At 32.3% G+C, this 86547-nt stretch carries 81 protein-coding genes; 43 read left to right on the top strand and 38 right to left on the bottom strand.

All coding sequences use genetic code 11. The features are described 5' to 3' along the window. Window positions 1–108 precede the first annotated feature (108 nt). From FOF46_RS13105 to FOF46_RS13075, 8 genes are all read right to left on the bottom strand, one after another. Window positions 109–558, bottom strand: a complete 450-nt coding sequence (locus FOF46_RS13105; RefSeq protein WP_143916745.1) for a hypothetical protein — start codon at window positions 556–558, stop codon at window positions 109–111. A gap of 455 nt (window positions 559–1013) precedes the next feature. Further along, window positions 1014–1313: a hypothetical protein gene (locus tag FOF46_RS13100; protein WP_143916744.1), complete on the bottom strand. Its 300-nt coding sequence runs from the start codon at window positions 1311–1313 to the stop codon at window positions 1014–1016. A gap of 45 nt (window positions 1314–1358) precedes the next feature. Beyond that, window positions 1359–1874 carry a hypothetical protein gene (locus FOF46_RS13095; RefSeq protein WP_143916743.1) on the bottom strand — a complete coding sequence of 172 codons (516 nt, stop codon included), beginning with the start codon at window positions 1872–1874 and terminating at the stop codon, window positions 1359–1361. A gap of 12 nt (window positions 1875–1886) precedes the next feature. After that, window positions 1887–4520, bottom strand: a complete 2634-nt coding sequence (locus FOF46_RS13090) for a Tox-REase-5 domain-containing protein (RefSeq protein ID WP_143916742.1) — start codon at window positions 4518–4520, stop codon at window positions 1887–1889. Between the two features lie 19 nt (window positions 4521–4539). After that, the gene (locus FOF46_RS13085; RefSeq protein WP_143916741.1) at window positions 4540–5922 is read right to left on the bottom strand and encodes a T9SS type A sorting domain-containing protein; all 1383 of its coding nucleotides are present in this window, start codon (window positions 5920–5922) and stop codon (window positions 4540–4542) included. 435 nt (window positions 5923–6357) lie between these two features. Beyond that, a complete protein-coding gene (locus FOF46_RS31550) occupies window positions 6358–6519 on the bottom strand; it encodes a hypothetical protein (RefSeq protein WP_167571829.1) in 162 nt (53 codons plus the stop codon). Next, window positions 6509–7114: a hypothetical protein gene (locus tag FOF46_RS13080; RefSeq protein WP_143916740.1), complete on the bottom strand. Its 606-nt coding sequence runs from the start codon at window positions 7112–7114 to the stop codon at window positions 6509–6511. Before FOF46_RS13080 ends, FOF46_RS31550 begins: the two co-directional genes overlap by 11 nt. A 17-nt stretch (window positions 7115–7131) precedes the next feature. Beyond that, window positions 7132–7320 carry a hypothetical protein gene (locus FOF46_RS13075; protein ID WP_143916739.1) on the bottom strand — a complete coding sequence of 63 codons (189 nt, stop codon included), beginning with the start codon at window positions 7318–7320 and terminating at the stop codon, window positions 7132–7134. 155 nt (window positions 7321–7475) lie between these two features. Between FOF46_RS13075 and FOF46_RS13070 the strand changes: the two genes are divergently transcribed. After that, window positions 7476–7874, top strand: a complete 399-nt coding sequence (locus FOF46_RS13070) for a helix-turn-helix transcriptional regulator (protein WP_143916738.1) — start codon at window positions 7476–7478, stop codon at window positions 7872–7874. A 3-nt stretch (window positions 7875–7877) separates the two neighbouring features. Here FOF46_RS13070 and FOF46_RS13065 read toward each other — a convergent pair whose 3' ends face one another. From FOF46_RS13065 to FOF46_RS13045, 6 genes are all read right to left on the bottom strand, one after another. Further along, window positions 7878–8114 carry a hypothetical protein gene (locus FOF46_RS13065; RefSeq protein ID WP_143916737.1) on the bottom strand — a complete coding sequence of 79 codons (237 nt, stop codon included), beginning with the start codon at window positions 8112–8114 and terminating at the stop codon, window positions 7878–7880. Further along, entirely contained in the window at window positions 8114–8917 is an 804-nt protein-coding gene (locus tag FOF46_RS13060) for a hypothetical protein (protein WP_143916736.1), read from the bottom strand. The genes FOF46_RS13065 and FOF46_RS13060 overlap by 1 nt, the downstream gene beginning before the upstream one ends. Further along, window positions 8889–9062 carry a hypothetical protein gene (locus FOF46_RS31545; RefSeq protein WP_167571828.1) on the bottom strand — a complete coding sequence of 58 codons (174 nt, stop codon included), beginning with the start codon at window positions 9060–9062 and terminating at the stop codon, window positions 8889–8891. The genes FOF46_RS13060 and FOF46_RS31545 overlap by 29 nt, the downstream gene beginning before the upstream one ends. 369 nt (window positions 9063–9431) lie before the next feature. Next, window positions 9432–10646 carry a site-specific integrase gene (locus FOF46_RS13055; protein ID WP_143916735.1) on the bottom strand — a complete coding sequence of 405 codons (1215 nt, stop codon included), beginning with the start codon at window positions 10644–10646 and terminating at the stop codon, window positions 9432–9434. A gap of 390 nt (window positions 10647–11036) precedes the next feature. Next, the gene (locus FOF46_RS13050) at window positions 11037–11912 is read right to left on the bottom strand and encodes an NmrA family NAD(P)-binding protein (RefSeq protein ID WP_167571826.1); all 876 of its coding nucleotides are present in this window, start codon (window positions 11910–11912) and stop codon (window positions 11037–11039) included. 4 nt (window positions 11913–11916) lie between these two features. Next, window positions 11917–12471: a nuclear transport factor 2 family protein gene (locus FOF46_RS13045; protein ID WP_143916733.1), complete on the bottom strand. Its 555-nt coding sequence runs from the start codon at window positions 12469–12471 to the stop codon at window positions 11917–11919. Between the two features lie 119 nt (window positions 12472–12590). On the opposite strand from FOF46_RS13045, the gene FOF46_RS13040 reads away from it, so the two are divergent. Continuing rightward, window positions 12591–12995, top strand: coding sequence for a winged helix-turn-helix transcriptional regulator (locus tag FOF46_RS13040; protein WP_143916732.1), 405 nt, complete (start codon window positions 12591–12593; stop codon window positions 12993–12995). Between the two features lie 96 nt (window positions 12996–13091). Here FOF46_RS13040 and FOF46_RS13035 read toward each other — a convergent pair whose 3' ends face one another. The 11 genes from FOF46_RS13035 to FOF46_RS12985 form a co-directional block, all read right to left on the bottom strand. Next, on the bottom strand, window positions 13092–14012 hold the full coding sequence (locus FOF46_RS13035) for an AraC family transcriptional regulator (protein ID WP_143916731.1): 921 nt from the start codon (window positions 14010–14012) through the stop codon (window positions 13092–13094). A gap of 15 nt (window positions 14013–14027) precedes the next feature. Further along, window positions 14028–14921: an NmrA family NAD(P)-binding protein gene (locus FOF46_RS13030; protein WP_109435822.1), complete on the bottom strand. Its 894-nt coding sequence runs from the start codon at window positions 14919–14921 to the stop codon at window positions 14028–14030. Window positions 14922–15162: 241 nt separating this feature from the next. Further along, window positions 15163–16074: a helix-turn-helix domain-containing protein gene (locus FOF46_RS13025; protein WP_143916730.1), complete on the bottom strand. Its 912-nt coding sequence runs from the start codon at window positions 16072–16074 to the stop codon at window positions 15163–15165. Window positions 16075–16170: 96 nt separating this feature from the next. Next, the gene (locus FOF46_RS13020; protein WP_143916729.1) at window positions 16171–17004 is read right to left on the bottom strand and encodes an SDR family NAD(P)-dependent oxidoreductase; all 834 of its coding nucleotides are present in this window, start codon (window positions 17002–17004) and stop codon (window positions 16171–16173) included. 211 nt (window positions 17005–17215) lie between these two features. Then, window positions 17216–17638 (bottom strand): hypothetical protein, encoded by a 423-nt coding sequence (locus FOF46_RS13015; protein ID WP_143916728.1) that lies wholly within the window; start codon window positions 17636–17638, stop codon window positions 17216–17218. A gap of 8 nt (window positions 17639–17646) precedes the next feature. Next, a complete protein-coding gene (locus FOF46_RS13010) occupies window positions 17647–18399 on the bottom strand; it encodes an SDR family oxidoreductase (protein ID WP_143916727.1) in 753 nt (250 codons plus the stop codon). Window positions 18400–18409: 10 nt separating this feature from the next. Beyond that, on the bottom strand, window positions 18410–18874 hold the full coding sequence (locus FOF46_RS13005) for a DUF1097 domain-containing protein (protein ID WP_109435818.1): 465 nt from the start codon (window positions 18872–18874) through the stop codon (window positions 18410–18412). 29 nt (window positions 18875–18903) lie between these two features. Further along, a complete protein-coding gene (locus tag FOF46_RS13000) occupies window positions 18904–19644 on the bottom strand; it encodes an SDR family oxidoreductase (RefSeq protein ID WP_143916726.1) in 741 nt (246 codons plus the stop codon). Between the two features lie 126 nt (window positions 19645–19770). Then, on the bottom strand, window positions 19771–20694 hold the full coding sequence (locus tag FOF46_RS12995; RefSeq protein WP_143916725.1) for a helix-turn-helix domain-containing protein: 924 nt from the start codon (window positions 20692–20694) through the stop codon (window positions 19771–19773). A gap of 430 nt (window positions 20695–21124) precedes the next feature. Continuing rightward, entirely contained in the window at window positions 21125–21811 is a 687-nt protein-coding gene (locus FOF46_RS12990; protein ID WP_143916724.1) for an RraA family protein, read from the bottom strand. 7 nt (window positions 21812–21818) lie between these two features. After that, entirely contained in the window at window positions 21819–23027 is a 1209-nt protein-coding gene (locus FOF46_RS12985) for a DUF4861 family protein (protein ID WP_109435814.1), read from the bottom strand. Window positions 23028–23158: 131 nt separating this feature from the next. On the opposite strand from FOF46_RS12985, the gene FOF46_RS12980 reads away from it, so the two are divergent. The 15 genes from FOF46_RS12980 to FOF46_RS12915 all read left to right on the top strand — a co-directional run bounded on the left by FOF46_RS12980 (window position 23159) and on the right by FOF46_RS12915 (window position 36935). Continuing rightward, entirely contained in the window at window positions 23159–24031 is an 873-nt protein-coding gene (locus FOF46_RS12980; protein WP_143916723.1) for an AraC family transcriptional regulator, read from the top strand. Window positions 24032–24380: 349 nt separating this feature from the next. Next, window positions 24381–25505 carry a glycoside hydrolase family 88 protein gene (locus tag FOF46_RS12975; protein ID WP_143916722.1) on the top strand — a complete coding sequence of 375 codons (1125 nt, stop codon included), beginning with the start codon at window positions 24381–24383 and terminating at the stop codon, window positions 25503–25505. 4 nt (window positions 25506–25509) lie between these two features. After that, window positions 25510–26355 (top strand): 5-dehydro-4-deoxy-D-glucuronate isomerase, encoded by an 846-nt coding sequence (gene kduI / locus FOF46_RS12970; protein WP_109435811.1) that lies wholly within the window; start codon window positions 25510–25512, stop codon window positions 26353–26355. Between the two features lies 1 nt (window position 26356). After that, on the top strand, window positions 26357–27154 hold the full coding sequence (locus FOF46_RS12965; RefSeq protein WP_109435810.1) for a gluconate 5-dehydrogenase: 798 nt from the start codon (window positions 26357–26359) through the stop codon (window positions 27152–27154). A 124-nt stretch (window positions 27155–27278) separates the two neighbouring features. Further along, window positions 27279–28526, top strand: a complete 1248-nt coding sequence (locus FOF46_RS12960; protein WP_143916721.1) for an Nramp family divalent metal transporter — start codon at window positions 27279–27281, stop codon at window positions 28524–28526. A 12-nt stretch (window positions 28527–28538) separates the two neighbouring features. Further along, window positions 28539–30467: a hypothetical protein gene (locus FOF46_RS12955; RefSeq protein WP_143916720.1), complete on the top strand. Its 1929-nt coding sequence runs from the start codon at window positions 28539–28541 to the stop codon at window positions 30465–30467. Window positions 30468–30570: 103 nt separating this feature from the next. After that, window positions 30571–30885 (top strand): DUF1203 domain-containing protein, encoded by a 315-nt coding sequence (locus tag FOF46_RS12950; RefSeq protein WP_208746776.1) that lies wholly within the window; start codon window positions 30571–30573, stop codon window positions 30883–30885. A 23-nt stretch (window positions 30886–30908) separates the two neighbouring features. Further along, a complete protein-coding gene (locus FOF46_RS33065; protein WP_208746775.1) occupies window positions 30909–31049 on the top strand; it encodes a DUF1203 domain-containing protein in 141 nt (46 codons plus the stop codon). 153 nt (window positions 31050–31202) lie between these two features. Then, window positions 31203–31778, top strand: coding sequence for a TetR/AcrR family transcriptional regulator (locus FOF46_RS12945; protein WP_109435806.1), 576 nt, complete (start codon window positions 31203–31205; stop codon window positions 31776–31778). 60 nt (window positions 31779–31838) lie between these two features. After that, window positions 31839–32723, top strand: a complete 885-nt coding sequence (locus FOF46_RS12940; RefSeq protein WP_109435805.1) for an SDR family oxidoreductase — start codon at window positions 31839–31841, stop codon at window positions 32721–32723. 9 nt (window positions 32724–32732) lie between these two features. Continuing rightward, window positions 32733–33599, top strand: coding sequence for a helix-turn-helix domain-containing protein (locus FOF46_RS12935; protein WP_109435804.1), 867 nt, complete (start codon window positions 32733–32735; stop codon window positions 33597–33599). 63 nt (window positions 33600–33662) lie between these two features. Beyond that, on the top strand, window positions 33663–34091 hold the full coding sequence (locus FOF46_RS12930) for an SRPBCC family protein (RefSeq protein ID WP_160114119.1): 429 nt from the start codon (window positions 33663–33665) through the stop codon (window positions 34089–34091). Between the two features lies 1 nt (window position 34092). Continuing rightward, a complete protein-coding gene (locus FOF46_RS12925) occupies window positions 34093–34872 on the top strand; it encodes a DUF1330 domain-containing protein (protein WP_143916719.1) in 780 nt (259 codons plus the stop codon). A gap of 252 nt (window positions 34873–35124) precedes the next feature. After that, the gene (locus FOF46_RS12920) at window positions 35125–36333 is read left to right on the top strand and encodes a GAF domain-containing sensor histidine kinase (protein WP_109435801.1); all 1209 of its coding nucleotides are present in this window, start codon (window positions 35125–35127) and stop codon (window positions 36331–36333) included. Between the two features lie 65 nt (window positions 36334–36398). Beyond that, on the top strand, window positions 36399–36935 hold the full coding sequence (locus FOF46_RS12915; RefSeq protein WP_143916718.1) for a pyridoxamine 5'-phosphate oxidase family protein: 537 nt from the start codon (window positions 36399–36401) through the stop codon (window positions 36933–36935). Window positions 36936–36963: 28 nt separating this feature from the next. On the opposite strand, the gene FOF46_RS12910 is transcribed toward FOF46_RS12915, so the two are convergent. Further along, the gene (locus FOF46_RS12910) at window positions 36964–37527 is read right to left on the bottom strand and encodes a hypothetical protein (RefSeq protein WP_109435799.1); all 564 of its coding nucleotides are present in this window, start codon (window positions 37525–37527) and stop codon (window positions 36964–36966) included. Window positions 37528–37570: 43 nt separating this feature from the next. Then, on the bottom strand, window positions 37571–37942 hold the full coding sequence (locus tag FOF46_RS12905) for a hypothetical protein (protein WP_109435798.1): 372 nt from the start codon (window positions 37940–37942) through the stop codon (window positions 37571–37573). Between the two features lie 340 nt (window positions 37943–38282). On the opposite strand from FOF46_RS12905, the gene FOF46_RS12900 reads away from it, so the two are divergent. From FOF46_RS12900 to FOF46_RS12880, 5 genes are all read left to right on the top strand, one after another. Beyond that, window positions 38283–39506 (top strand): porin family protein, encoded by a 1224-nt coding sequence (locus tag FOF46_RS12900; protein WP_160114118.1) that lies wholly within the window; start codon window positions 38283–38285, stop codon window positions 39504–39506. Between the two features lie 197 nt (window positions 39507–39703). Beyond that, on the top strand, window positions 39704–40285 hold the full coding sequence (locus tag FOF46_RS12895; protein ID WP_143916717.1) for a HupE/UreJ family protein: 582 nt from the start codon (window positions 39704–39706) through the stop codon (window positions 40283–40285). 90 nt (window positions 40286–40375) lie between these two features. Further along, entirely contained in the window at window positions 40376–40807 is a 432-nt protein-coding gene (locus tag FOF46_RS12890) for a deoxycytidylate deaminase (RefSeq protein WP_109435795.1), read from the top strand. After that, window positions 40807–42390, top strand: a complete 1584-nt coding sequence (locus FOF46_RS12885; RefSeq protein ID WP_109435794.1) for a S41 family peptidase — start codon at window positions 40807–40809, stop codon at window positions 42388–42390. The genes FOF46_RS12890 and FOF46_RS12885 overlap by 1 nt, the downstream gene beginning before the upstream one ends. Window positions 42391–42404: 14 nt before the next feature. Beyond that, window positions 42405–42710 carry a hypothetical protein gene (locus FOF46_RS12880; RefSeq protein ID WP_109435793.1) on the top strand — a complete coding sequence of 102 codons (306 nt, stop codon included), beginning with the start codon at window positions 42405–42407 and terminating at the stop codon, window positions 42708–42710. A 36-nt stretch (window positions 42711–42746) separates the two neighbouring features. Here the strand turns inward: FOF46_RS12880 and FOF46_RS12875 are convergent, their stop codons facing one another. Further along, complete coding sequence (locus FOF46_RS12875) at window positions 42747–42947, bottom strand: hypothetical protein (protein WP_109435792.1); 201 nt, start codon at window positions 42945–42947, stop codon at window positions 42747–42749. A gap of 12 nt (window positions 42948–42959) precedes the next feature. Continuing rightward, on the bottom strand, window positions 42960–43532 hold the full coding sequence (locus tag FOF46_RS12870) for a MarC family protein (protein WP_109435791.1): 573 nt from the start codon (window positions 43530–43532) through the stop codon (window positions 42960–42962). A 114-nt stretch (window positions 43533–43646) separates the two neighbouring features. Between FOF46_RS12870 and FOF46_RS12865 the strand changes: the two genes are divergently transcribed. The 3 genes from FOF46_RS12865 to FOF46_RS12855 all read left to right on the top strand — a co-directional run bounded on the left by FOF46_RS12865 (window position 43647) and on the right by FOF46_RS12855 (window position 47964). Continuing rightward, a complete protein-coding gene (locus tag FOF46_RS12865) occupies window positions 43647–44216 on the top strand; it encodes a DUF3109 family protein (RefSeq protein ID WP_109435790.1) in 570 nt (189 codons plus the stop codon). Window positions 44217–44441: 225 nt separating this feature from the next. Next, window positions 44442–45110 (top strand): hypothetical protein, encoded by a 669-nt coding sequence (locus tag FOF46_RS12860; RefSeq protein WP_143916716.1) that lies wholly within the window; start codon window positions 44442–44444, stop codon window positions 45108–45110. A gap of 13 nt (window positions 45111–45123) precedes the next feature. Further along, a complete protein-coding gene (locus tag FOF46_RS12855; RefSeq protein ID WP_167571825.1) occupies window positions 45124–47964 on the top strand; it encodes a CHAT domain-containing protein in 2841 nt (946 codons plus the stop codon). Here FOF46_RS12855 and FOF46_RS12850 read toward each other — a convergent pair. Continuing rightward, on the bottom strand, window positions 47950–48693 hold the full coding sequence (locus FOF46_RS12850; RefSeq protein WP_143916714.1) for a tetratricopeptide repeat protein: 744 nt from the start codon (window positions 48691–48693) through the stop codon (window positions 47950–47952). The genes FOF46_RS12855 and FOF46_RS12850 overlap by 15 nt on opposite strands. Next, window positions 48690–49241, bottom strand: a complete 552-nt coding sequence (locus FOF46_RS12845) for an RNA polymerase sigma factor (RefSeq protein WP_143916713.1) — start codon at window positions 49239–49241, stop codon at window positions 48690–48692. Before FOF46_RS12845 ends, FOF46_RS12850 begins: the two co-directional genes overlap by 4 nt. A gap of 265 nt (window positions 49242–49506) precedes the next feature. Between FOF46_RS12845 and FOF46_RS12840 the strand changes: the two genes are divergently transcribed. The 8 genes from FOF46_RS12840 to FOF46_RS12805 all read left to right on the top strand — a co-directional run bounded on the left by FOF46_RS12840 (window position 49507) and on the right by FOF46_RS12805 (window position 63037). After that, on the top strand, window positions 49507–50613 hold the full coding sequence (locus FOF46_RS12840) for a Mur ligase family protein (protein WP_143916712.1): 1107 nt from the start codon (window positions 49507–49509) through the stop codon (window positions 50611–50613). Then, a complete protein-coding gene (locus FOF46_RS12835) occupies window positions 50610–51641 on the top strand; it encodes a hypothetical protein (RefSeq protein WP_143916711.1) in 1032 nt (343 codons plus the stop codon). The genes FOF46_RS12840 and FOF46_RS12835 overlap by 4 nt, the downstream gene beginning before the upstream one ends. Window positions 51642–51659: 18 nt before the next feature. Beyond that, entirely contained in the window at window positions 51660–52724 is a 1065-nt protein-coding gene (locus FOF46_RS12830; protein WP_143916710.1) for a tail fiber domain-containing protein, read from the top strand. Between the two features lie 7 nt (window positions 52725–52731). Beyond that, window positions 52732–54888 carry a patatin-like phospholipase domain-containing protein gene (locus FOF46_RS12825; protein ID WP_143916709.1) on the top strand — a complete coding sequence of 719 codons (2157 nt, stop codon included), beginning with the start codon at window positions 52732–52734 and terminating at the stop codon, window positions 54886–54888. Between the two features lie 311 nt (window positions 54889–55199). Continuing rightward, window positions 55200–57200, top strand: coding sequence for a thiol-activated cytolysin family protein (locus tag FOF46_RS12820; protein WP_143916708.1), 2001 nt, complete (start codon window positions 55200–55202; stop codon window positions 57198–57200). Window positions 57201–57859: 659 nt separating this feature from the next. Then, window positions 57860–58837 (top strand): ribonucleotide-diphosphate reductase subunit beta, encoded by a 978-nt coding sequence (locus tag FOF46_RS12815; RefSeq protein WP_143916707.1) that lies wholly within the window; start codon window positions 57860–57862, stop codon window positions 58835–58837. 303 nt (window positions 58838–59140) lie between these two features. Then, window positions 59141–61612, top strand: coding sequence for a ribonucleoside-diphosphate reductase subunit alpha (locus tag FOF46_RS12810; protein ID WP_109435780.1), 2472 nt, complete (start codon window positions 59141–59143; stop codon window positions 61610–61612). A gap of 81 nt (window positions 61613–61693) precedes the next feature. Beyond that, on the top strand, window positions 61694–63037 hold the full coding sequence (locus FOF46_RS12805) for a deoxyguanosinetriphosphate triphosphohydrolase (RefSeq protein ID WP_143916746.1): 1344 nt from the start codon (window positions 61694–61696) through the stop codon (window positions 63035–63037). Between the two features lie 47 nt (window positions 63038–63084). Here the strand turns inward: FOF46_RS12805 and FOF46_RS12800 are convergent, their stop codons facing one another. The 3 genes from FOF46_RS12800 to FOF46_RS12790 all read right to left on the bottom strand — a co-directional run bounded on the left by FOF46_RS12800 (window position 63085) and on the right by FOF46_RS12790 (window position 66397). Further along, window positions 63085–63510: a lipocalin-like domain-containing protein gene (locus FOF46_RS12800; RefSeq protein WP_143916706.1), complete on the bottom strand. Its 426-nt coding sequence runs from the start codon at window positions 63508–63510 to the stop codon at window positions 63085–63087. 115 nt (window positions 63511–63625) lie between these two features. Beyond that, window positions 63626–65398, bottom strand: a complete 1773-nt coding sequence (locus FOF46_RS12795) for a 1-deoxy-D-xylulose-5-phosphate synthase (RefSeq protein WP_143916705.1) — start codon at window positions 65396–65398, stop codon at window positions 63626–63628. 39 nt (window positions 65399–65437) lie between these two features. Next, window positions 65438–66397, bottom strand: a complete 960-nt coding sequence (locus FOF46_RS12790; protein ID WP_143916704.1) for an energy transducer TonB — start codon at window positions 66395–66397, stop codon at window positions 65438–65440. An 80-nt stretch (window positions 66398–66477) separates the two neighbouring features. Between FOF46_RS12790 and FOF46_RS12785 the strand changes: the two genes are divergently transcribed. The 4 genes from FOF46_RS12785 (at window position 66478) to FOF46_RS12770 (ending at window position 71374) form a co-directional block, all read left to right on the top strand. Then, window positions 66478–66927, top strand: coding sequence for a nucleoside deaminase (locus FOF46_RS12785; protein WP_143916703.1), 450 nt, complete (start codon window positions 66478–66480; stop codon window positions 66925–66927). A 17-nt stretch (window positions 66928–66944) separates the two neighbouring features. Beyond that, entirely contained in the window at window positions 66945–68864 is a 1920-nt protein-coding gene (locus FOF46_RS12780) for a DUF294 nucleotidyltransferase-like domain-containing protein (RefSeq protein WP_109435774.1), read from the top strand. 12 nt (window positions 68865–68876) lie between these two features. Continuing rightward, complete coding sequence (locus FOF46_RS12775; protein WP_109435773.1) at window positions 68877–69539, top strand: 3'-5' exonuclease; 663 nt, start codon at window positions 68877–68879, stop codon at window positions 69537–69539. 161 nt (window positions 69540–69700) lie between these two features. Beyond that, on the top strand, window positions 69701–71374 hold the full coding sequence (locus tag FOF46_RS12770; protein ID WP_143916702.1) for a tetratricopeptide repeat-containing sensor histidine kinase: 1674 nt from the start codon (window positions 69701–69703) through the stop codon (window positions 71372–71374). Window positions 71375–71494: 120 nt separating this feature from the next. On the opposite strand, the gene FOF46_RS12765 is transcribed toward FOF46_RS12770, so the two are convergent. The 4 genes from FOF46_RS12765 to aspS form a co-directional block, all read right to left on the bottom strand. Then, the gene (locus FOF46_RS12765) at window positions 71495–71689 is read right to left on the bottom strand and encodes a cold-shock protein (RefSeq protein ID WP_109435771.1); all 195 of its coding nucleotides are present in this window, start codon (window positions 71687–71689) and stop codon (window positions 71495–71497) included. Window positions 71690–71782: 93 nt separating this feature from the next. Next, entirely contained in the window at window positions 71783–72031 is a 249-nt protein-coding gene (locus FOF46_RS12760; RefSeq protein ID WP_143916701.1) for a hypothetical protein, read from the bottom strand. A 99-nt stretch (window positions 72032–72130) separates the two neighbouring features. Beyond that, window positions 72131–73918 carry a chloride channel protein gene (locus tag FOF46_RS12755; protein ID WP_109435769.1) on the bottom strand — a complete coding sequence of 596 codons (1788 nt, stop codon included), beginning with the start codon at window positions 73916–73918 and terminating at the stop codon, window positions 72131–72133. 160 nt (window positions 73919–74078) lie between these two features. Further along, entirely contained in the window at window positions 74079–75827 is a 1749-nt protein-coding gene (aspS, locus tag FOF46_RS12750) for an aspartate--tRNA ligase (protein WP_143916700.1), read from the bottom strand. A gap of 317 nt (window positions 75828–76144) precedes the next feature. On the opposite strand from aspS, the gene FOF46_RS12745 reads away from it, so the two are divergent. The 6 genes from FOF46_RS12745 to FOF46_RS12720 all read left to right on the top strand — a co-directional run bounded on the left by FOF46_RS12745 (window position 76145) and on the right by FOF46_RS12720 (window position 86248). Beyond that, complete coding sequence (locus FOF46_RS12745) at window positions 76145–79132, top strand: SusC/RagA family TonB-linked outer membrane protein (RefSeq protein ID WP_109435767.1); 2988 nt, start codon at window positions 76145–76147, stop codon at window positions 79130–79132. 15 nt (window positions 79133–79147) lie between these two features. Beyond that, the gene (locus FOF46_RS12740) at window positions 79148–80515 is read left to right on the top strand and encodes a RagB/SusD family nutrient uptake outer membrane protein (RefSeq protein ID WP_143916699.1); all 1368 of its coding nucleotides are present in this window, start codon (window positions 79148–79150) and stop codon (window positions 80513–80515) included. A 264-nt stretch (window positions 80516–80779) separates the two neighbouring features. Further along, complete coding sequence (locus tag FOF46_RS12735) at window positions 80780–82006, top strand: hypothetical protein (protein ID WP_109435765.1); 1227 nt, start codon at window positions 80780–80782, stop codon at window positions 82004–82006. 273 nt (window positions 82007–82279) lie between these two features. After that, window positions 82280–83008: a LytR/AlgR family response regulator transcription factor gene (locus FOF46_RS12730; protein ID WP_143916698.1), complete on the top strand. Its 729-nt coding sequence runs from the start codon at window positions 82280–82282 to the stop codon at window positions 83006–83008. A gap of 1 nt (window position 83009) precedes the next feature. Beyond that, window positions 83010–84947 (top strand): tetratricopeptide repeat-containing sensor histidine kinase, encoded by a 1938-nt coding sequence (locus FOF46_RS12725; protein WP_143916697.1) that lies wholly within the window; start codon window positions 83010–83012, stop codon window positions 84945–84947. A gap of 125 nt (window positions 84948–85072) precedes the next feature. Then, window positions 85073–86248: a hypothetical protein gene (locus FOF46_RS12720; protein WP_143916696.1), complete on the top strand. Its 1176-nt coding sequence runs from the start codon at window positions 85073–85075 to the stop codon at window positions 86246–86248. Window positions 86249–86547: the final 299 nt, after the last annotated feature.

Genomic DNA, 86547 nt, shown 5'->3' with positions numbered 1-86547 from the left:
ATACAAGTTATTTAATACACACACTTTTGGGGGTGGGTCAATTTAAACAAGAATAGGTGGGTCAGTTTAAATAGGATTTACTGGGTCAATATAATAGGAATAGGTGGGTCAGTTTGGCAAGAATTTCCACATAAGTACCGAATAGTAATAAAAACACAATTCAATTTCGGATAATTTAGCAAAACACCGCGCGATAATAATTTCAAAATGAAAAATGTTACCCTCTTCTTTAACGTGTAATTCTGAAATTTCACTAGACTTTAGTTCTAAAGTCTTGAGAACAAAGGCAAATACATCTTGAGAAACCTCTTTAGGCGAGATAATGGCAAATCCATTTTTAGTAGTTAGGTATTCCTGATCGTAAAAAGGGGTCTCTACAAATCGAATCAGTGAAAACAGGTCTTTATCTTTCTGGTTGATTTGTACCGAATACTTGGTAAAAAGGTAAGGGTGTTGTTGTTTTAAAAAGGTCAGGTATTTTCTTTTAGGAATAAAACCTGTATTTAATTCGTTAAGGTCTTGATTAAATAGCTGGTAGTAAATTGAAAGATACTTCATAGCAATAAAAGAATTAGGTTAATCTTTTCGTAGAAGATGCTATCTCCCGACTAAAACTTACAGTATAGGATTACTTCATAAAACCAACCTTTAATTCACACTCGATTTGAGGTAAAAACGAGTTAACTTATGTAATATCAGTGTTATATAGATGTTGTGGTTTCAAAATGGTTGCGTGAAATATACAAATGGTTCTAAGAGATAAATCGTTGTTTGTGTTTTTCTACTTTTAAAACTACTAGGAATATTTTTGTTTACCAATTCAAATTAGTGACTGATGCTTGTAGAGTAGTGGCTGGGTAGCAAAGAGAAGTAAATGAACTGATTTCTGAAAATAGATGATTCGGTAATGCTGTATAAATTTATACAGCATTACCGAATCACAAGCAACAGGATCAATCTTTGATAATAAACGGAACAAAAAACGATAGATCTATCCATTTTCTTTAAAATCATTATCGTATAATTAATTTATACATATCAAATAATAATACTCCAATTACTGCAATAATAAAAAGAGGAAGTATAGAACTAAACAACATTGAAATCCATCCTTTTATTTTATGTCCATTTCTAATCGATTTTACACTTAGAATAATACTAAAGCCACTAAGTGTTATACCAATGATTAGAAAAACACCTCCTATCAATATAAATAAATCGTTTTGAGCTTTAAAAGAACTTATCACAGCAAAAAGAAATAAAGTTCCGAATGATAAAATTCCAAATAGCAATGCCTTGTCTTGTGTTTCCATTTTCTTTAATTTTAAGCCAAGTCTTTTACTAGACTTGGCTTATTGTTATATTCGTCCATATACAATCCCGACTTTACTTCCTAACAAATTTTCTATTTCAGATACAAATTTTTCAGTAAATTCAGGCCAATTCCAAAAAGTAAATCCTAGTTCACTAAAACCCCATTGAGGATTAAAAAGGTATTCGGTTATTGATGTTTGGTTTGAACAGTTCGGACATCTAAAATCATCTTTTCCTGAATCATAATACCATTCCTCAACAGCATCCATCCAATTACTTTCTATTATATCAAAATCACATTTTGAACAAGTTATTTCAACTAGACCATTTCCTCCATTTTCAAAAACTTTCCTATTAGTAACAATTTCTAATTTATTATTTTCTAAACTTTTAAACTTATCATCATTGTTTACTAAAATAGAAGCAACATTTTCACTTGGAGTACAATCTTTAGAAATAATTTTGTCAGTGATTAATTTAGACTTGAATTTTTCAGCTAACATAGCCGCTTTACCTTTTTCGATTTTAGTTGGAACTATTGAAATATACGTATCACTCATAATGTTATATATTTAATTCGGTGTATGTAATAAAATTATTTTTATATCGTCTATACCGTTAAACAGAAGCTCTGTTGCTTTTCGAACCTCTTCATACTGAAAATGCCATTCTATTGGATTTCCTTGTGCTGCTCTTGTTTGTCTTTTAGCTTGATCTATTAAGGATTGAGCACCTTGAAAAAAGGGTTTAAACTGTCCTGTATTTGGGTCTACAAAGTTACGTAATCCTGATTTAGCATCTCCTAAAACACCATTTTTTAAAGCATCAAATTTGATATCGTCTAATATAAAACTTTCATTCCATTTTCTTCCACTAATAAACTCTTGATATCTCTTAGCGGCTTCACTCATGGATTCATTTACCACTTTCCACGACCCTTTAGCTATTGTTGCTAAATATTGTTTTAAAACTTGTTTCGTTATAACTCCGCCACCTCTAGCAGCTAAAAACGCCCCACCACCTCTACTTGGTGCTAAAAGAGCAACAATATCGAATAGTCCCATACTAGTATCTAGCATATCCTGAGCAATACTAGTATCATATCTTATTTCAAAAGATAAATCATTTCTTCTAATACTAAATATCTCCCCTAAATCTCTATTTGTTATTCCTGTAGGATCTAACCCTTGATCAATAAAAACAGCACGAACAAATGCTCCTTCAATGTTGTCTGAAAATTGATATTCTGTTAGCCTTAATACAGCAGAGCCAATTGCGTCAGCTGCATCTCTGAAAATTTTAGGACCAAATTCCCATAAAGTATCAATATTAGGAGTAATGTCGCATGGAGGGTTTGGACAATTTACGGTTGCTCCATACCCAATTATGAGGAGATTTTGATTAAGGTATGGTGAAAAATCAAGATTTCTATTGTTATTATAGGCAAATAAAGCATCATGAAAAAACTGAATTCCCAAAGGAGTAGTGTTAACTCCATTTATATAATTGAATAATTCAAGACCTATTTCCAAAGCTTCAGTTGGTAAAGAATTTCCTTCAAGAGATTTATTAATAAATGTATCTAATTCTATTGCCGTGTCTCTATTCTCAATTTGTCCTAACCAATTTCTTTGTGTGCTATTTAAGTTTAACCTATCTGAAACATTTGAAATTGCTTTAAAAAATTGGATGTCAAAACTTTCTCCTCTTGATGCAGCTACCGCTGCTTGCATATTAATCGGATCAGAATAAATATTATCCATTCTTACTCCTTGACTCCAAAGAATTCTACCAATAGTAGGCTTAAATATAATTTCAACATTATAATAGAAGTTTGGACCAGGTTTTCCTCCATACGGAGTTTTGTTAAAATCGAAAACCCTTCCTAAATCATAGTCTGATATAGTACTGGGAACACTTAGACCATTAGCATTAAACATTTGTCGTATTGAATTGCCTTCTCTGGGAAAGGTTCTTTCTTCATTTGTGTATAATTCGGCCATTACATTACCTACTCCATCAAAAGGATGGTTTACACTTTCTAGTAATCCGTCTGCTCTCCATGACAATGCTAATTCTCTATTTGAACTTGATTGCAGGGTTGGGGGAACCATATTAGATGTAAGTTCTGAGCTAAACGCACTTATATTATTATTACTCAAATAAGGATTCATAACCCTTTGCATCATAGTCACAGATTGAGCATTATATCTATTATGATTAAAATACCTACCGAGTTCTTGTCGTAAATCGGTTTTTCCTATAGTATAATTATAAGCTGTGTTACTAATAGAAGCAATAGCATGAAGGCCTACAGCTTGATCACCTGTCTCTGTAGGATCGGGTAAAGCATCTGATGTGCCTAAAGTTCTTGCTTGATCAATTGCAATTTGTCGGGGATTATGTTCTTCTGGATTGTAAATAAATGGAGGAGAAGTATATAACAAACCATAGTCACCGATATTAGCATTGGCACTAATCAGGTATTTTGTCATAACTTTTACCTTATCCTCTACGTTGTAAGAATTAAATCTAGCTATTGCTAATTCAACCATTCTATCAAGAAGCAAATCTCTTTGTTCTACCTTAAGTAATCCGTTTTTAATTTTTGATGCATCATTTGCTGCAGGTTTTAAACTATTGTTTAATTCACTTGCAATTTCATTTATACGTCCAGTAACGGAAAAATAATCCTTTATAGGTTTTCCACCGCTTTTTAAATCCCCAAAGGTATAGGCAGCCAAAGCATCTGATACTTGACCTCTGTATTGTAAGGTGTTTATTTCTATTCTTTTCTGTTCTACTTTACCTTTATTATCAATAGATGCATTTGCAAATTCTCTTTTTACACCATCTAAAATATTTTTTGAGATTTCTCTATAAGAAGTTTCTTTAAAATATTCTTTTTGAGCTTCTGGAAAAGAAGGGAATGATTTTCTTAAACGTCTTTCTATTTCATTTTTTTGGATCACTTGTTGGTCGGCTAACCATTTGTCTCTTTCCCGTGCCGCTTGTTGTGCTAAAATACTTTGAAAACGTGTCCAATCTCCTTCGATACCTTCTGCGCAGCTACAGGCTGCAATTGAACCTGATTTACCCTGTACTTGTTTATTTGAAGGGTCTGATGTTACTTCAAACTGAGCAAAAACCTTTGTAGATAATAGGCATACCACACCTATGATCAATATTTTATATATAGATTTCATGTTTTATATTTAGGTTGGTTTATTTTATTATTAAAGAAGCTTGATGTTGATGTTCATTTGTATGCAAAATGACAAAATAAATTCCTGTTCTAAGCCCTAATCCTCTTGAGTCTAGATACACTGTTTGACTCCCTTCTGGTTTCATTACTTTTGGAGAGGAATATCTAAGGAGTCCTGCAAAATCGAATATTTCAAAATAGGTTTCATAAGCTTTGTCAAGAGTATAATATAAAAAAGTATTTCTTTTCGATGGATTAGGAGAAATATGAAAATTTACGTCTGGAGGGAGTGGTGGTAAAGGTTTTAAAATCACAAATAGAGGAGGTGAAGATTCTTTAAAATCTACAATATCTGCATTGATTTTTCCAACTACATATGTTATATCTCCAATAGGTATTAAATCAAATTTAATATCTTTAACAATATAGGTAACGTTATCATTATCGGAGTCTTTATATAATCTTTTTATGGGAAAACTTACCCCTTCTAACGTCATGGTATTTTCTGCCCCATAGGTTGCATTGCCTTGTAGAATAGTTCCTGCTATTTCTATATCATACGCTAAACCACTACTAGCGGCACTAAAGCTAAATTTTACATCTTCAACTCGTTTAACCTTTTCTTCTTTCCAATCCAGTTCCACAATTTTGGCTTCGAATCTCTTATTGATATCATCAAATGTTATGGTTTCGATAGCATCATCAAAAGAGTTGATAAGATTTAATTCTTGGGTTGAAATGGTTGGTTCTGGATTACCTTGTTCTGCTCGAAGAAAAGCCGCTAATATCTCACTGTTTTTAATACCATTAGCGTCTAATGTTTCTAATGCTTTAGTTGGATCGGCTGTTGTTCCATACCCAAAATAATCCATTATGGCAGACCAATGATTTGCCATAGGGTATGTGGATGATTGAAAACTATTTCGAGCCGCTTGATAATCTTGTTGTTCTCCTGCAAGACCTTTCATTTGATAATATCCTAACGCATACTGAGCAAAAGAATCACCTTCATTAGCTGCTAAGTCATACCATCTTTTTGACTCTTTTAAATTCACCTGAGTGCCAATACCTTGTTTATAAAGAGTAGCAAGTTGTTTGTATGCTATAGTTTCTCCACTCTCTGCGGAGCGTTTAATTGTGGCAAATGATATTCGTTCTTGTTGTTCTGTGGGATTATTTGAGAGAATAAGAATAGCTTCGATTAAAAGTGCATCCTGATTATTATCTGATATACAGGGCAAAATATTCTGTCTTAATTGTTCTTTTATTTCTGGACTAAGGGAATCTACGATCTCCATATAGTCTTTGGCGACTTCAACTTTATCGGCACAATCTTGCGCATAATTGATTTGCACAAAGGTTAGGGCAAGACATAGCAAGCCCCATACAACTGATTTTTTCATTTGTTTAAATTTAAATAGTTAGTATTGATTTAAATATTGGGGTAACATCAGACCTAAAGTCATTATAAGGTCTGTTAAAGAAGAAGCTCCTTTTGGGTCAGGGAAATCAAAACGACTTGATTACAGCGCTATAATCTCTTAGTTTTGAGTTTCTATGTTGTAAACTATTATGTAGTCTTTCTAATTGTGTAATAAAGTAATATTTTCATAAGTTGGATTTTGAGAAATTGATATAACTGTTAATGTCAGAAATGTTTGATTTGTTACTTTGTTTTTTTAATTATTTTGAAATTACTTCTTAAAATTTCCTTATTTGAAGAAATAGTAGAGCATACCAGGTTTCTTCTTTTTAGGATTGGTGCGATTTATTATTGATTAAAAAAGCATAAGCAGGTTTATGTGATTTGGAACTTGAGTTAAGGTTATAGGGAAAACTTAACTAGTATTATGTTCTATATATATTTTGGCATAGATCATTATTGCTTTAGGGTTATCGTTCAGAAGTTGATACATGAATTCTCCAATGTCGATATTTAATCCTCGAAGTGTATCAAAAAGTACTTCTGGAGGTATACTATTTATTTGATCAGGGAGCATAAAAGAACAATAGTAAAAGGAAACAGAAGTAAATTAAAGGGGTTATTGTACATAAACTCAAATTTAATAAAGAGGGGTAGCCTACTTTGCTCTGGTCTTGGGGTGAAAATATAGATTTCATAAAACTGTCTTTTTTAGCATGATTTGTGTTATGCTTCGTATTGAAACTATTTTCTTTGGCTAAAGCAATAGTATGTAATAGAAATTTTGCAATTGCGTCAGCGCTTCGTAAGCTACTATCTACAAAAGCGTTAGCTTTGATTTGAATTACCTTCTGTTCTTTAAGAGGTAAACTTGTATAACTAGATTGAGAGTTAAGTTTGCGCATAACCTTATCCAAACACTTTTTCTTTTTAATAGAGTTCGATAGAAATTCATTGGATTGAAATAGTAATCCTCTTCTTTGCTCCAGTATCGCTGCTGCTGCTTTATCCAATGGGGTTTGTTGTAGGTAATACGTTATCATCCATTGGTATATTTTTTTTTCGTAAGTACTCCCATAAGACAATTGAAGCATAAATTCGGATACCTCTAATTGTAGCTCTCTAAGTAAACTTACAATGTACTCCTGTTGAGAAAGGGATTCTTTTTTCATTGTTCTCGTTTTACCAGTTAACAAAGACACTTGATTCGAAGCTCAATCGCCTGAACTTCCTTGTCGTTTAATTTACCACCGTGAGTGATGAACTTTTGAATTCGGCCTTTTTGAATTTCACACACTTTTTCTAATCCAGTAATATTTAAAATATGCTTATTCTCAATCAGCCAAAGCTCTATTTTTTTCCTGCCTTTTGGTCTCAATTGTACTAAGTTTAGTGCGCATTGTGGAAATTTCCACAACCAGTTTGCATTAAATAACTATTTTCTTTAATATCTTTGTATGTATACCCAAATATAATAAAATTATTGCTTATTAGTAAGCTAAAATTGTATTTATTTATATAATTCTCCTATATATGAAGGAAAAGATTAAAGAAATCATGGATTACTATGGCTTAAATCAGAAAGAGCTTGCTCTGAAAGTCAAGGTTTCTTCACAAACAATAAGTGATGTGCTTAATGATAAGCGCAATGCAGGAGATAAAATCATCCAGGGGATTATTGAAGCTTTTGACGAAATCAATCCTTTGTGGTTGATTAAAGATATTGGGGATATGTTCCTAGACGCTGAAAAAATGAAAGCTATCAATGACAAGCGCACTTATGAAAATCTACACTTCGCCAATCTGGAAGAGTTAGCTCTGTTTTGTGCACAACATGAAGATGCTTTAATGCGCCACAAAGTATTTTCAAATATTATCGATAAGAATGCGGCATTTAGAGTGTTGAAACTTGTTAAGGGGTATGATAAATAACTATTAAAAGCTAGGTTTTACTTCCAAATTTTTGAATACATATAATTGAAACTCGGAGGAAGAGTTGAATTTTTGTTTGGCATGTTCATAAAGCATAGTTTTCAAATTGGTGATTTCTTTTTCCTGTTGTGCAAGGCATTCCTCCATTTCTTTTTCAAGTTCCTTGGCTAGGCTTCTACTAACAAAAGCTAATCCTTCCCGATCTCTTTTTAGTATATCTTTCCCCTTTGAACTTTTCATTACTTCTGTGATAAGTTTTTAATTTCTCCTATATAATCACTCAAGTACTTTGTGCGATCTTCTTTGGACAGTTTGTTAATATACTTCTGGCGTATATCTCCCATAATGAGGTGCATTAAATGGTGGATTTTTAATTTTAAATCTATTCGAGATAGGTTATAAATGTATCTGCCAATTATATAAGAGATGCAGCTTGCACCGATGTCCATACCGAAAAGCATCAGGATATAAATTGATTCGGGAATATCAGGTTTGGGGTAAAAGACCCAGATCACATAAAAAAGGCCTGTAAGAAGAGCAGTGAGTCCAAAAGCCAGAATTACTTTTCTCCAGAAAAAGTCTTCCTCTTTAAAAAACAATAAGAGTAAAAATAACCCCATGAAAGAAGATACTACAGGCATGCCCAAATGACCTAGAAATATTTTTGAACTACGAAATCCAAACACCTTATCGGCTTTAGCTATAGTCTTGTAGTTTTTTTTTAAAACCTCTGATTCTGTTTCAAGAGTGAGAACCAGAGGAATTTGATCAGTTAATTCAGAATGTAAATAAGCCTTGGAAATAAGTCCTTGATGAAATTCTTTCAAACATATTTTTAGATTATCATCTGCAATTATACGGGCATCATCTACTTCGATATAAGATTGCTCAGCTGATATTAAAGCTGGACTTTTTTTAGGAAAAAAAACAGCGATAAACGCAATGGTGAAAACACCAGTTATCAATAGCGTAATCATACTTATTTTCCCATTCCGAAGAAGGTTATTTTTTTTGTTAATCTCGTGTTCCGATGGTTTCTGCATCTTCTTTATCTATAGCAACCAGTTCGAAAGTTGAAGTATCTGATTTTTCTAATTCTAAAGTTTCATTTTCTATGGAATTGGCTTCACAACCAATGAAAGTAGATGAAACAAAAATTAATACTAATGAATAAAAAATAGTTTTCATGACTTTAAGTTTTTTGATGTTATATCGTAAAGATATTATTTCAAGAAAGTCTACTATTTTATTTTTCTAATAATTTACCTCAAATTCAAGTTTGGCTTATTAAATAATATTTTAACGTTAAAATTACTACATATAATGCAATTGTAATTACGGTTTTACCACAATATTTTAAGCTTTTGTTTATCACTAAAACTATAGCTTACAAAAAACCTTAAAACCTCTTGAAGCAGGGAAATTTGTTATTGGTTTACCAAATTAGGTTTTTTGATTTTTGTGGTAATTTACACAATACCCAAAAAATTAATGGAAAAAAAGCTTGTCGTTGAAGGATAGGAAAACGTCAAATTATGAGGTGAAATAAGGTTCCTCTTAAAAATTTAAAACACTATCTAATGCCTGATCAGTATCTTTATGCATGAAGTTAGCTTGATAACCTATCGTGGTGCTTAAATTTGAATGTCTGTACAGTTTTTGTAACATATAAGGAGAGATCTTATCTCCAGCAATATTTCCAAAAGAATGTCTGGCGATATGCATAGTTACTTTTTTGTCGATTTCTGCTTTTTTAGCAATTTCTTCTAAATAGTTATTGAATTTCTTTATTGCGGTTTTTGTTTTTCTATACTGATCTTTTGAGTCATTCTTTTTAGCTTTTTTGAGTTCAGGAAAAATATAATCGTCAGGATCTTTTTTGTTATTGGTATAAAACCCTAAAATTTCAATTACTTTATTTGGGAGTTTTAAAGAATCTACTTTTTTGTTTTTCTCCATTTGATAGTATAATCTATCGCCTTTAATGTCGTTCCATTTCACTCTTAAAACGTCCGAAACTCTCATGCCAGCAAGATAAAAAGAGAAGAGAAATATATTTCTTGAATGCCAAATAGTAGAGCCTTTTTTTAGGTCAAGTTCTTCAATAGCTATCATCTCTTTTTCATCTAAGCCAATTTTTATAGTCTGAGGGAATTTAATATGTATTTTGTTTTTTCCGAACGGATAATATTTTTGTTCTACAATCCCATCATTTATAGCTCTGTTAAAAATAGTTCTAATTACTACTAAGCTATTCATAATTGATCTTTCAGATACTTTTTGTTTTGTAGCCAAGTATACTTTAAATTTATTTAAAAGAGCTATCGTAATTTCTTCAAATGAAATATTTCTATTACCAAGAAATTCTTTGAATTGTTTTATTCTGCCTTCATCAGTAATGGCTCTACTATATTTTTCTAGTTTATATAAACTTTCAAAATACTCCTGAGTATATTCGAAGAGTAGGCTAGTTGTCGAATTCCCTTTTAATGCATTAGTAATTCGAGATGAAGTGTAGGTTTCATTTTCTGCTTCAAAGCGAAGAATCAAGTCGTCTGCTGCGGTAATTTTTTTGAGGATAAGATTGTTTAATCTAGGTGCACTATGATAGGAGTTTTTAACTTTTAATTTTTTAGGATCCCAATATCTTTCATCGATCCACTCTAAATAAAAATAACTCGGTTTGCGATCTTTTATAACTCTTAAGGCTATCGGATGTTTACCATCTGCTTTTTTTTTGCTTTTGTAAAGAATTACTTTAACGGATGACATAAGATTATTATTTTAACTCTAATATAAACAAATTAGGGTAAACATGGGTTAAACAAATTGAGATTTTTGTATCATTTAAATTAATGCTAACAAACATAAGTATCAATATTTGCTTAGTGTTTATGGGAATTAAAGGGTTTTAAAATGTGTTAATGTTATATAATCGCTGGATTCAAAATCCAGTGACTTCGGTCGTGTGGGTTCGATTCCCACCTCGAGTACAAAAAAGGCTTAGATGAAAATCTAAGCCTTTTTTATGTCCTGATACAATAATCATATATTTTGATATCTTTAAAAAAGATAGATTTTACCATAGTTCTTTGCTACAAATTTTTTATAGTATGAATAACTTTGTTTAAGATGTTTTTAGAAGCATCTACTCTATATTTATTATTTTGAAATAAACTTATTTCGGATTACATATTCAAGAGTTGTTGGTGTATTCCCTTCGAATGTTCTAGGAGTCGCATAGGCACCGTTGGGATCTCCCAGAGCCATATAGAGGTCGACCAATTCTTTTTGAACAGTATCATTAGCACCAAATTGTGCAAATTGATTTTTTACATCATTATAAGTCACCTGCTTATATACAATCTCTTGTTGTAACTCTGCTGAGAAAATATCTGCCGCTTCTTTAAGAGTAATATTGCTCGGCCCCATAATATTCCTGCTCCATTGACCTGCCCAACGGGTATCCATAAGATATTCTGCAGCTATATCTCCAATATCGTCTGCACTTACAAAAGGAATGTCATGATCTGTGGCATATGGAAATGAAAAATAACCATTTTTAAGGATGTCATTCTTTTGCAACAAGAAGTTTTCCATAAAATATCCAGGTCTTAAGAAAACTACATTCGATGCTACTTCTTTAAAAGCTCTTTCCAAGTTTCCTACATAAGTTACAGTACCTAGGTTATCGGCAGCTCCAGCACCAAGAGAAGAAAGGGCTACTACACGAGGAATATTATGTTCTTTAATGGCAGCTACTCCAGAAGAAATGATATCATCATACCACTCTTTTAGACTTGATACTCCAAGTGCTGGTGGCACAAGCCAGAAAAATGCATCTGCTCCTTTTGTATGAGCAACTACCTGTTCTATATAACTCATATCCACTTCATGTGAAGATGAGTTTGGGATGTTCAAATTTTGTAAAGAGTCTAGCTTATTTCCTAATAATACCACTGAATGATTTGCTGACGCTACTTTTTTTGCGATACGGCTACCTACGTTACCTGCGGCTGCTCCTATTACTATTTTCATAATTTTATTGTTTTGATTTATCATTAAACATTTTATTAACTTCTTTATGATCCCCCATAGCTGATACCGCCATAGGATTCCAGTACTCTTTATAATGAATGATCTTTCCTTTTTTGAGAATTATACGGGCGACATAGTCTTGTTTGTATAATTGTTTCGTCGATGGAATAATTACCTCTCCATGAAATTCTGCCCATACGATATGGTTTTCTGTTATATAACTTTTCACTTGTGAGAATGCTATATCCGGCATGTTCGAGAGAGCACCTTTTAAATAATCACCATACTGTGTTTTATTCAAAGAGGAAGGTGTACCTAATGAATAAGCATATGGATATTCAATAATGGCTCCTTCATCAAAAAGCTCGAGTACATTCTCTGCACCTAGATTGAAGGCTTCTAATAAATCCTGAACTATTTTCCCTTGATTTTTTTCATTTATTGTTATTTCCTCACTATTTGTTTCGGTCTGCTTTTTTTGGGCTTGACCCGAATACATATTTGTTAGAAATACAGCAATTAGGATTGTTAGTATTTGGTTTAATGTTTTTGTTTTCATCTTATTTTTGTTTAAATTTCTAATTATTATACAAATTTATGAGCTATACTTGTATCACGCAAGAGGGTACTAAATAGTACATAACTTACTTTTAGGTAGTAAATAAATAAACAATAGTAATGGAAGCTGAAAAAAAAATTAAAAAAATTTCATACTTGGAATCTTTGAACGCTAGAACCGTTTTTGATGAAAACTGTATTATACAGGTATCTTTCGCGTTGATAGCCGATAAATGGACGCTCTTAATCTTAACTACTTTGATGCAGGGTACAAAACGAAATAGCGATCTACAAAAACAGGTCATTGGTATTTCTCCTAAGATGTTATCGCAGACACTAAAAACACTATTGAAATATGGAATGATTTCTCGAAAGGTATACCCAGAGGTACCACCTCGTGTAGAATATACATTAACAGAATTTGGAAAGAGTCTTGTTGAACCATTGTCCAGTTTCTACGATTGGTCAGTAGATTGGGAGGATAGACTTCGTGCTATTTACAAAAAAACCAAAGGAAAAAAATGAGTTGTTTAACTATAACAGTTTGTATGGTAGTAATGGTTTAGATTGTCTTATTAAAAACAATATTGGCAACAAGACCTTTTGTTGGTAATTTTGTTTTCAGTTAAATGATTGTCGGAATTCCAAAGGAGAGAACTGTGTTTTGGATTTGAAAAGTTTGCTGAATGATTGTGAGTGTTCAAAGCCTAATTCATAAGCAATTTCGCTAATTGTAAGGTTTGTTGTAGATAATTTTTCTTTGGCTTTTTCAATCAGTTTTTCGTGAATATGTTGCTGAGTGTTTTGACCTGTTAGGACTCTAAGTAGGCTGCCTAAGTAACTTTGTGAAACATTCAATTCTTCTGAAACATCTTGAACAGATGGTAAGCCTTTTATTACCAAATCATCACTGTTAAAGTAATCTGTCAATAGTTTCTCCAAACGTTCTAAAATTTGATGATTGACCTTTTCCCTTGTTATGAATTGACGATTGTAAAACCTTTCAGAATAGCTGAGCAAATTTTCAATGTGAGTGCTAATGATTTGTTTGCCGAATTTATCAATATTTGCTTGATACTCTTGCTGAATGTTTTGAATAATGCCATTTAGTATAGACTCTTCCTTGGAGGACAGAAACAGCGCTTCGTTTACGGTATAATCAAAAAAAACGAATTGCTTGATTGTTTTTATCAATGTTGTACCCCAAATAAAATCAGGATGAATTAGTAATATCCATCCTGAGTTCACCGGCGTATGGTTTTTGTCAACCTCCACGCGAAATACCTGATTTGGTGCCATAAAAAACAGTGAGCCTTCATCAAAATCGCATTGCTGATATCCATATCTAAACTTAGTGTGAGAAGATTTTTTTAAAGAAATAACATAAAAATCAAGTAGCCAACTCATTGAATTGCTTTCATCCGAATGCCTTATCGAAGCGTAATCTATCACACTGATCAAAGGATGCTCGGGAGCTGGTAAACCTCTGAATTTATGAAACTCACTAATTGTTTTAATTCTATATGGTTTTTTATTTGCCATATCTAAATGTACCAATTATTGGTTATATACCTTTGCAAACTCTTTGGCAAACTCTTTTAGTTTTACTTTTCTAAATTTTGGCTTACTACTGTAATAATCTTCCAATAGTTTGCCATTACGAATACTTTTGTTCATTTCTGTTAATCCTTCTGCTATTTTAGGGTTAAGCCCAATTGATAAAGCTCCATTTAACATATCCCTATCAGAAATCAAAATCCATTTTAAGTCTGGTTTTCCAATTGCCTCACCCAACGTTTTTGCTATTTCATTACAAGTTAACTCTTCACTTACTATATAACGCACTTTTCTTTCTGAGAATGAACCTTCTAATTCCTCAGCAATAACTTCGGCAATATCAGAAGGTGATACCCAAGGACACTTATCATCTTCACCATAGTTAGAAGCTATAATTCCTTGAGATTTTATTGTAGGAATAAATCCAAATAAATTATAGTAGAAAGATGTAGGTCTTAGCGTCGTAATTTTAACTTCTTCTGGTAAGGACTTAAAGATATTTTCTACATTGGTATGTGCAATAAGCTGACCATTATTTTTATTCATATTACCGCCTATACTACTCAGATGTACAACCTTTTTTACGTTTGATTTTAAAATAGCTTCAGCATAGTTATTACCAACTTGTTTGTAAAATTCTATTTGATTGAAATCTTGATCAAAGTAGTCTCCTGGCGGAATCATACAATACACAGCATCTGCTTCTGCAAATGATTCTGTTAAAAAATCTACATCTTCCATAGTGCCAATAGCTGGAATCGCTCCAATCTCTTCAATTACTTTTGCTCTTTCAGGGTTACTACTTATTAACGTAACCGTATGTCCTTTTGCAATTAGTTCTTTTGCAAGAGGTTTGCTGATGTTACCCAATGAGCCTGTTAAAACTATATTCATTTTTTTCTTTTTTTTTTGTTTATACAAAGCTGCGATGGTATTAAGCAAGAGATGTAGCCAAAACGATTATTGTTGTAGTCAGAGTGGAAGGTCTTTGAAAAAGGACAAGCTATTTGTGCTGTGGACACGTTAACCTTGCTACCAAAGGTTTAGCTATGGTTTGAACGGTAGGGCGAAAAAGTTGCACGAACCATTCTGTTGAACACAACCCGAATTTTTAAATTTTTCTAATTATTTTTCTTCAGTTAAACGATTGCCTAAATTCCAGTGGAGTGAGTTTAGTTTTTGTTTTAAAAAACTTACTGAATGATTGCGGATGTTCAAAACCCAAAGCATAAGCAATTTCACTCACAGATAGACTTGTTGTGGACAATTCTTCTTTGGCTTTTTCTATCAATTTATGATGAATATGCTGCTGAGCATTTTGTCCCGTCAGTGAACGTAACATGTCACTTAAATAGCTTGGGGATACATTGACTTGACCAGCTAAATAATGAACAGACGGTAAACCTTCATTTAATGGTTTTGAATCTTTGAAATAATCGTCTAAAAGCTCCTCTAGCTGCAATAATAAATCTTTGTAAACAGCTTTATGTATAATGAACTGTCTGTTGTAAAATCGATTGCTGTAGTTCAGCAATAATTCTATTTGAGAAATAACTACATCGTGACTAAAATCATCTATTCTGCTCTTCAATTCATCGTCGATGATTTTAAAGATTGACATGACGGTTTCTTTTTCATGAGCAGAGAGATGTAATGCCTCATTTGTAGCGTATGAAAAAAAGCCATATTGCTTGATTTTTTTAGCTAGAGAGTAGTTCAGTAAAAAATCCGGGTGGATAAAAAAGATATAACCCGAAGCCGAACTTTTGGGACTTTCGAATACTTGATTTGGAGCGGTAAAAATCAAACCACCTTCACCAAAGTCATAATAGCTTTGTCCGTATCTTGCTTGTCCACAAAGTGTCGTTTTGTAAGCGATCTTGTAAAAGTTTAATATAAAGAAATCAAATGATTCCTCGGTAGAGATTGAAATATCTTCAATATTTATAAAACTTATCAAAGGATGCGCTGGCTTTGGTAGACCAAAAGCATGATGAAAATCGGATAATGAATTAAATTTTCGAGGTATGTTCTCTTCTTTTTTCATTTTTAGGAGCTAAACGACAACCGATAAGATACTAAATATCGGCTATCGTTAAAGTTACAATATTACTGTATTTTGTTTCAATGGTCATTATCTTGATCAACCTTGTACGGCATCGGACACTTCTTTCCAAGCTTCCCATGTTGCCAGGCGGTCATTGTAAGCTTTACGAACTGAAGGCAATGATTGGTTACCCAGAAAAATTCGTAGTGGTGGCTGTTTAGCATCTACTACTTTAAAAATAGCTTCGGGAGTGGCGTTGGGGTTTCCTCTTTCCAAATTTCGCAGACCTTGCACAAATTGCTCTTTAAAACCTGAGTAGATGTCAAGTCCACTGGCCATCTTCAATGACTCTTGACTACCGAACTCTGTCGCATAGGCACCAGGTTCTATGAGTGTTACTTTAATACCAAAGGACTCGACCTCTGCTGCCAGGCTTTCATGAATTGCCTCATATGCCCATTTTGTGGAACAATAATATCCGATTACCGGCATTGACTCAAGCCCAAGACTACTTGATACTCCTAATATGTGACCACTACCTTGTTTACGTAGTAGTGGTAGAGCGGCCTGGATAACAGATAAGGTGCCAAATAAATTCGTTTCATAGAGTGCCCGTACATCATCTAAACCAGCTTCCTCGATAGTACCGACAAGTGAATAGCCAGCATTATTCATAATGACATCTAGTCTGCCGAAATGATTGTAGGCTTGGTCGAGTACAGCCTTTACCTGATCCGTCTTTGTCACATCAAGCGCTAGGGTAAGCACATTTTCGCCGTAGGTTTCCTGTAGATCAGATATACTCTCCAATCTGCGGGCAGTTGCTACGACTTTATCCCCTCGCTCAAGTGCGGCTTCCGTCCAAATACGTCCAAACCCCCGAGAAGAGCCGGTAATGAACCAAACTTTGTTGTCTTTTTGATATTCCATAATTTTAAATTTTAATATTAGAACAATACAAAGGTCAATAATTACATTTGCCTTGTTGTAGCCTAATTGATGGAGAATGTAGCCAAAGTGAGGAAGTTGGGTTTAAACCAAATTTAGTATTTAAGTCTTTAAACAAATACTATTGAAACTTCATAGACAAGTATGTGCTAGAATAGGATTTAGATAATTAATAATAAATTCATATTGCTATTTAGTAATCAGCTTGTCCAATTTCTAATCGATAAATTTTCTCCTTGTCGTTAATGTAAAATTTAAAATATGTTTTAAAATCACCCCACTTCTTGGTATGAATTTTTCTGTAAATAGACAAACCTTCATTTTCGACTTTGTCGAGACTAGTAAACCATTCTTCTCCTATTGCATTAGTTGAAAAATTATTAAAATCGCGTAGTTTCCCATCATCGTACAGCTGTGCATCATTAGTAAAAAATGAGAACCAAAGCTTTGAATCTCCTTGTTGCCATGCTTCAAATGCCTGTTTGACAATATTGTTTTTAATACTATTTAGATTCATAGATTCTACTTCTTTATGTTCGTGGTTTCCTATTTGTCCACATGTATTGAAAAAGGATATGAACATTAATAAACTAATTAAATAAGTTGTTTTTTTCATTGTGATACTTATTGATTAGCTCCTCCATTAACAAGTAAATGTTGTCCATTTACAAATGATGATAGATCACTGGCAAAAAATTCTGCTAGATTTGCTACATCCTCAACTTCTGCCAATCTTCCCATGGGACAGCTTTCTATTAGTGATTTTCTTAATTCTGGATAAGCATTAGGATCAACAAATATTCCAGAATGATCTACTGCAAACGGAATGATAGAATTTACAGTAACCCCTCGATTCCCTATTTCTTTTGAAAGAACATCCACTAGATAGCGTGGTGTAGTTTTGCTTCCTCCATATACAGCCATTCCTGGTATGGGATATACCGTGGTGCTGGAAGCGATGTAAATAATACGTCCGTTATCTTCGATGTTTTTAGCCGCTTGCTGCATGGTAAAATAAGCACCTTTGGTATTGATATTAAACAATCTATCAAATTGTTCTTCTGTAAATTGCGTTACTGGTGTTTCTACCATTTCTATCCCGGCATTAGCCACCACAATATCGATTTTCCCAAAGGCTTTTTTGGTTTCATTAAATAGTCTTTCAATGTCAGTTACTTTACTGACATCAGCTTGTATAGCTATGGCTTTAACCCCCATAGCTTCAATATTTGATAATGTCTCTTCGGCTGATATGTTGTCTTTTGAAAAATTTATGGCAATATTGGCGCCAAGAGCAGCATATCTTTCTGCTATGGCTTTTCCCAAACCTCTTGCGGACCCTGTTATTAAGGCTGTTTTATTTTGTAATGAATTCATTTTTTGTGGTTTAAAATTTCTTGTTTATGTATTTAAGTCCTGCGTCATTAATCAATGCAAAAACTACCCCTGCAACTGTAGGAACAAGTAAGCGCAATACTGGAATTATTTGTAGTTCTGGGTGTACCCCAAAAAAGATGATCAAACCCAGAAACCAAGCAGGAATGTTATTTAACTCTTTAATTTTTGATATATATGCCAAAGAACCAATAAGGACAAAAACGATTAATGGAAATCCCAATACACCTAGTACAGGCGAAAGTAAACTTGCTAAAGACTGTATAAGAACTCCCATTACTATTCCCAAAATAATCTGTAAGAAACTGGGAGTATATATTTTAATCGATTTTCCAAAGAGGTAATAACTTACCCAGGCAAGAAACATGACCCAAGTAGTCCATCCCATAGAAAATGAGATAAATACTGCCAATGCTCCGCATAGCCCCATAACGAGGGCGGTTAAAAATGTTTTCATAATATGTAATAATTAAATGATTAAAGTAGTTAAGCCATTGCTCCGTTGGCACCTATATTCTGAGCAGAAATCCACTTGGCTTCATCACTTGCCAGGAAGGTTACAATTTTTGCAATATCTCCAGGTTCTCCAATACGATTGAATGCTGATAAAGAGGCTAATCTATTGATTACTGCTTCTGGTTTTCCTTTTGTGAACAACTCGGTGTTTGTAGGTCCGGGAGAAATTGAATTTACATTGATACCTCTATTTCCTACTTCTTTTGCAAACACGCGAGTTAATTGTTCAACTGCTGCTTTGGTAGCTACATAAGGTCCATAAGTGGGTAACATGATTCTGTTGACCGAAGTAGAAAAGTTGATAACACTTCCATTCTCTGCTAATTTCGTAGCAGCTTCACGAAGTGTATTAAATACTCCTGTTACATTTACATCCATTTGTTTTGCAAAATCCTCGTCGGTGGTATCTTTAATAAACGTATTGATCATAATACCTGCGTTATTGACCAAAACATCAATTTTTCCGTAATGGGCAATGGCATTATCGAAAAGATTTTTTACATCTTGCGAGTTACTTACATCAGCTTGTATAGCGATGGCATCTCCGCCATTTGTTTTGATTTGTTGTACAATCGCTGAAGCTGCTTCTTTACTGCCCGAATAATTAACAATTACTTTTGCTCCGGCGTCGGCCAAATGTAGTGCTACCTCTGCACCAATACCACGTGATGCACCCGTTATAAGGGCTACTTTGTTGCTTAAATTTTTCATTTATATATCTTTTTAAGTTTAATAGAACAAAGGTATTTAGGTACCACGCTTTGTTTGTTGCATAGAATACAGCATTAGTTGTAAAATTTAAATAGAAAATGAAAAGAAGAATAAAGAACTAACTCATTAAATAGAATGCTCTTTTCGATATTGGGCAGGGGATGTTTTGGTGTGTTTTTTAAAAAAATTGCTAAAATGGGCAGTTTCAGAGAACCCTAGTCTATAGGTTATTTCTTTGATAGACATGGATGAATTTTGCAATAGTGATTTGGCTTCGGAAATAGATTTGTCTGCAATCCAGGTAGTAACAGTTTTTCCTGTCTTAGTTTTAATAATATTACTTAAATAGTTAGGATGTAGATTTTGTGCTGAAGCATAATCCTGAACCCTGAAAACAGTTTCTGTTTTTCCCATAATTAAATCGCGGTAGTGCTTTTCAAGTAATCGTTTGAAGGATTTAACAATTTGCGAACTTCTGTTTCCTTCATAAATAGGGTTGTAATCCTTCCAAAAATAAGCTTTGATTTTATAAAGCATCACTGCCAATAAATGTCCGACAATTCTGTATTTATCAGTAGATTGGTTGGTGTATTCGTTGTGAATATTTAGATAAACACGCTCTACTTCACTATAAAATTCATCACTTACAATTTTAGGACTGATCGTTTCAGTTAATAAAAATGGAAATTCAGAGAAGATGTCTTTGTTGATATATTGTTTTAGAAATGTTTCATCAAAAGTTATAAGATAAATTTCTTCAATTTTTTCCCAACTGAATGTTCGGTAATTACTCGGATTGGTAAAGTAAATAGAATGCTGTTGTACGCCAAAAGAGTGTTCATCTATGGTATACTTTCCTTGACCGTTTTTTACAAAAAGAAATGAAAAATAATCTGGACGGAATGATGGTGATTGATATGGAAGTTTAAAATTGATGTCTTTCAAATTAAGAATAGCAAAACCTTCAGAAGGTTGAATTAAATCCACAGATAATCCCAAGTGAAGATATAATTCATATAGTGACTTTGCTTGAGGATTTTCGTTTTTCATTTCCTAGATTTTACCTTTGAATGCTATACTATACCGGCATAGTATTTATTAACAAATTTAAAAAATCGTGGTTAATGATTAAATGATGTTGGTGTTCGACTAAAATAGGATAGAAATTCTTATTAAATGATTACTTTACGGTATTATTTTCCTTTTACAATACCTTATTCTTATATGATCCACGTTTGTTGTTGCTTTTTAATACTCTTATTAAAAGGCTTTTATTGGGTTGTATAAGTTCATGTACATGATTATTATACTGAAATAAATCTAGTGACTTCGGTAGTGTAGATTGGATTCCTACCTCAAGTATTTTTAGAAACCTTTTTAATCATTTGATTTGGAAGGTTTTTGTTTTAAGGATTAAAAAATTCTATGAGGCAAACATAAATATGCTATGTTTTAGAGTTTGAGTAGTTGAAAAAATAAACTACATAATTCCAAATTTATTAAAAGCATCAACAGTACTCATTCCATTTTCTAAAGCCTTTTTTACAAGTTGCTCTCCTCTTGCTTTTTCTATAGCTCCTTCAAAAGCTTTTTTTTCAACTACCTTGGGGATAATAAGTACGCCATCTCGATCCCCATATACAATGTCCCCAGGATTAATTCTTATATGGTTTATCTCAATAGGTATATTATAATCTATTACTTTTCCTCGAGGTCCTTGATCTTGAGCATAAGTCCCAATAGAAAAGGTTGGAAAATTTAATTTTTCCACTTCATTTGTATCTCGAGAATAACCATGTAGTACAGCTCCTGCTGCATTTAATTTTATGGCCCTGGTACTCATCAATCCACCCCATAAAGCGTATGAAAATGATGATCCTGTACAGATGTAGACTTCATTCTTTTTTAAACTATCCAAAGCTTCAAACATAAGACCAAAAGGCTTTTTCATAAGTGGATTATTCGTTTCTTTGGAGGTTTCTTCAAATACATCAGCTTCTAATACAGGCATTGCTCTGCCAATTACCACCATATCATTTTTAACTGGTTTGATGGCAGGGTCTAAGAATTGATGTTGATACCCTAATTGATCTAAAATATCACCAACTAAGGCTGTAAAAAGTTCATTCTTGGCGATACTAAAAAGTTCATCATCTGATTTCCACATATAAAATTTATTTTTTCGTGAGTGTAATTGCTATAGGGGTATTTTTTTTAGAAGCTTCTTTTTTAAGATAGTTTTCCCAGTCTCTAGAAGTATTAAAATCACCACTTTTCTTCCATCCAAAGCCAGCCCAGTAGCTGAAGTGATTCTTTTGAATCTTGGTATTGACCCAAAGATTATTAAAACTTTCATCTTTAGATAAAGTATCGTTAATAGCTATATCAGTTATTGATTTTGGATTGATCAATATGGCTGTGCCAATGTACGAATCTTCCATAGGTTCCCAATAAGAAACCCAGCCTTCTGCTTTGTTCATTGTTGTTTTTCCTTTACCTTGATGTAGTGCCAAGCCAATACCAGCTTTGCTGAGCTGTCGTTTAGAAGTATAAGATATTTGGCAATGATATAGATGAGTTCCTAAATCAAGAGAAATTCTTTTTTTTTCACTTACCTCAGAATTTCCAACTTTTATAGTGGCGTACTCTAATTCAAAAATACTTCGAATTGGGCCATTTGCTAATATTTTCCAATTTGTAAAGTTTTTAGTCAATAGATAGGTGTTGTTATGAATGAGAGCGACACCACCACAACCCCTGGTAGTTCCTACATGGTATGCATCATAACCTTCTCCATGATCTTTATGATACGATTTTCCATTTAAATAATCCTTGTACCATTTATTGATAATTGGATAGTCTACTCTTTTTGTCCAACAATCAATTCCGCTAGAAATTAATCCCCCTGGTTTTCCTTCTTCAAATAATTGTTGGCATTTTGGTCCATAGGTTCTAAATGCTACTTTATCGTTTTCCCAGGCAAAATCATCTATTCTTTCTGGAACTATTCTGCAAAAAGTATGTACATCAACTTTATTATTTAGTTGAGTTTCTTTTTGATATACAAGTGTAAACTTTTTAGTTTCATTAGGATTAAAATCAGTTTGAAAAATAATATAATCTTGTATTGAATCTTGATCTATATCAACAAGTTGTGATACAACTAGATTGTTTTTAGTGTCAAAAATTGATAAATTATTATATTCTTCTTTAGAAAATTCTGGTACATCTTTTAATTGAATTTCTATAGTTTCTTTCTCTCTTTTTAAATTAGTATTGTTAACCGTTGTAATAGTATATAACTTGTCAGTTGCTTCACAAGAGATTAGTAGAGATGGAACAAAATAGTATACTATAAAGAGTATTAAAAAATGATGTTTCATAAAAAATTCATTGATTTTAAGGATCAAAGAAAAGAAAATGATATTGACAATAATAGATAGATATTAACCAGTATTTTATGAATATTTGCATTTAATAATTTATTTTTATCTTTTTTGGTAAAATTTATATAATGCCTAAGCCTAAATTTCTTTCCTCAGACCGTACTTCTAATTTTGGGATTTCAGTATCCTATTTTGAATTACCATTTTTTTTGAATCCATTACACTATCATAAAGAATTAGCTTATATTATTGAAGGTTACGGGACAAGATATGTAGGAAGTAGTATTAAATCATATCAAAAAGGGGATATGGTTTTGGTAGGAGAAGAACTTACTCATGTATGGAAAAGTGATCAACAATTTTATGAAAAAGACACGGATTTATTGACTAAGGCTATTGTGCTAAAATTTTATCCTGATTTTGCAGGAAAAGATTTTTTAAGAATACCTGATGTGTATCCTATTAATAGAGTGTTTGAGAAAGCTTCAGGAGGACTTCATATTGAAGGAAAAACAAATGAAATTATTAGTAATATTTTACACAAAATGCTCGATCAATCCTCTTTGGAGCAAATGGCATCTTTGATCCAAATTTTGAGTTTAATTTCTAAATCCGAAGAAGTTGAGGTATTATCGAACTTTGATTTGCATAAATCTTCCAACCCCAAGGAAAAAGACCGAATGAATAAGATTATTCAGCATACTATGCTGAATTTTACAAAGAATATCTCTCTTGATGAAATTTCTAATGTTGCGAATTTATCAAAAAGTGCCTTTTGTCGTTATTTCAAAAATGCAGTCAAAAAGAGTTATAGTGAATTTTTATATGAAGTAAGGGTTGAATTTGCATGTAAAATGCTTTTAGAAAGTAATGTTACCATTATGCAGATATGCTATGAATCAGGGTTTAATAATCCTTCAGCTTTTTCTCAAATTTTTAAAAGAGCCAAAGGAGTAACTCCAAATCAATATCGTAAATCTAATATGATCGTAAACTACTAAATTGGTTTAAGGCATAAAAGTATTAGGATTTGACTAGTAGCAGCTCGTAAAAGTAAATTATAATAAAGCATGTTGACTTTTCGGTATTTACCTTCTGCCCAGAATATATTTTAGAAATCTCTCCCTAAGAAATACATGAATATTATCAAAATAATGAGTGAGCAGATGTAAAATGATAATATTAATATATAACATATCAAAATCTATATACTACTAAGAACACGCTAACCCTAAGTTTGTACTATTCTTTCTTGATGTAATTCTGGAGTAAAATGATTCCTGTAATAAATTAAAGAATCTAATTAAGAATACTATAGCATCATAATTGTCAAATAATAAATAAACCATAATGAAAAAAGGAATGCTAAATTTTACTACTAAAACATTTGCGATATTCTTCGTGATTCTTTTCGTAGCATCTAACCTTATGGCACAATCTATTTATGAGCGACCTCAAATTAAGGAGCTTATAGATAGAGTAAATACGTATCAATTAAATCACCCTTGGAAAGAGTATGATGATAATTGGATACGAGGAACGTATTATGCTGGGGTAATGGCGTGTTATTTTGCAACAGAAGATAAAACCTATTTAGAGCAAACAGATAAATTATGTACATCTTTAAAATGGAAAGTACCCACACTACCTCCAGTGCACCCTGCAAGTGGAGCTAATTTATTAACTGTAGGACAATCTATGATTCAGTCTTATATGGCAAAACCAGAAAAGAGTAAGATCAGAGGAGTTATTGACCATTTAGATAATCCAAATCTTAGAAATCCAAAAGGGAACCCGCATCAATGGTATTATGAAAATGGCACACGATATGTAGATGCTTTATTTACAGGGCCACCGACCTTAGCGATGCTGTATAATGTTACTGGAGATCAAAAATATTCTGACTGGATGGATGCTATGTTTTGGGATGTTTATGGTAAATTATACAATACAGATACTAATCTGTTTTATAGAGATAAACGCTTTTTTCCTTCAAACAAAAATGGCAAAAAAATAGTATGGTCGAGAGGGAATGGTTGGGCTATGGCTGGTATTGCAAGAATTTTAGAGTATTTACCAATGGAGCACGGTAATTATAAGCGCTATGAATCCGTACTTAAAAGTATGGCAGCAGCTTTAAAAGAATGTCAAGCTAAAGAAGGGTTTTGGTATCCAAACTTAGCAAATCCAGATCATGCACCTTTTAAAGAAACAAGTGGAACCAGCTTCTTTATCTATGGACTTGCTTATGGTATAAATAATGGAATTTTAAATAAAGAAGAGTACTTACCTATAGTTAAAAAAGCATGGAAATCTGTGACTGATGAAATTAGTAAAGAAGGAAAAGTACAATGGGGACAATTGGTAGGAGACCAACCCGTAAATCTTTCTAAAGACGATTCTCACGAATATGTTACGGGAACGTTCTTATTAGCAGCTAGTGAAATGTATAAAATGAACCTTAAAGGAAAATAAGAAAATGGATCATATCACTTATGAAGAACGTTACGCGGCACATCCAGCCGATGTAAAAAATTATGACACCGATAGACTTAGAGAACAGTTTTTAATTGAAAAAAACTTTGAAACAGATAAAATAGTATTGACGTATACTATGAACGACCGCTTTATCGCAGGTGGTGCTGTTCCAGTTTCAAAATCACTATCATTAGATCCTATCGATCCACTTAAAGCATCACACTTTTGTGATCGTAGAGAAGTTGGAATGATCAATATAGGAGGAGAAGGAATTGTAGAGGTAGATGGAAAAGAAATCGTTCTACTTCCTATGGAAGGAATTTATATTGGAAAAAATACCAAGTCTATAATCTTAAAAAGTAAATCTGGCAGTAACCCTGCTAAATTTTATATTAATTCTGCCCCTGCTCATCAAGCTTATCCTATAAAAAAGATTGAGCTTAAAGACAGAATTACTTTAGATCTAGGAAATTCGAATGACGCTAATGAGCGTCAAATCTTCCAATACATCGTTGCGGCGAGTGTACAAACTTGTCAGTTACAAATGGGGATTACAAAACTAAAACCCGGTAGTATTTGGAATACGATGCCCCCACATACGCATAATCGCCGTATGGAAGTATACTTATATATAGATCTTCCTAAAAATCATGCGATTAGTCATTTTATGGGCGAAGCTACACAAACCAGACATATTTGGATGACCAACGAGCAAGCAGTTATTTCTCCACCTTGGTCTATACACTGTGCTTCTGGAACTTCGAGCTATAGCTTTGTTTGGGGAATGGCTGGCGAAAACTTAGACTTCACAGATATGGATGCTATAAAAGCAATAGAATTGAAATAATATGGGGATTTTAGATAGTTTCAAATTAGATAACAAAGTTGCTTTAGTTACAGGAGGTTCAGACGGAATAGGAAAAGATTTAGCACTTAGTTTAGCACAAGCTGGTGCTAAAGTCTGCATCAATGGAAGATCCAAAGAAAAACTGGACCAAGCAAAAAAAGATTTTAAAGAAAAAGGATTTGATGTATTTGCTATTGCTTTTGATGTCAGTGATGAAAAAGCAGTAAACGTAAGTATCAAAACTATAAAAAAAGAAATAGGTTCTATTGATATTCTTATCAATAACGCTGGAATTATTAAGCGTACACCAATTTTAGAAATGGAAGAAAAGGATTTCAAGGAAGTTTTAGATATCAATCTTGTTTCTACATTTTTAGTCTCAAAAGCTGTAGTTCCTGATATGATTACCAAAAAAGAAGGAAAAATAGTCAACATTTGTTCCTTAATGAGTACGTATGGTCGCAACTCGGTTTCGGCCTATGCTTCTGCAAAAGGCGGTTTAGCTATGCTTACCAAAAATATGTGCGTAGAATGGGGTAAACACAACATCCAGGTCAATGGTATTGCACCGGGATATATCAAAACTGCAAAGACCGAAGAATATGCTAGTAAAGGACATCCATTTAATAACTTAATAATGACAAGAACCCCTGCTGCACGATGGGGTGTTGTAGAAGACTTATCTGGTACTGCTATTTTATTGTCTTCAAAAGCAGGAGATTTTATTAATGGACAAATCATTTATGTAGATGGCGGTATTACAGCTAATATGGGGTACATGGAAAACGAGAATAATTAACTAACAACAAAAACGAACTATCTCAAAAAATTATTCCATAACAGATTAGCCTTTTATTTTAAATACAAAAAAAGAAAAACCGTTTTAGATTTGAAACGGTATTTTCTTTCCTAAAAAAGTTAATATGTCAAAATTCAAAAAAATACTAGTCAGTGTTTTACCGGGAATATTCTTAATAGGATATAATGTCGGAACAGGAAGTGTAACTTCTATGTCTAAAGCTGGGGCTAATTTTGGTCTAGATCTTCTGTGGACTGTTCTAGTAAGTTGTGTTATGACGTATTATTTAATTACGCTTTTTAGTCGCTATACTATGGTGACTAAAGAAACCGTTATTCAAGGGATTAAAAAACACATCCACCCCGCTTTAGCAATTGTGTTAATTGTTGCCTTATCTACTATAATAGTTAGTGCGCTTACTGGCTTGTTGGGCATTATGGCAGATGTAATGGCAGAATGGTCAGAAGCTGTTTTGCCATGGAATATTTCATCTTTATCGTGGGCAATCTTAATTGGAGTGTTAATTTATGTTCTTATTTGGTTTGGAAATTATGAGTTCTTCGAAAAGGTTTTAGCCATTTTGGTAGCAATTATGGCTTTAGCTTTTGTTACTACCATGTTTATAAATTTTCCATCTATATCCAAGTTGGTAAAAGGGTTTATTCCAAGATTTCCACAAACTGCAGAAGGTAGTGATAATAGTCCATTTATTATTATAGCTGGTATGGTGGGAACTACAGTGTCGGTATTTGCCTTTGTAATTCGGTCACAAATTGTAAAGGACACAGGTTGGGATATGTCAGACAATAAACTGCAGAAACGTGATGCATTTGTAAGTGCCTCTTTAATGTTTATTATTAGTTCTGCTATACTAATTACCGCTGCTTCGACTTTACATGTTAAAGGTTTAAGCTTAAATAATGTTGCAGAAATGATTCCTTTAATGGAACCTATTGCTGGTAAAGCCGCTCTAGGGGTTTTTGTTATAGGTATTCTTGCCGCGGGTTTATCTTCTCACCTCCCCAATACGCTTGTAATTCCGTGGCTCATTATAGATTATAAAGAACAGGAAAGAAATACAAAAACAGTAAGTTCTCGAGTAATCGTATTACTTTTAACATTATCAAGTATTTTAGGGATAGGTCTAGGTTTTAGACCTGTATTTATTTTAATGCTATCGCAAGCTAGTATAGCCATAGTATTACCCATAACTATAGGGTCTGTATTTTACTTAACTTGTAAAAAGTCACTAATGAAATCGAATGTAAACAAAATACATGACATCATTATATTGATATTGATTATGGCATTTACGTTGTATGTTAGTAGCTTAGGTGTTGAAGGTTTACTAAAAGACCTCGCTAATATTTAAACTAAAGTCCCCATGAAAAGAGCATCACAAATCTCTTTATTATCGTTTTTTTTGACTATAGTTTCTTGTAGTAGTTTTTTAAATGGTCAAAACCAAAATAAAACTATTTCTAAAGAGAATATTAAAAAAGCAAACAGATTGATCCCTCAAGTAGTACAAAGTACCACTATTCGTAATGAGGCTCATCCGCTATCAGGAAAAATTAATAGGTTTTTAAAAAACCAAGATAATCTTAATGATTTTAAACTTACAGGGTTGAAGAGGAATGATTATCTAGAAATTATCGAAAAGCAAGTGCGTGCCATGCTAAAATATCAAAATAGCAAAGGTCGCATTATTGACCCTGTCGAAAAAGTTGAAAAATATTATACCACCCCCTGTTTTGCACATAGTGTAGCAGTGTTAGCTTTTTCAGGAAAATTAAAAAAAACAGATCCTCTTTTTGAAAGTGGTGTAAAAGCATTAACTGAATCATTAAACGATATGGTTAACAATCGAGTGAATGGAAATCATGGAGATTTTTACACTTGGCCAGTGATGTTAGCTTACGAAAACTTTAAACCTTTTGTAAATAAAGAGGTTTTAAATTCCTGGAATACAAGTTTAAAATCCATCGACATTTCCAAATTATATGCTTTTTATAATAAAGAAAAGGCAATGAATTGGATTTTGGTGCATGCCTCTGGAGAATTTTTAAGAGCTAAAAATAAGTTTACCTCTCATGAGTATGTAGAGAGGATGTTAGGCTTCCAACTTTCTAATTTCACGAACTCGGGAATGTATAATGAAGGAGGAAATCCTTTATCATACGATCTTTTTGCCCGACATTATTTAGCAGGGGTCTTACAACTAGGATATAAAGGAAAACATGCCGAAGTATTACAAGATAACCTATGGAGAGGTGCATGGACATCAATGTTCCTTCAATCTCCTTTTGGAGAGCTTCCGGCAGGGTATAGAAGTAGTCACCATATTTGGAATGAAGCAGAACAATGTGTTTTGTTTGAAATTTATGCTTCAGCATATTCAGATTTAGGAAAAAAAGAAGAAGCAGGTGCTTTTAAAAGAGCAGCGATGTTATCTCTTAATTCTATTAAACAATGGATAAGAGAAGATGGTTCTGGTTATATTGTAAAAAACAGATTTCCGATAGAAAATAAACATGGATACGAAAGATATTCTGTACACACTTGCTATAATATGTTAGCAACTTCGATGCTAGCTCAGGCATGGCAATTCTCTAATGATGAAATAAATGAATTACCTGCTCCTTCGGATATAGGAGGATTCGTAATTCCAATATTAAAACCGTTTCATAAAATATTTGCAAATGCCAACGGAACCTATCTGGAATATGAGACTAATGGAGATCAAAAATATAACCCAACAGGAATTATTCGATCACATATCAAAGGAGGACATCCCCAGTTAGGTCCTTCAAATGGGATCGCACCTCTCTTTAGTGGGGAAAATACATATATGGCTACAGGACCTTTATGGGAAAACTCTGATGGTACTTGGAGTTCCTTAGCCGAGCTTAAAATGGACCCGTCTAATGTTGAGATTTTAGAAGAAAACACTCACAGTGTGGAGTTTAAAATTACCTATGACATAGCTCCTGAAAAATCACAATCTATTACCGAAATCATTTCAATAAAAGACCATAAAATAATCGTTGAAACCGAGTTCAAAGGTTTTGAAGGAAAAAAACGTATTTCGTGGCCAATGCTTATTAATGATGGGAAAAATAAGGTTAAAAGCCAAATTTCAGATCGTTTTGTAGAGCTAGTACTCCAGGAAAAGAACATACGTTTTTCTGTAATTCAACCTCAAAAAATAAACTTAATATCATCAGATCATCTTATTAAACATGTAAATGGTATGTTTAAAGGTGTTTTTGCAGAGTTTTCAGGAAATAAGGTGATATATACATTAGAATAAAGAACATATGATGGTATTATCTTTTCAATATATAGCAAGATCCGGATTTTATACATATGAAGCCGATACTACATTTACGGTATAATGTATAAATCTATTATTGATGAGAAATTTTAAAATTGTTCCCCTTTCTGAGGAATATGCTTTGCAGATAAAAACAGAAAAAAAAGATGACTATGGTCTAGAGGTTATGGAACAGCTATCGACAGGAGCTGGACCTTGCCGAGTTTCTCTTCAACCATTTGAAATAGGAAAAGATATAAGATTGGTGTTTAGACATAGTCCATTTGATATCAAAAATGCCTTTGATCAACCCGGACCTGTATTTATTCATAAAAAACCTGTTAAAGCTTATGAAGATATTTACAATTTTCCGCCTGGTATAAAAAAGATAGGGATAATTTCCCTTTGTCTTTGATAGGGTATAATCAAGAGCAAAAAATGGTATTTACAAAATTAGTTGGTGATGAAGATGTTGATGAGTTGATCGAAAAAATATTTAAAAATCATCATAATATCTCCTATTTACACGCCAGGAATTCTGAGGCATGTTGTTTTATCTGTAAAATAGAACGCCTTTGATATATTGACCTAAAGCTTGTAAAATTCATAGAACCAAGGAATTGAATGAGTTGTTTTTGATCCTATAATTTTGAATAATGTAAAAAAACAGAACAAAAAATTGTTGGTTTTAAAATAGTTCCTATCTTTGTAGACGACTGGTCTAATATAAAAATGAAAAAAGAAACTGTAGATAATATTTTAGCAATAGGTACCGATTTGGTATTAAAAAAAGGATATAATAACCTGGGTATTCTAGAAGTTTTGGAAACTGCGAAGATTCCAAAAGGTTCTTTTTATTATTATTTTAAAAGTAAGGAAGATTTTGGAATACAACTCATCAAATATTATTCAGAACATTCATTAAAGATTTTAAATAGCTATTTAAAAGACACTAGCAAAAATCCAAGAGAAAGATTATTGTCTTTCTTTAATGATATGAAGAATGTATATTCTGATAAAGGGTTCAAAGAAGGATGTTTATTAGGGAATTGTAGTTTGGAGTTATCTGATGTTTCAGAATCATTTAGTACAGTAATTTCTTCAGAATTGGATAAATGGCAGTTTTGTTTTGAAGATTGTATTATTGAAGGACAGAACACAGGTGTTATTAGCGCTGATAAATCATCTGTGGATATGTCGAACTTTATTCTTTCTGGATGGGAAGGAGCTATTTTGAGAATGAAATCTTCAAAAAATAATGATGCTATTGAAGTTTTTATTCAATATGTCTCAAAATACATTCTTTAGTTTTTTTTAGATATTTAGTAGTAGACTGGTCTAATTTTGATTAAATTAAAAAAAAGAAAAATGAAAAACGTAGTAATTACAGGAAGTAGTAGTGGATTTGGGTATTTATCCGCATTAACTTTAGCCAGAAAAGGGTATAAAGTTTGGGCTACAATGAGAAATGTAGAAAGTAAAAATTCTTTGAAAAAAGAAGAATTACTAAAAATTGCTCAGCAAGAAAATCTGAAGATTTCTGTTGTAGAAATGGATGTAAACCTTGACGATTCGGTATCAGAAGCAATACAGATAATAGTAGATGAAGACGGCAGAATTGATCATTTGATTAATAATGCAGGGTATATGTTTGTAGGTATTACAGAAGCGTATAGTGTAGAACAAGCCAAAGATCAATTTGAGACAAATTTCTTTGGGATTTTACGTACAACAAAGGCAGTAGCGCCATATATGCGTAAACAAAAAGAAGGCCTTATTATAAATGTAACCTCACTAGCTGGTAGATTGGCTTTTCCTTATTTTGGTATTTATTGTGCAAGTAAGCATGCTGTAGAAGCATACTCACAAGCATTACGATATGAGTTAGCCCCATTTGGTGTTGAAGTAAGCGTTGTAGAGCCAGGTCCATTTGGGACGAATCTTTTATTTACAGGTCCAGCAGAAGAAGATCAAGGCGTATTTAATGAGTACGGAGATCATAAAGAAACTCCACATGCAATGTTGAAAAATTTTGAAGGTTTCTTTGAGACAGAAGACGCTCCAGATCCTCAATTAGTAGCAGATGATATTACTGGATTAGTTGAAGCGGCACATGGAAAAAGGGTAGAGAGAATAGTATCAGGAATCGATTATGGTCTTGTAGACTACAATGATAAAGTTGCTCCTATTCAGAATTCGCTGATTAAAGATACATTACAAATGGAGCATCTTTTAAAAATTGCTCAAAACTAAGTAAGTGATATGATCCTTTCTCATAAGACATTGGATTTATATAATAAAAGACTATTCGAAAAGGCGGTGATTAAACCGCCTTTTAATAAGCCTAATCCTATGCCCAATGAGGCCTGTTTTTTATACGTAATAGAAGGAGAATATGATGCTGTTTCAGAAACCAAAAAGTTGCGTATCAAGGTAGGAGAATCTGTACTTATGAAGTGCGGTAACTTTGTTTCCAAAATGTTACCTGATAAAAAAGAGGGTACTTATGAGGCTATTGCAGTTCATTTTTATCCAGATATTCTAAAAAAAGCCTATGGTACTACCTTACCTTCTTTCTTGAAAAAGTATACCGTCACAGAAAGATCAAATATGGTAAGACTGGAAGCATTGGTATTAATTAAGAAATATATCGATAGTATTCTTTTTTACTTTGAAAACCCAAGTATGGTAAATGAAGATATCCTGGTATTAAAACTTAAAGAAATCATACTTCTTTTACTACAAACAGATAACTCTCAAAAAATAAGAGAAATACTATCTAATCTTTTTATCGAAAACTCATTTAGTTTTAATGAAATCATTGAAGCACATATTTTTTCTTCTGGAGTAAATATTTCAGATTTAGCCATGTTAACCAACACAAGCCTGTCATCTTTTAAAAGAAAGTTTAAAAAAATCTATAATGATAGCCCCAATAATTACATTAGAAATAAGCGTTTGAATAGAGCTGCTGATCTTCTGTTAATTTCAGAATTAAGTATTTCTAATATTGCATATGATTGTGGCTTTAATGATATAGCACATTTCTCAAAATCTTTCAAACAAAAATTTAGTATTTCCCCTTCAATTTACAAATTGAACCAAAAACACAAAATGTTGAACGAATAGCAAAAAACATGTCTTGTAATTAAGAACAACTTTGCATCAATATTAACTATTAAAATATATATGATGGAAAAGTTTTCTCAAAAAATCACCCATGCTATGAATGTTACTCCGCAACAAGCATGGGAAGTTATTAGTAAAGTTGAAGGTGTAGATCAATGGTTTGCATCGCTTATTAAAACCTGTCGCATAGCAGATGGAAAACGCTTTTGCGAAACTCATGATGGGTCCAAACTCGATGAAGATATTATCGAGGTTAATGCAGAGACAAAAACTTTTGTTTATGGAATTCCTTCTCAGGAAATGTTACCCGTAGAAAATATAGTAGGAACGATGAAAGTAAAATCAATTTCTGATCAAAAGACTGAAGTAGAATGGTCGGCAACATTCGATGCTGACAAGGAGAACGCACCAGTTGCTCAGGAAGCATTTAGAAATCTTTGGACAATGGGTTTAAAAGACATGGAAACTTTTATTAATTCAAAAAATCAATAACATGAATGTATTAAAACTGAATTTAAGTCTGGCAATAGTGGTATTGATAATGTCTTGTAATAAGAAATCAGAAACATCTACCATAGCATTGCATAAAACGAATAAAAAAAATAAAGTAGAAGAAATGGCAATATCCAAAAAAGAAGAAATCATAAATGTTGCTTTGGTATATCTTAAAGATGGTCAAGAAGAAAAATTTGAAGAGTATAAGAGAAGGGGAGCGGCCATACTAGAACAATATGGGGGTAAGATAGAACGAATTATTAAGCCTAAAATGTTGGTAAAAGGAGATGTTGAATTACCAGACGAAATACATTTTGCATCTTATCCAAGTATTGAAGTCTTTAATAAGTTTAATCAGGACGAGGAGTTCATGAAGGTAAGAAAGGAATTTGCAATGCCATCTATTAAAGATATTTCGATCTTTACTAGTAAGAATACTGATTTTAAATTTAAAAAAGAAACAGGAGACAAAACCAAAACATACGGTATTGCTTTAGTGTATTTTAAAGAAGGAGAGAAGTATAGAAAGCAATTTGGAGAATATCACGATGAAGCATGTAAAATAATTCCTGAATTTGGGACTCATTTTGAACGCTTTATTGCTCCATTTGAGTCAAAAGGAAGAGTCGAAAAACCTGATGAAATACATAGGTTTTATTTTGACTCACCAGAAGGGATGAAACAGATGGGAACAGATCAAAGAATGCAGGCATTATTTCCTAAACGAGATGCTTCACTAAGTAATCTAATTTTCTTTATTGGAGAAGCGATATTATAATTTTATAAAGAACTTTTGGGATTAAAATCACTACCGTTAATAATAATGGTAGTGATTTTATAGGTTTTTTTAACAAAAGATTAATATGCTAAAACCAAAAAACAAGACCTTAGCGATATACTTTGCTGTAATGTTTCTCTAAAAAAGTATACTAAGTTGATATTACCAAAGAACATTTTTTTAATGTATTACTAAATGATTAATTTAGATAGCTGTTCTTTGTAGTATATTTAACTTTAAAGTATCGGTATTATGATTTCCCCAAGCATTCCGAAAAATGAAAAAGAACGTCTGGCAGCCGTAGAAAAGTATCAATTATTAGATACACTGCCAGAAGAAGATTATGATAATATAACCTCGCTGGTATCCTATATTTGTGATGCTCCGATATCGTTAATTACGTTATTAGATAAAGACAGAAATTTTTTAAAATCACATCACGGAGTCCCATTTAGTGAATCCCCTAGAGAAATTTCATTTTGTGGTCACGCAATTAATTCTAATGATACGATTACCATTATCGAGGATTCTAGAAAAGACAAACGTTTTTTTAATAACCCTTTGGTTACAGAACATCAAGCCATTTTTTATGCAGGGGCTCCTTTGGTAGATTCAAATGGTTTTAAATTAGGAATGTTATGTGTGTACGATAATAAACCCAGAAAACTTACTCAAGAACAACAAAAGGCATTAATATCTATGGCCAAACAGGTTATCAATTTGTTTGAACAGAGGTATCAGAATTTTAAACTCCAAAAAATTCAAGATAAATTAAAAAGTAGAAATGAAGATTTAAAGAAATTTGCAAGTGTTGTTTCTCATGATCTTAAATCTCCGTTAGCTAATATTATTTCTTTAACCGAACTTTTGGCCTATGATAATAAAGATACATTAAATAAAGAATCTTTACAGTACTTGGAGTACCTAAAATCATCCTCGTATTCTCTTAGAAATTATATCGATGGTATTCTTAAGTTTTATAAGAGTGATGATCTCATTATTCATAAAAAAGAAACTGTTGCTTTTGATGTCTTAATGCATGAATTAAAAAGAATCACTGATACAGAACGAAATGTTATTTTTAATTTTCAAAGTGACGTAGAAGAACTCACAGTTAATAGGGCTGCACTTATGCAGATATTGATCAATCTTGTTACTAATGCAATTAAGTATAATACAAAGTCTAATATAATTGTAGAGGTTGATTTAAGAGATACAAAGGATTTTTATGAGTTTTCTGTAAAAGACAATGCTGATGGTATTCCACAAGAACATTTAGATAAAATTTTTGAGCTTTTTTCTGTAGTGGGAGTAGCTGATAGAGATGGAAATGTAGGAACGGGTATCGGATTAGCAACGGTCAAAAAAATTATTAGTAATCTGGGAGGGAAAATTACTGTTTCTTCTAAGGAAGGAGAAGGAAGTTTATTTACTTTTACAATAACTAAAGAGATGCTATAAATATTGATAACATAATCAATGTTTAATGTTTATAGAAGTAAGAGTTGTAATACGTAAAAGATAAAATGGCTAAGATATTTGATGAGATCAACCCAGAATTTGAAACTTTTATAAAGAATCAGAAGATTTTTTTTGTTGGGACTGCTGCGACAGAAGGGCGAGTAAATATTTCTCCTAAAGGTATGGATACATTTCGTGTTTTAGGACCAAATAAAGTAGTGTGGCTTAATCTTACTGGTAGTGGAAATGAGACAGCCGCACATGTATTAAAGAATAACAGAATGACAATTTTGTTTTGTTCTTTTGAAGGAAAACCACTTATTCTTAGACTTTATGGACAAGCTAAGATACATCATCAAAGAGATGAATCTTATCATGAATACATTGATTTATTTCCTAAAATTTTAGGTTCTCGACAAATTATTGAAATGAATGTGGATACAGTACAAACATCATGTGGGTATGCCGTTCCTTTTATGGATTTCAAAGAGGAAAGAACGCAACTTAAATCTTGGGCAGAGAAGCAAGGAGAAGATCGGTTAAAAGAATATCATAAAGAAAGGAACAAGGTAAGTATTGATAATTTCAAAACCGGAATCTAGGATATAGATAGAATCGATATCAATTTCATTAAAGAGATACACCAACTAAGACTCCTATTCCTACACCTCCAATAGCATAGAGCACTTTTTCAAAAGCACTTTTTCTTCGTTGTCTTTTAGTACTTTTTTCTACGATTTCAAGACTATTAGTTGCCTTTTCTAAGCTGTTTACGGTATAATCTAACGCCCTTTGGGTATTAATTAAGGTAGCTTGAGTTTTTTGATAAACAATCTGATCTAAACTGTCGCTTTTTGCAAAATTGGATTTTAATTGATTTTCTAATTCTACATTACGTCTTAGTGTTGCTGTATAGTTTTTGAGTATAGCCTCTGTAACGGTATCCTTGTCTTTCATCCCTTGATAAATTCTTTTCATTGTCTCATAAGAAATAGAATTCATTAAATAAATGTCTGATGTTCTAAAAATATAAGGGACATCTTTTTTTGCCAAATACGGTACCCCTTTGCGGTTAGCATAAGATGCAGGGATTTCATAGGCCTTTATAGAATCTAACTCTACTACAAGCAGATCTTGACTATAAGAGATCGAAATGGAGAATATCAAAAAGGTAAGTAAATAGAATTTTTTCATGATGCTAAGAATTATGAGTGATAGACTTTATTCTATATAGAGTTTATAAGCCAAATAAGCTGTCTAACAATTTTGTTTCTACAGTTATTTTGTCCTGAATTTTCTTTAATGAATCTTGGAGTTTCATTTTATGGTCCCAATCTATTGCATTTTTCTCTCCAAAATCTAGTAATAAAGAATCTCGTTTATGGGTTACAAGATCTTTTTGAAGTTTCAATTTGTTTATTTCTTTTAGAGATTTTTGTAAATTGATTTTGGTAGCAGCTAAAGTATCTTTTGAGATTTTTAATTCTTCTCGAGCTCTATCCAATTCTGATTTTATAATTTTCCAATTGGATCCAGAATTAAAAGATATATATCCAATAATGACCAAAAATACGAGAGCAACGATCTGAAGAATAGTATTAATTTTCATTTATGTTTTTTTGTGTTTCTGCTACGGTATCCATTCAAAATACTTTCTTTGAAAGTATAATATGTTGGTTAATTTATCTAGAGGAATAAATGTAAGTATTTTATTTATTTCAGACACAGGGGAAACACCCCAAAAAAAATAAAAATTTTAATACAACCATAAGGTTCTCATAATAATGAACTTAGAGTCTTTTTGTTGGTTGATTATAATTATTTAGGATTATTTTTTCTTCCAGTATCAAAAAATGAAACTACTAGTTTGTATTGTTGCAATTGCTAGGTCAAATAGGACCCAGTTTTGTATAATAATTTTGGAGAAGAAACAGAAACTAAACATTGAAATGAAAAAACTACCACTTTTACTTTTATTAATGATCCTTAGTGTTACAGGATATGCTCAAATTAAATTTGAAAAAGGATATTTTATAGATAATAATGGATCAAAGACAGAATGTCTAATTAAAAATATCGATTGGCATGATAATCCTACCCAAATTCAATATAAAATAACAGAAGATGCCAAAGCCAAAACAGGGTATATAAAAAATATTAAAGAATTTGCTGTCTCAGATTTAAGATATATAAGAGTAACTATAGATATAGATAGGTCAAGTAAAGATTTGAAGAAGTTAAGTGACAATAAAAACCCTGAATTTAAAGAAGAAACACTTTTTTTAAAACATTTGGTTAAAGGAGAGGCTAATTTGTACTTATATGAAGATGGGAATCTAAGAAGATATTTTTATAATGTAGGAGATGATAATATCCAGCAATTAATTTATAAAGTATATAGGGTGTCCAGTATTCAAATTGATAAGAATAATCGATATAAACAACAACTTTGGACAGATGTACGATGTGATAATATAGAAGAAAGTGAAGCTGCAAAAACTGAATACAAAAGAAAAAGCCTAATAAAATATTTCACAAAATATAATACCTGCATAGATCCAAGTTTTGTAAACATTCAAAAAAGAGAGGATCGAGACTTATTTAACCTAAGTATCAAACCAGGGATTGGTTTCGCATCTTTACCATATAGAAATAGGACTTCTAGTAATGTAGGTGATTTTGAAAATAAAACGACTTTTAAACTCGGTGTCGAGGCTGAGTTTGTCTTACCGTTTAATAAAGGTAAATGGGCAATATTTATAGAGCCTACATACCAATCGTATGATTCTAATATAGAAACAGAAACAAATCCTTCCTTTACAGGAACGCCAACAATTCGGAATTATAAGGTAGAATACAAGTCTATTGAACTACCCATAGGTGCACGACATTATTTCTTTTTGAATGATAAGTCTAAGTTGTTTGTGAATGTAGCTTATGTATTAGATTTTGAATTTGATTCAACATATTCGATACAGATTAATGCTGCTGATCCAACATCCTTTGATCTGGAGTCTAGAACTAATGTAATTGGAGGTGTTGGTTTTAAATATAATAATAAATATAGTATAGAAACAAGATTTGCAACTGGTCGTGAAATATACGGGCGATTCAATGCGCAAAGCTATAATTACAAATCATTCTCTGTTATTTTAGGATATACGTTATTTTAAAATTAGGTCTTTTGTAATTCAAGAAAGAAATAGGTGTGCATTAAAAAAAAGCCTCAAGAATAAAGATTCTTGAGGCTTTTCACTTGGTGTTTTATCAATGGTAAATCTCTTAATTTTTTGGTAAGAATTTTTTTCATATTTCTTCATTATTGTATTTAATTGTACATTAGTCCCATACCTAAAAAACCCAAAAAAATATGTCAGAATTTTGGTTTAATATACAACTAGCCTTTAAACACGTACTAGATCTAAATGCATATGATCATGTACTGTTTTTTATCTTGTTAACTTTAGTATATAATGCAAACCACTGGAAACGTGTTTTAATACTAGTCACCATTTTTACATTAGGGCATACTATATCTATGTTCTTAGTAACGTATGGTGCAATATCGGTAAATAGAAATCTAATAGAATTTATGATTCTTGCTACCATTTTGGTTACGGGTATATTTAATGTAATGAGAGCAAATAAAACACCTTCTAACAGTGGAATTAGTATTTTTTATGTTGTTACACTAATATTTGGAATAGTTCATGGTTTAGGTTTTTCGAGCTTCTTTAAAATGAGTAGTGGGTTTGGTTCTAAGTTTTTAAGCATTATTGGATTCTCCTTAGGAGTAGAAGTTGCACAAATCTTGATTGTTTTAATTGTTTTTATTATAAGTTTTATAGCACTAACAGTTTTAAGGTTTTCTAAACGGGATTGGATTCTTGTAGTATCTTCGATAGTTATCGGAATGGTAATCCCAATGCTTATGGCAAATAAAATTTGGTAAATAAATAAGTAACATTTATGGTTGTATTTGCCACATCGTAATAATATATTCGTATTTTGATTGTTATCAGTACATCAGTTATTCTACCCTATGCCAAATAAAAAACAGCTTAAGTACGATAAAGCCTATCTAAGAATAGCAAGAGAATGGGGGAAATTATCCCATTGCGAACGAAAAAAAGTTGGTGCGGTTATTGTAAAGGATAGGATGATTATTTCAGATGGATTTAATGGAACCCCAACAGGTTTTGAAAATCCGTGTGAAGACGAAGAAGGATATACAAAGTGGTATGTGTTGCATGCAGAAGCAAATGCAATTTCTAAGGTAGCGTCATCGACACAATCTTGTAAAGGAGCAACGCTTTATATTACACTATCACCATGTAAGGAATGTAGTAAATTGATTCACCAGGCGGGAATAAAACGTATAGTGTATCAGATTGATTATAAAGATAATTCTGGTTTAAGCTTTCTTGCTAAAGCTGGAGTAGAAATAGAAAAGATTACGGATTTAGACGAATAATGGGATATTCAAAAAAATACTTGCCTTTGTTTTTAGGTTTGGCGGTTGGAGTAGGTGTGTTTTTAGGCAGCAAACTTGATTTTACCAATCCTTCAGCTAAGCTATTTTCTTATAATGCCAAAAAAGAAAAACTCAATAGACTTATTGATTATATAGATTATGAATATGTAGACGAAATTAATACAGATAGTATCGTAGAGGTCACGGTGAATAGAATATTAGAGAATTTAGATCCTCATTCTGTATATATACCACCAGAAGAATTAGAGGGTATAACAGAAAGTATGCAAGGAGATTTTATCGGAATTGGCGTAAGCTATTATCCATATCGAGATACCATCTCTGTAATTAATACGATTAAGGGAGGGCCAAGCGAAAAATCTGGAATAAAGGCAGGCGATAGGATATTAATGGCTGATAATGACACCTTGTTTGGAGAAGGATTAATACGAGAAGGATTAGCTAATAAACTAAAAGGAGAATTAAATAGCCAAGTACAACTTAGAGTCTATAGAAAAGGTACAGGCGTATTTGATGTGGTTGTAAAAAGAGGAAGAGTACCTCTTCAAAGTGTGGATGCTTCTTATATGCTTGATAATAATCTGGGATATGTAAAAATAAACCGCTTTGCAGAGACTACGTATAAAGAATTTAAAGTTGCAATGGATAAACTTCTGGATGATGGTGCAGAGAGTTTAGTGATTGATCTTCGTGATAATGGAGGAGGATTTATAGCTCCAGCATTAAAAATGGCAGATGAGTTCTTAAAAGATGATGTTCTTATTATGTTTACTAAAAATAAAAAAGGAGCCATCGAAAATAATTTTGCAACCAATAAAGGAAGTTTTGAACAAGGTAAAGTATATGTCTTACTTAATGAAAACTCTGCTTCTGCTAGCGAGATTTTTGCAGGTGCAATTCAGGATAATGATAGAGGTCTGATTGTGGGTAGACGTTCATACGGAAAAGGACTTGTACAAAGAGAAATGGCCTTAGGAGATGGTAGCGCTATACGACTTACAATTTCTAGATATTATACTCCAACAGGACGCTCCATTCAAAAACCATATGCTAACGGAAATAAGGAGTATTTTAATGAATATATGGAGCGTTATAAAAATGGAGAATTACAAAATGCAGATAGTATTCAGGTAGCAGATTCTTTGAAGTTTAAAACTCCGGGAGGAAAAACAGTTTATGGTGGAGGAGGTATTATACCCGATATATTTGTAAGTAAAGATACGACGAGAGTTGGTGAAACATTAGATTATTTGTTGCGCTCTGGCCGTATGGGAGGATATGTCTTTGAAGAATTAGATAAGAATAGATCATATTATAATGAATTATCAGAGGAGGAATTCAAAGAAAAAATAGATGTTGATGATACTTTTGCAGAAGACTTTTTACAATACGCAAGGAGAAGAGGGATAGAAATTCAGCTTAAGAATTATAAAGAACAATTAAAAAAATATTTGAAAGCCACTATGGCACAACAATTATTCGGTACAGACGCATTTGAAAGAATTATAAACAAAGACGATGCGATGATTAATAAAGTATTATCGCTTTCTAAAGAAGAGTAATCATAACCCCTGATATGTCAGAACTAGAAGAGTATTTAGTTGCAATTGCAATTTGTTCACCACTTTTTTTCTTTATTATAGCTGTAGCTTTTAGGCTGTTAGATAATAGCGCTTCGATTTTTTTAAAACATGATATTTTGGTCGATACCTCTTACGTTTCTGGAGATATTATAAAAGAACATATTAATAATTCTGGAGATGCTAAATTGAAAAAATCATTAATGCGCGCATTATGGTTTAGAAAATTGCACAACTTCTTTATGATTTTAATGGTGATCTCAATCCCACCAGTAATTATTGCCTGCTTTTTTGTTTTTTGATACTATTTCTCATTTGGTAGCGTATTAAAAGACTCCTTAGAGATTATTTTTTTTCTTTTGAATAGCTTTAGAAACTAGTAAAATAGATAGCAATACGATTACACAAGCAGAAGCAAAAATACTAATGAGGGCAGTTTTACTATTTCCATCTAATAAATTACCAAAATCTAAATGAGTAGCATTATAAATAATTAAACCCGAAGCAATAATAATGAGTATGTATATAAAATATTTCATGGTTGTGTTTTTTTAAAAAAGTCCTTGAATATTAGTTGCAAATAATTTAACAGCGATTGCAAGTAAAATTACTCCAAATATTTTCCGAACTACGTTTATTCCTTGTTTTCCTAAAACTTTTTCTATCCTACCAGAGGATTTTAGAACAATGTACACAAAGATAATATTGATTACGATGGCTATTATAATATTAATAGTATGATATTCTGCTCGTAAAGATAAAATAGATGTCATAGTACCAGCTCCGGCAATTAGAGGAAAAGCCAAAGGAACAACAGCTGCAGTTTCTGGAGCATCATCTTTATATAATTGTATTCCTAGTATCATTTCTATAGCAAGAAAAAATATAATAAAAGCTCCTGCAACAGCAAAAGAATTTACATCTATACCAATTAAGCCTAAAATTTCTTTACCTACAAACAAAAATAGGATCATCAATATAGCAGCTACTACCGATGCTTTTTCGCTTTGAATATGCCCTACCTTTTTACGTAAGTCAATAATAATAGGGATACTTCCAATAATATCGATAACCGCAAATAAAATCATACTTGCAGTTAATATCTCTTTAAGGTTAAAGTTCATAAGAAAATGATTTCAAAAATTTGTGCAAATGTAAATAGACTTTATTTAATAAAGGTATTACAAAAAGGTGAATAAATTGTAAAAATTCTCTGGCATAAGAATTATCTTAGCCGCATGTTTCAATTAGGAAAAACCATAGTTTCTGAAGATATTATAGAGAAGGATTTTGTATGTAATCTTTCTGCATGTAAAGGAGCCTGTTGTATAGATGGAGAAGCAGGAGCACCTCTGGAAGAATCTGAAATTGATAAGCTTAAAGAGGTATATCCAATAGTCAAATCCTATCTAAGAAAAGAAGGTATCGAGGCTATCGAACGTCAAGGAACTCATGTTAAAACTGCCGACGGAGAGTTAGAAACACCACTGATTGATGGTGCAGATTGTGCATACGTGATTTTTGATGAAAAAGGTACTGCAATGTGCGCTATAGAAGAGGCGTATAACCAAGGAGAAGTAGATTGGAAAAAACCAGTCTCTTGTCATTTATATCCCGTACGTGTTCAAGAATATACAGAGTTTTCTGCTGTGAATTATCATAAATGGGAAATCTGTGATGATGCTTGTACTTTAGGTAAAGAATTTCAGGTGCCTATCTATAAATTTGTAAAAGAAGCCTTAATTAGAAAGTTTGGCGAAGACTGGTATATAGAACTTGAAAATGTAGCCAAAAATTTGAAGAAATAGTTTTTGTATTATAGCATCAGAATGTATTAGAAATAAAAAAGGGGTTTTTTGCCCCTTATTTTTTTGTGTGATAAATTTTACATTCGTGCATCTCATATTAGTGAGTTTATTGGATAAAGAATAGTATCCATGTTAAGAGGATTAAAATTATTATGCCAAGTGTTAACCTTTACAGGTTTTATACACTAAAAAAGAAATGGGATACTAATTAAATACATCACACAAATGAAAAATTACACTTTTTTTACAACACTAATACTAACGGTATTACTGCTTGCTTGTTCGCAAAACGATAATGAATTTCAAACTACAGAATTTAGTATCGTATCAAAACATACACAAAATAATATTTATGTAACCAAAGGAGAGTATATAAAAACATTAGAACGAGATAAAAATAAATGTAAGGATAGTGTTTTGTCTTTTAATGAAGAATTATTAAGCTATAAAGTTAAAGGAGCTGTATCTGATACGATGTATTGCGAATCAAAATTTAATGAAAAAATAGAGTGGTTGCAATATGAAATTGAAAAAGCAAGAGTATATGAGTACATAGAAGAGTTTATTGTCTTTAATTCTATTGACGATGATGATACTCCTTGCCCAGAATTTAATTGCCCTATACAGTATTATATAGGAGATCATTTTATTTTCTTAGAGAATCATAATGGTTTTAAAGGAGAGATACTAGATAAAAATGGAGAACTCCTAGGTATTTTTACTGAGTTAGAACCTTTTATGGATAGTGAGTTTTTTATGTCTAGACTCCATCTTAAAAGAGAAATAGAAACCAAAATAGAAGTTGATTTGAGATTTGCATTTAAATCTGAAAGTGAATTGAATCAAATAAATATATCAGATGTTGTGTTGATTCCTTCATATGAAGAGAATTGAATACGTTAACTCTATGAGAAATAGTTTGAAAATTAGCTTTTTGTTATTTCTATGTTATATCAATTTAGCCATTGGCCAAAGTAGTACTATTAAACAGGTAAAAGAATTTGATTCCCTTTATGTCAAAGGGGTCAAATTCTTATATCAAGATAAAGATAGTCTTGAATATTATTTAGAAAAAAGCTTCGAAATAGCTAATAAAAATCACAATTTACCTCATAAATTAAAGGTGTTGTTTAAACTGATTTCTAATGCAAACTATCATTTTGATTTGTACGGAATATCAAAAAATTTAAAAAGAACAGATTCAATCTTCAAAAACGATCCATTATTTGAGTGTCTCGAGAAGAAGGAAAACTATAAAATTGATTTACTATTTAAAAAAGGAGTTTATAATTATAAATTGAAAAATTATACAAGCTCACAACATCAATTTAAGAGATTAATACATGTAGCAGATTCTTTAGGATCAAATAAATTTTCAAAAAAGATATTTAATGCAAATATATATCTTGCTTCTATTTATAAAAACCTTGGAAAACATGCCATCGCAAGAGAATTCTATCAGAAGAATTTGAATAATGGTAGTGAGAGTGCAAATGCAGGGATGAAAATGTACATTGCAGCACTATATTTAAATGAAAAGAAATATGATAAATCTATTGTATTTGCAAAACAAGCATTAGACTTTTATGTTCAAAAATATGAGATAGAGGGTGAAAAAAGATTTAAAAACACAATTATTTCAATTCAAAAAATACTAACTAAAGATTACATTGCAAAGAGAGAGTTAGATAGTGCATTAATCATTTTGAATCAAAGTAATAAGTTCTATATAGAAAACGATCCATTTCAAAGAACATCCAATCAATTCTATGGAGATATTTATTTGCAGAAAAAAGATTTTTTAAAAGCTAAATTTTTTTATGATGAATATCTCTTTCAGACAAAAAAATATTATCATCATAAAAAACATCAGGACATTGCTAAGGCTTATGTTAATCTTGGAAATCTTTTATTTGCCAAGAAATTACCACATAAAGCTCTCGAACACTATCAAATTGCCTTAACACAACTAGCTCCTGAATTTCAGGACAAAAATTTCAAGAGTTCTCCTAATGTAGACTATGTTTTATCAAAACAAGTTTTGATAAAAGTTTTATTTTCAAAACTAAAGGCATTAAAAGAAGTGTATCTAAAAGAAGGAGAGATAGAATATCTAAGGCAAGCTAATACTACTTCTTATAAAATCATAGAAACTTTGGATCAAATGAAGCCAGAGTTTGAAAACCTTTTAGATAAAGAGTTGTTGATTAATAATATTTATCCTGCTTTTCATTTAATGACAGAAATTGCTTTCGATCTTCATCAAATAACCCAAAAACAGGACTACATAAACGATGCATTTTATTTCTCAGAGAAAAGTAAAAGTATATATCTTATAGAAGCAATACGAAAAACAAATGCAAGAAATTTTGGTGGTGTTCCGGATAAAATAATTCAGAAAGAAAAAATTTATCAAACCCAATTAAATTCGCTTGAAAAAGTAGTATATAAAACGAGAGATAGTGTATCCAAAAAAAATAGTTTGTCTAGGCTTTATCAACTTCGAAAAACATACTATGATTTTATAAAAAAAATTGAAAATGAATACCCAAAATATTACAAGCTAAAATATAATTCTAAAGTAGTTTCCTTAGATGAGGTAAAAGGAGAAATATTAAAAAAAAATCAAGGAATGATGAGTTATTTTTTATCTCAGAATGATGTATATATCATTTCTGTATCAAGAGATAATTCAAGGTTTTTTAGATTTCCTATAGACGGTTCTAAAAAAGACAACATACAAAACTGGAATAAAGAGATTGTGTCATATAATTATAATAGTCAATTCAATAATGAAGAACTATCACTGCCCATCTTTAAAGATTTTGTAGAAAAAGCACTTCCCGAAGAAACAAATTCATTACTAATTATTCCAGATGGAATTTTTCAATATATACCTTTTGGAGCTTTGTCCAAATCAAATAAACAAGGAGATTATCTCATTTTTGATTTTTCAATTAGTTATGCCAATTCTGTAACTTTATACAAAGAACAGCAACAAAAACAGTTTAAAAATACTCGAAAGATGGCAGTGTTTGCTCCTGTTTTTACTGGAGAAGAATCAAAAGGACAATTATTATATAATACAAATGAAGCTCATCAAATATCTAACTACTTTGAAGGTAAGGTGTTTATAGATCAAGAAGCTTCTCTAAGTACATTTAAAACTACATCAAGTCAGTATGATATATTACATTTGGCGACTCATGGCTTTTTTGATGATGTTAATCCTGACTATTCCTATTTGGCATTTTCTAGTAAAAATATCGAGGATGATGAGAACAGTAAGCTTTATGTAAAAGATTTATATGCGTATGATATTAGTACAGAGTTAGTCACGCTTAGTGCTTGTGAAACCGGTTATGGTAAAATTATGAAAGGGGAGGGGATGTTAAGTCTGGCAAGAGGGTTTTATTATGCGGGAGCATCCTCATTGACCACAACACTGTGGAAAGTTGATGATAGGACAACTTCAGTTTTAATGAAATATTATTATGAAGCTCTTGATCAAGGTAATGCTAAAGATGTAGCTATGGCTGTAGCAAAAAGAAAATATTTAGAAAATACTGAAGACGAGTCAATGAAACATCCCTTTTTCTGGGGTGGTTTTAAAGTTAGTGGTGCTATACATCCTATAGCTACAAAGAATAGAAATAGATTATTGGTAATTGGAGTATCATTTTGCGTAATTCTGCTTTTGTTTTTAAGAATTAGAAAATCAAAACTTCAAAACTCAAAGGTTGTTTAGCCCTTTTAAAAGCTCTTTTGCCTTTTTGTAGTTGTATTTTTTATCCTGTATAATCTCTTTTAAATAAGACTTAGATTGTGGGTAGTTTTTTGTTTTTAGATGGGACAAAGCAAGATACCAAACTGATTTTTCCTTTAAGCTGTCATCTGTGGTCAGATGTTTTTCTAGTAATGGAATAGCTTCTTGTATACGATTTAATTTCATCAAAGCATTAGCTTTATAGAATAGATAATATGGTTCTTGATGTTTTTGGTATAATTTATCAAATAATTCACTGGCAACATCATATTGACCACGTTCATAAGCTTCAAAAGCTAGTGTTTTTTGATCTTTTTCTTGTTTACCCCTAATTAAAGGGTGTACCACATTTTGATAAGGTTGGAAGTAAGATGCGTATAGATCTTCACCGGCAATAGTACTGTTTTGTAATGCGAACCAAACTCCACATCCTATTAGAATAGCAATAGAAGCAGCTGCAATCCAAATTTTTGCGGCCCCAAATTTTTTGGATGTTTTTTTGGGATTAGTGTATTCTTCTTCGAGTTTTTCAAATAGTGATTTAATTTCTGATTCTTCCTCTTTTTTTAAGGCGAGTTGCACATCAGTTTGAAAATAAACTTCTTTTTCAAACTCAGGATCTTCTTTTATAAATTGATCAAATAATTTAGCCTCTTCCGTAGAAAGGGTACCCTCAAAATGTTTTATGATTAATGTTTCTTTATCCATCATATGTTGGGGTTAATTAATTGTTTCAGGGATTTTAAACATCTTGATTTTTGACTTTTTACTACATTTTTATTTTCATATTGTTCAGCAATCATAATCTCTTCTATACTATAACCTTGGCTGTAGAATAATACTAAAACCTTTTTGCATTTAGCACTTATTTTTTTCAAAGCTTGTTGTACTAATTGTTGCTGTTTATTTGTTTCTGTTGTTTCATATGATAACAATTGTCCCGTTTCTTCATTTTCAAAAAAACTTTGATCTTCTACCTTTATCATTTTTTTCGAAGCTCTTAATTTCTTATAAATCATGAATTTCCCTATTCCAAATAAATATGTCTTAATACTACTATTCTGTCCAACTATTTTTCCTTGAATGGCATTTTCTCGCAGTACAATAATTGCGTCTTGATACACATCTACTACATCTTCGGTTGCAATATCATAACGCTTTGCAAAATGTAAGAAAGCATCACGATACTCTTGATATATGGTTTTTAACGTTTGGGAGTCTCCCTTTTTTAGTAAAATTAGTATTTGTTCTTCAATCATTAATGTAGAAGGAATGGTAAAGGTTAACAAAAAACTAATATAAGAATTCTTAAAAACAATGTTAACCTTTTAAAAATGGATAAAGAACATAATATAATAAAGGATGAAGCTAAGAGATCATAATTATGATTCTGACATCAAATTGATTTAATCTTTCCAGAAATTATTATGACTAAAAAAGGGTAGATAATTTTTTTCTAAAAAAATAAGATCCTGATGTTAACCTTTGAATCTTCTTTGACACTAAACTAAAAACAAAGGAGAAATGATTATTGGGGTTACAGGAACAAATGGAAAAACATCTACGCTTTATTTCTTAGAGCAGTTATATAAAAATGTCCATAAAAATATTTACACCTATGGTTCCAGAGGATTTTGGAAAAATCAGGAACGCATCGATAGATTAGGACAAAATGATCCTTTAGCATTGTTGTTAGAAGAAGCTAGGTTTAATACTCCGAACTGCGATATCTATTTTGAAGCTCATAGCCCTTTTCTTAAGAATGATTTGTATGATGATATTGAGCTTGATATGGCGGTTCTTACCAAAATTTCTAATTATGAACATACTGAGTATCATGAAAATTATGAGGAGTATAGACAGACCAAATTAAAATTATTCTCAAAACATCTCAAAGAGAATGGTGTCGCAATTACAAATCATAAATATTTAGCATCTGTAAAAGAACATACGAATTGTGTTGTGTTGACTTTTGGACCAGAATCAGAAGCCCATTGTCGGTATGAAATTGAAAATAATAATAAAAATGGGGTGTATTTCTCTCTTTATTATAAGGGTCAGAGGTTTTCAGAGATATGCATCCCCTCAGCAGTGTTTATTCCTAATTTTTGCGCTGCAATTCTTTGTGCCGATAGTTCGGGGATATCTATAAAATCAGCAATTGGAATTTCAAAAAGATTCTCACTTCCCCGCGGAAGACATCATCGTATTAAAAAATATGATAAAGACATCATAATTGATTTTGCGCATAACCCAGGAGGTCTTTTGTGCTTACTTAAAGATATACAACTAAAGTCATATGCTTCTGTTTGGACTGTGTTTGGTTGTGGCGGAGATAGATCAAAAACCAAACGACCATTGATGGGTAAGATTGCAAAACGTTACAGTGATGTTGTTATTATTACAGAAGACCAATCCAGAAGTGAATCTACAACTTCTATTCTAGATCAAATAGCGCAAGAAGATTCTAGTCTTATCAAAATTCGGGAACGAGAGAAAGCAATTAAGTATGCTGTTTATAATGCCCCTAAAGGAGCTGTCATTTTAGTTCTTGGGATGGGAGATGATACCTATGTATTTGAAGGAGTTGAAATAAGGGATTATCAATTAGTTAAAAATATTAGTATATGAATTCGGCGACATCTATAAGGCAATTATTTACCAGTTTTTACAATAAAAAAATAGCATTTAGACAATGGTTAAATCCATTTTATAAGAATAGAGATTTTATTTCATTACAAAATTGGATGATCTCTTGTCAAGCTCCTCACAAACTAACAAAAAGTGCAGAGTTTCCTGCCAAAATTGATCCAGAATGGGGAGATAATAGTCAAGGAGCGGCTCATGATGATCAATATTGGTATTTTACTAATCGACATAATCTTTTTAAAATACCGCTAACCACTAAAATTACTTCCAAAACAAAAAAGAGTAATAATGCGGGCATTCCTTCAAGGCTTTATCAAAATGGTAAAGGATACGATCACATGGGGGATATAGATATATATCAAAACAAGGTTTTTGTTCCCTTAGAAGGAAAACGCCCTCCAAAAATTGCTGTCCACGATTGCCAAACATTAAAATGCCTATATGATTATGATATCAAAAATGATGATCAACATGGTTTTCCCTGGTGTGCAATTGACCCAAAGACTAAACGATTATTCACTAGTAATTTTGACTTTGATTCAAAAGAAGGGTTGTTTGTATATCAATTAGAAACCAAAGGTAAAGAGATTACAGGAGTTCATTTTTTGGATAGATTTCCACTTTTTGACTCCAATTTTCAAAACTTCAAATTAAAACGAATTCAGGGAGGGTGTTTTAGTCCCAATGGCAACCTCTATTTGTTGAGTGATAGTAGGGATGGTGATGCGGGGTTATTAGGTTTTGATATGTATACAGGAAGACAATTTGTATATAAAAAAATCATAAAAAGAACCAATTATATTCCTTTTCCAGGAGGAGCTATTTTTGAAGGTGACGAATTAGAAGGAATCACATATTGTAACCTTACTCCTGATCAAAACCCTATCGCATCGACTCCTGGGATTAACGGAAAACTACACGTTACCATGGTTGATAAAGACCTATTCACAGATAACTTTTATTTCAAGCATTTTGATGCTTCAGATTCAAATAAATCAAATTTTATATAAACCATAAATCAAATAAAAATGAAAAAAGCAGATGTTATTTTAACAGACAAAGAAGTACAAATTGAAGGCGATCTTCGAATTAAAAACGGAGAAGATTTAATTATTGAAAATACAAAAGGTAAAGCAACGGCTAAACTATCATCTAATGGGGCCTTAACCCTTGGAGACTCAACAGCACCTAGCCATAGTCACATTAGCCTTTATGGTAAAAGTGGCAGAACAATAATTAGTGATAGTTATATGCGTGTAAAAAGTGTTCATGCTAGTAAATTAAATGGTGTTGAAGGACAAATTAAAGATTTGGAGATTTTTGGATGGAAAAATGAAGAAATCATTCCTGGGAAGATAGTATTTAAAGGAAAATCAAATACAGACCTTCTTGTTATCGACCCTATAAAACAAGATATTATTTTCAAAGATGGTACTACATTAAAAGGAATCTTAGGACAATCAGGGGCGTCATCATCTGGCAATCAAACATCGAATGCAAATCAATTAGATGTAAAGAATATTCAGTTTAAAAATGGAAATGAACCTGCTCAATATTTATTTGAAAGCGGAACATCTAATCCTGACAAAATGGTACTTTCTCACTCCAAAAACTTCTCGAATTGGGGGTTAAGATATAGTGATAAGAAGGATAGTTTTCATTTTGATAGTAATGGAAAAGGAGTATTAAATGTCTTTTTAGGAAGTAAAAAAGTAGGTATCGGAGTAGAAAATCCAACACATGAGTTAGAAGTAAACGGATCAATAGCAGGGACACAGGCTTATAAAACCTTATCAGATGTTGCGTTTAAAGAAAATGTAGAAAGTATAGTAAATCCGATTGAAGCTATTTCTTCTTTAAATGGAGTAACCTATGATTGGAATGAAAAGGCAAAGCAAACCAAAAATGTAGAGCACAAAAAACAATATGGCTTTATCGCTCAGGAGGTCGAAAAAATAGTACCAGAACTTGCATCAACCGACACGAATGGAGAAAAGTCTTTAAACTACCAGGGTATTTTGCCTATTCTGGTAGAGGCTATAAAAGAACAGCAACAAATGATAAATGAGTTACAATCTAAAATCATAAAATAAAAGAGCTATGGGTTTTTTACAAAATATAGGAGGAGCACTAATAGAAGGTGCAAAAAATGTTTATGATGTTGGTCTTGAGGTTACAGGAAAGATAGGGACATATCTTGATAATTCTATTCGATTTTTTGGAAATCTTATAGGCCCTAAAACCAAGGTTGCAATATATAAGACTAGTTCACGATTTAATTTTCCTGAGTTGGATGAATCAGAGATTATAAATCGACCAAATGTTGGATTAGCATTTAGTGGTGGGGGCACACGCTCAGCATCTTTATCGTTGGGGTACTTACAGGCAATACATAAAATGAAATTACAATCTAAAATAAGGTATACTGGTTCTATATCTGGAGGAAGTTGGGCGATAGTACCTTATACATATTTGCCAAAAGGTTTTAATGACACTCATTTTTTAGGAGCTTATACAGCACCAGAGCAGATGACAGCTAGACGCTTAGATACCATTAATAGTAGATCCGAAATGTTTGCTCATTGTATCGCAAATTCTAGACTTAATCATCGATTATTAAGTCAGTATTCAAAAGTGTTTGATGGAGCTGATGTCGATGAAACATTTAGTAATATTGTTGGAGATGTTTTTCTTAAGAAGTTTAGATTGAATAATAATAGACATACAACATGGAAAGACCGCGATATTACAAAACTTACCCGTAGAAATAACCATTTGAATCAACATGATTTTTATACTGTCGAAAAAAGTAGACCTTATATGTGTGTTAATGGTGCAATGAATCAAGATTATACAAAAATTACTAATGAAGGTATATTACCAGTAGTTAAAGACAACCATTTTACTTGGGAACACGTTGATTTTACTCCAAAATATAGTGGTATACATCGTCGTAAAAGAGGAAGTTTTAATTTTAATATTGGTGGTGGATATCTGGAAAATATAGGTTGGGATACGTATAGAAACCCTATAGATGGAAGACCGAATGATCAATGGGTAGAAACAAATATAGAAAATGATCATAGACGGTTAAGCCTTAAAGACATTATGGGTGTTTCGGGGTCGGCGCCAGGGTATTTATCTCATCTGGTAAATCATTATTCTTCCAATATTTTGAGTGCTTTACAAATATTCCCAAAATTTAAAACCTGGCCTGTATCTCCATTTGATCCAGCCTTAACCGTTGATAGAGCATATGGTGATGGAGGATATACAGATAATTATGGGATTATTCCTCTTTTAAAAAGAAGAGTACGCTCTATCGTTGTTTTTATTAATACAGATGAACCATTAAAAAATGATACTAGATTTCCTTTTGGAATTAAAGCAGATAGTTTTTTATTACAGTTGTTTGGGCATGATGTCTCTCGAATTACCAATGGAGAAAATGATTTGACTTTACCTTCTAATTTCTTAGGCCGACATGGTATTGGTAAGGTTTTTAACCAAAGATCATATAAAGCTACGATTGAAGGGTTACATAAAACCCACCTTTTATCCAATCGAACGCATGGTGGTAATGATATTCCTGACGAAATCAACAATGAAAATATTAATGGATTTGATTTAAGGGGAGTTGCTTATAAAAATAAAGATTTTTATGGACTAATCCCTGGTATAACCTATCATGAACAAGAATACGAAGTCTTGAACAATGCATTTTATGGGATAAGAGGAGGTTTCAAAACAAAGATTTTATGGGTTTATAATGATAGCTCTAAAGTATATGAGAATGCATTGAAATCTGAAGTAAGAAGAAAATTAGCACCTAATTTTCCGTTTATTAAAACATTTCTTCAAAATGCACATACCCCTAATTTTAATAAAAAGCCATGGGATGAAAAAATTGAAACGCTAGAAGAGTTTTTTGAACGTATTTTCAAGGAGTTGTCAAAGACAGTTAATAGTATAGAAGCAATAGATCTTACAAATAGTCAAGTAAACTCTTTATCTAATATAGCTGCATGGCGATTATTGAGGTTGCAGAAAGTACTTAAAAATGTTTTTGACAGTGCTACAAATGTTAGTTTAAAAGAAATGGGATCTGTTGTTAAACCACAAGAAATGTCATTAAGAGTGATGCAGCAAAATATTAAACAACAAGCTCGTCAGAAAAGGATAAGAGCATTAAGTAGTTCAGTGTCTAAAATGAGTTATGCAGGAGAAATTACCAAGAGATTAGCGGTTAAATTTTAATGAGAAAAAGAGAAAGATATTAATAGATCGTTGTGCATTTAGATGTTTTTTATATCAAAATCATTTGGTTATATCGTAGAAATTAAGTTGAAGCCTTCTTCATATTCATGTTTCTGAATGCTAAAAAGGTATTCATAATCTCTTTGTAAGAATTCATAATCAAATAGTAGATTACCCCCTTTTTTAATCTTTATCTATAAACACCTACTATAATTTTTATAGTGGGTGTTTACTTTTTTAAACTGGTTACACTAAACCATGAATCATGTCCATAAAGGACAATAAGAATTAATGAAAATAAAAGTAAAACCATGAAAAATTTAAAAAGCGTACCAAAAAAACTAAAATCATCTTGGACGGGAAATTGGAAAACCACCTACGGAATTTTAAAGCTCACTCAAAACGGAAATAAAGTTACTGGTGATTATGCAAATGTTGGTAAGATAGAAGGAACAATTTCGGAGGGTCAACTAAAAGGAATATTTACTAATAAGTCAAAAAAAGGGAGTTTTTCTTTTTCTTTAGAAGGTAATGAATTTACAGGTGTTTGGGGTTGGGGTAATGATTTGTCAGCAGGTACTTGGTCTGGTGTAAAAGATAATAATGGTAAAACCAATTTTGAGAATACACCGACAAATAACATCATTCCCTCAAAACGAAAAAATATATCGATTACAAAAGGTTCTGGCAATGATAAAGTAGTGTTGTCAATGCACGAAGAAGGAGAAGTTTCTGATCGCCAAAAAGAGACCAGTAGCAAAAAGGTGAATAGAGATTGTGTGACAAAAACATATGAAATGGATGTCAATACTAGTGAAATTGATTTTGTAACGATGAATCAAAATGCAGATTGGTTAAAACCAGGAAATCTATTAGATGCAGAATCTACGCTTAGAGGAAGTTATGCTTCAACTTCACATAAAAGAACTCCTATTAATATTACCATTACTACTTCTAGAAAAAGAATAAAAGTTAGTGATCCTACACCAACTAATTTGTCCACAAAAGTAACAGAGCTAGTCGATGGATTAAATAAAAATAAAGCTAATGGTGCGGCAATTAAATATACGGTAAATAAAATTGATTCAGAAAAAGATCTTTCTATAAAATTAACGGGATACTATAAAGATTTATCGGGTATCGAAGCTAGTTTAGGATTTAATTTTAGTAAAAAACAAAATAGAAATTATATAATGGTAGATTTTACACAGATCTACTATTCTATTTTCACAGATCCTTTAAGCAGTAATGTATTTGTTGATTCTAGTCTAAATAATACCTTGGGAGATTATGTATATATCAGTAATGTGATTTATGGACGAAGAGCTATTCTTATGATGGATACAAATTATTCTGAAGCCGAGATACAAGCAGCACTTAATGTTGATTATGATAATAAAGCTACGCAGGGAGGTGGTAGTGCTAATTTTGATATGAAAAAAATCATGAGAGAATCTACAGCTAAAGTATTAATTTATGGAGGTGATGCTAGAGATGCTGTAAAATCTATTACAAACTCAGATATGCTAAGAGGGTTTAAAAACTATATAGAAGGCTCTTTTAATGCGGCAGGAACAGGATATGGAAAATCTATAGGATACAATCTTCGTTTTGCTAATGATAATTCACTTTGTGCCATTAGAAGTGTGTTTAAGCAAACAATTACAGAGTGCAAACCCGTTTCAGAAAGAGCATATTTAAAATTAACTATAAAAAGTATAAAATGTTTAGCAAGCGATGATCGTGATAATGTAGATGATTATATTATTACAGCCACTGCACAAGCTAAAAACAGAGATAATAATGCGATTGTAATTGATCATTCAGATTTTGTATATCGAAATAGTGATCATAACAAATTGTTTAACAAAAATAATCGTATTACAACATTAGTAACATCTAGAGAAAACAGGCAGATTCATATCAGAGAAAATAGAACTATTAATATCAATAATTCTGTTACTTATAAGATAGAAAGAGATTTATTAAAATCAGACGCTTCTATAGATTTGAAAGTAAATGTAACAGAGCGTAGTGGAAATAAAAGAATTGCGTTAGGTAGAAACGAAGTAAGAAGAATTCATATTGGTGAAGCGTTAAAGTATTTATCTGGAGTAAGTGATAAAGGTGATTATGGGAAGCCTATTGTTGTAAAAGGAGATATCAATGGGGATTATATGAATTTGGCTGGGGGATATACTATTATGAAAGAAACAGGAAGTAGTCAAAACAGAAGCTTAGAAGGATATTTTTGGATGGGTAATATAAAAAGAAAATTAGCAATTTTCTTTGGATTAGATATCGTGCAATAATGTTATGCTATGTGTTTGTTTTAATTAAAAAATAGAAAACATAGATTATAAATAATAGAGCGATTGAATCGTAATATAAATTACGATTCAATCGTTTTTTATATCTTATTTAAGGTATGCAACATCGTTCATTACAATAATACATGTTGAAATAACAATAAATGATCAAATACTGATTAAAGAAAATCTAGACTACTTAATAAATGAAAATTAGTAAGAGTATGTTGCAAAAAAAAATAATCGTTAAATTCATCGCTTTTTGAATGGAATTAGCACTTTTTTTATTTAAAAAACATCTAAAAATCTATTTTTTATTGTTAAAATAATCACTTTTTTCAACTACGGTTTTACCGTAAATTGATGCTTTTTTGACTTTTTGATTTTCTGTTAATAAAACTCGGTCAGCAAGTGAAAAATAAGAGTTTTTTAAGAATAAAACTCAGATTATGTGCGTTTTTGTGAAAAATGTAAGCAATTGATTTTTAATTGATTAAATGATGTTTTGTAAAGAATCATTTTATTCCGAAATCACTTCGTGTTGAAAACTTTGTTGAAAACGTTTGTTAACTTTTAGTAGAACTTTTGAGGTATTTCTTGATCTTTGTTATTCCCTAAGAAAAAGAAAAATCTCAAGAAAAAAACAGCTAAAAAAAATTAGAATGAGTGTAGTAGAACCTATTTTGCAAGAAAACAAAGATCGATTCGTGATTTTCCCGATTCAACATCATGATATTTGGGAATGGTATAAGAAGTCGGAAGCTAGTTTTTGGACAGCAGAAGAGATTGATTTACACCAGGACATTACAGATTGGGCAACCAAGCTTAATGAAGATGAACAATATTTTATTAAACATATTTTAGCATTTTTTGCTGCATCTGACGGAATTGTAAACGAAAACCTTGCAGAGAATTTTGTAAATGAAGTACAATATAGTGAAGCAAAATTTTTCTATGGATTTCAAATCATGATGGAAAATATTCATTCTGAAACGTATTCCCTGCTAATTGATACTTATGTAAAGGATGAGAAAGAAAAGGATATGTTGTTTAATGCAATCGAAAATTTTCCTGCGATTAAGAAAAAGGCAGACTGGGCATTACAATGGATAGAATCAGATTCTTTTGCAGAACGCCTTATTGCTTTTGCAGCTGTAGAAGGAATATTCTTTTCGGGAGCATTTTGTTCTATATTTTGGTTGAAGAAACGTGGACTAATGCCAGGACTTACTTTTTCTAATGAATTGATTTCAAGAGATGAAGGAGTTCATTGTGATTTTGCAGTCCACCTTCATAATAAACACCTGGTAAATAAAGTACCAAAAGAAAGAATTCGAGAAATTATTGTAGATGCACTTAATATAGAAAGAGAATTTATAACAGAATCTCTTACGGTAAGCTTGATCGGAATGAATGCAAAATTGATGACTCAATATTTGGAATTTGTTACAGACAGGCTATTAGTAGAATTAGAATGTGAAAAAGAATACGGAACCGCAAATCCATTCGATTTTATGGATATGATCTCGTTACAAGGAAAAACTAATTTCTTCGAAAAACGAGTTTCAGAATATCAAAAAGCCGGAGTGCTTAATAAAGATAACGAAGACAATAAAATAAGTTTTGATGCAGACTTTTAATTTCTAAAAATCTCTCAAAATAATAATATATTCATTCTGAGCTAGTCAAAAACATTTCTTCTGTTTATTCAGATTAGCTCAGTTTGATACAGCTTTATAAAAGCTTACAAACAAAAAAGGGCGAGTCATATTTATTGTATTTTACTTGTAAATTACTCTTATTTTTAGAATAAAGAGGTTTATTCTTACTATCTGATTTTGAGTAAAATACGATACTATTTTGACTTTCGAAATGTAAAATTAGGAACACAAAATTATCATCAACTTCCTTGTGAAAGGAAAAATTAAAAACCAAAAAAGCGTATGTATGTAGTAAAAAGAGATGGGCGTAAAGAACCAATTATGTTCGACAAGATTACCGCGAGGGTAAGAAAATTATGTTATGGACTTAATCCGTTAGTTGATCCTGTAAAGGTTGCAATGAGGGTGATAGAAGGACTATATGATGGAGTAACGACTAGTGAGTTGGATAATCTTGCTGCAGAAATAGCTGCGACAATGACCATAACGCATCCTGACTATGCAAAACTTGCAGCTCGTATCTCTGTTTCTAATCTACATAAAAATACAAAAAAGACATTTTCTGAAGTGGTTACAGATCTTTATGAATATGTAAACCCCAGAACAGGAAAAAAAGCACCATTAATAGCAGACGATGTATATGATGTAATTATAGCTAATAAAGAAAAATTAGACTCTACTATTATTTACAATCGCGATTTTGGTTATGATTATTTTGGTTTTAAAACATTAGAACGTTCTTACTTACTAAAGATTAATGGTAAGATTGCAGAACGTCCACAACATATGCTTATGAGGGTATCTATTGGGATTCATCCTAATGACCTAGATGCGGCTATTGAGACATATGAATTGATGTCGAAAAAATATTTTACACACGCTACGCCTACACTGTTTAATTCGGGAACACCAAAACCACAGATGTCTTCTTGTTTCCTATTGACAATGAAAGATGATAGTATTGATGGTATTTACGATACATTAAAACAAACAGCTAAGATTTCACAATCTGCAGGAGGAATTGGATTATCTATACATAATGTACGTGCTACAGGATCATACATTGCAGGAACTAATGGTACTTCTAATGGTATTGTACCTATGCTTAGAGTATATAATGATACTGCTCGTTACGTAGATCAAGGTGGAGGAAAGCGTAAAGGTTCTTTTGCTATATATGTAGAGCCTTGGCATGCCGATATTTTTGATTTCCTGGATCTTAAAAAGAACCATGGTAAAGAAGAAATGCGTGCACGTGATTTATTCTATGCAATGTGGGTACCAGATTTATTTATGAAACGAGTACAGGATGATGCAGAATGGACATTAATGTGTCCTAATGAATGTCCTGGTTTATTTGATATTCATAGCGATGAGTTTGAAGAGGCTTACCTTCGTTTTGAAGCAGAAGGAAAAGGGCGAAGAACAATAAAAGCGCGTGAACTCTGGGAGAAGATTTTAGAATCTCAGATCGAAACAGGGACACCATATATGTTGTATAAAGATGCAGCAAACCGTAAGTCTAATCAACAGAATCTGGGTACTATTCGTTCATCTAATTTATGTACAGAGATACTGGAGTACACAAGCCCTGATGAAGTAGCAGTATGTAATTTGGCATCTATTGCATTACCAATGTTTGTGAAGAATGGGGAGTTTGATCACAAAGAACTTTATAAAATTACCAAACGTGTGACCAAAAACCTGAATAGGGTGATTGATCGTAACTATTACCCGGTAAAAGAAGCAGAAAATTCTAATATGCGTCACCGCCCGATTGGGTTAGGAGTGCAAGGATTGGCTGATGCATTTATCCAGTTACGTTTACCGTTTACCAGTGATGAAGCTAAAAAATTAAATCAGGAGATTTTTGAAACACTATATTTTGCTGCAGTAACAGCATCTATGGAAGAAGCAAAAGCTGATGGGCCATATCAAAGTTATGAAGGATCTCCAATTTCTAAAGGAGATTTCCAATACAATCTATGGGGGATAAAAGATGAAGAATTAAGTGGTCGTTGGGACTGGGCAAAATTACGTAAGCAAGTGCTTAAAAACGGAGTACGTAACTCTTTATTAGTAGCTCCAATGCCTACAGCATCTACTTCTCAGATCTTAGGAAATAATGAGGCTTTTGAGCCATATACAAGTAATATCTATACCAGACGTGTGTTATCTGGAGAGTTTATTGTAGTAAATAAACACTTATTAGAAGATCTGGTAAAATTAGGATTATGGAATGATGAGCTTAAGGATGCTATCATGCGTGCAAATGGATCAATACAAAATATAGATATTATTCCGCAGGATCTAAAAGAATTATATAAAACTGTTTGGGAGATGAGTATGAAAGATATTATCGATATGTCTCGTCATAGAGGATATTTTATCGATCAGTCTCAATCACTAAACTTATTCTTAGAAGGGGCTACTATGGCCAAGTTAACTTCAATGCATTTTTATGCATGGAAAAGTGGATTAAAAACAGGAATGTACTACCTAAGAACAAAATCTGCAGTAGATGCAATTAAGTTTACACTTAAAAAAGAAACTAAAGAGGCTCCTAAGCCAGAGCAAGTAGCTGTGGCTGCTGCACAAGTAATGGAAGCACAAGCGGCAACCAAAGCTGAGCCAAAACAAGAAATAGAAGCAGTTCCTGTAGAAGGAACGGCGCTTACTCCAGAAGAACTTCGTGCAATTATTGCACAATCCAAAGAAGGCGAAGGAGACGATTGTTTAATGTGTGGGTCTTAGACCTAGATTTATATAGGGCAAAAGGGAAGTTTTCTTAGGATGCTTCCCTTTTTTGTATATTCGAATTTTCTTAGAAATATGATGAATTGGGAAGAACTTCTGTCGTTAAAAAGACAAGGGGATAAAAATAAAAGATTACGTAAAGAGCAGGATGAAACACGATTAGGTTTTGAGGTAGATTATGATCGCATTATCTTCTCTTCTGCCTTTAGGAGTTTACAAGATAAGACACAGGTTATTCCTTTGTCCAAGACTAGTTTTGTGCATACGAGACTGACCCATAGTTTAGAGGTGTCTGTAGTAGGGCGTTCTTTGGGTAGAGTAGTGGGAAAGAAAGTTTTAGAAAAACATCCGCATCTTTCTGCAATCCATGGATATCAATTTAATGATTTTGGAGCCATTGTTGCGGCGGCGGCTTTAGCTCATGATATTGGAAATCCACCTTTTGGGCATTCTGGAGAAAAAGCTATAGGAGAGTATTTTAAAACAGGAAGTGGTAATCGATATAAAGATCAGCTCACGCCAAAGCAGTACCAGGATCTGATTGATTTTGAAGGTAATGCAAACGGTTTTAAAATCCTTACAGAATCCAGAGAAGGAATTGAAGGAGGTCTTAGATTATCTTATGCCACCTTGGGTGCATTTATGAAGTATCCTAAAGAATCACTACCTAAAAAACCGACAAAACATATTGCGCATAAAAAATTTGGGTATTTTCAGAATGAAAAAGCCTTCTTTGAGGAGGTAGCTGAAGAAGTGGGATTGTTAAAACATAGTATAGGAAAAGAAGTTACTTATAGCCGTCATCCATTAACTTTTCTGGTAGAAGCAGCCGATGATATTTGCTATACAATCATTGATTTTGAAGATGGGATAAATCTGGGATTAATAGAAGAGGAATATGCATTAGAATATTTGATTAAACTAGTAAAGGATACAATTAATACTTCAAAATATAATAAACTGGCAACTACTGCTGATCGTTTGAGTTATTTAAGAGCTTTAGCAATCAATACTTTAATAGGAGAGGCTGCAACTATCTTTATTCAAAATGAAGAAGCAATACTGTCTGGAGATTTTGATGCAGCATTAATAGATAAAAGCAAATATGAAGCTCAAATTAACGACATTATCAAGATTAGTATTGCCAAAATTTATCAAAGCCAGGAAGTCACAGAGAAAGAGATTGCAGGATATGAAATTCTTGCAACACTTTTAGACCGATATTGTGTGGCTACAGATAATTTTAATGAGAGTAAGAGTTCAAACTATGATCAACTTATTCTTAGGGCAGAAGGAGAGAATTTTGATTATACAAATACCGATTTATATACACGACTGATAGGAATCAGTAACTATGTAGCAAGCCTCACAGATGGTAATGCATTATTGAAATTTCAAAAGATTAGAGGGTTAAAAATATAACATCTATCAAATAATAGATGTTATATTTTGTCAAAAGAACCAAGAGATTATAGTTTCTTATAACCAAATTCAGTTTTAAAACCTTCATCATCATATTCTATGGTTAGTATATCATCGATGATAGTAAAAACGGCTTCTTCTACAATTGTTTCCCCTTCATCAGTATATGTAAGGGTAAGTTTATTTCCATCTTCATTCCATGTGCCGGTATCTTGATAATCAATTTGACAGTCGGTATTGACAGGTGCATAACCAATATCGGTATACGACTGAGCGCTAAATTCTATAGTAGACCTTTTTTCACAGTCTGTTATAGTCATCATTTCTCCTTGTTGAGAAAATGAAATTTCTCCCCATTTCCCTATTAATTTTGAAGTCGATTCTGGGTTTTCACTTTGAGGATTATCATCATCGCTATTGCAAGACATTAGAATTGAAGTAAAAAGAAGGATAAATACGCTAAATTTTTTCATGATAGATAGTAATTAAATAATAGTTTGTTCTTATGTAGGTTACCATATAGCTAGAAATGTTACCATCCTATTTTATTTTTTTTTGAAAGTGAAAAGACAAAAGTGATGAAAAGAGTTAAAAGTTATAGGAATTTTTTACCACCTTTTGAATACTTTCTGAAGATATACCAGAAATATCATGTAATTCATCAACAGTGCCATGATGGATAAATTGATCTGGAACACCGAGTGTGGTAATGTTGTTTTTAAATTGATGTTGATTAGCAAAATCGATGATAGAGCTTCCAAATCCGCCTTTTACAACTCCGTCCTCTACTGTGATGATGGTTTTATATTGCTGTAGTATTTGTTTGAGTAGATCAGCATCTAATGGTTTTATAAAACAAAAGTGATAATGACCAATGGGTTGATGTAATGAATCTAAAGCATTGATAACATTATGAGCAATTGTACCTGTAGAAAGTATAGCGATATCTGATCCTGTGGTATATTGAGTTGCTTTTCCGATTGTTAATGATTGCATGTCTACTTTCCAGTTGGTAATATGTCCTCTTCCTCGGGGATAACGTATAGCGATAGGATGATCTAAACCTAACGAAGCGGTATAGAGTAGATGCCTTAATTCAATAACATCTGCAGGAGCAGCAATGATGATATTAGGGATGCAATTAAGATAAGCAATATCAAAAACTCCATGATGTGTGGCTCCATCTGCTCCTACAATACCAGCTCGATCGATACAAAAAATAACAGGTAAATCTTGTAAGGCCACATCATGTATCACTTGGTCATATGCACGTTGTAAAAAAGTAGAATAAATAGTGCAAAAAGGAATCAAGCCTTGTGCTGCCATTCCGGCTGCAAGAGTAACCGCATGTTGTTCTGCTATGCCAACATCAAAGGCTCTGTCTGGCATTTCATCCATCATGTATTTTAAAGAACTTCCTGTTGGCATAGCGGGAGTAATACCCACAATTTTATCATTTTTTCTTGCCAGCTCCAGAATAGTATGCCCAAATACATCCTGAAACTTGGGTGGCAGTCCGGTACTATCTTTTGAAATCAAATCACCAGTAGAAGCATCAAATTTACCTGGTGCATGATATTTTACCTGATTTTCTTCAGCTTGTTTTAATCCTTTTCCTTTGGTGGTTATAATATGTAAAAGCTTTGGGCCTTCTGTGGTTTTTAGTATTTCTAAGGTTTTGAGTAAAGTTGGTAAATCATGGCCATCTATTGGACCAAAATAATTGAAATTTAAAGCCTCGATGATATTATTGGTTCTAGGTTTAACCCCAACTTTGGCTTTGGTAAGATATTCTTTAAGTGCACCTACGCTAGGATCGATTCCAATCGCATTATCATTAAGAATGACTAACATATTTGTATCAGTTACTCCGGCATGATTAAGCCCTTCAAAAGCCATTCCACTTGCAATCGAAGCGTCTCCGATTACTGCAATATGTTGTTTTGTTGTATTTCCTTGAAGTTTAGAAGCAATTGCCATTCCTAATATCGCAGAAATAGAGGTTGAGGAATGCCCTACACCAAAAGTATCATATTCACTTTCACTGCGTTTTGGAAAACCACTAATACCGTTTAGTTGACGATTAGTATGAAATATATCTTTTCGCCCAGTCAGAATTTTATGTGGATATGCTTGATGACCCACATCCCATACCAAAAGATCATCAGGAGTATTAAAAATATAATGCAATGCAATAGTAAGTTCTATAACACCTAAACTCGCCCCCAAATGCCCTTCCTTGGTAGCTACAATGTTGATGACAAAATCTCGCAATTCTTGGGCTAATTTTGGCAATTGATCCGGAGATAGTTTTCTTAGATCAGAGGGGTATGTGATATGTTGTAGTAACTCGTTAGACATTCAAAGATAATTGATGCACAAAACTACAACTTTAAAAGGTTATTCTTCTATCTTAAATACGATCGGTAAATGATATATGGTTCGTACAGGCTCATTTTTGTAGGTTCCTGCAATGAGTTTTGGAATCTTTTGCAATACTCTTTTAGCTTCTTTTTCTAGTTCTGGATGTGGTGCTCTAGTTTCTATATCTTTGATTACTCCATCTTTATTGATCTCATACCTTACATATATTCGTTGTACACCTTGTAATCCCAATTTTCTTCCGATATCGGTGTTGAAATATTTTGTGATCAACTTTTTCATCTGTTTTGAATAATTTTCTTGTGTCCTTTTTTTTATTGGAGTTTTGCTTAATGCTGGAGATGTGTCAAGTAGATGGATAGGAATTGGTTGATTAAGGTTTATGATTTCATTAGAAGCAATTAGATCTCCCATTACAATTTCAATACCACCTTCTACCGTTTCAATAGGTTCAGGAATCACTGGTGGAGGTATGATTTCTTCCGGAATAACCTCTATAAATCCAGGTACTGTCTCTTCTTTCTTCTTTGTAGAAGTAAGAGAAGTGTTTTTTGTGCATTTCTTTGGAATACTATCAATATTAAAAGTATTATTTTTCTTAGTATCTATAACTTCTTTTAATTCGACGCTTTCAATTTTTTGTTGCTTTCCATCGTGATTTGTACAATTAACCAAAGTGGTTCCCATGACAATAAGCAATGCCAACAAAAATGATCGCTTAAAGGTATGTTTGGTCTTAATAATGTGAATCGGAATCGAAATATGTATGGTGTCCAGTTGTGTTTTCTTAAAATGACCACATATCTTTTTACTTTTATTTTCAGCCAGAAAATCTTGTATATGTAAAGAAGACATAGTTGTAAAATCAATTACTGTTTTTGCACAAGAATCACAAAATCTACCTTTTTCTGAAGGTGTCATCGTATTCCAATCTTCATGACAAGGTTTTGGAATCGAAATTTTATAGAATTTTCCCATAAATTAAAAAGTTAGTTTTTAATGGTAATCAAGTTTCCTGCCAATTTGCTTAAGTTTGTGTATAATCTTAAGTTATAGCGATGTTAGATCCATTGGATGATTCTTATTATATGAAGAAAGCTCTTCAGGAGGCAGAATTAGCATATGAAAAAAATGAGGTTCCCATAGGTGCTATTATTGTAGTGGCTGATAGGATTATTGCCAGAGCACATAACCTTACAGAATTATTGAATGATGTTACGGCTCATGCCGAAATGCAAGCTATAACTGCTGCAGCAAATTTTCTGGGAGGCAAATATCTAAAAGAATGTACGTTATATGTTACTTTAGAACCATGCCAGATGTGTGCTGGTGCTTTGTATTGGAGTCAAATAAAGAAAGTAGTATATGGAGCTGTTGATGAAAGACGAGGGTTTACTGCAATGGGGACAAAACTTCACCCTAAAACAGAAATCATAGGAGGAGTTATGGAAAAGGAATGTGGAGAACTTTTATCTCGTTTTTTTATAGAAAAAAGAAACCTGAATTGATGATGTTATTTTGAAATATGAAAAATACTATTGCAGAACGTATCCAGGATTTTTTAAAGCAATTTCCTCCTTTTAATTACTTAAAAAAAGAAGAACTATTATCGATCTCTGCACATATTAGAGTTTTGTATGTAGAGAAAGGACAATATATCTTTCAACAAGATAATCGATGTCATGATGAGTTTTACATTGTAAGAGAAGGAGCAATAGGACTATATCGTAATTTTGAGTCGAATCAGAATTTGGTCGATATATGTGATTCTGGAGATTTGTTTGGTCTTCGGATTATGATTATCAAAAAAAACTATCGTATGTCTGCAATAGCAGATGAAGAATCTATTGTTTATGCTATTCCTGCAAAAGTTTTTGAACCCTTTATAGAAGAGAATAAAGAAGTAAATAAATTTTTACTGAGTAGTTTTGCGGCTCATGCGCGAAATGATTACACCGAAACTGAAAAAGGACATCGAATAGATAATACCATTTCTATTGAAGCTGCCAAAGATCTTTCTGGATTACGTACTGTTTCTTATCGAAAAAAACCCATCACTTGTTCGCCAGAGGATACTATTCGGGATATTGCTAAAAAAATGACAAAAAAAAGGGTAAGTTGTATGATTATTGTCGATGATAACAACTATCCTTTGGGTATAATTACAGATGAAGACCTTAGGGTTAAAGTAGCTACAGGAATATTTCCTATTACTACTTTGGTTTCTCAAATTATGATAACTCCGGTATTTACATATTCAAAAAAAGTTACAGTTGCAGAGGCCCAAATTGCATTGATTAAAAATAATTTAAGTCATCTATGTATTACTAAAGATGGTACACGAAACTCAAAACTTATAGGGATTCTTTCTGATCATGATCTTTTGGTATCTTTTGGTAATAACCCTTCGGTTTTGATAAAAGAGACCAAACGGGTTAAAAAACTTCAGAAACTAAGATATATTCGTAAACAGGTAGAGAAATTACTCAAGTCATATTTAGAACAGGATATCCCAACACCACATATTATTAATATCATATCAGAGATTAATGATGCATTAATTACACGGGTTATTAAGCTTGCATTAAAAGAAATGTCCTCTCCACCTCCGGTAGCTTTTTGTTTTATTGTATTGGGAAGCCAGGGAAGAAGAGAGCAGTTACTGATGACTGATCAGGATAATGCTTTGATTTTTGAAGATGTTCCTGAAGAAGATTATGAGTCAATACAGCGTTATTTTTTAGAATTATCAGGTATAATTACAAAAGGGCTTCATACTATCGGATATGAATACTGCCCTGCAGAAATGATGGCTAGTAACCCAAGATGGTGTATGACAGTCTCAAAATGGGAATCTCAGTTTCGCGAATGGATGACTACTCCTGATGAAGAAGGTACATTATTATCCTCAATATTTTTTGATTTTCAATATGTATATGGGGAGGTTACTCTCGCAGATAAACTATCTGATGTTGTGTTTGATGGTGTTAATAAAAGTAATAGATTCTTAGGCTTGTTAGGAGTCAGTGCTCTACAAAAACCTTCTCCATTAGGGTTTTTTAAACAATTTCTGGTAGAACAAAATGGGGAGCATAAGGATACTTTTGATATTAAAACCAGGGCGATGATGGTATTGATTGATGCCGCCAGGATATTATCACTGTACCATAATCTGAAAGGAGTAAATAATACATTGCTTAGGTATGCCAAGCTTGGTGAAGTTGAACCAGAAAATGCTGCACTTTTTGAAAGTTGTGCAAAGGCATTTAGAGTACTTATTAAATTCAGAACCCGCCAAGGTTTACTTCACCATGATTCAGGAAGGTTTATTAAGTTGAATACACTAAGTAAGAATGATAAACTAAAGCTAAAACGATGTTTTAGGCCAATACGTGATATACAAGAAGTATTAAAAGTGCGTTTTCAACTTAAGAGTTTGATGTAACACCAAATTTATATGGAATTTTGGCCTAAAAAGAAAAATAAAAATCATCCTGATTTCTGGAAAGAGTACCTTTCGCTTTTTGAAAAAAGAGGCGATAAATTAGCTTTTGAAAACATTCGCTTTGTTGCATTTGATACAGAAACTACCGGATTTGATTATATAGACGATAGGGTATTATCTATTGGAGGGGTGGCGGTCAAAAATAATAGTATACTTGTATTTGATCAATTAGAAGTCTATTTAGAGCAAGAGGTATTTAATGAGGATACTGTAGAAATTCACGGAATTCGAAAAAATAATGGATTTGATAAAATTACAGAAAAAAAAGCTCTCGAATTATTTATACAATATATAGGGAACGCCATTCTTATTGCGCATCATGCAGAATTTGACAGAAGAATGATTAATAAAGCTTTGCAAAGACATGGATTAGGCGTATTAAAAAATAAATTTTTAGATACAGGTGTACTCTTTAAGGAAACAAAACATTTAGTGTATCGCAATGATATACTTAATAGCCATTATAGTCTTGATGATCTCTGTATTGATCTCAAAATCTCAAAAAGTGACCGACATACTGCCTCTGGAGATGCTTTTATAACAGCAATGGCTTTCTTGAAGATTGTATCCAGACTAAAAAAGAAGGGAGTTGATATAAAAAAGGCACTTTTATAAATGTTAAGTAAATTTTTTAGACTACTTCATTTCTAAATCTTAAAAAATGTTTAAATCATTACCTTTATCTTTGGATAAAAGAAAACTCGAGTATGATTAAAATGATTTTGAATAGGAAATCATTATACTTCATATAAAAACAAAAAGTAAATACATATTAATTGAAAAAAATATTCTTTTTCTTCTGTTTCATTAATTTTTTAATATCGTATGGTCAAAGTAACCTGGATTCGTTATTTGATGCTGATAGATATGAGGAATTGGTCAATATATTAACTAAGAAAGGAGAGAAAGAAGAACTTCTGGCTTCTGAGTTATTTTATTTAGGAAAATCTTATGGGCGTTTGGGGAATTATTCTAATGGCTTGCTTATTTCTGACAAGATGATTCAAAAATCGTTGAGTACAGATGATAGTCTTAATCTAATGAAGGCGATTAATCTAAAAGCAGAAAACTTAATTGATTTAAATAAAATAAAGGAAGGTATAGAGTTTTGTGAAAAAGTTAGCAATGTGTTTAGACCACAGGATTCTATACAGTTGGAACTACTTTGTTTTAAATGGGGTATGCTTTATTTCCAAAATGATGAATATGATAAAGCATTAGATATTTATAATAGAATTAAGAGTGATAAATTTGTAAAACTAAATTTATATCGTCATAATTATGCCCTTATTTTAATGCGAACAGGTAATTATGAAAATGCTTTAAAAGGGTTTAATGAATCATTAAAAGAGAATAAAAAAGATAAGGATTCAGCGGGAGTAACTCTTGTCTATTCCAATATGGCAAACCTTTTTTTAAATAAAAGAGAATTTGAAACAGCTAAAATATATTTGGATTCCTCAGCTAGATTCGAGACAAAAGATACACCTCTTCGCTTAATTAAAAATAGATTAGATAACTATTATGAGTACTATAAACATACGAATTCTTTTGATGAAGCAAGTGTGTATTTGGATTCTGTGAAAATGGTTGAGGAGTTAATGTTTAATAAAAAGCTGAATGAGAATATAAAAGAAGCAGAAACAGCGGATGTAAGAGAGAAATCACTTCAAAACAAGGTTAAATTAACAGATTCTAAATTAGAAAGAACATATCAGCAAATTTTGTGGGGTATTATAATTGTAGTTATTGTTATTCTCGGGTTACTTTTTTTGACATTTTTATATAAGTATAGAAATATAAAATCAGCACATGAAAATATACTAATAGAACAAAAATTGTTGAGATCTCAGATGACACCGCATTTCATATTTAATTCTCTCGCAGTATTACAAGGTATGATTTTGAATGATGAAAAAGCTAAAGGAGTTGCTTATCTCTCTAAGTTCTCTAAACTACTTAGGGGAAATCTGGAGAACTCGAGGAATAATCTTGTTATGTTAGATAAAGAATTAAATACAATAGAACATTACATTGACATACAGAATTTGGCTGCTGATCATATATTTGATTATTCTATTAAGGTAGATGATAACGTGCAGGCAGATGAATTTTTGGTTCCGACTATGATGATCCAACCTTTTGTTGAAAATGCTATTGAACATGGTTTTCAAAAGCATGATGATGATAAGAAAATTGAAATAAACATCTCTTTTAAAGAGAATAAACTATTGTGTGTCATCAAAGATAATGGAGTAGGGGTTGATCATAATAAAATAAAGAATGATAAGAAAAAATCATTAGCTACAATAATAACAAAAGAACGTTTGGCGATGCTTTCTAAAGAGTTTAAAACCGAATCATATATCGAAATAGAGGATATGAGTATTTATGGAGAAAGAGGGACAAAGGTTTCTTTGGTTCTTCCTCATCAACTATTAAAATATTAGTAGTTGATTGGTTTAAATTTTTTTAGTTTCAAACAAAATACATAGGAGACTAAGTTTTGATGCAATAAAAAAGCACTACATCGGTAGTGCTTTTAAAACTTAGAAGTTTTAATGTTCGTTTTAATGAATTATACGGACATTTGCAGCGGTGAGCCCCTTTCTTCCCTCTTCTTCCTGATACTCTACTTTGTCACCTTCATTTAAGGCTTCTCCATCAATTCCTGAAGCGTGAACAAAAATGTCCTTTCCTGTTTCGTCGTTGGTAATAAATCCGTAACCTTTTGATTCATTAAAAAATTTTACTGTTCCTTCCATTGTAATAAAATAATAAGTAGTTGAATATTAAAGGTAGTTTTAAATTTTTTACGAATTGTTATGAAAATGTGAATATTTTCGAATTTCGTTACTTCAAATCCTCCTTTTTTTCTCGTAATCCCGCATTTTTCTTAGGTTTTCTTCAGTAAGCATGTAATCCTTTACCTTCTTGTTTTTCCACCTGTGATATATAAAAATTGGCATCAAAATAAAAGAAGAAGCTAGTATACCTATTCCTACTAGCTTATCTCCCATGAGATGATCTCCGATATTTTTAAAGTAATATCCAATACAGATCAGTATTACAACGGATATAAAAAGTATGACTATGACATATTTCATGTATTCGTGATATGATTTTAGAGGTTACATAAAACTAACCAATAAATATTTGAATGAGAATCCATCAAACTATACAGGCTTATTTTATTTTTAATTTGATTATCGTGTAAAATTAATCAACTTTCTACGATATGCAGTAAGAAGTTTTGATTTTGAGATAAAACCAAAATATTTACCATCTTTAATAACTGGAAGATTCCACGCCCCGGTATCCTGAAATTTTTGCATTACCTTTTTTACATTATCTTCTTCGTATATTATATTGGCAGGAGTTTGAGACATAAGAGTATCGACATTAATTTTATGATACAAGGTAATGTCAAACATAATATCTCTAATGTTATCTAATGATACTACACCTATGAGATGATCAGATTCATCTGTAACTGGAAATAAATTTCGGTTGGATTTTGCAACAGCCTCACTTAATAACTGTTTTAGTGTATAATTGGGTTTTACCGTTATAAAATTGGTCTCAATACAATCTTCAAGATTCATGAGAGTCAATACCGTTTGATCTTTGTCATGTGTTAGGAGGTGACCTTGTTCTGCCAGTTCTCGGGTGTATATATTATGTTCAATCCCATTTTTAGAAATTATAAATGAAATTGAAGTTGTAATCATAAGAGGAACAAATAACTCATAACTCGAGGTAATCTCTGCGATGAGAAAGATCGATGTGAGGGGAGCATGTAATACCCCTGCAATAAGCCCTGCCATTCCTAATAAAGTAAAATTTGCTTCAGAAACCTGAAAACCTATCCCCAGATTATTAATAACTTTGGAAACTACATTCCCCAAGGCACTGCCCATTACCATTGTTGGAATAAATATTCCTCCCGATCCTCCAGCAGCAAAAGTAGCAGTCATTGCAACAGCTTTAAAAATAGTTATACCTGCCAATAGCGCAATAATAATCCAAATATTACTAGTTAATGAATCAAATGGAGTTTTTCCAATGGCTTTTAAGTGATTACCATTTAATAAATCGTTTATAAAACCAAGACCTTCTCCATAAAGAGGGGGAATAAAATATAACATGATACCAATGGCAAGCCCGCCTATTAATAATCTATGAATCTTTCTCGAAAAACGATTGAAAAAGTGTAATATCCCAAAGTACATTTTGGTGAAATATATCGAGGCAAACGCAGTACCTATTCCTAAAATAATATAGAAAGGAGTATCATAAATATCAAATTTTTCTATTACATCAAATCTAAATAAAACTTCATCTCCTAAAAAGAAATACGAAGTAATTATAGCAGATACAGAGGCAAAAAGTAGAGGTAATAATGAAACTAAAGTAAGATCGAGGCTAAATACTTCTACGGCAAAAACTAGACCCGCTAAAGGAGATTTGAATACAGCAGATATGGCACCGGCTGATGCACATCCTATAAGTAAAACCCTTGTCTTTTGATTAACATGAAATAATGTGCTAAAACTCGAACTCAATGCAGATCCAGAACTAATTGCAGGTCCCAAAAGCCCAACCGAACCTCCAAATCCAACGGTGATAGGAGCCAGAATAAGAGGCAAATATCCATGAATAGGTTTTATAATTCCTTTCTTTTTGGAAAGAGAGTATAGAATTAAAGGTATTGCAGACTTAGGGTTTTTTTTGATAACATATTTTGTAAATAGGTAAATGATCAACAGACCTATTATTGGAATAATAAAATAGAAGGACGTCTGCCACGAGATAATATCACTTTCGAGAACAACTTGAATTAAGTGAGTAATGTTTTTTAGTAATAAGGAAACGAGACCAGCTGTAAAACCAACAAGGATACTTAAAATAAGAACAAAAGTCTTATCAGAGATATGACGATAACGCCATTTAAGAACCTTATAAAGTAATGTCTTCTTCTTTTGGGACGGCATATTTTTTGATCTTATACCAGTTTTAATTTAGAATGTCGCATTTAACACTACATTCTATTAAAATTAGTATTACTCTCGTTTAAAGGTAATAAAAATCCCGCTTGTTGCGGGATTTTATATAAATAGAGTTTTAAAACGTTAGTATATGATTTGTAGTATATCACAAATCAAGTTTTATATTCAATTCTTTAAGTTGGGTGTCATCAATATTTGACGGTGCGTCTATCATGATATCTCGACCACTATTGTTTTTTGGGAACGCTATAAAATCTCTAATAGTTTCTTGACCTCCTAAAATAGCGACTAATCTATCAAGTCCAAAAGCAATACCTCCATGAGGCGGAGCTCCATATTGAAAAGCATCCATCAAAAATCCAAATTGAGCTTTTGCTTCTTCTGGCGTAAAACCTAAATGGTCAAACATCAACGCTTGTGTTTCCTTATCGTGGATACGAATTGATCCTCCTCCAATTTCATTTCCGTTTAAAACAAGATCATATGCATTAGCTCTTACCTCGCCAGGTTTAGTGTCTAATAAATCAATATCTTCTGGTTTTGGAGAGGTAAATGGATGGTGCATTGCGTGATAACGTTCTGTTTCTTCATCCCATTCTAATAATGGAAAATCAACAACCCATAAAGGAGCAAATTCTTCTGGATTTCTTAATCCAAGACGTTCTGCAAGTTCCATACGAAGTGCACTTAATTGCGCTCTTACTTTGTTGGTCTGACCAGAAAGCACACAAATTAAATCTCCTGCTTTTGCTCTTGTTATTTCTGCCCATTTGGCCAAATCATCCTGATCATAAAATTTATCTACAGAAGATTTATATGTACCATCTTCGTTGCATTTTACATAGACCATTCCTAATGCACCTACTTGAGGTCGTTTTACCCAATCAATAAGTTTATCTATTTCTTTTCTGGTGTAAGATGCTCCATCAGGAACAGCAATACCAACGACAAGCTCGGCATCATTAAATACTTTAAATTCTTTATGCTGAGCCGCTTTGTTAAGCTCTCCAAACTTCATTCCGAACCGAATATCTGGTTTGTCGTTCCCATACGTTTGCATAGCCTCATTATAGGTCATTCTATGAAAATCTCCAATACTAATATTTTTGATTTCAGTTATAAGATGGCGAGTAAGTCCTTCGAAGGTATTTAGAATATCTTCTTGCTCTACAAATGCCATTTCACAATCTATTTGTGTAAACTCAGGCTGTCTGTCTGCTCTTAGATCTTCGTCTCTAAAGCACTTTACAATTTGAAAATATTTATCCATGCCTCCAACCATAAGCAATTGCTTAAATGTTTGTGGAGATTGCGGTAAAGCATAGAATTGTCCTTCATTCATTCGAGAAGGTACTACAAAATCACGTGCTCCTTCTGGTGTAGATTTAATCAAATATGGAGTCTCTACTTCAATAAATCCTTCTTTTGATAAGTAATTTCTTACTTGCATAGCCACCTGATGACGAAATACTAAACTATTTTTTACAGGATTACGTCGTATATCCAGGTATCGGTATTTCATTCTTATATCTTCTCCACCATCTGTTTTGTCTTCTATAGTAAACGGGGGAACTATAGCTTCATTAAGCACAGTCAGTTCATTGACAAGAATTTCAATTTCTCCGGTTTGGATATTTTTATTTTTAGACTCACGCTCTATAACGGTTCCTTTAATCTGAATAACAAATTCTCTACCTAAAGTTTTGGCTTTTTCAACAACCGCTCTAGGTGTGCGTTCTTCATCAAAAATCAGTTGAGTAATACCATAGCGATCTCTAAGGTCTACCCATATCATAAACCCTTTATCTCTGGTTTTTTGTACCCACCCAGATAAGGTAACTTCTTTATTGATATCTGAGGCGCGTAATTCACCGCAGGAATGGCTTCTGTACATAGTTATATATTAAGGCTGCAAAAATAAGAAGATTTATGGATTAGTGCACAGTAGAGAGTTGATAGTTTTTGATGATTTAACCAAGGAATAGTTTTAAATGATCTGTAACAGTTAATTGTGTTTGTAAATACATCAATTTGATAGATTGTCATGAGTTAGAAAATTAATTTAAGCTTAATAGTTTATCCGTACTTTTTTTGTGGTTTTAACTCAAAATCAATACGTTATTATGATTTTTTTTGCGAACAATTGTTAGTTGTAACATTATTATTTCAATTTCTTTTAATAGATTTAACAAAACATTTAAACAAATCATTATGAAAAAACGAACTCATTTTAGCAAAATGAAGATTTTGCTATTATTAATTTTTGCTCCAGCAATACTGCTGGCTCAAGAGACCATTACAGGTAAAGTGGTCATCGAAGCTACCGGAGCAGGGGCGCCTTTTGTTAATATTGTGGAGAATGGTACCGATAATGGTACTGCCAGTGATATTGATGGTAATTTTTCTATTACAGTAGGAACTTTGCCTACAAGGCTAAAGGTATTTGCTCTTGGATTTGGAACAAAAGTAGTTGATGTTGAAACTGCTGGGGAAATCACAATACAGATTAGTGAATCTACAGAATCATTAGAAGAAGTAATTGTTACAGGTTTGGCAACCTCGGTTAAGAGAAGTAATGCGGCTAATGCTGTTTCGTCTGTTTCTGCGGAAGATTTGGCAGGGTTGACACCACCACAAACATTAGACGGGGCATTGGCAGGTAAATTCGCAGGTGCATTAATTACAAAAAGTTCTGGTGCTCCCGGGGGAGGTATTGCTGTTAAACTTAGAGGGGTAACCTCTATTAATGGTAACTCTCAACCACTATATATTGTTGATGGAGTATATGTAAATAACAATAGCATTTCTGCAACAGGTTTAAATTCTGTGTCTGGAGCAGCGAGTGGTGGAAACCCATCTAGTCAGGATAACCCATCAAACAGGATTGCAGATATCAACCCTGATGATATAGAAAGTGTAGAGATTCTTAAAGGAGCATCTGCTGCTGCAATTTATGGAGCTAGAGCTGCTGCAGGGGTAATCATAATTACTACGAAAAAAGGAAAACAAGGGAAGACAAAAATTTCTTTTTCTCAGGATTTTGGATTTAATACAATTATTAGATTAAGAGGACAGAGAAACTTTACTGAAGCATCGGCTGAGGGGACAGGCGCTGGCAACGGAGCTTTATTTACTGCAGCTCGTGACAGTGGTACACTTGTGGATTATGAAGAAGAAATCTATGGTGAAGAAGGATTTATTTCTAATACCAGTATAAATGTTTCAGGAGGATCTGAGAATACACAATATTATGCAGGTTTTTCTAATAATGAAGAAGATGGAATTGTTAAAAATACTGGATATAATAGAAAGTCGATACGTTTAAATTTAAATCATAGTTTTCTTGAAGATAGAGCAAAACTTTCTTTATCTAGTAACTATATAGATTCTCAATCTGATCGTGGATATTTTAACAATGATAACACCACTACCACTATAGGACAATCAGCAACTTTTACAAAGCCGTGGACACAGTTGTTTCCTAATGAGTTAGGGATTTACCCTGATAACCCAGATGCGGCTTCAAATCCACTACAAACTAGAGATTTGATTACCAATAGAGAGGATATTAATAGGTTTATAGTGGGAGCTACACTAGATGTTAAGCTTTATGAAGCAGAAAAGTCTAACTTAAAACTTGCATTAGGAGGAGGAGTTGATTATTATGAATTAATAACGACTACTATTTTTCCAAAATTACTACAATTTCAAAAACCAGGGAATGGAGGTGTTAATGGAGTATCTGCATTGGGAACAACAGAAAATAAAGACGCCAACTATTCGGCTTTTTTAGTACATAATTATACCACAAGTAATAGTCTTAATTTTAGAACTCAAGCTGGTGTAACAAAACAAACATTTTATAGAAATACCGTAGGTAATATTGCTACAGATTTAATTGGTTTTGAAACCAACCTGGATCAAGGTGCAAATATTAGTGTAAATCAATTTAGACAAGAACAGGAAGATCAAGGATTTTTTGTTCAGGAAGAATTAAATTATCAAGATAAAATTATTGGTACTCTTGGGGTAAGAGGGGATAAATCAAGTAATAATGGAGATGCTAATGAAATTTTTTATTACCCGAAAGCTTCTGCTGCAGTAAACTTACACAAGTTTGATTTTTGGAAAATTCCTGTTATTAATCAATTCAAAATTAGAGCTGCATATGGTGAGGCAGGAAATTTTGCACCTAATGGAGCTTTATTTACTACCTATACAAACACTTTAATTGATGGTATTGCTGGTATTGTTGTTCCCGTAAGCCCATTAGCACTAGGGAATCCAGATATTTCTCCAGAACGACAAAAGGAATTAGAAGTAGGTTTTGATGCAAGTTTCTTGGATAGCAGGATTAACTTAGAGTTTTCATATTATAATAAAAAAGTGGATGATTTGATCTTAAGATCTAACATAGAACCTTCATCAGGATTTACTTTAGAGTTTTCTAATGCTGGTAATTTAGAAAATAGAGGAGTAGAAGTTAGTGTAAATGCAGATGTATTAGAAGGAGATAAGTTTAATTGGAATACGAATTTGATATTTTTTACTAATGAATCAGAGATCACTAAGTTAGATGTAGATGCATTTAACCTTGGAGGATTTGGAGCAGGTTTAGGAACATTTAGAATTGAAGAAGGGAAAAGTGCTACGCAAATCGTAGGAAATGATGCTAATGGTAATTTAGTGGTACTAGGAGATGCTGCTCCTGATTTTCAGATGACCTGGAGTAATAACTTGAGTTATAAGGACTTTACCTTATCTTTCTTATGGCACTGGAAACAAGGAGGTGATAATATCAATTTAACTAATCTATTAAGTGATTTTGGAGGAACTAGTCCAGATTTTGATGATATTGACCTAGATCCTGCAGGAGTGACAGCAAATGGACCTTTTAGAATTGGAGCTTTTGGTTCGGGAAATGCTACCCCGTTTGTAGAAGATGCTTCATATCTTAGATTAAGAGAAATTGGTTTATATTATAACTTATCGAGTAAGATACGTGAGAAGGTTTTTGGAAAATATGTTTCTAACCTTAAAATAGGATTTTCAGGAAATAACTTAATCAATGTATTTGATTATAATAGTTATGATCCAGAAGTTTCGAATTTTGGGTCTAATGGATTGTCGACTGGAGTAGAAGTTACACCATTTCCTACCTCAAAACGTTATTTATTTCACTTAGCAGTTGATTTTTAATTAAAAAGAAAGAAAATGAAAATAATAAAGATATTTTTAATAACTATTTTATCTTCGGTGGTACTCGTGTCTTGCGAGGTTGAAGATGGAAAAGATTTGAATGGCCCAAGTACAGAGTCGATCTCTAGTGATTTGTCTCGTGGAGAGTTAAGAGATGCAATATTTGGTGTGTTATCTGATATGCGTTCTCGATTAGGAACACAAGTAGATGGTCAAGCCGTTGCAGGTCGTGAATATTGGCGTGTAGCAAGTTCTGATCCCAGATGGACAGCAGATTTATTGACAGGTACCTTAGACGATAATACATTTTATACAACAAACCCGTATGCCGCTCGATATGCAACGGTTAAAGATGTAAATTTATTACTTGAAGGACTAGCAAATACGACTGAAACATTCACGACAGAGGAAGTTGCAGGAATACGAGGTTTTGCCAATACAATAAAAGCTCATGAATTGTTAATGGTGCTCAATCAACAATTTGAAAATGGGATACGAGTCGATGTTGCCGATCCTCAAAACTTAGGTCCTTTCTTAAGTTATGATGACTCTTTGACAGCTATTTTTAATCTGCTAGCCGATGCGGCAACCGATTTATCTAATGCTGGGAGTGACTTACCTTTTTCTCTTCCATCTGGTTTTTCTGATGTAAGCATCTTAGAATTTAATAATGCTCTAGCAGCTAGGGTAGAAGCCTATCGCGGAAATTATGCTTCGGTACTGACGCTTCTTGGAAATTCTTTTATGAATATGAGTGGGGATCTTTCAACAGGTGCTTATTTTACATTTTCACTAGATGGAGCAGATATTGCTAATCCATTATTTTTTGCATTAAATAGCTCCTTATCTAATGTGAGGTTAGCACACCCAACATTTATCACCGATGCAGAAGCTGGAGATACACGTTTAAATAAAGTAGTCTTTAGAGAGTTGCCCAATGCTGATACAGGAGTACTGGAACCTAATCCAATTACTGTTGCTGGGCCAGATGGGGTTGCTAATTCAGCCGATGATTTAAATGCAACTCATGATGTGTTTGTTTTTACTAGTAATACTTCTTCTGTACCCATTATCAGAAATGAAGAATTGATTTTATTAGCTGCAGAAGCGAATCATATCACTAATCCGACTGCAGCAGTAGCCGCAATTGATGTGGTTAGAACTGCTGCAGGATTATCAGGATATACTGGTGGTACAACACCAGAAGAATTGGTAACTGAAATCTTAAAACAACGAAGATATTCTTTGTATGCAGAAGGTGGACATAGATGGATTGATTTAAGACGATTTGGTAGATTAAACAGTGATTTAGCAGGTTCTATTGATCGACCAGGTGACGCAATTTTTGATAGATTTCCTACTCCGGCAAATGAAAATAGATAGTATATAATTGTTTGTTTAGTAGAATATATAAAACGCCGCAAGATTTTGCGGCGTTTTTTTTAGATATTATGTTTTCCTTCGTTAATAAATTAAATTTCTATAAAGTATACTGTTTTATTTTTTTAATCACTCTGATATTTAACTGCTAAAATTAACCACCTCTTCTTTTTGATCATTCACCAAGAAAACTATACGATTTACCATATTGATTTTGCCTATGTTTTTGTAGAAGATAAGTTTGTGCAGATAAAATAATACAATATCATGAATAGTATATGTAAAGCAGGCGCATTTTTATTAATTAGTCTATGTATTGGGTGTAGTTCTGATGATGATAATCAGGATTCTGAACTGAATAACCCAGTAGAAATAGATTTAACAGAAGCAAACCTAAATGATTTTAAGTTTACTGAGGTCGAATATACCAATATAGAAATACGACAACCAGAAATTGTAGATGGAAAAGAAAAGACTTCAGGTGAGATTATTGTTACAGTTCCAGCAACTTCTAATAATCTTAGTTTTAGTCTAGCTTCAGTTAATTTTGATGAATCTAAGTTTGAAATATCTCCTGCAGTTGGATTAGTACAATCCTATTCATTAGGAAGTTCTATTACCTATACGATTACCTCACTGCAAGATCCAGAGAAAAGTATTCATTATCTGGTTTCTGTAATAAAAGAAGATGCCCCAATTGAAGATCAGTTAAAGATTACGGGTTTTAAATTCGAAAAAAGTAAAAACCCAGATTTGCCTTCAGATATTGAAACAAAGAAGATAATAGAATACCCTGGCAGTACAAGTGGTAACGCAATATTTATCTTAGTTCCGATTGGAACAGATTTAACAGATCTGGTTCCTACTGTAGATTTTGAAGGAGAAGAATTGCAGCATAAACAAGGAGATGGAGATTTCATTACATATCCAGAAGCAGATCTGAGGATTAATTTTACTAGTGACTACGACATTGGAAGATTTGAAGATAGAAATGAGTTTAGACTATTAGTCAAAAATTCAGAGTCTCAGAAGATATATCGGGTAATTGTAGATGTAGAAAACCCAATCGAATTACGACAAGGTTCGATATTGACAACGAATTTGGAACAAGATAGAGGAATCATACGATTTGATACCAGCGCTGAGGTTTTTGATTATAGAAATAGAGGCAATCATCCAATAGAGATAAATCTTCAGGCAAGTGACTATATAGATAACACGGCAGACGGTATAGGAAATATATATACTGCTTTTTTAGGAGTAAGAGACCCTTTACAAGGATCTCGTATAATGCCAGGAGAACAAGGAAAGATGAATATTAGTGTTAATACAGATGGAGCGGCAATTGGAGATTATGATGTGGATATTATATTTTCTCCTAAATATGATGTAAATCGGGCAAGAATTAACGATATCATTGATGATCTAAATCCAATAGAAGACATATTCAATACTGTAGTGTTTAATATTAAAACAACAATTGTACCTAGGTAGTTTAGTAGCTGCTGTAATTCAGAGACTAATCAATTAAAGAATGTACTAATAAAAGTTATAAATAGGAAGTATCAAAGAGATTAAACTTTATGGTTTCATCTCTTTGATATGAATATATGAGATATACCAAGAATGATTCCCCAAGTTAAACCTAAGTTTGATTGATTATAATAAGTTTATAATCGATTTTACCAACCTGTAAACATTAATATTTTTTTAATAATTACAGGTTGGTATTTAAATAGCTTTGTGCTCAAAGTTAATAAGGTGTTTATGGTAAAAAATAAAAAAGTATTAATAGTCGAGGATGAGTTTTCCATTGCATTGGATATTAAAATTAGTTTAGAAAAACTAGGATATGTTATTATAGGGATTGCTGGCAGTTATAACGAAGCGATAAAATATACAGAAGAGGCGATACCTGATATTGTGGTCATGGATATTAATATTTCGGGAGACAAAAACGGTATTGTAGCAGCAGAAGAGATCTACAAAAGGTATAAAATTCCAATTGTTTTTCTTACCGCTTATGGAGATAACAGTACCTTTAAAGAAGCATTACAATCTAAACCTTTTGGGTTTTTATTAAAACCTTTTAATATAAAAGAATTGTCCTTTGCAATACAAATAGCATTACAAAAGCAGTTAGAAAACAAGACTTCCAAAGCTGTTACATCCGGTGCCAAAGTATCAGACACTTTATTTGTAAAAGATAAATCTCAGTTGATAAGCGTTAAGATAAGTGAAATTTTGTGGGTTGAAGCTATGGATAACTATTCTCAAGTTATTACAAAAGAAAAAAAGACTGTAGTTAATATGTTTTTGAAAGAGTTCTATGAAAAAGTGCCGCAAGATAGATTTTTAAGGATTCATAGATCTTATCTTATTGCATTGGATAAAATCGATAAAATAGAAAATAGGTTTGTTTTTATTGGAGATAAAAATATACCAATAAGCAAAGCATATAAAAGTCAATTGATAGAGCGATTAGATATTATATAAAATGAAGAAAATAATACATTTTTTACGGCAGTATGGTTGCCTGTTTTTATTGTTTTTTTATGTTTCACTTACAGCGCAAACCGATAGTTTGGAGCAAAAATTGGCAGTAGCTTCTAAAAAGGAAAAAATTGAATTATATAAACAATTAACCAATAAATACAGTAAAATAAGCGTAGACAGAGCTATTGATTATGCAAAGCAAGGATTAGAACTGGTAAAAAATGAAAACAATAAAAACACAGGTTTTTTTTATATACGGTTAGGGAAGTTTTACAATGACAAATCTGATCATGAAAACGCATTGTTATACTATACTAAAGCATTAGAGGTTTCAAAAAAGTTAAAATATGAACTAGGGATTGGCAAGTGTTATCAAAATATAGGGGTAGTTCATATACGTATGGGAGAGTATGAAACAGCGCTTGATTATTATCTAAAGGCACTTAAGATATATGAAAAAAGTAAGGAGGAAAATCTTATCGTAGCAATAACCAATAACCTAGGAACTTTATACTCTTGTCGATTAAAAGATGATGACAATGCAACTATATATTATGAAAAAGCATTAGAGTTATCTCATGAGTCAGGTAATCAGGAGTATAGGGCTTATGTTTTAGGCAATGTAAGTGAAATGTATATGCGCCAAAAACGTTTTGACAAAGCTAAAAAAACGTTGACAGAAGCATTTAAAATTGCAGAGGAAACAAATTATTTAGATCTAATGATAGGTTCGTTAAATAATTTGTCGCAGATAAGTATAGATGAAGAAAAATATGAAGAAGCGCTAATACATTCTAAAAGAGCTTTGCAAATGCGTTTGGATTCGGGGTACTCTGAGGATAATACGCTAGCATATTTAACACTAGCAAATATTTATGAAAAACTCGGGGATCTTAGAACTGCAGGATTACATTATGATAAAGCTTTGTCGGTTGGGGAAAAAATAGGGGCTTTACCTCAATTATCAAGAGTGTATGGTGCTTTACATGAATATGCAAATAGAAAAAGGGAACACCAGAAAAGTTATGAATATCTATTAAAGTACAATGAGATTAAAGATTCTTTATTTACTAAAGAAAAAGATAAACAATTAAAAGAAGTACAGGCAAAATTTGATTTAGAAAACAAAGAGAAAGAAGTGCTGTTACTAACTAATGAAAATCAAATAAAGGAATTAGAAAACAAGAATCAGCGTACAACTCAAATTATATTAATAACAGGACTAGTTGCATTAACAATAATAGTATTAACACTATTCTACGCGTATAAGAATAAACAAAAGACGAATAAAATTCTTGCAAAAAAGAATAAACAAATCTCTGAAACCTTAAAAGACCGCGAAATATTATTAAAAGAAGTACATCATAGGGTGAAAAATAATCTACAGATCGTATCTAGCTTATTAAGGCTTCAGCATAAATTTGGAGATCACAAGAGCTCTTTTGAGATTTTACAAGAAATTCAGGATAAAATACAGGCCATGGCTATTATTCATGAAAGATTATATAAATCCAGTGATTTGTCGTTGATTAATTTACAAACCTATCTGGATAACTTACTTACATACTTTAACACCAGTTATGATCTTCCAGAGCAAAATATAACAATAACAACAGCTATAGATAATATTAATCTTGATATGGATTATTTGGTTCCTTGCGGTTTGATTGTGAATGAAATTATAGCCAATAGTATCAAATATGCATTTCAAGAAGATACTAGCGGGCGAATTAATATAGAAGCTTCTAAAAATCATGATACATGTATGCTCAAAATACAAGATACAGGTGTTGGTTTTCCAAAAGATTTTAAAATAGAAGATAGTAAGTCTTTGGGGATGCAACTTATACAAGGGTTAACCAAGCAGATTAATGGAACTGTCGAAATTTTTTCGAATCCTGGAGCATGTTATACTATAACTTTTGATATAAAAGAATAATTGCAAAAAAATGGATTTACCTATTGTTTTAGAGCATTCACCATATAAATGGTATACAATACCATATTAATTTAGAAATGCTTTAGCGACTTGATAGATTTGCTCGTAATTTTTAAAAAGAAGTAATGAGAAATAATATTAAATTGTTGAATATAGGAGGTGTAATATTTTCTATTTTTTTAATGATGAATTGTAATTCTAGCGATGATGATTCTACACCGCCACCAGAATCAGAGATTAATCTTGAAGAAGCTAAACTTTCAGGTTTTCCATTATTCGGAATAGAACCCGTCTTCATAGATATTGTAGATCCAGAAATTGTTGACAATAAAGAAGTGAACCCTGGAGAAATTAAGATTACCTTGGCTAGTTCAATACTTTCTTTAGAAGGTATAAGTGTTTCCATCACATCAGAAGAACTTAATTTAAGTAAGTTTAGTATCTCACCAGGAAATGATGTGCGGTTGTCTTTTGAAGATCAAAAAGTGCATGTATTTACAATCTATAATGCTATAGGTGATAAAGAAGAGTTACTACATTATAATGTAAGTATTGTAAAAGAAGACCCCGTTATTCCTGCAACGCTAAAAATCACAGGCTTTGTCTTTGAGAAAAGTAAAAATCCCGATCTTTCAAATGACATTACAGTTTCGAGAACTATAGAAGAATCTGGTAGAGATATTTTGTACGTTTTTGTTCCGTTAGGAACCGATTTTACAAATTTAGTGCCGACCATTACATATGATGGTCCAAGTTTATATTATACACAAGATTCATCTACACTACCAGAGGATATAACTACTGAATTTCCAACTACAGATACAAGTATTGATTTTGAATACCCAAAAAGTTTCATATTATTAGTTAGAAATGATAACGACTTTAAAACAACCCAAGTAATTGTAGATGTAATTAATCCTGTTAGGATTGAAACTACACCTATTACTGTTCCAGACGTTGCAGAAGGTAGTATTCCGCCTGAAACTTTTAGAGGTGTTACAAAATGGATTAATCAAGGAAATCATCCTATTGTTTTTCAAAGGAGTACAACTTATGAAAACGATGAGCCTATGATCGACCCTAGAGTAGGAAGAGTTATTCTTGCACGTAGAGTTTTACCACCAATAGCATTGAATCCAGGAGAAAATGCAGATATCGATGTAACTATTGATTCTAGAGTTTATACAGAAGGCACATATAAAAGCACTGCAGTTTTTTATTCCAGAATACGAAATCATCAAAGTGTTGATGATTTATTAGAACCTGCAAAACTTTCGATAACGGCAAAGATTATTAAATAATTACTGATATATTGTCGAGTATAAAAAAAAGGAGATCTAAATTTAAGATCTCCTTTTTTTATAAACTATTCACAATCACATTCACTAACACCGCATGTTCCTCCTGAATATGGTGGAGTAATAGTGGGACAAAATAAAGTGCCTTGAGTTCCTCCTTTAATTGCGAGGCTTTGGAATCATAAGTGTTCGAAACCTTAAAATTATGTAATTTAGGGAGAAACTATGAAGGTTTCAGAAGTTTTAAATTATATTCCAAAGGATGAATTAGAAAAATTATCATTGGACTATAAAGTGGATTA

It is taken from the genome of Aquimarina algiphila (assembly GCF_007489275.1).
Taxonomy (GTDB): Bacteria; Bacteroidota; Bacteroidia; order Flavobacteriales; family Flavobacteriaceae; genus Aquimarina; species Aquimarina algiphila.
This window is presented reverse-complemented; position numbering and strand designations above follow the sequence as displayed.

Excerpts from the sequence above, each read along its gene's own strand:
- FOF46_RS13080 (WP_143916740.1), bottom strand. The coding sequence starts at position 7,114 with ATGAAAAAAGAATCCCTTTCTCAACAGGAGTACATTGTAAGTTTACTT.
- FOF46_RS12810 (WP_109435780.1), top strand. The coding sequence starts at position 59,141 with ATGTATGTAGTAAAAAGAGATGGGCGTAAAGAACCAATTATGTTCGAC.
- FOF46_RS13005 (WP_109435818.1), bottom strand. The coding sequence starts at position 18,874 with ATGAAAACATTTTTAACCGCCCTCGTTATGGGGCTATGCGGAGCATTG.
- FOF46_RS12855 (WP_167571825.1), top strand. The coding sequence starts at position 45,124 with ATGAGAAATAGTTTGAAAATTAGCTTTTTGTTATTTCTATGTTATATC.
- FOF46_RS13030 (WP_109435822.1), bottom strand. The coding sequence starts at position 14,921 with ATGAATATAGTTTTAACAGGCTCATTGGGTAACATCAGCAAACCTCTT.
- kduI (WP_109435811.1), top strand. The coding sequence starts at position 25,510 with ATGGATCATATCACTTATGAAGAACGTTACGCGGCACATCCAGCCGAT.
- FOF46_RS12965 (WP_109435810.1), top strand. The coding sequence starts at position 26,357 with ATGGGGATTTTAGATAGTTTCAAATTAGATAACAAAGTTGCTTTAGTT.
- FOF46_RS12815 (WP_143916707.1), top strand. The coding sequence starts at position 57,860 with ATGAGTGTAGTAGAACCTATTTTGCAAGAAAACAAAGATCGATTCGTG.
- FOF46_RS13050 (WP_167571826.1), bottom strand. The coding sequence starts at position 11,912 with ATGAAAATAGTAATAGGAGCAGCCGCAGGTAACGTAGGTAGCCGTATC.
- FOF46_RS13010 (WP_143916727.1), bottom strand. The coding sequence starts at position 18,399 with ATGAATTCATTACAAAATAAAACAGCCTTAATAACAGGGTCCGCAAGA.
- FOF46_RS12910 (WP_109435799.1), bottom strand. The coding sequence starts at position 37,527 with ATGAAAAAATTCTATTTACTTACCTTTTTGATATTCTCCATTTCGATC.
- FOF46_RS13095 (WP_143916743.1), bottom strand. The coding sequence starts at position 1,874 with ATGAGTGATACGTATATTTCAATAGTTCCAACTAAAATCGAAAAAGGT.
- FOF46_RS13070 (WP_143916738.1), top strand. The coding sequence starts at position 7,476 with ATGAAGGAAAAGATTAAAGAAATCATGGATTACTATGGCTTAAATCAG.
- FOF46_RS12785 (WP_143916703.1), top strand. The coding sequence starts at position 66,478 with ATGTTAGATCCATTGGATGATTCTTATTATATGAAGAAAGCTCTTCAG.
- FOF46_RS13065 (WP_143916737.1), bottom strand. The coding sequence starts at position 8,114 with ATGAAAAGTTCAAAGGGGAAAGATATACTAAAAAGAGATCGGGAAGGA.
- FOF46_RS12980 (WP_143916723.1), top strand. The coding sequence starts at position 23,159 with ATGCCTAAGCCTAAATTTCTTTCCTCAGACCGTACTTCTAATTTTGGG.
- FOF46_RS12860 (WP_143916716.1), top strand. The coding sequence starts at position 44,442 with ATGAAAAATTACACTTTTTTTACAACACTAATACTAACGGTATTACTG.
- FOF46_RS12735 (WP_109435765.1), top strand. The coding sequence starts at position 80,780 with ATGAATAGTATATGTAAAGCAGGCGCATTTTTATTAATTAGTCTATGT.
- FOF46_RS12875 (WP_109435792.1), bottom strand. The coding sequence starts at position 42,947 with ATGAAATATTTTATATACATACTCATTATTATTGCTTCGGGTTTAATT.
- FOF46_RS12925 (WP_143916719.1), top strand. The coding sequence starts at position 34,093 with ATGAATGTATTAAAACTGAATTTAAGTCTGGCAATAGTGGTATTGATA.
- FOF46_RS12915 (WP_143916718.1), top strand. The coding sequence starts at position 36,399 with ATGGCTAAGATATTTGATGAGATCAACCCAGAATTTGAAACTTTTATA.
- FOF46_RS12780 (WP_109435774.1), top strand. The coding sequence starts at position 66,945 with ATGAAAAATACTATTGCAGAACGTATCCAGGATTTTTTAAAGCAATTT.
- FOF46_RS12725 (WP_143916697.1), top strand. The coding sequence starts at position 83,010 with ATGAAGAAAATAATACATTTTTTACGGCAGTATGGTTGCCTGTTTTTA.
- FOF46_RS12830 (WP_143916710.1), top strand. The coding sequence starts at position 51,660 with ATGAAAAAAGCAGATGTTATTTTAACAGACAAAGAAGTACAAATTGAA.
- FOF46_RS13020 (WP_143916729.1), bottom strand. The coding sequence starts at position 17,004 with ATGGAATATCAAAAAGACAACAAAGTTTGGTTCATTACCGGCTCTTCT.
- FOF46_RS13100 (WP_143916744.1), bottom strand. The coding sequence starts at position 1,313 with ATGGAAACACAAGACAAGGCATTGCTATTTGGAATTTTATCATTCGGA.
- FOF46_RS12820 (WP_143916708.1), top strand. The coding sequence starts at position 55,200 with ATGAAAAATTTAAAAAGCGTACCAAAAAAACTAAAATCATCTTGGACG.
- FOF46_RS12955 (WP_143916720.1), top strand. The coding sequence starts at position 28,539 with ATGAAAAGAGCATCACAAATCTCTTTATTATCGTTTTTTTTGACTATA.
- FOF46_RS12990 (WP_143916724.1), bottom strand. The coding sequence starts at position 21,811 with ATGTGGAAATCAGATGATGAACTTTTTAGTATCGCCAAGAATGAACTT.
- FOF46_RS31545 (WP_167571828.1), bottom strand. The coding sequence starts at position 9,062 with ATGAAAACTATTTTTTATTCATTAGTATTAATTTTTGTTTCATCTACT.
- FOF46_RS12870 (WP_109435791.1), bottom strand. The coding sequence starts at position 43,532 with ATGAACTTTAACCTTAAAGAGATATTAACTGCAAGTATGATTTTATTT.
- FOF46_RS12795 (WP_143916705.1), bottom strand. The coding sequence starts at position 65,398 with ATGTCTAACGAGTTACTACAACATATCACATACCCCTCTGATCTAAGA.
- FOF46_RS12730 (WP_143916698.1), top strand. The coding sequence starts at position 82,280 with ATGGTAAAAAATAAAAAAGTATTAATAGTCGAGGATGAGTTTTCCATT.
- FOF46_RS12835 (WP_143916711.1), top strand. The coding sequence starts at position 50,610 with ATGAATTCGGCGACATCTATAAGGCAATTATTTACCAGTTTTTACAAT.
- FOF46_RS12865 (WP_109435790.1), top strand. The coding sequence starts at position 43,647 with ATGTTTCAATTAGGAAAAACCATAGTTTCTGAAGATATTATAGAGAAG.
- FOF46_RS13060 (WP_143916736.1), bottom strand. The coding sequence starts at position 8,917 with ATGCAGAAACCATCGGAACACGAGATTAACAAAAAAAATAACCTTCTT.
- FOF46_RS12850 (WP_143916714.1), bottom strand. The coding sequence starts at position 48,693 with ATGATGGATAAAGAAACATTAATCATAAAACATTTTGAGGGTACCCTT.
- FOF46_RS12905 (WP_109435798.1), bottom strand. The coding sequence starts at position 37,942 with ATGAAAATTAATACTATTCTTCAGATCGTTGCTCTCGTATTTTTGGTC.
- FOF46_RS12935 (WP_109435804.1), top strand. The coding sequence starts at position 32,733 with ATGATCCTTTCTCATAAGACATTGGATTTATATAATAAAAGACTATTC.
- FOF46_RS12760 (WP_143916701.1), bottom strand. The coding sequence starts at position 72,031 with ATGAAATATGTCATAGTCATACTTTTTATATCCGTTGTAATACTGATC.
- FOF46_RS12775 (WP_109435773.1), top strand. The coding sequence starts at position 68,877 with ATGGAATTTTGGCCTAAAAAGAAAAATAAAAATCATCCTGATTTCTGG.
- FOF46_RS12825 (WP_143916709.1), top strand. The coding sequence starts at position 52,732 with ATGGGTTTTTTACAAAATATAGGAGGAGCACTAATAGAAGGTGCAAAA.
- FOF46_RS31550 (WP_167571829.1), bottom strand. The coding sequence starts at position 6,519 with ATGCTCCCTGATCAAATAAATAGTATACCTCCAGAAGTACTTTTTGAT.
- FOF46_RS13090 (WP_143916742.1), bottom strand. The coding sequence starts at position 4,520 with ATGAAATCTATATATAAAATATTGATCATAGGTGTGGTATGCCTATTA.
- FOF46_RS12740 (WP_143916699.1), top strand. The coding sequence starts at position 79,148 with ATGAAAATAATAAAGATATTTTTAATAACTATTTTATCTTCGGTGGTA.
- FOF46_RS13000 (WP_143916726.1), bottom strand. The coding sequence starts at position 19,644 with ATGAAAAATTTAAGCAACAAAGTAGCCCTTATAACGGGTGCATCACGT.
- FOF46_RS13035 (WP_143916731.1), bottom strand. The coding sequence starts at position 14,012 with ATGGCAAATAAAAAACCATATAGAATTAAAACAATTAGTGAGTTTCAT.
- FOF46_RS12880 (WP_109435793.1), top strand. The coding sequence starts at position 42,405 with ATGTCAGAACTAGAAGAGTATTTAGTTGCAATTGCAATTTGTTCACCA.
- FOF46_RS12985 (WP_109435814.1), bottom strand. The coding sequence starts at position 23,027 with ATGAAACATCATTTTTTAATACTCTTTATAGTATACTATTTTGTTCCA.
- FOF46_RS12840 (WP_143916712.1), top strand. The coding sequence starts at position 49,507 with ATGATTATTGGGGTTACAGGAACAAATGGAAAAACATCTACGCTTTAT.
- FOF46_RS12800 (WP_143916706.1), bottom strand. The coding sequence starts at position 63,510 with ATGAAAAAATTTAGCGTATTTATCCTTCTTTTTACTTCAATTCTAATG.
- FOF46_RS12885 (WP_109435794.1), top strand. The coding sequence starts at position 40,807 with ATGGGATATTCAAAAAAATACTTGCCTTTGTTTTTAGGTTTGGCGGTT.
- FOF46_RS12745 (WP_109435767.1), top strand. The coding sequence starts at position 76,145 with ATGAAAAAACGAACTCATTTTAGCAAAATGAAGATTTTGCTATTATTA.
- FOF46_RS12995 (WP_143916725.1), bottom strand. The coding sequence starts at position 20,694 with ATGAAAAACGAAAATCCTCAAGCAAAGTCACTATATGAATTATATCTT.
- FOF46_RS12890 (WP_109435795.1), top strand. The coding sequence starts at position 40,376 with ATGCCAAATAAAAAACAGCTTAAGTACGATAAAGCCTATCTAAGAATA.
- FOF46_RS12755 (WP_109435769.1), bottom strand. The coding sequence starts at position 73,918 with ATGCCGTCCCAAAAGAAGAAGACATTACTTTATAAGGTTCTTAAATGG.
- FOF46_RS12790 (WP_143916704.1), bottom strand. The coding sequence starts at position 66,397 with ATGGGAAAATTCTATAAAATTTCGATTCCAAAACCTTGTCATGAAGAT.
- aspS (WP_143916700.1), bottom strand. The coding sequence starts at position 75,827 with ATGTACAGAAGCCATTCCTGCGGTGAATTACGCGCCTCAGATATCAAT.
- FOF46_RS12900 (WP_160114118.1), top strand. The coding sequence starts at position 38,283 with ATGAAAAAACTACCACTTTTACTTTTATTAATGATCCTTAGTGTTACA.
- FOF46_RS12930 (WP_160114119.1), top strand. The coding sequence starts at position 33,663 with ATGGAAAAGTTTTCTCAAAAAATCACCCATGCTATGAATGTTACTCCG.
- FOF46_RS12765 (WP_109435771.1), bottom strand. The coding sequence starts at position 71,689 with ATGGAAGGAACAGTAAAATTTTTTAATGAATCAAAAGGTTACGGATTT.
- FOF46_RS12845 (WP_143916713.1), bottom strand. The coding sequence starts at position 49,241 with ATGATTGAAGAACAAATACTAATTTTACTAAAAAAGGGAGACTCCCAA.
- FOF46_RS13015 (WP_143916728.1), bottom strand. The coding sequence starts at position 17,638 with ATGAAAAAAACAACTTATTTAATTAGTTTATTAATGTTCATATCCTTT.
- FOF46_RS12720 (WP_143916696.1), top strand. The coding sequence starts at position 85,073 with ATGAGAAATAATATTAAATTGTTGAATATAGGAGGTGTAATATTTTCT.
- FOF46_RS12895 (WP_143916717.1), top strand. The coding sequence starts at position 39,704 with ATGTCAGAATTTTGGTTTAATATACAACTAGCCTTTAAACACGTACTA.
- FOF46_RS12945 (WP_109435806.1), top strand. The coding sequence starts at position 31,203 with ATGAAAAAAGAAACTGTAGATAATATTTTAGCAATAGGTACCGATTTG.
- FOF46_RS12940 (WP_109435805.1), top strand. The coding sequence starts at position 31,839 with ATGAAAAACGTAGTAATTACAGGAAGTAGTAGTGGATTTGGGTATTTA.
- FOF46_RS33065 (WP_208746775.1), top strand. The coding sequence starts at position 30,909 with ATGGTATTTACAAAATTAGTTGGTGATGAAGATGTTGATGAGTTGATC.
- FOF46_RS12975 (WP_143916722.1), top strand. The coding sequence starts at position 24,381 with ATGAAAAAAGGAATGCTAAATTTTACTACTAAAACATTTGCGATATTC.
- FOF46_RS12960 (WP_143916721.1), top strand. The coding sequence starts at position 27,279 with ATGTCAAAATTCAAAAAAATACTAGTCAGTGTTTTACCGGGAATATTC.
- FOF46_RS13055 (WP_143916735.1), bottom strand. The coding sequence starts at position 10,646 with ATGTCATCCGTTAAAGTAATTCTTTACAAAAGCAAAAAAAAAGCAGAT.
- FOF46_RS12920 (WP_109435801.1), top strand. The coding sequence starts at position 35,125 with ATGATTTCCCCAAGCATTCCGAAAAATGAAAAAGAACGTCTGGCAGCC.
- FOF46_RS13040 (WP_143916732.1), top strand. The coding sequence starts at position 12,591 with ATGGAAGCTGAAAAAAAAATTAAAAAAATTTCATACTTGGAATCTTTG.
- FOF46_RS13105 (WP_143916745.1), bottom strand. The coding sequence starts at position 558 with ATGAAGTATCTTTCAATTTACTACCAGCTATTTAATCAAGACCTTAAC.
- FOF46_RS13045 (WP_143916733.1), bottom strand. The coding sequence starts at position 12,471 with ATGAAAACAAAAACATTAAACCAAATACTAACAATCCTAATTGCTGTA.
- FOF46_RS12950 (WP_208746776.1), top strand. The coding sequence starts at position 30,571 with ATGAGAAATTTTAAAATTGTTCCCCTTTCTGAGGAATATGCTTTGCAG.
- FOF46_RS12805 (WP_143916746.1), top strand. The coding sequence starts at position 61,694 with ATGAATTGGGAAGAACTTCTGTCGTTAAAAAGACAAGGGGATAAAAAT.
- FOF46_RS13025 (WP_143916730.1), bottom strand. The coding sequence starts at position 16,074 with ATGAAAAAAGAAGAGAACATACCTCGAAAATTTAATTCATTATCCGAT.
- FOF46_RS13085 (WP_143916741.1), bottom strand. The coding sequence starts at position 5,922 with ATGAAAAAATCAGTTGTATGGGGCTTGCTATGTCTTGCCCTAACCTTT.